A 98,512-nucleotide genomic window follows, 5' to 3' on the forward strand; every position below is an offset into this window, starting at 1 on the left:
GCCGCTCTGCCGCAGGCAGCCCAGCAGCGCGTTGTGCTGGCGCAGGTTCTCCGGTCCCGGCCGCCCGGCCGCCTCCATCCGCCCCACCGCCCAGCGGTGCGTGGCCAGTGCGGCCCGGAGCGAGACGGCACGGTCGCGCAGGGCCTGCTTCCAGCCGCGCCCGCTGTCCGGCTCCGTAACCTCGGCCCAGACCAGGTCCACCATGCCCTCGAGCAGTTCCTGCTTGTTCGCCACATGCTTGTACAGCGCCATCGGCACCACGCCGAGTTCCTGGGAAAGGGTGCGCATGGTGAAGCCGTCGATGCCCGCCTGATCGGCCAGTACGACGCCGGCGCGCAGCACGGCGTCCCGGTTCAGCCGCGGCCGGCGCGCGGACGCTTCCTGCTGCCGAGCCTTCGGTACCTGTCCCACAGAGCCGCCTTCCCGGATATTGATGCTTGACAGAGTGTACGTCATACACCTAGGTTCATCGCATCAGGTGTACGCAGTACACCTTTGGCCGACAGGAGCACCATGCACGCCTCCAACCGGACCGCCGGGATCGCCGGGATCCTCTTCCTCCTCACCTTCGCCTCCGCCATCGCCGGGGCTGCACTGTACGCACCGCTGCTGACCGACCCGGACTACCTCGCCGGGTCCGGTGCCGACACCCGGATCCTGCTCGGGGCGGTCTGCGAACTGGTGCTGATCGTCGCCAACATCGGCACCGCCGTCGTCCTGTTCCCCGTCCTCCGCCGGCACAGCGAGACCGCCGCAATTGGCTATGTCGCCGCGCGGATCATGGAATGCGCGCTGATTGCCGTCGGAATTCTCAGTGTGCTCACCGTGGTGACGCTGCGGCAGACCGCCGGGGCCGACGCCGGAGAGTACCTGCCCGTGGCCCGGGCGCTGGTGGCGGTGCACGGCTGGACCTTCCTGCTCGGCCCGGGGTTCGTGGTGGGCATCGGCAACGGGCTGCTGCTGGGGTTCCTGATGTACCGCTCGCACCTGGTGCCACGGCCGCTGGCACTGTTCGGCCTGATCGGCGGTCCGCTGATGTCACTGTCCGGCATTGCCGTGCTTTTCGGTGCCTACGGGCAATCCTCGGTTCCGTCCGCGCTCGCCACGCTTCCGGAGATCATCTGGGAGGCGTCGCTGGGGATTTACCTGACGGTGGTCGGCTTCCGCCTGCCGCGGAAGGCCCGCGCGGGGGAATTCCTCCGCAGCAGGGGCAGTTCCCTCCTTTAGGGACTGCCGGAGTACACCCGCGCCGTCCAACCGAACATCATTGAAGGGATACGCAATGCCGACATTGGGCATCATTGGAAGCGGAAACATCGGATCGGCAGTCGCGCGTCTCGCGGTTGCGGCGGGCATGAATGTCGTGATCGCCAACTCGCGGGGACCGGAAACGCTCTCGGATCTGGTCGCTGAGCTCGGGCCGCTGGCCCAGGCCGGAACGGTGGAAGACGCCGCGAAACTCGGTGACGCCGTCGTGCTTTCCATTCCCCTGAACGCGGTTTCCGGTCTTCCGGACGGATTGCTGGCCGGCAAAATCGTCTTGGACACCAGCAATTACTACCCGTCCCGGGACGGACGCATCGCCGAGCTTGATGACGGCACGGTGACCACCAGCGAGCTGGTGCAGAGCCGGCTTCCCGGAGCGCAGTACGTCAAGGCGTTCAACAACATCCTGGCCCATCACATTCCGCTTCTGGCCCGCCCCGCCGGGTCCGCGGAACGCTCCGCTCTGCCCATCGCCTCCGACGACAAGTCGGCCAAGGCCGAGGCGGCGGCGCTCATCGACGGGCTGGGGTACGACGTCGTCGACGCCGGCACCCTCGCCGAGAGCTGGAAGTTTGAGCCGGACTCCGCGGGCTACACCCGCCTCTACCTCGCCGATGCCAGCACCCCCGACGACCAGCTGATGACCTCGGTTCCGGGCACAACGTCCACGGAGAAGGTTGAGTCCGCCCTGGCGTCGGCCACCCGGGTGAACGTGGCCGACCGCCTCTTCTAAGCCGTAGCCGGGGCAGGGTGCGGGCAACCCGCACCCTGCCCTCGTTCCCGGGTTGGGCCCGGCGGGCGGCGGGGTCAGAAGCTACGGGCGTTGGCGAGGACCGGGAGGCTTTCCCTTACGCCGGCGACAACGGACGTATCGATATCCACGACAGCAAGCTCCGGCTTGCCGTCAAGCACCAGCATCGGAGAGCCCAGCGGGGAAACCACGGCGCTGCGGCCGATTCCCGTGGGCGCCGATCCCGCTGACGGCAAGCCCACGCTGGCCGGGTCTCCCTGTCCGCATGCGATGACGAACGTGGTGCTGTCCAGAGCCCGGGCACGCGTCAGCAGGTCCCACTGCTCCGCCTTGCCCGCGCCGGCACCCCAGGACGCACAAACAATGTTGATCTCGACGCCGGCCCGGGCGTGGGCAGTGAAAAGCGACGGGAAACGCACGTCGTAGCACGTTGAGAGGCCGAACCGGGTGCCGTCCACTTCGAAGGTGACGGGCGAGGCGCCCGCCTCCACGGACTCCGATTCGGCGTAGCCGAAGGCATCAAACAGGTGGATCTTGTTATACGAAGCTTCGACTCCCGGGCCGGACACCAGAAGGGTGTTGCTGACCCTGCCGCCGGTGCCCGGAGTGAACATGCCCGCCACTATGACGATGTCCAGCTCCGCGGCAATCCCGCGAACTGCCGTGGCCCACTCGCCGTCGAGCGGTTCTGCGATTTCCTGCAGCGGGTTCCCAAAGGCACACATGGCGGCTTCCGGGAAAACAACGAGCCGGGCTCCGGAGTCCTTTGCTTCCGCGGCATAGCGGCGGATGAGGTCAAGGTTGGCGGACGGATCTCCGGTGCTGATGATCTGGGCTATGGCTGCGCGCATGGTATGTCTCAATTCTGTTGGTATACATGATGTATGCGAAATACGGCCCGGAGTACGTCCGGCAGGGAAAAGGCTTACGCGTACCTGCGGGAGAACATTCTTATTGACCCGGAGAGGCAGGGGCAGTTCCTTAATGAGCAGGAACTGGCCGCCGACATTGGCGTGTCCCGCACACCCGTCCGTGAAGCGCTGCTTCTGCTGGTGTCCGATGGCCTGGTGGAACTGATTCCCCAACGAGGCGCCTACGTTCCGCAGGTAACCGGACGCGAGATTTCAGAACTCATGGAACTGCGGGGCGTCCTGGAACGCCATGCCGCCGATCTGGTCATCAGGAACCACACAATACCCGGCGAACAGATGCAAAATACCCTGAACCTGCAAGCAGCGCTGTCGGATACCGAAGTTCCCGAGGATGCGCGTGAATTCATCCGTCTGGACACCCTTTTCCACCAGCAGCTAATTGATGCGGCGGGCAACGAACTCATTTCCCGCACCTACAGCAAGCTTCACGTCAGGCAGGTCCTGGTCGGCGTCTCGGCGCTGTTCCGGGCCTCCCGACGGCGGGAGCAGGTGTGTGCCGAGCATCAGGGCATTTTGGATGCCCTGATGCTCGGCGATACCGCCGAGGCGCAGAGGAAAATTGACCACCACCTCGATGTGACCCGCGATCTCCTGCTCCGCACCTGACCTTCCCGCTCAGCTGTCCCGGGAAACTTCGGTGGGTGCTATGCCCGAACCCTCGAGCAGCAGCCGGTATTCTTCGTCCTCCACCGTGTCGGAATCGCGGCCCAGGGACAGTCCCACCAGCGTGACTACACCGGCCACGGCTACGTAAACCGCCACCGGAACCCAGCTGTCGAACTCGCGCAGCAGCAGCGTGAACATCAACGGCGCAATGGCTCCGCCGATAACGCCGGCGAAGGTGTACGCCAGCGAACTACCCGTTGCACGGAGCCGCGGCGAGAATTGCTCCACGATGAATGCCGCCTGCGGCCCGTACATGAAGGAGTGCGCCATCAGGCCAAGCACAATGCCGACAATGAGCATCGGCTGGCTGTCTCCGCCGAGAACAGCGAAGAAAACGAAGGTCCAGACTGCGCCGGCCACAGCGCCGACGCCGTACACGAGGCGCCGGTTGAACCGATCGGACAGCGCACCGGCCAGCGGAATCATGAACAGCTGGAAGGCCGAGCCGATCAGGACTGCGGTGAGGACCTGTCCGCGCTCATAGTCGAGGTACTGCATGCCGTAGGTAAGCGTGAAGACGGTAAACAGTGCGTACAGCACGTCCGGGCCGACGCGGCACAGGATGGCCGCGATGAGGGGACGGAGCTCCTGCGTGAAGACCTCTTTGATGGGCGCATGCGGCTGCTCGCCGTGCGCCGCAATGGCTTTGAACACGGGAGTGTCTTCCAGCTTCAGCCGGATCCAGAGGCCGAAGCCCACCAGGAGTGCCGACAGCAGGAAAGCGATCCGCCAGCCGAAGCTGATGAACTGCTCCTCGGAGAGCAGGACCGTGAGCAGGGCCAGGGCCCCGTTGGCCATCAGGTTTCCCGCCGGCGGACCCACCTGTGCCGCGGAAGCCCAGAATCCGCGCCGTTTCGGGTCGCCGTATTCGCTGGAAAGCAGGACGGCACCGCCCCATTCGCCTCCCACACCCACGCCCTGGGCAAACCGCAGGAGCACCAGGATGATGGGGGCACTGATCCCGATGTTGTCGTATCCGGGCAGGACCCCGATCAGCACCGTGGCGACGCCGATGATCATCAGGGTGGTGACCAGGACTTTCTTGCGGCCTATGCGGTCGCCCAGCCGTCCGAAGATGATGCCGCCCACCGGTCGGGAGATGTAACCCACGGCGTACGTGGAGAAGGCGAGGATGGTTCCGGTTAGCGGATCCGTCGACGGGAAAAAGATGATCGGGAAAACGACTGCTGCTGCCGCCGAATAGACGGCAAAGTCGTACCACTCCAGCGCTGTGCCGGTAAGGCTGGCCGCGAAGGCTTTGTACAAGCCCGGTGGACGGATTTCCTTGTCGATCTGCGGCGGGCCGCCGGGAGCTGGAACTGCGGCGTTGGTCATGACGTCCTCCAGGGAAGTGGATGTGAGTGATGCCGGTCACGCTGGCTTATAATGTATACATTACGCATACTGGTTGTACATAGCCCGCTTTTCTCGTTTCCGCTTTGTAAATTTCACGAGAGAACTCTGTAAAGGACGCACGCCATGACCACTCTGAGTTTCGAACTTCCCGACGGCAGCACCAGCGAAGTTTCGGTGCTGCAACTGCTCAACGCCGGGTATGCCGGACGCGAGCAGGATGAAGTCCAGGCGCATATTGCCGAGCTTGCCGAACTCGGCGTTCCGGGCCCGACGGTGACTCCTGCCCTGTACCCCGTCTCTCCCTACCTGGCCCAGCAGGTTTCGGAGGTCAGCGTCCAGCATGGACGGACGTCCGGGGAAGCGGAGTGGGCGCTTGTCATCACCGATGCCGGTCCGCTGCTCACGGTGGCCTGCGACCATACCGACCGCGAGCTGGAGGTGCACGGGGTCGCGTGGAGCAAGAACGCCAGCCCCGATGTGCTGGGGCGCAAGGCGTGGCGTCTGGACGATGTCCGGGACCACTTGGACCAGATCACGCTGAAGGCCTGGGTGGGCCAGGGCGACCTGCCGGACACCCTCATCCAGGACAGCTCGCTGGGCGCCCTGCTGACCCCTGATTACTGGCTGGACGTCCTGACCGACCGGGGTCTGAACACTCCGGGAACGGTGCTGATTTCCGGAACGGTTGCTATGACGAGCGGTGTGGACCAGTTTGCGCGCAGCTGGAAGGTGGAAATGGCGGACCCGGTAACGGGGGCGGCCCTGGACCTCCAGTACGTTGTTGAGCAGATGGCAGAGCCCATCGGCTGACCAGGCCTGGTCGGGGCTCCGGTCCGGGGCTAGCCTTTGTACTGCGTCGTCCAGGCCAGCCGCCGGGCGTAAGCTCCAGCTACTGACGCCTCAGCCGGACGGAGGCGGACCTATGCAGAGGAGAGGCCATGCGCGGTTCAGCACTGATCGTCGGAGCGGGCATCGCGGGAACGGCCGTTGCGCGGGGCCTGCTTCGCGCCGGATGGTCGGTCCAGGTGCTCGAACGCGGCGCAAACCTGCCCGGCAGTGGAACGGCGCTGGCCATGTGGCCGGAGGCGATGCGTGCCCTGGACGCGTTGGGTGCCGGTGACGCAGTCCGCGCCGGTTCGGTGGAAGAGCGCGGCGCACGGATCCTCAAACCTGACGGCAGCCAGATAGCCGCCATGGGCCGTCGCCAGACCGCCCGCCTGGTCCCGCGCACCGTCCTGCTGGACGCTCTCTCCGGGGACTTTCCCGCCGGGGTTATCCAGTGGAAGTCACCGGTCGCGGGGCCCTCGGCCCTGCCCCCTGCCGATGTGGTTGTGGCCGCCGACGGAATCTTCAGCCGCCTGCGCACCGCCTGCAACGGAATATCTCCCCGGGCGCTGGGAACAGTGGCCTTTCGCGGCGTTGTACCCGGCCCGGCCGGCGGAGTCAGCGAGACGTGGGGGCGCGGCCGGCTGTTCGGCATTACGCCGCTGGACGCCGGTAGCACTAACTGGTTTGCCTGCCTCCGTTCCACGGACCTTCCCGCGCTGGGTTCCCCGGAGGCTATCGGCGCCCAGGGGGCAGACCTGCTGCGCAGCCTCTACCGAGGCTGGCATCCGGACGTCGCCCGGGTCCTAGGGAAACTGGACGGGAGCCCGATAGATTACCGGGAACTGTTCGACGTTCCGCCGCTCCCGTCCTACATTTCCGGCAACTTGGCCCTGCTGGGCGACGCGGCGCACGGTATGGCACCGAACCTTGGCCGCGGCGCCTGTGACGCACTTCTGGACGCGGTTGCCCTGATCGACGCACTCACCGCGGCTCCCGATGTTGCCGCCGGCCTGCAGCGCTACGACGCCGGCCGGCGTCGGCGGGGAAACCTCATGGTCCGCGCGGCACGGCTGCTGAACCGTGTCGCCACGGCCGAACATTTCACCGGAGCCCGAAACCTCGCGATGTCCGCCGGGTCACGGTTCGCCTAGCACTTCCGCCCGGAAGCCCCTTTTCCCTCGGGGAACCAGCACCGCCTCAGCCCACGGCGTAGGTCACCCGGACTCCCCCGTTGTCGAGGCGTTGTTCCCGCAGCAGGCGAAGGCGCAGCGGCAACCCGTTGGGCAGGGCCCGCGCGCCACCGCCGGCAATGACCGGACAGATCACCAGCGACACGACGTCGACCAGTCCCATCCGCATAGCGCTCTTGGCCAGCTCCGGGCCGCCGATCATAACGTTTCCCTCGGCCTTAGCCCTGTCCACGGCTTCCGGGGTCAGGGCGCGTTCCAAAGTCGTCCGGCCGGTGGAGACGTCCTGCAGCGTGGAGGAAAACACCACCTTGGGCACCGCCGTCCAGGCCGCCGCGAACCGGTCCGACCCCGGCGGCCCCACGGCCAGGGCTGGGTCGGTTTCCCACACGGCCATGGTTTCGTACATCCGCCGCCCGTAGAGCACAGCGGCCGCGTCCTCCAGGTCCTCGGCATGGGAGGCAAGAAAATCTTCGGTCGGCTCCAGCCAGGCGAAGTTACCGTCAGCGTCGGCGCTGTAACCGTCCAGTGAGCAGTTCATGGAGTAGGTAAGGGATCCCATCCCGCTACTCAACCCTCCGGACTCCTGCTTCGCCATCGAGTCTGCGCAATTTACCGATTTCGGGCCGAAAAACGGTAAATGCTGCAGACTCGATCCGGCCCCGGGCCATCCAGGGGGACCCGCCTGGATGGCCGCTACTTCGGGCGCGAGTACATCGCCAGCAGGACGCAGACCGTGGAAAACCCCGCCTGCGCCAGGAGCAGCACCGCCGGAACATGGCCAAGGAACAGGCCCAGCAGCAACGGCACCGCCGCCAGCAGGATCGCATCCAGGCCCTGGGCCAGCGATCCGGTCTGGGCCGTCGGCACCGGTCCGAACACGGTCTCCACGGGCGGGGCGGTCCAGTCGGGCAGCGGCCGGTAGGCGCCCCGCACCGCCGCGGCACCGAACCCCACCCCGGCCAGCGCACCAAGCCCGATCAGCGCCGGACTGCCCGCCCCCAGCAGCACCAACACGGCACAGAACGCGGCAGACCAAAGCACCAGTACGGCGGCGGGCAGGGCCGTCCGGCTCAGCCGCACCAGCGCCGGGGACAAAGGCAGCAGGGCGTCCAGCCCCGGAGTGATGGCGGTCTGCCGGGCCAGGGCGCCCAGCGCCGGAACCACCGCGCAGACGGTGAGCAGGATGATGACCAGCTGCAGCGGCGCCGGCTGCTGCCCGGCGGACAGCAGGACCGTGACACACAGCAGGAGCAGCAGCACGGGACGCCCCCAAATACCGGGGGTGCGCAGGAACGCAGCGGTATCCGCCCGCAGCAGTGCGCCGAACGGGGTGCGCGCTCCCCTGGCGTACCAGCGCCGGGCACGGGTGGACGTTCCGCCGGACGGCGTGCCGGCAAACGCCCGGCCCAGCTCGTTGGTGTCCATCAGATAGAGCGCGGCACCGGCATGCCCGGACACCCCGCCGCCGCGGATCAGTTCCCGCCCCGGGATCTGTTCCAGCCGCGCGAACACCGCCAGCCACAGCCCGACGACGGCGGCCAGCGCCGCGGCGCCCGGCTCCAGTTCCCCGGCGGCGGCCGGCCGGGGAAGGAAACTCAGCAGGGCCAACAGCACCAGCCCGCCGGCCGCACCCGGTGCACCGGCGGGAAACCCGTTCCCGGCCGACTGGCGCAGGGCCGCAAGCAGCACCGCGCAGACCGCAGCCAGTCCGAAGACGGCGGCGCCGAAGAACTGGCCTCCGGGGGTTGCCTGCAGGTCAGTGATAAACCCGACCGGCAGGTACAGGACAGCACCCGCCGCCCAGACCACGCCGATCCGGCGGACCAGCCGTCCGGCCACAAACGGGCGCCGGTCCACGGGAAGGCCGAGCCACCAGTACCCCTCTGCGGAGGCCACGGCCACCGGCCCGAGCTTCCGCGCCCCGGCCATCACCGCTGCCAAGGCGGCGAAGAGCAGGACGGTCACCGCCGCGCCGTCGGGCAGGGCGGTCCAGTCCGCGGTGAGAACGGTGCGGCGGCCGCCGGTGCCGGATCCCAGAGCCTTCGCCACCTCGTTCCGCATTGCCAAAACCAGTCCTCCGGCCAGGGCTCCGATGGTTCCGACTCCCAGCAAGGTGGCATAGGCATCCAACAGCAGGTCCCGGACGCGGACACGGCCGCGGCGGTGTTCCCGCGAGGCAACACGGGTGTAGCGGGCCGGATTGAACTCCGTCGGCAGGGACACGGAGGCGGGTTCGGAGCGGATCACGGGTTACCGGCCCGCGATCTCGGCGGCGGCCCGGGCGGGCTCGATCTCCTGCACCTGGTCGTCAATCAGCAGGCAGCGTTCCGCCGTCGCCAGGAGCAGCGCGGGGTCGTGGGTCACGAGCAGGACCGTGCCGCCGTCGTCGGCGTACCGCCGGATCCGCTCCCCCACCCGTTCACGCATCACCGGGTCCAGGCGCTGCTCGGGTTCGTCGAGGATCAGCAGCGAGGAGGGCCGGATCAGGGCCGAGGCAAGCAGCAGCCGGCGGCGCTGGCCGGAGGACACGGAGTCCGGAACGGCGTCGGCGCGGTCCTGCAGGCCAAAAAAGTCCAGTTCCGCGTCGACGGCGGCATCCGGGTCCGCAACACCGTGACCGCGGGCGACCAGCTGCAGATGTTCCCGGAGTGACAGGGACGGGAAGAAGGCATCCTCGTCGAAGAGGGCGGCCACCTGGCGGCGGAACGGGATGGCGTCTTCGTTGGCGGGCAGCCCGTGCACGCGCACCTCGCCGTCGAGCATCAGCTGCTTCCCGGCGATGGTGCGGGCGGCGGTGGATTTGCCGGCACCGTTGAAACCCACGACGCCGAGGATCTCGCCGGCGTCCGCGGAAGCCGTGATGGCGCCGCACACGGGCGCCCCGGCATAGCCCACCAGTAGGTTGGAAATCTCGAGCACGGCCCCCGCAGCAGTCATGCCCCCAATGTAGCGGGGCGGCGGCGCTTTTTAGTGGAGCGTCTTCAGCCCGATCACGCCGCCGACGATCATGGCGAGGAACAGGATCTTCAGCAGGGACACCGATTCGGCCCCGGTGGCCATGGCGTAGATAACGGTCAGCGTGGCGCCGATCCCCACCCAGACGGCGTAGGACGTGCCCAGCGGCAGCTCCCGCATGGCGTACGCGAGCCCGGCCATGCTCGCGAGCAGGGCGGTAACGAAGATGGCCGACGGCCAGAACCGGCTGAAGCCCTGCGACTTATCCAGGGCGGTGGCCCACACTGCTTCCAGGACGCCGGACAGCACCAGAACAATCCATGACATGAGAGTCTCCCTTGGGCCGTCTTGTCGCACACCGGGTACGGCACCCCTCGTCCGGGAGACCGTGTCGCGGCCTCCCTTAAACGGTCGCACGTCCGGTTTTCGGGGGCAACCTGGGGGCACTCCGGCTTCGCGGCGGGTGAACCGGCAGCGCCGGGGTCCCGGGCGGAATCCATCCTCCCTCGGAAGCCACTACAGTGACCCCATGCCCGAGCTCATCGCCCCCGACGCCGCCTGGCATCAAGCCTGGCGCGAGGCGCACCTCGAGTGGGGTCCGGGCCTCCACGAGGACGGCTTCGGACTCCTGCCCGGCGACGACGTCGAAACCCCGGACGGGTTCATGGCGTGGGTCCGCCGGCTCGCAGCCGATCCCGGGTGCACGTACCGGTGGATCGTCGAGGACGGGCGGGTCCTGGGCGGAATCGCCCTGCGGTACGGGGACCATTCCGCGGTGCCGCGCGCCGGACATCTGGGCTACGGGATCCGGCCCTCGGCCCGCCGGCGCGGAGTGGCGGTTTGGGCGGTGGAAGCCATGCTACACGAGGCATATATGCTCAAAATGCCCCGGATTCTCGCGGTCTGCGAGGCGGGCAACCTCGCCTCGATCCGAACCCTCAAAGCGGCGGGCGGCGTCCCTGAACAGTCCGACGACGGCGGCCGGGTGTGCCGCTACTGGCTCAGCACCGCACCCTCCCGGGAATCCCCGGCCACTGGTTAGTGAGAGTAGGCGCAGACCGTCGACCAGCCGGTGCGAAAGTGCCAGAGTTTTAGCCATGACCGATGAACAGTTTGAACGCGATGACCTAGGCATTGCCCTGTGGTGGCCGATGCTCGCGTCCGAGTCCCGCGAGTGGCTGACCGCCAATAACGGCGATGCGGTGGAGCCGTGGGTCGTGGAGGACATCGCCCGCAGCCGCGGCATGGTTTCCGACGGCAGCGGGGCCTACTTCCTGCCTGATGCAGCGGTGGACTGGATCGAGGCGGAGGCCAACGGCGAGGCACCCGGGTTATGAACTCCGGATGACCCGGGCGGGCACCGCCGAGGAAGAGTCCGGCGCCGGACCGGCAGCCACCGCCGTCGACTGGGCGTTTTTCACGTTCAGCGGCGTCGCGGCGGCCTGGTTCACCGTGCTGCTGCTCGAAGAGAGCCTGCAGCAGCGGCATCTCTGGTTTCTGGGGGTCTTCTGGGCGGCCCTGGCGTATCTGGTGCTGCCCCGGGTGGACCGGGTCTTGACGCAGATTTTCATCCCGAACTACTTCATGGGCCGCACCCGCACCAGTGCAGGACTGTTCGGCGACGCCGTCAACCTGGCCTTCCTCGGCAGCGAGGCGCAGCTGCGCGGCGCTTTGGAAAGGGCCGGCTGGCACCTCGCGGACCCGGTCACCCTGTCCAGCAGCTGGCGCATTGTCTCCTCAACCCTGCTGCACCGCAGCTACGTCCATGCCCCGGTGAGCCCGCTGCTCCTGTTCGACCGGCAGCAGGATTTTGCCTACGAGCAGGAAATGCACGGCAATCCCCGGCAGCGCCACCACGTCCGGTTCTGGCGCTGCCCCGAGGGTTGGATGCTTCCCGGCGGCATCGCCGCGGACTGGCTGGGTGCCGCGTCCTTTGACCGTGCCGTGGGTTTATCCCTGTTCACCCTGCAGGTGACGCACCGGGTCGGAGAGAATATCGACGCCGAACGGGACTACCTGATCGAATCGATTCGGAAATCCTCCCCCGCAGTGTCCGTAGAAGTCATCAAGAACTTCTCCACCGGCTACCACTCCCGCAACGGCGGCGGGGACTCGATTGTCACCGACGGGGACCTGCCGGTGGCTGACCTGCGCGATCTGCCGGAGGCCGTCCCGGCCGTGCCGACGGGGGCAGCAGCCGCCCGCCGGGAACGGCCGCCGGCACCCGTCATTTTCGGCACGGTCCTGGTGCTGCTGCGCGGAGTGGCTGCCCTGACGGTGGCGGCACCCTTTCTTGTGCATTTGACCGACATCTCCCTGGTGATCAACCTGCTGGGTACGCAGAGCCTCGGCCTTGCCGAGCTGGGCAGTGCCTACGCTCCCACCAGCGTCTCCCTGACCGTGTTCGCCGGGGTGGAGGCGGTGCTGGCCGTGCTCATCCTGCGCGGCAGCAACGCTGCCCGGATTACTGCGATGTCGCTGAGCTCGGTCGCCATTACGGTGCAGGTAGCAGCCGTGTCCGCCGGTCCCGTTGCCGCGCTGCGGACCAACCTGTTCGGCTACGCCTTTGACGTCCTGCTGATCCTCGCCCTGTCGAGTGACGGGGCGAGGATCTATGCCCACCGCCGACGGCACCGGCGGCGCTGAAAATGCCACTATCCCTCCGGTCACTGCTCGGCTATCGTCTGGGGAGACCGGGGGGATGCATGAGCAGACGAATGACGGCAGCCATGGGCTTCGCTGCGGCCGCCGCCGCGTTCACCGTGGTGCTCGCCGGGTGCGGCACCACCGACGCGGAAAGAAACGAGGCCCAGGCCCGCGCGGAGGCCAGCGCCCGGCCCACCCCGGAGCCCACCATGACCCTGCGGCCCTGCCCGGGCGGCGAAATTCTGCGCACGGACCCGTCCGGGACCACCAGCATCAAACCGGAGTGCTTCGACCAGGCCGTCGCCGAGGCCATCGCCGAATTCCCGGAACCGCTGCCTGCCGGCACCCAGTGGCTGGTCGAAACCACGGATTTCAGCGACCCCGCCGTCCGGGCGGAGCTAGGGGATATCAGCATCGAGGACGGAAACCAGGACACCACGGTCGCCGGCTATTGGCTCTGCGCGTGGATGGATTCCTATCTCGAGGCCTTCGACAGCGGTGACGAGGCAGGTCAGGAACACAGCATGGGGTACCTGGCCAAGTACACGTCCCTGCCCTCAACGCAGAAGTTCATGGTCAACCCCGAAGTGTTCGATGCCTCCGTCATCGCCCCCGCAAAGGCCGGAGATCCCGCTCTGCTGCGGGAGTACTTCAAAGGCGACTGCTCGTCCTTCACCAGGTCCGCGGATCCCTCCAACTAGCATGGCCCGATGACAGCTCTTCCCCTGGCCGGTCGCACCGCCGTCGTCACGGGCGTGAGCCGCCGCCGGGGCATTGGCTTCGCCGTTGCCGCACGGCTGGCGGACATGGGTGCCAGCCTGTATCTGCAGCACTTCGCGCTGCACGATGCCCAGCAGCCGTGGGGTGCCGAACAAGTTCAAACACCAGCTCGTCCTCCTCGGACCGGCTGCCGCCGCGCTACGCTGCGCTCCCAGCGCCCCGAGGTCCGCCGTGGCAGTCAGAGGAAGCACGTTGGCCACGTACTGGCCCGGGCGAAACACCACCACGGCGCCGTGACGGGAAATCCTCCACTCCTCGAAGATGTCCGCGGACGGGTCGGCGCCGTAGACCTTGGACAGCTCACTGAGCTGTAACGTGCCGACCTGCGGCCGCTTAGAGGAAATGGGGCCGGCGTCGTTGACGACACCGACCCCACTCGCCTAGCTTCCTGGCATCAGCCAACGAGTGCCAGGATCTGAGGCACTGAGAGGATTGCTACGTAGAAGCCCATGAACTGGACGCCGGAGTGCACATGGAATGCGTTGTTCAGGAGCCCGCCAATCAGTCCGACGGAGACGGTGACCAACAGCGCCACCACACCACCCTCGTACAATGAGATGACGATAATCAGGCCGATGAACGCTCCGATAATGGCCTCGTGGGAGACCTTGCGCATCACCCAGGACGCCGCGCGGTGGGCGTGAGTCATGGCAAACGGGTAAGCGATCAGCGTCGCGATGGCCACGGCGATAAGACCGAAGCCCAAGAACTCCCACGTACTAAGCAGATTATGGAGATTGTTGGTTTCTCCGGTTTCAGCATTGACCGTGTAGACAGGCGGAGCGTTGAACAACGGGGCCGCGGGGCCTGCAGCCAGCGGGGAAAGCGGAAGTCCGAGAGCAATCAGCGGAATCAGCGTCTCTGCAATGTACGTGGACTCCGTGGTTCCATTACGCACCGCGATAACAGAAGTAAGCCGGTGATAGCCGTTCTTGATCCTCTGGCCGGCCACTTCACCCATCAGCACGGTCATCGCCACCGGGGAGAACACAAAGGTGGCGCTCGAAACGACGGCGGCGCCGCTGGTGAAGGCCAACTGCTTCCTGTCGAGGACTGAGAATGGATTGGGAAGTCGCCCTTTCCAAGTCCTCACATCTGCAGCGAGGCTGAATTCCCTGGGTCCGGAACGCACCATGCTTTTGCGCCCTGGAGACAGGGTGGTGAACAAAGCAGCGATCAATGGTCCGGTGGCGATGCCGAGGAAGAAGCTGATGGACAGGCTCTTTCCCGTGTTCTGAACTGCGAAGGCCTGTAAACCGGCGATGAGGAGAACGAATGGGACCAGCGCAACCACTGCGGCCCATTTCCCCTTAGAAGTGTAAGCAATGAATGCCGCTACCACCAGGAAGATCCACGGAGCTGCCTTGCCGATCGCGTCAGCCGCAGGGGTCAGCAGCGTCGCAAACAGCACGGCAAATGGGACGGCAATAAAGGCTGCAATGACACCGCCGGAGATAGCCTTTCGCAGAGCAATATGGGGAACTCCGAGTTCGCGCAGCAACTGAGCTTCGCGCATCATCGGCACGGCCATGGTGTCACCCGGAATACCCAATAGCGTCGTCGGAATCATATGAGTGATGTGCTTGGCGACCACCCCTGCGAGGAAGAATGTAAACACGCCCGGTGCCGGCACGCCCAGCAAAACCACCAAAAGGGTCAGCGGAGCCACGGTGGCCGTTTCATCAGTGCCGGAAACCAGCCCGATCGCAGCAAACACCACAGCACCGACAAGGCCCATGCTGATTGCCCAAAGCAGGGCGGATATGAAATCGGGGCTCATTTTCCATGTCCTTGGGCGTAGGCGGCGTCTGGGGTCTCAGGATCTGTTTCCTGTATAGAACCGGTTGCAGGGGCCTGTTCCTCAAGTGCCGCCGCTTCCCGCCGACGTCGGTGGTCGGCGAGGAGCACGTCATATAGGCCCAGCGCGTGCAGCTCATCCTGGATGGGCTTCGCTAGATCGCCGGGATCGCCCAGCTCTCCCGATTCAGCCACAATGGCGTCCAGCGCCGCGCGCTGGCTGGCTTCATCAACGACGTCCTGCGCACGGACGACGCGTTTTGGCTTGAACAGGCGCCCGGCGACCAGCGCCGCAACCAGACACCCGACCAAGCCAGCCAGCAGCGCGTACGACTTCCCGAGCGCTGGGTTTTCCACGTTGGCTGTGAAGAACTGCTCGGCGATAAGGAATACGGGCACGGGTATCACAACGCCGATACCCACGGAGACAGCCAGATGACGGGAGTCAACGGTGTCTCCCCAGACTTCTAAGAGTCTTGTCATGGAACTTTCACTTTCTGCTAGGTCAATGCCGCGACAACCCGGGACGGGCTGGAACGGCCAAGGTGCCCGGAGAGCCAGGCGCTGGTTTTGACGAGGGCTGGCAAGTCAACACCGGTGCTGATGCCCAAGCCTTCCAGCATCCAGAGCAGGTCTTCCGTGGCAAGGTTTCCAGTTGCGGTGAGGGCAAACGGGCATCCCCCGATGCCGCCCACCGAACTGTCGAATTCGGTAAGTCCGCACTGCAAAGCGGCATAGACATTCGCAAGCGCCTGACCATAGGTGTCATGGGCATGCAATGCCAGCCGGTCCGGACCCAGCCCAGCAGCGTTAAGCCCCTCGACCACGGCCCGGATTTGTCCAGGAGTCGCAACGCCAATGGTGTCCCCCAACGAAATCAGCGGCACACCAGCTCCAGCGAGCTCCAGACAGGTCCGTTGGACGTCCTCGAGTCCCACGGGGCCCTCCCATGGGTCACCGAACACCATGGATACGTAACCGCGCACTGCTAAACCCTCGGAAAGGGCCCTAGTCGCGACAGCGGCCCCCACAGCGAGAACCTGGTCGCGGGTGGCCCCAAAGTTGGACTGTGCGAATGACTCCGTTGCACTCGTGAATACGGCAATATCCCGCACACCGGCCTTGAGCGCGTTGTCCAGGCCGCGCTGGTTCGGCACCAGCACAGGAAAGCGAACACCCGCGTCCAGGTCTATTCCGGCCACCAGCTCCGCGGCATCGGCCAGTTGCGGGATCCGCCGAGGGGAGACGAAGCTGGTCAGTTCAATCGTCGTGTTTCCGGCCTCTACGAGGCGTCGCACAAGTTCCCGCTTGGTTTCAGTGGGAACAATGGCTGACTCGGACTGGAGCCCATCGCGGGGACCGACCTCGTATATGCGCACTGACGCCGGCATACCCGGCTCCGGTGTAGGCACAGGCAATCCGCGGGCGGGCATCATGCTTTCGCCCCGCGCCGGATATCCGAGAGGATGGCTTCGGCACGATCATGGCGGAACACCCTTTCCTCAATCAGGCCGGCAACAACCTGCGGAACTTCTTCCGCCGAAGCGCCAACGGCTGCTGCCAGGGTCTTGGCATGCAGCGACATGTGTCCGCGCTGCACGCCTTCAGTAGCCAGCACCCGCATGGCCGCCACATTCTGGGCCAGGCCCACGGCCACTATCAACTCGGCAAGCTCAGAAGCCGTCGCGACTTCGGCTATCGCCAAGGCTGACTGCGCGGCCGGGTGGACCTTCGTTGCGCCACCCACGAGTCCCACCGGCACGGGCATTTCCAGCGTGGCGGAGAGGTTCCCGTTCCCATCCTTCTCGAAGGTGGAAAGGCTGGAGTACAGGCCCGCAGCATTGACGGCATGAGAGTGGGCACCCGCTTCAACCGCCCGAGTATCGTTGCCCGTGGCCAGCACCACTGCGGAAACACCGTTCATGATGCCCTTGTTGTGCGTCGCTGCCCGGTACGGGTCGGCTTCAGCGAGCGCGTATGCATGCAGCATGTCGTCAACGACCGCACTGCCGCCGAGAGCCGCCGCGTCGAAAGTGGCACGTGCACGGGCGAGCCGCAGGTCCGCTTTGTTGGTGAGGATCCGCAGCAATGCCCGCCCTCCCCCGACCTCGGCAATGGTTGCTGAAATTGCCTCCGCCATGGTGTTGACAGCATTCGCACCCATCGCGTCCCGAACGTCCACTACCAAATGGACCAACACATAGGTTCCGTACCGGGCAGGAACCACCCGGACAATAAGGTCGCGGACCCCTCCGCCCACCTCGGCGAGTTTCGGGTCCTGAAGGGCTGCCAGATCCATAATCCGTTGCCGCTGTTCCAGGATGCGAAGGCGTGCGGCCGCGGGGTCGCGTACGTCCACGAGCTGAATTTGCGCTTGCATGATGGGGCCAGTGCTGCTGGTGGTAAAGCCGCCTAGCTCGCGGGCCATTCGGGCACCGTTCGAGGCCGCCGCAATCACGGATGCTTCTTCAGTGGCCATCGGCACCAGTACTTCGCGGTTATTCACAATAAAGTTGGTTGCCACACCCACTGGCAGGCTGAAAACTCCAACCACGTTCTCGCTCATGTGTTCAGCCTTGGCAACCGGGAATGCGTCCCCCGAAAAACCTTCTAGCCGCTCCGGACTAATGCCGGTTTCTGCTGCCACGGCATCAATTCGTTCCTGCACCGTGAGGTTTCGAAATGACGGAATCCTGCTCGTGTGTGCCACGGTTAATGCTCCTGTTAGATATTTTAGTGACTCACGTCACAACTATCAGGGTTATTCAATCAGCAGTTAACCGCGACGGGTATGTCACTTTCAAACACCCATCAAGCACTGAGTATGTCTATGTCCCATCCCGCCTTTGAGATCCACCAGTCCGCAGTGAATGCAGGCGTAGCGCTACGGCGATCCGAAAGGCAGGTTCAGGCTTCCGCCAATCCCCGAGTAGCGATTCAATTCGATCCAACCGCTGCTTCACAGTATTGGAATGCACAAAAAGAGCCTGCGCAGTGCGTGTGATGCTGTGAGACTCGTCCATAAACACCGAGAGCGTCGTGCAAAGCTCACTGCGCCGCTCCCGATCCCAGGCCGTCAGCGGGCCAATAGCCGCTTCGATGAACTCCCCTACCCTTCCCGCCTGTGGTCCGAACATCGCTAGGTAGGGGGCATACGCGGTGACCGTGACCGCGCCCTGATCAATTCCAATATCAGGCAAAAATCCGGCACAGGACCAGGCCTCTTCGGCCAGCACAGCAATGTTTCGAGGGGACGCCGCTCGGGCAGCACCCACTGCGAGGATTTCTCGAGCCAAGGTGAACCGCATGGATTCCTGCACCGCTTCCGCCGCCAGCCCCGGGTCCGAGGAGGGCACCAGCACCGTGATCCCCCAATGATGCTGGCCGGCCAGCCAATGGGGCATCGTCTGGAGCAGATGGCGAAGTACACGACGCCGGTCACCCTCGGGCAGTGGCACGGCGACAACCACCCGTTCCGGCCGCAAATCGATGCCGCGGGAGTCCGCCCTCCGAAGCGCATCGGCGAAATGCCCCCGCCCTGACACCAGATCAGCAACCAATTCGTCTTGTACCCGTTCCGCAGCATCCGTGACTGCGTCCTGCTGCATGGTCAGCAACGCCAGAGTTTGTGCCCCGCGCTCCGCCGTACGCAGTTCCACTTCAGTTAGCGGTGACTCCCCCTTACCCAGCACGAGAGCGCCAAGGAACGCCTTCCCGGCCACCGCGGCCACTACGTAGGAATCCGGATATGTTGGCAGACCCAACGAAACGCACCGACCGGTCTCCCGGCTGCGTGCAGCTGCCGCGCGAACGGCATCAGCAAAGGGTCGGCTGTCAAAGGCCTCGACACCGTCGGCAAGCCCCAGCGGGACCACATCGCGGTCCACCACAGAAACAGAGCGATGCAGTGAGCGAGCAAGGATGCCGGCCACCTCGGGAGCCGCGAGTCCCGCCAGGACGGCTTGGGTCATTTCCTCGTGCACCATTGCCGAACGGGCAATTGCCTCAGCCCGGTCTTCGGCCGCGGCATACGCCCGGTGGGCGGCGTCGGCGGATCGGCGGACCTCTTCAAAAAGGCGTGCGGTCTGAAGTGCGACGGCGGCGTGATCAGCAAGCGCAGAGAACAGCACAACCTGCTCGGGGCTGAAGTGGTGCACATTCCGGTCTGCAGCAAAGAGCACGCCGAGCACCTCGCCGGCCGCGATCATCGGGACACCGAGCAGAGAACGCATTTGCTCCGCACCGACGGCACGGTCCACATCCCGCGACTTCGGCAGGTCGGGTTCAGCAGCGTAGTCAGCGGTCCACCGCGCAGCTCTAGTGTGCACCACGCTGCTGGCCAGCCCAATTCCCGCAGGCACCCGCAGATCGATCAGATCCGCGGACACGGCCCCGTGTGTTGCCCGAACGAAAAGCTCATCGGTGCCCGGGTCGTATTCCGAAAGGTAGGTCAGGTCCGTGCCGATAAGTTCGTGGGCGCGGTCGACCAAGCGCTGCAGCAATGACTTAGCATCCCGAAGTTCCGAAAGCTCCCTTGCACTGGAAATCAGTGCTGAAAGCTCCCGGTCCCGCCGCCGCCACCGCGCAATCCGGGCGGAGGCGCCGGCCAATCGCTTCATCGTTGCCGCTTCGAGGAACGCACTCGCAGCAGCCAGCTGCTCGGCGATAACCGCTTCGGAAAGTTGTTCCCCCGCATCGAGCATGTCCAAGACGGCGGAAACCGCTCTCGTGCCCGATGCTGCTGCAGACTGCGCTTCCGTACTCATCTCCCCATAACAGCACAGCTGGAAGCAGGTAGGCCCGATGCAGGGCAGGCATGGCGCTACCGTCCGGCGGGCCAGACCACTTCGAAGCGTTCGAACACCAACTCGTCCTCCTCGGACCAGCTGCCGCCGCGCGCGGCGGCCGTGCGTTCCCAGAACTTCCGGTGCTCGCGCTGCCACGACGCCAGGCTCCTGTCATCTTCACCCTCGTCGTAGGCGAAAGCCTCATCCGCGTCCGCAAAGGTTCCGAGCGTCAATTCAACAGTCCGCAGGATCACCTGCGGGGTGCCGGTGCCGTCGCAGGCAATCCAGTGGGCGCCGATCCGCGGGAGCGGTTCGCCGTCGGGGACATAGTCAGCGACGTCGGAGGAGGTGGCGCGTTTGCGGCCGGCCAGCACCAGGGCCAGCAGTTCGTCGGCCATCGCCGGGGAGTCGCCGAACGCTTCCACGGTGTATTCCCCGGCGGCCGCGGTTTGCTGGGGGAACGCCGCGGCATAGGCGTCCCAGAGGAGCGCGGCGGCGTCGTAGTCGGGCGTGATTTCGGGAGGGGCGGAGCTGTCCATGCGGCCCAGTCTGCCAGCCCCGCCGCGGTCAACGCCGGACGACGGCGGCACCGGGCGCCGCCGTCGTCGCGCGTTTGAAAGGAGCTACGCCTGCGGCTGACGGGCCGGCACGAGCGGGGCGAAGAAGGCCGCGAGTTCCGCGGTGGCCGTCAGCGGCAGCACATTGGCCACGTACTGGTCCGGGCGGACCACCACCACGGCGCCGTTCCGGGAAATCCCGCGCTGCTCGAAGATGTCGGCGGACGGGTCGGCGCCGTAGACCTTCGCCAGGTCATCGAGCCGGAAGGGCCCGACCTGCGGTTTGAACACCGCCGGCACGGCACCCAGGTCGATGCCCGTGTGGTCCTGCTGGTAAATGACCTTCACATCGAACCAGGCATCCCGGTCCCCCCCTTCCGGCGTGGCCGCCAGCGGGGACTCCGGGGAGGTCTCCAGCCAGTCGGCCAGCTCGGTGACCTGCGACGGTGTTCCGGCAGCCGCGGCGTCGGCGAAGACGTAGATCCGCCACTTGCCGTCCGCCCGGGCCTGGTGGCCCAGCTGCACCGGGTTGGTATCGGACACCCGCAGCACGGGTGCGGATTTGAAGCGCTTGCCGAGGGGGAACCCGGTGGCCAGGCCCTGGTGCTTCGGTTCGGCAATAAGCATCGAGGGGGTGTACTCGGTCATGAACCCGGCCGGGAACTCGGCGGTGCGGACGTAGAAGTCCTCCAGGTCCGAGGGGTTCTCGAACTCTTCGGGCTTCTTCGCCATGAGCGTGGACCACTCTTTGTCGAAGTCGATGAGGTTCTGCGCGACCACCTGGCGTTCAGCCGAATAGGTGGAGAGCAGGCTTTCCGGGCTCCGGCCGTCCAGCACGTGGCCGAGCTTCCAGCCCAGGTTGAAGCCGTCCTGCATGGAGACGTTCATGCCCTGGCCTGCCTTGGCGCTGTGGGTGTGGCACGCGTCGCCGGTGATGAAGACGCGCGGGGTCCGGGTGCCGAGGTCCTCCGGCACGACGTCGTCGAACCGGTCGGTGAGCCGGTGGCCCACCTCGTAGACGCTGTGCCAGGCGACGTTGCGGACATCGAGGGTGTACGGGGCCATGATGCCGTTGGCCTTGGCAATGATCTGGTCAATGGAGGTCCTGCGGACGGCGCCGTTGTCGCCTTCGGGGACAACGCCGAGGTCCACGTACATACGGAACAGGTGCCCGCCCTCGCGCGGGATGAGCAGGATGCTGCCGCCGTTGGAGGACTGGATGGCGCACTTAGTGCGGATGTCCGGGAAGTCGGTGTTGGCCAGGACGTCCATGACGCCCCACGCGTGGTTCGCCTTGTCACCGGCCATGGTGCTGCCGATGGATTCGCGGACCTTGCTGCGGGCACCGTCGGAGCCCACCACGTATTTGGCCCGAACCGTGCGCTCGGTGCCCTCATCCGGACCGGCGGTGGCCAGGAGGGTGACGGTGACCGGGTACTCGGCGTCGTCATCGACCTCCAGGCCGCGGAACTCGAACCCGTAGTCAGGCGTCATGCGGGTGGGTGAGTTGGCCATGAACCGGGCGAAGTAGTCCAGCACGCGGGCCTGGTTGACGATCAGGTGCGGGAATTCGCTGATCCCGGCCGGGTCATCCAGGGCACGGCCGGAGCGGACGATGTTCTCCGGGTTTTCCGGGTCCGGGCGCCAGAAACACATTTCGGTGATGCGGTAGGCCTCGGCAGTGATTTCCTCGGCGAAGCCGAAGGCCTGGAACGTTTCCACGCTGCGCGCCTGGATACCGTCCGCCTGGCCGATGGCGAGGCGGCTGTCCCGGCGCTCAATGATCCGGGTGGTGACGTTCGGGAACTGCGACAACTGTGCGGCGGTGAGCATACCCGCCGGACCGGAGCCGACGATCAGCACGTCCACTTCGTCGGGAAGATCGGCGGGGCGGTCGACGCCGGTGCCGGCCGCGGGCTGGATGCGGGGGTCGCCGGAAACGTAACCGTGGTGGTGGAACTGCACGGGGGTCCTCACTTCGTTGTGCCGTAGGTGCCCGCCGGAAGGTGTTCGCTATTCGAACAGAAGGTTCGATAGTTGAACCACCGGGGGTCTAGTCACCGTACCGGAGACATGACGCGGGTCACAAGAAGGGCGGTTCCGTACGGGTTGCCGGCGTCATTCCCCCTCGGCCTGCCGGAGCCGGGACACGGCAATCCCCACGAATGCTCCCGCTGCGGCAACCAGCAGCAAAGCCACGGCGATCATGGCGATTCGAATCGGAAGCGGGGAAACCGTGATGCTCGAAAGGGAAATTCCCGTACACATCAGCGCGAGGAAAATCGCTGCAAAGGCCGGGGTTTTCGCTGAGGTGCTCATTGCTTCAATATTCAGCAGGAGCGGATTCCTGTCAAATAAGGGGATATGCCGACTAAGGGGATATGCCGACGAGGTTCCGGAGTGCCCTCGTAGTTACAGCCGGCACGGTACCTTGGTGCCCATCAGGCCAACCGCCAGCAGGGAAGAGTTCATGACTGTTACATGCGCAGTGATCGACGATTATCAGGACGCCGCCACCCGGTTCGCCGACTGGGATTCGCTTCGGGGCCAGGTGGAGCTGACCGTCTTCTCCGACCACCTGGCCGACGAGGACGCCGTCGCCGCCCGCCTGGCCGGGTTCGACGTCGTCGTCGTGATGCGTGAGCGCACCCCCTTTCCGGCGACCCTGCTGGCCCGGCTGCCCCGCCTGAAACTGCTGGTGACCACCGGGGCGCGCAACGCCTCGATCGATCTGGCGGCAGCCCGGGAGCAGGGCGTCACCGTCTGCGGGACGGCCAGCAATTCGACGCCGCCCGCAGAGCTGACCTGGGCGCTGATCCTGGGACTGTCCCGCCACCTGGTCCCGGAGGCAACCGCACTGCGGGACCGCGGACCCTGGCAGCAGACCATCGGCACCGATCTGCACGGTGCCACGCTCGGCCTGCTGGGGTTGGGGAAGATCGGGGTGCAGGTTGCACGGGTAGGCGCTGCATTGGGGATGGAGGTCCTCGCCTGGAGCCAAAATCTCACCGCCGAACGTGCCGAAGACGCCGGCGCCCGCCTCGCTCCCTCCAAGGAGGCGCTGCTGGCGGCGTCCGACGTCCTCTCCGTCCATCTGGTGCTGAGCGACCGGACACGCGGGCTGCTTGGGGCCGCGGAGCTGGCCCTGATGAAGCCGGGTGCCTTCCTGATCAACACCTCCCGGGCCGGGATAGTCGATCAGGCTGCCCTGCTCGATGCCCTTCGGCGGCAGACGATTGCCGGCGCCGGGCTGGACGTGTTTGCCGAAGAGCCGCTGCCCGCCGATTCCCCGTTCCGGGACCTGCCCAACGTCCTGGCAACCCCGCACCTCGGCTACGTCACCGAGCGGAACTACCGCACGTTCTTTCCGCAGGTGGTGGAGGACATCTCCGCGTTCCTGGCAGGCACCCCGATCCGGACGCTGTAGCCGCCGGCAGCTCTTCTGACCGGCGCCGCGGACTCCTATTCTTTGTGCCATGCCGCATGTGCCGCGCCCGCCGCTTCCTGCCGCCCGCATCTCGGACGAAACGCACCGGGTCACCACGTTTGAGCTGTTCTTTGACCTGGTATTTGTGTTCGCGTTCACCCAGGTCACCGGATTCATGGTGCATGAGTATTCATTCCTCGGTGTGTTGCAGGGGATGGTCATCCTGACCCTGCTGTGGTGGTCCTGGGCGCCCTTCTCCTGGCTCGCCAACCAGGCACACGCCGATGAAGGACTCATGCGGTTCGGCCTGGCCGCCGTCATGGTGGCGATTTTCATTGCCGCACTGGCCATCCCCGAGGCCTTCGAAGACCTCGACGGCGGACTGCACGGCCCGCTGGTCCTTGCCCTGGCGTACACCGCGGTCCGGCTCCTGCACCTGGGGCTGTACGTGTATGCGGCCGGAAACGATCAGCCCCTGCGGCACCAGATAGCCAAGCTGACCGTCACCGCTGTCCTGGGAGCGGCGCTGGTCATCACCGGAGCGTTGCTCGGCGGAACCGCGCAGACCTGGTTCTGGCTCACCGGCATGGGGCTGGACACCGGCATCACCTTCCTCATCTCGTGGCACGGGAACTGGCGGGTCCACTCGGCCGTGCACTGGACCGAGCGGTACGGGCTCGTCATCATCCTCGCGCTCGGCGAATCCATCGTCTCCATCGGCGTGGGTGCCTCCGCGGTGCCCGTGAGCATACCGGTGCTTGCCGGTGCGGCGGCGGGAATCTGTTTGTCCATCGGGCTCTGGTGGCTCTACTTCGATGTCACGGCGGTCGCGGCGGAACACCGCTTCGCCGCACTGCGCGGATCCGTCCGGTCGTCGGCCGCCGTCGTCGCGTACACCTACCTGCACTTGCCCCTTGTGGCCGGTATTGTCCTCACGGCGTTGGGTGTGGAGCATGCGTTGGCGCATGTGGAGGAGGGGAAGGGCCTGGGCAGCGTCGGGGCTTTCGCGTTGTTCGGCGGACCGGCACTGTATCTGCTGGCCAGTGCGGGCTTTTGGCGGAGGATGGGCGGCGGCTGGAAGAAGTGGCGACTGGGCACGGCTGTGCTGCTGCTGGTCCTGATAGCCGCCGGTCCGCCGTTGACCTCCCTGGCGGCGCTTCTCCTCGTTGCAGCGTTGATTGCCGGGTTGGTGGCGGTGGAGAGCCTGCTGTACCGCGAGGTCCGGAGCCGTGTACGGGGTTCGCATGCGGCGTGACGTGCTGGGTACCGGGGCGGGTGTGGCGGGCGGGCTGGGCCGGGCCGACGGCGGGGCGGGCCGGGCCGGGCTCCGACGGCGGGCTTCTTGGGGCCGGGGCCGACCGGCGGGCTTGTCGAGGCCGGGCCGGCGCCGGCGGGCGGGATTCCCGGGGACGGGGCAGAGCCCGCCGGAGTTTTGCCCGGGACCCCGGCCTGGTGACCGAGCCTGGGACGGGCCAGCCGGCTCGGGGGTGAGGTTTCCCTGCGCACCGGACGACCCTTGACGCAGCACGGGTTGGTTTCCCTGCGTTTTGGGCAAATCCCTGCGGTTTGTGACAATCCCTGCGTTTTGTGACAATCCCTGCGCTGCGCGGCGCGGGGATTGATACAAACTGCAGGGATTCCGACAATGTGCAGGAAATCCGGTGGTTCCCCGTCCAGACCAGCCGGCTAATCGGCCGTTTTGCACTTCTGCTGCCACTTTGACGTTTTGCTGCCAGGTTAAACCGGCAGCAAGTTCCCAAACTGGCAGCACAAACTCCGACCGCGCTCGCCGCCCGCCCGCAATCTCCCGCCGCTCCCCCGCACCTCCCCGCACCTCCCCGCACCTCCCCGCACCCCGCATCCCCGCGCCCTCGGCACCCCCGGCACCCCCGCATCCCATCCCCCGCACCCCCGCTCCCCTCCGAACCTGCGGCAGGATGGATGCCATGACCATCGCAAAAACCATCCTGCTGTTCCTGCTGGCCGCTGCCGCCGAAATCGGCGGCGCCTGGCTGGTGTGGCAATCGGTGCGGGAGGACCGGGCCTGGTGGTGGGCCGGCCTGGGCGTGATGGCCCTAGGCGCCTACGGGTTCGTGGCCACGCTGCAGCCGGACGCGCACTTCGGCCGGATCCTGGCCGCGTACGGCGGAGTGTTCGTGGCCGGATCGCTGGCCTGGGGCATGGTCTTCGACGGTTTCCGGCCCGACCGCTGGGACATCCTCGGTTCCTTGATCTGTCTGGCGGGGGTCGCCGTGATCATGTTTGCGCCCCGCAGCCCGGTGTCCTGACCCTGCCGCCGCCCTGGGATACTTCGACCGGTTTGGGACATCCCCGCCACGGCGCGGCGGAGGGATTTCCCCAGATGGCAGCAGCAAGCGGCAGCAAACCTCATCCGGCCACGTACGCCGCCAGATGCTCCCCGGTCAGCGTCGGCTTCCCCGCAACCAGCTCCGCCGGCGTCCCCTCGAACACAATCTGCCCGCCGTCACGCCCGGCACCCGGGCCCAGGTCGATGATCCAGTCCGCGTGTGCCATCACCGCCTGATGGTGTTCAATCACGATCACGGACTTTCCGGCGTCCACCAACCGGTCCAGCAGTGCCAGGAGCTGTTCGACGTCGGCCAGGTGCAGCCCGGTGGTTGGCTCGTCCAGCACGTAAATGCCGCCCTTGCCGCCCATGTTGGTGGCCAGCTTCAACCGCTGCCGTTCCCCGCCGGACAGCGTGGTCAGCGGCTGGCCCAGATGCAGGTACCCCAGCCCGACGTCGGCGAGCTGGCCCAGGATCTTATGCGCGGCCGGGGTGGCGGCCTCCCCGGCGGAGAAGAAAGCCTCAGCATCGGTGACCGACAACGCCAGCACCTCGGCAATGTCCTTGCCGCCCAGCCGATATTCCAGCACGGAGGCCTGGAACCGCCGGCCCTCGCATTCCTCGCAGACCGACTCCACCGTGGCCATCACGCCCAGCTCGGTATAAATGACGCCGGCGCCGTTGCAGGCCGGGCAGGCCCCCTCGGAGTTGGAGGAGAACAGGGCCGGCTTCACCCCGTTGGCCTTCGCGAACGCCTTCCGGATCGGCTCCAGCAGGCCGGTGTAGGTGGCGGGGTTGCTGCGCCGCGAACCGCGGATGGGGCTCTGGTCCACCGTCACCACGCCTTTCCGGCCGGAAACGGAGCCCGAGATCAGCGAACTCTTGCCCGAACCGGCCACCCCGGTCAGCACCACCAGCACCCCCAGCGGAATGTCGACGTCGACGTCGCGCAGGTTGTTGGTTGCGGCGCCGCGCACCTGCAGCGACGCCGACGGCGGCCGCACCGACTCCTTGAGCCGCGCCCGGTCCCCGAGGTGGCGGCCGGTCAGCGTGCCGCTGGTCCGCAGCCCGGCGAGCGGCCCCTCGAAGGTGACAGTGCCGCCGTCGGACCCGGCGCCGGGACCCAGGTCCACCACGTGATCGGCGATCCCGATGGTTTCGGGCTTATGCTCCACCACCAGCACGGTGTTGCCCTTGTCCCGCAGCTGCAGCAGGAGCTGGTTCATCCGGGCAATGTCGTGCGGGTGCAGGCCGATGGTCGGCTCGTCGAAGACGTAGGTGACATCGGTGAGCGAGGAGCCCAAATGCCGGATCATCTTGGTCCGCTGCGATTCGCCGCCGGACAGGGTGCCCGAGGGTCGGTCCAGGGACAGGTAGCCCAGCCCGATTTCCGCAAACGCGTCCAGCAGGTGCTGCAGGCCGGTCAGCAACGGACCCACCGAGGGTTCCTTCAGGCCCCGGACCCAGCCGGCCAGGTCACTGATCTGCATGGCGCAGACGTCGGCAATGTTGACGCCGCCGATCTTCGAAGACCGCGCTTCCGGGCTGAGCCGGGTCCCGTCGCACTCCGGACAGGTGCTGAAGGTGATGGCCCGTTCCACGAAGGCGCGGATGTGCGGCTGCATGGCTTCGGGATCCTTGGAGAGCATGGATTTGGAGATCTTGGGGATCAAACCTTCATAGGTCAGGTTGATGCCCTCCACCTTGATCTTGGTGGGTTCCTTATAGAGCAGGTCATGCAGCTCGCGCTTATTGAACTTTGCAATCGGCTTGTCCATGTTAAAGAACCCGGAGCCGGCGTAGATCCGCGAGAACCATCCCTCCATGCTGTAACCGGGGACCGTGATGGCCCCTTCGGACAGTGACTTCGCGCCGTCGTACAGGGCCGTGAGGTCGAAGTCCGTGACCGCCCCCGTGCCTTCGCAGCGCGGGCACATGCCGCCCAGCCGGTTGTAGGTGGCCTTTTCCGCCCGGGTCTTGCCGTCGCCGCGCTCCACCGTGATGGCGCCGGAGGCCTTCACGGAGGGAACGTTGAAGGAATATGCGTTGGGCGCGCCGATGGACGGTTTCCCGAGCCGGCTGAACAGGATGCGCAGCATCGCGTTGGCGTCCGTGGCGGTGCCGACCGTGGAACGCGGATTCGAACCCATCCGTTCCTGGTCGACAATGATCGCGGTGGTCAGCCCCTCCAGCAGGTCCACTTCCGGCCGGGCGAGGGAGGGCATAAAGCCCTGCACAAAGGCGCTGTAGGTTTCGTTGATCAGCCGCTGGGATTCGGCGGCCACGGTACCGAATACCAGCGAGCTCTTGCCGGAGCCGGATACGCCGGTGAACACCGTCAGCCGCCGCTTGGGAATCTCGATGCTGATGTCCCGCAGGTTGTTCACCCGTGCACCCTGCACGCGGATCACGTCGTGGCTGTCCGCGGCGTGCGGGGCCCGGCTTGTGCCGGTGTTCGTGGTGGTGTCCGTGCTCATTGCCGCTCCATCCGTCCGCCGCGCCCGGGCAACATTGTCCCGCGCCTTCCGCCGTACCGTCCGATTCTGCCGGGTCAACAGGGGTGCGGCAACGGTTTTTCGGAACGACGACGGCGAGCGCCCGCCCGCCGGGGGCCTGTGGAGGGCTATATTCAGGCCTAAGTCGGCAGGACCACGGAAGAAGGAACAAGATGGCAAAGCTTGATCTGCGGGTGCGGCTGGTGGGCAAGGTGCTGGGCAGGACCTCGGTGGCCCGTAAGAGCGAGGAACAGATCCTCGCCGATCAGCAGCGCACCATTAAGCACAGCCCGGTTCTGGACTGGGTGCTGGGCGGCGTCGCATCCGGCGTCAGCATGAAGGACGATACCGCCGCGGGGGCCGAGGGCCGGATCCCCGTCCGGGTGTACCGGCCCAAGGACGCCGCCGGTCCGCTGCCCCTGGTGGTCCTGATCCACGGCGGCGGCTGGACGGTCGGCAACCTGGACATCTATGACTCGCTGGCCAGCACCATCGCCCGGGACGCATCCGCCGTCGTCGTCTCCGTGGAATACCGGCTGGCGCCCACGCACCCATGGCCCGCCGCCGCCGAGGACTGCTATGCCGCGCTGCTCGAGGTGGCCGGGCGCGCCGATGAATGGGAGGCCGACGCCGGCCGGCTCGCCGTGGTGGGCGACAGCGCCGGAGGGAACCTGGCAGCGGTGCTGACGCTGATGTCCCGGGACCGGTCCGGACCCGCGATCGCTTTCCAGGGGCTGATCTATCCCGCCACCGATATGACCCTGGGCAGTGCGTCCATCGAGGAGAACGCGAATGCCCCCATCCTCACCAAGGAGGACATCCTCCGCTACGGCAGCCTCTACGTTCCGGACCTGGAGGACCGGCGTAATCCCTATGCCTCGCCGCTGCTGGCACTGGACCACACGGGGCTGCCGCCGGCACTGATCCAGGTGGCCGAGCACGATCCGATCCGCGACGACGGGCTGCGGTACGCCGATGCCCTGCGCGCTGCCGGCGTCCCGGTCCGGGTCACCACCTATGTCGGGATGCCGCACGGCTATCTGGCGTTCCCCCGGCTGTGCCGCAGCGCCCCGCAGGCGCTGGCGGAACTCTGTGCGGAGCTGCGGCGGCAGCTCGCGCCCGCAACGGTGCGGTAGCTCCCGGTACCCTTCGGCTAGGGCTTGCCCGCGGCCATAACTCCGGCCTTGGTTCGCGAAGACATGATCGACCCGACGGACAGCCAGGACATCACCGCCACCGCGGATAACGCAGATCCGATGGACAGCACCGACCCGAAGGATCCGATCGAACCGATCGAGCACGCCGATCCCACGCTGCCGATCGACAACACCGAATTCTTCGATCCGATGGACAGCACCGACCCGGTTGACCACAACGACAGCCTTAAAAGTTCCATGTCCGCTCCCCTATCTCTTCAGTGCACCGCTGGTGGTGCACCGGTCCCTGCACGGTAGCCGCCGCGAACCCGGAATACGCGAGTAGCGGGAACCGGCTAAAGAAAGTGTCAACAAACCCTTGACGTTCCTCCGGTGTCAAGCTTTTATTGACACATGAGAACTCTCCGCATCGTCACCGCCGTCTACGCCGCACTGATGTTCCTGGGTGGGATCGCTCTATTTGCCACCTGGCTGCTGCTCGATCTGCACGGTTTCCCCAAGGGATTCTGCCAGGGCGGCGGCTTCGCCCTGATCGCGCTCAGCGTGTACCTTGCCGTCACGCAGGTCGTCCGGCGGGGAAACACGGACAGCAGCGGCACGGAGTACTGGCTGCCGAGCCGCGATACCGGGGAACAGCCGTGACGGATCGGACCGGCACAAGCCCCGGCGGGCCCGTCACCGACCTGCAGGAACAGATCGGGTCACTGATCCTCGGCGACTACGACGACGCCGGGACCCTCACCGAGGCGGACCACCTCGCCCTGGTGGCCCGGACGGGCGCCGCCGAGCAGGCCAGCCAGCAGCTGCAGCACCGGGCCGTCGCGGCGGCACGGAGCGCGGGAATCAGCTGGGCCGCGCTGGGCCGCGAGCTGGGGATGACCCGGCAGGCGGTGCAGCAGCGTTTCGGCGCGCGTCCGGAGGAGCCGGCCCCGGGTTCCCGCGAGCGCTGGCTCGGCCCGGTCACGGCCTTCGACGAAATGCCCGAGCTGGAACTCGCCGGGCGGCTGGGCTGGCGCACCATCGGCGTCGACATGCTCCGGCACCGCATGCTGCGGACGGACACCCAATGGGAACACCGCCGCGTGCTCTGGACCCGGCCGTCCTCCCACTACGAAACGGACGGCTGGCAGGTGGGCAGCCGGTCCTTTCCCTGGCTCTACCTCGTGCGGGACCTGAAGAAGGCGCCCGAAACCAAGCCGGGCGCGCGGGCGCCCGAACCTACTCCAAAGTGACCCCGCTCAGCCGGGCGACGGCTTCAGGGTCCCGATGGTCGAAGAACAGGGACTTCCCGGTGTCGAGGTCTGCGATAGAGGCCATTTCCTGGGGGCTGAGCTCGAAGTCGAACACATCGAAGTTCTCCGCCATCCGGTCCGGCCGGACCGATTTCGGGATCACCACCACCCCGCGCTGAATGAGCCAGCGCAGCACCACCTGGGGAATGGACTTCCCGTGGGCCTCGCCGACGGCCGAGAGCGTGGGATCCGAGAAGAGGTTGTTCTTCCCCTCCGCGAACGGCGCCCAGGACTCGTGCCGGACGCCGCGTTCGGTCATCAGCTGGTTCTCCACCGCCCGCTGGTAGAACGGGTTGGTTTCGATCTGGTTCACCGCGGGAACCACGTCGTTGTGCATGATCAGATCCAGCAGCCGGTCCGGCATGAAGTTCGAGACCCCGATGGCCCGGGCGGCGCCGTCACTGTAGAGCTGTTCCATCACCCGCCACTCGCCGTAGACGTCGCCGAAGGGCTGGTGGATCAGGTACAGGTCCACATACTCCATGCCCAGCTTCTGCAGCGAGGTCTCGAAGGCGCGCGTGGTGGTGGCCTCGCCGTTGTCCTGGATCCACAGCTTGGTGGTGATGAACAGTTCATTGCGCGCCAAACCGCTCTTCTGGACGGCGCGCCCCACGGCGTCTTCGTTTTGGTAGGCCGCGGCGGTATCCAGGGAGCGGTAGCCGGCGGCCAGGGCATTGGTCACGGCCTCTTCGGTCTGGTCCGGCGGGACCTGGTACACACCGAAGCCCAGGATCGGCATTTCGACGCCGTTGTTAAGCGTGACGTTCTCCATCGGTTTTCCTCTCTTTGGTCATCCGAAATCAGGACCGGGCATCGTCAGGATGTCCCCGCCGCGGGACTGGATCAGGCCGTAGCCTTCGGTGACGTGCAGGGTCTGCCCGACGGCGTGGACGTGCCAGGCGGTGCGGGCACCGGGGGCAAAATGCACGGCGTTGACCCGCATCCGGGACGGTGCCGGCTGCGGTGCCGCGATGACCTCGAACCAGACGTCGCCGGTGAACATGTGGGCCGGTCCCTTGGTGCTGGGCCTGCGCGGTTCCAGTTGCATGGCGTCTCCCTGGGGCCGACGGGTTCGGTGCGGCACCCGCGCGGATGCCGGGCGCGGCGCCTATTCGGATCCGCCGTCGACCCTTCGAGATTACAAGCGGTGAGCCGCAGGCGGGAGGGTCCCCGCGCGGACCCGGTCCCGGCCGGCGACATTATGTTCCGGCGGTTCCACGGCGCTATGACACTGCCCACACGGGGTGCTTACAACGGATTCTGGCGGATTCCGCCGCCGTACGATCGGAACGGGCCCCGCCCCACCCAGCGGGAACGTGCCGCGAAAACCGGCAATCCAAAACAGGAGATGCAACCGTGAGCGAACGACTCAAAGACAAAATAGCCCTGATTACCGGCGCAGCCAGCGGTATGGGTGCCTCCCATGCACGGGCCTTCGTGCGCGAAGGCGCCAAGGTAATGATCGCCGACATCAATGACGACGCCGGCGCTGCCCTGGCCGCGGAGCTGGGCGACGCCGCCCGCTACGTACATTTGAACGTCACCAGCGCGGAAGACTGGGCCGCCGCCGTGGCAGCCACCGTGGATGCCTTCGGCGGGCTCAACGTCCTGGTGAACAACGCCGGCATCCTCGACGGCGGCGCCATCGGCCAATACCCGGTGGAACGCTGGCAGCGGGTGCTGGACATCAACCTGACCGGCCCCTTCCTGGGCATCTCGGCGGCAGTCGAGGCACTGAAGGCCTCCGCTCCGGCGTCGGTCATCAACATCTCCTCCACCGCCGGGCTGGAGGGTATTGCCGGAATGCACGGCTACACGGCATCGAAGTTCGGCCTCCGGGGGCTGACGAAGTCCGTGGCATTGGAACTGGCAGCGGCCCACGTGCGGGTGAACTCGGTGCACCCCGGCTCTATTCAGACCCCGATGACCGCCGCGATGGGCCGGCAGAAGCCGATCGACTTCACCGAAACCACCCTCACGCGGCCGGCCGCGCCGGAGGAGGTCACCAGTGTTGTCCTGTTCCTGGCCAGTGATGAGTCCAGCTTCTCCACGGGCGCGGAGTTCGTGGTCGACGGCGGCATCACCGCCGGGAAGGTCTACAACGTCTAAGCCAGGTTGTTCCGCGGATCGGCACGCGGCGGCTGGTCCGCGGTGCCGGTCCGCGGCTTACGCCGGCTGGACGGGCTGCTGCAGCTCCGTGACCCAGTCCGCCTGGTCATCGGAGACCGCGCGGATGTACACCTCCCGGCACGGGCCCGAGAGAACAAAACCGCGGGCGATGGTCTCGGTGTGTACCGCCTGCCAGCTTTCCCCTATGCGGTCCATGCTGCCGAGGTGAACACCGCAGATGGCGGTCGGGGTGGACGGCAGGTCCACCACCTCCACGCCGTCGGGCGCTGCGGAAGAGGTGGCATACCCGGCAATGACGTGCATGCCGTTTTCGCTCATCTCGTACTGGGCGACCGGCTTATCCAGGGACGCGCCGGTGGGTGCCAGGGCCTCGGCGACGGCGTCGAACAACGGCCCGACGACGGCGGCGACTTCATGCTGTTCGGAGACGACGGCGGTGCGGGCGGCCAGACGGACCGCGGGTAGGGATTTCTGGACGATTTCTATCTTTGACATGGCCTTTTCCTTTTCAATGAGGTGGAGCCGCCGCTCCACGTCGAGGAGCCGGGCGGCCGCCGTCCGTTGTTCGCTCTCCACTTCGGCCCGCCGGATGCGAAGCATCCGGGCAATCCGGTCGGCGTCGACTCCGGCATCGAGAATGGAGGCAACTTCCTCCAGGCCGAAGCCGAGTTGGCGGAGGGCGACGATCCGGTGCAGCCGTTCCAGCTGGGAGGGATCGTAGGAGCGGTAGCCGCTGAACTCGTCCACGTGGGCCGGTACGAGCAGCCCGGCGGTGTCCCAGTGCCGCAGCATACGGTGGGTCACCTGGCCGATCTGCGCGAAGGCTCCGATGGTTAACATGTCTCAGTTCTCCCGCCTGCCACTGTGTCAGGGTCAAGTTTTCACGCCGGAATATTTTCCCGCTGCAGTCCGGCACCCATCGTAAGGTTTCTGCCCGGGCGGCGGACGGCCGTTCGGCTAGACGGCGCCGTCCCTCACACCCCGGGGCGTACTCCCGGCCCAGACCCGCACCGTGGGACGGAGAAGTGCTTTGGGTAAGCTGGTGCAATGACTGCCCTCACTCGTGGAACCTCAGTTGCGGCACAGCTCCAGCAACTCATTCTCGACAACCCGGGCATGGAACTTTTCCTGCAGGCTTTCGCCGGGCAGGCAGCCGAACTTTTCAGTGATCCCGACCAGTTGCTCTGCAGCATCACCCTGAAGCGGGACAAAAAAGCCCAGACCGTGGCCAGCAGCAGCCCGCAGGCCAATGAGCTCGATGAACTCCAGTACGGCTATGGCGACGGGCCGTGCCTGTACGCAGCGGAGAGTGGAGAGACGACGGTGGTGCCGGATACCCGCACGGGTTCCCGCTGGATCGAGTATTTCGAGGCCATCCACGCCCGGGGCTGTCAGTCCATGCTCGCCGTACCGCTGCTCATTGGCGACGACGGCGGCGCGGCCCTGAACCTCTACGGCAAGAGCACCGGCATCTTCACCGACGGTTTCGTGACGGCGGCCCAGGAATATGCCATGGAAGCGGCCGTGACGCTGCAGGTTGCCGTTCAGATCGCCAACCACATGGACGTCAGCGACGATCTGCGCAAGGCAATGGAATCCCGCACGGCCATCGACGTCGCCGTCGGTATCGTGGCCGGCCAGAACCGCTGCAGCCAGGAGGAGGCCTTCGGCATTCTCCGCCGGGCGTCCAGCCACCAGAACATCAAGCTCCGCACCCTGGCTGAACGGCTGGTCGAATCGGTGACCGCAGCCAAAGTGGCAACCCACTTCGCCTAAAGAGACGGCTTCGGCGCTGCAGGCGCCGTCGTCGCTCAGCGGCTACAGACTCCCCCGCAGCTCCCCGAACGGCTCCCAGAAAAAGTCGAAGTGCTCCTGCGGGCTGCCCAGGAACCGCTGGGTGAAGACGACGCCGATGTCCCCGCCCGGATAGACCGCGGCGCTGGTTCCGGACCCGCCGGCCCAGCCCCACATGCCGGGCTCGGACCACGGCTGGCCAAGGCCGGTCTGCACCGCGGTCATAAAGCCCCAGGACTCCTCCGGGCCGGCCATTTCGGCCATACCCACCTGCTGCGGAGAGGTCAACTGGTCCACGGTCATCTGATGCCGCAGTTCGGCGGGCAGCACCGTGTCATCCGCCAGTCCGGCAAGGAAGCGCAGGAAGTCCGGCACGGTGGAGACCATGCCGCCGCCCAGGGAGGCAAACTTCGGCGGGCACGCCAGCGCATCCCGGTAGGAGACCGCTTCGAACAGCCCGCCGTCGTCGTTGGCCGCATACACTCCCGGGAACTGTTCGGTTCCGGTGGGGAAGCCGGTGCCGGTGAGCCCGAACGGGACGCTGATCCGGTCCTGCACCAACTGGCCCAGGGGTGTGACGGCGGCGGCGGCAAGCAGGACCGAGAGTACGTCCGCGCTGGCGTGGTACATCCAGCGCTCCCCCGGCTGATAGGCCAGCGGCAGGCTGCCGAGCCGCGTGAGGTACTCCTCGGGGGTCATGTCCGGAGGATTGGGGCCCCAAAGGAAATCCTGGGTTGCCGCCACATACGGGGTCGGGTCAAAGTCGATACCCAGTCCTGCAGTGAAAGTCAGCAGGTGGCGCACGGTGACGGGACCGCGGGCCGGGACCGTCAGGGTCAGCGGGGCGTCCGGGGTGGCCAGGACCCGCAGGTTGGCGAGCGCGGGCAGCCAACGGCCGACTTCGTCGTCCAAACCTATCGTCCCGTCCGCCACTAGGCTCATGGCCAGGGCTCCGCCGACCAGCTTGCTCAGCGAGGAGATCCGGAACGGCGTGTCCTCGCTCATCGGCCCGGACTGCTCCAGGTCCAGGGCGCCGGTGGCGAAGATTTCGGTCTGCCCGTTGACCCGGACGCCGGCCACCAGCCCCGGGCACCAGCCCGATTGGACGGTCTCGGTCAGCCTGTCCCAGAGGGGTGCGGCGATGCCTGGCATGCCTCAACTGTCCGCTTGCCCCGGGGACAGAGTCAACGGACAAGGGGTCAGCGTGCACGGAAGCGGACGATTGCGCACCGCCCCGGCCGCCAACTACCCCTTGTGTTCCCGCACGGCAGCATAAATAAGCAGGTCCCGGCGCTGCCCGGAAATCTCCATATAGCTGCGCAGCAGTCCCTCCCGCTCGAAGCCGGCAAGTTCGGCCGACCGGATCGATGCGGCGTTCCACGGCTCGATGTACGCTTCCACGCGGTGCAGTTCCGGAATGCTCCAGGCGAAATCCAGCAGTGCCCGCAGGGCGTGGGCGGCAAACCGGTGGCCCCGGGCGGTCGGCATGATGCCGTAGCCGGCCTGGGCACGGCCGTGCTGCAGCTCCCACCCCCAGAGTCCAATCTGCCCCACGCACCGGTCGGTTTCGGCGTCCGCGACGGCAAAGGAAAAGCCTGTTCCCGCGGTGTGCCGCTGCCGCTGCTGTTCCAGCCACTCCAAGGCCTGCCCGTGGGTTGCCCGCGCCGGAAGGGTTCCCACCGTGGGGACGTACTTGTCCTGGGCCAGGTCCATGGCCATCCCGACGTCGGTGTCCCGGAACGCGCGCAGCCTCACGTTGGCATACTGCGGCTCGACCGAAGGCCATGCGGGGATGCCCGTACTGGTTTCCATGGCGACAGCCTGCCACAGCCATGCTTCCGCTGACCGGAGGCACGGCTCGCCGCGGACTAATCCAGCACGGCAGTGGCTTCAATTTCCACGAGGACCCCGGGTTCGTAGAGCTGCACCACCTCGATCAGCGGGGCCGGCGGAAGCGGCGTCGGCAACCCGATCTCCCCAGCCACCGCCTGGGTCCCGGTCCGTTTATATCGTGCGGTCAAGTTTGCGCTATACCCCCATGGGTATTACGGTGGCTGTGAACCTATACCCCTAGGGGTATCAGATAGACACTCAAGGAGACCCATGCTGCTCGAGCGCATCTACGACGAGGACCTGGCCCAGGCCAGCTACCTCATCGGCTGCCAGCGCACCGGCGAGGCCGTGGTGGTGGACGCCCGCCGCGACATCAGCACCTACCTGCGACTCGCGGCCGCGAACGGCCTGCGTATTGCCGCTGTCACCGAAACGCACATTCACGCCGATTACCTCTCCGGCACGCGCGAGCTGGCCGCCGCCACCGGTGCCGAGATGTACGTTTCGGGTGAGGGCGGCAGGGACTGGCAGTACCGGTTCGAGGCCGCCCGCCTGCACGACGGCGACACGATCCGCCTCGGCAACGTCACCCTCAAGGCGCTGCACACCCCGGGCCACACCCCCGAACACCTCTCCTTCCTGGTGACCGACGGCGCCTTTGCCGACACACCCGGCTACCTGCTCTCCGGCGACTTCGTGTTTTCCGGGGACCTGGGCCGGCCCGACCTGCTGGACGAGGCAGCCGGCGGCGTCGACACCCGCTTCGAAGGTGCCCGGCAGATCTTCCGCAGCCTGCAGGAGAAGTTCCTTTCCCTGCCGGACCACGTCCAGGTCTACCCCGGCCACGGCTCGGGCAGCGCCTGCGGCAAGGCGCTGGGCGCGCTGCCCTCCACCACCGTGGGCTACGAACGCCTCTATGCCTGGTGGGGCAAGCACCTCGCCGCCGGCGATGAACAGGGCTTCGTGGACGAACTGCTCGACGGCCAGCCCGACGCGCATGCCTACTTCGGCCGGATGAAGCGCGAAAACCGGCAGGGACCGGCGGTGATGGGCGACCGCGCCCCGCTGCCGGGACTTGCCGCCGACGACGTCGCACGCCGCCTCGCGCAGGACACCGCCACGTTCGTGGACACCCGTCCGCACACGGAGGTGCATTGGGGCACCGTGGCCGGGGCGCTGAACATCCCGGCCGGCAAGAAGACCGCCAGCTTCGGCGCGTGGGCCGTTGATCCCGAAACCGACGAGCGCCCGCTGGTGCTGCTCGCATCCGACCAGGACGCCGCGCAGGAAATGTGGGACCAGCTGGTCCGCGTCGGCGTCGACCGGGTGGCCGGCTACATCACCAGCCTGGACGGTCTTCCGCAGACCACGCCGCGGCTGATCCAGCCGGAGGAACTGGAAGGGTTCGACGCCGCCCTGGTCCTGGACGTCCGCAACCGCACCGAGCACTCGGCCGGGCACATCCCCGGCTCCCGGCAGCTCAGCGCCGGCCGGGTGCTGTGGAACCTGGACCAGCTGCCCGCCGAGGGGACCATCGTGACGTACTGCCAGAGCGGTGTGCGGAACTCCGTGGCCGCCAGTACCCTGCGCCGTGCCGGATACGACGTCCTCGAACTGGACGGCAGCTACGCCGGCTGGATCCGCTCAGACCGGAGCGCTTAGCGCTTAGGCCAGTGACAGGAAGAGCTTTTCCAGGTCTTTCTTGTCCATCGTGCCGTCTTCGCTCCTCAGGCACTGTTCCAGCCCGGCCGCGATGATCGCGAACCCCGCCTTGTCCAGGGCCTTCGAGACGGCGGCGAGCTGCGTGACGATATCCTTGCAGTCCCGCCCCTCCTCGAGCATCCGGGTGACGGCGGCCAACTGGCCCTGGGCCCGCTTGAGCCGGTTGACGACGGGCGCGAGTTCGCTGTTGTCGAGCTGCATGGACTCTCCTCCAATGGATCTTTCCAGCAGTATACCCCCCGGGGTTTACCCCCCCCCCTTCCAGTTTCCACCCTCCAGAAATGAGCCCTCATGTCTTCCTCCACCTCCGCCACCACCGCGCTTGACGCCGCCACCCTGCAGAACTGGATGACCCGGCACGAGGACCTCGTAATCCTCGATGTCCGCTCCGCCGCCGAGTTCGAGAGCATGCACATTCCCGGCTCCTACAACGTGCCGCTGCCGCTGCTGGCCGAACACGCAGACGAAGTGGCCGAGCGTCTGGGCAGCCGCGTGGTGCTGGCCTGCCAGTCCGGCGTCCGCGCCGAACAGGCCCGCGGGCGCCTCGCCGGTGCCGGCATCAACTCCGCCCAGGTCCTCACCGGCGGTGTGCCCGGTTTCGCGGCGGCCGGCGGCGACGTCGTCCGCGGCGCGCAGCGCTGGTCGATGGAACGCCAGGTCCGGATGGCCGCAGGCTCCCTGGTGATCGCCGGCCTCGCCGGCGGCCGGTTTGTTTCCCCCAAGCTGCGCCTGCTCGCCGGGGGCATCGGTGCGGGGCTGACGTTCTCCGCTGCAACCAACACCTGCGCCATGGGCCAGGCCCTGTCGAAGATGCCGTGGAATAAGGCTGCCTCCGAACCCACCGCGCAGTCGGCCATCAGCCAGTTGCCCGCCGTCCGCTAAGCGCCGCCACTCGGCGCTCCAGCCGCCGTCCGGCACGCAGCCAGCACCACCAAGGACACCATCCATGACCGTTACCCTCGCCGCGACCCTGCTGCTTTCAGTGCTGATCGGGCTTTCGCTCGGCCTGCTCGGCGGCGGCGGTTCCATCCTCACCGTTCCGATCCTGACCTACGTTGCCGGACTCAGCTCCCGGGAAGCCATCGCCGCTTCACTGTTCGTGGTGGGCGCGACGTCGGCCGTCAGTGCCGTCGGACACGCACGCAGGGGCCGGGTGAAGTGGCGCACCGGGCTGCTTTTCGGGGCCGCCGGCATGGCCGGGGCATTTGCCGGCGGACTGCTCGGCGGGCACATTCCGGGGACGGTGCTGATGGTCGCTTTCGCCCTGATGATGATTGCCACCTCGGCGGCCATGATCCGCGGGCGCAAGAGCGGTGCCGCCGCGCCCTCCACCCAGGAGCTCCCGGTGGGGAAGGTTATTGGCGAAGGCCTGATAGTCGGCCTGGTGACCGGGCTGGTGGGAGCCGGCGGCGGGTTCCTGGTGGTCCCGGCGCTGGCCCTGCTGGGCGGGCTCTCCATGCCCGTGGCGGTGGGAACCTCGCTGGTGGTCATTGCCATGAAGTCCTTCGCCGGACTGGCCGGCTACCTCACCACGGTGTCGCTGGACTGGACCCTGGTGGGCGGCGTCACCGCCGCGGCCATGGTCGGGTCGCTGCTCGGCGCCCGCCTGGTGGGCCGGATTCCGGAGGCGGCGCTGCGCCGGGGCTTCGGGTTCTTCGTGCTGGTGATGGGTATTTTCGTGCTGGCCATGGAGCTGCTGTAACAGGCACATCCATCTTTGCTGACAGGTCCCAGGTGAACGGGTGAGCAGATAACGGGCTTATCCCCGCGGAATTACCCCGTTATCTGCTCACTAGATACCGTGTCCTGCAGCAATGCGCGACGACGGGGAGCTCCGCGCCAGGCCGCCCTGCGGCACCCCGGGATTCGTCCCCTAAACCGACCGGGTCTCGCCCGCCCGGTCCGCAAAGGCGGACTCCAGGTCCCCGGCCAGGGCTTCCTCCACCCGTCGGGCCATGTCGCGGACTTCCTGTCTGTCAGCCACCGCCAAATCCCGTGCCGTGTTCTCCAGCACCAGTGAGGACTGCCGGCGGATCTCCTCGCGCTGGTCATCATTGACCGCATTGGCTGCGCAGTCACGCAGCAGGCGCTGCACGGCGGTGAGCACAATCGGCTCCGAATGGGCGAAGCGGCGGACCGGCCCGCAGACCAGGTCCATGAAATACCGGTAGTCGCGGCCCACGGTGACCAGGCGCAGTACGCCGTCGCTGTCCTTTTCTCCCTCCGGGCCCAGCCGCCGGCGCGAGATATCCACCAGGAGGTCCGCGCAGTAGCCCAGGGCGTGCGCGGCGGTGATCGGATCGTTGATGCTCGGGGAAGTAGCCTTCACGGCGATGTCCGTCAGCTGGCGCAGCCCCAGCGCGGCATCCTGCTCCGGAGTGCGTTCGTAGCCGATCTCCAGGGCTTCCGCCAAGGCGGCCCGCACGGCACCCGGCGGCACCGGGACGCCGTCGTCGCTCCAGGCCCTCGCCACGGGCGTTCCGATGGTGACGTGGTCACCCGGCTGCACCTCGATCCGCAGAGTCAGCCCGTGGCGCTGCAGCACCTGGACCAGGGGCTTTGCGTGCACTGCCTGCACGATCCCGCTGCTCCCGGCCGGAACCGGAGTGCCGCCGTCGGGCACGGGAAAGTCCTGCACCTCGCCGGTTTCGGACTCCGGATAGGTGTCGCGCAGCACGGCCAGGCAGCCCTGGTGCGCGTTGAGCATCATGGTGTCCACCCGCAGGGACCGGGTGATGTGCCCAATAAACAGCAGCAGCACCACACCGCTGGCAATTCCCAGTATGTAGACCAGCCCCACCACCAGCACGGGGACGGGCCGGTCCGCGTCCATGCCGTGCAGGCCGGTGATGGAGACCATGAAGGTCCCCATCAGCACACCCAAAATGGCCTGGGTGCGGGAATCCCGGGCGAACTCACGCAGCAGGCGGGGCGAAAACTGCTGCGAGGCCAGCTGGAGGGCCACCACGGTCAGCGAGAAGGTCACGGTGGCGGCGGTCATAACGCTGGTGGCCACGGTCTGCAGCAGGCTGCTCGCCGCGTCGACGCCGGTAGGCCAGATCCAGCGCGCCCACGCGGCGTCGTCCCCCGGGCGGACCCGCAGCAGCAGCAGGGTCAGCAGCACCGCTGCAAGCGAGGCGCAGGTGGGCCAGAACCAGAGTGAGGCCCTCAGCGCGTCCCGGGACACCCGGATCCGCGGCTCCGGACCGGGATGACGCGGCGTGAAGGTGGACGAACCATGGTCGGTATTGCTCATCGGCGCCCCTTGGGAAGTGGAATCTCAACCACCTTTCATTGTGCCCCGGGTTCGCCGTTGCTCGCTCCCGATCGGGAGGCTGGAAGAGGACCTCGTCACCTTTCCCCATGAGATCGGTCACCAGGGGGCGCATATGGTCAGGACGGCAAAAAGCCCGGACGTAACGTTGATTTAAATCAACTTTTGACCATTGTTTCGGCCTTTTGGAGTACGCATGTCCGTTTCCCCTGCCCGGCAGGGCGCTTTCCCCGCAACCCGAGCGGAGGCGCGGGCGGAGGCAAAACGAAAGCACCGCGCCGTCCTCCAGGCCCTGACCGGCCTGTTGCTGGGCATGTTCGTCTCCATGCTGGCCAACACGGTGGTGAGCACCTCGCTGCCGGTGATCATTTCGGACCTCGACGGCGACCAGGCCGCCTTCACCTGGGTGGTCACCGCCACCCTGCTGGCCACCGCGGTCTCGACCCCGGTCTGGGGCAAGCTCGCTGACCTGCTCAACCGCAAGGTCCTGATCCAGCTGGCCCTGATCATCTTTATTGTCGCCAGTGCCGCAGCAGGTTTCGCGCAGAACACCGACTGGCTCATTGCCATGCGCGTGATCCAGGGCATCGGCGCCGGCGGCCTCGGGGCGCTGACCCAGATCGTGATGGCGGACATTGTTTCCCCGCGGGAGCGCGGCCGCTACATGGGCCTGTTCGGTGCCGTGATGGCCCTGTCCACCGTGGGCGGGCCGCTGATCGGCGGTGTCATCACGGACACCGTGAACTGGCGCTGGAACTTCTACGTGGCGGTGCCGCTGGCCGCCGTCGCACTGGTAATGATCCAGAAGACCCTGCACCTGCCCCCGCTGAAGAAGCGAAAGGTGCAGATCGACTACGCCGGCATCGTGCTGCTTTCGGCGTCCGTGTCCTGCCTGCTCATCTGGGTCTCCCTGGTGGGCAATGACTTCGGCTGGGCCAGTGCCGCCACCGCATGGATGGTGGGCGGCTCCCTGCTGGGCCTCGCCGCGTTCGTGGCCGTGGAGCGATCAGCAGCGGAGCCGCTGATTCCGCTGAGCCTGTTCCGCAACCGGACCTTCACCTTCTCGGTGATCGGATCGCTCGCCGTCGGCGTCGCCATGTTCGGCACCACCGTCTTCCTGTCCCAGTACATGCAGCTGGCACGCGGCGCCTCCGCGACCATGTCCGGGCTGATGACCATTCCAATGATGGCGGGCCTCCTGATCATCTCCACACTGGTGGGCCGGATGATCACCAAGACCGGCAAGTGGAAGGCCTACGTGGTGGTCGGGTCGGTACTGCTCACCGCCGGGCTGGTCCTGATGGGCACCATCGAATACGACACCGATTTCTGGCTGGTCTCCCTGTACATGTTCCTGCTGGGCGCCGGCGTGGGCATGGTGATGCAGAACCTGGTGCTCGTGGTGCAGAACGACGTTCCCACCCGGGACCTCGGCGTCGCCAGCTCCAGCATCAACTTCTTCCGCACCATCGGCGGCACCGTCGGGGTTTCCGCGCTGGGCGCCGTGCTGGCGACCCAGGTGGCCGACCGGCTGGCCGAGAAGCAGGGCGAGCTGACGGCCGCCATCGGCGCGCTCGGCGAGGAGGGCAAGGCGGTGGCCGCTTCCCTGGGTTCCGGCAGCATCCCGGATGTGAATTCCCTGCCCGAGTCGGTGCGCCTCATCGTGGAATCGGTGTACGGCTCCTCCGTGGCGCACATCTTCATGATCGCCGCTCCGCTGGGCGTCCTGACCCTGTTGGCTGTGCTCTTCCTGCCAAACCTGCCGCTGGGCAGCCTGACCCGGCACGAGAAGATGCAGGCCGAAGCCGAGGCCGCAGCCTCCGCGGCAGGGAACACTGCCGGGACGGTAGCCGCCGTGTCCGAAGAGGCCGCCGGCCAGAACCCGGACGTCCCTGCCGGAGAGGACGTTCCTGCCGGAGAGGACGTTCCTGCCGGAGAGGACGTTCCGTCCGACCCGGACGTCCCTTCCGGAAAGGATGCTCCTTCCGGAAAGAACAACGGTTAGGGTGACGACGCCGGCAGCCGGGGACGCTGGGAGCATCACCTTCGAGTCCTCGGTCCTGGAGGTGGAACGCCAGTTCTCGGTCATGCTTGCCGCCGCGCGGCGGACCTTCAAGGATGCAGCCGCGGCCGTCCATCCAAGCCTGCAGCCGCTGGGGTACACGGTCCTGATGACCCTGTACCCCGGCGGGGAGCGCCAGCAGGGCAGCGTGGCCGAAGCCCTTCAGGTGGACAAGGCGCTGCTCAGCCGGACCGTGTCCCAGCTGGAGACGCTGGGCCTGGTGGTCCGTCGGGCCGATCCCTCCGACGGACGGGCCCAGCTGTTGGACCTGACCGCCGAGGGCCGGGTCCGCTTCGAAGGCGTGCACACCGCGAAACAATCCCCGCTGCGGGACAGGCTGCGGGACTGGAGTCCGGCCGAACTGCGGAACCTTTCGGACCTGCTGCACAAGCTCACCGAGCGGGACTGATCCCGGCTGCTGTCCCGGGGACCTTCGGCAGGGACACCGTAAACTCGCTTCCCTGCCCCGGGCTGCTGACGAAGCTCAGCTCTCCCCCGTGCGATTCCACAATATTCTTGGTGATCACCAGGCCCAGCCCGACGCCGGGCACGGCCGAGGCCACGGCACGGCGGGACCTGAAGAACTTGGTGAACACCTTTTCCTGTTCGGCCTCGCTCATTCCGATCCCGGTGTCAGTCACCTGGAGACGGATCGACTGCTCGTCCTGCCAGAGCCGAACAGTCACCGTTCCCCCGCCGGGCGAGTACTTCACGGCGTTGGACAGCAGATTATCGACCACCTGCGCCAGGCGCTGGGGATCAACGTCCGCCGTCAGGGAGGCCGGAATCTCCGTCACCAGGTCCACCCGTCCCGCACCGGCCTTCGGGGATACCGACACCACGCCTGCCCGCACAATGTCGGCCAGATCCGCCGGGCGGCGGTCCATTTTGGTGGCTCCGGAGGCAACGGACAGCAGATCGGAAACCAGCGCCAGCAGCCGTTCTGAGTTGCGCAGCGCTACCTGCAGCGCCACCGTCACCTGCGGAGGCAACCCTTCCTCATCCAGCGCGAGGTCGAGGTAGCCCATGATCGAGGTCAGGGGGGTCCGCAGTTCATGCGACACACTCGCCACGAACTCCTCCTGTGCCGCCACCGCCCGGACCAGCCTGCTGACATCGCTGAAGGCAAGGACGGATCCGGAGAAGGATCCCTCGGTTTTGATGGGCCGCGCCGACACATTGAGGGCCATCTCGTGCTCACCGGCACCGAACCACACCAGCTGATCCGAGAAGGACTCGCCGGAGGCGGCTCGCCGAGCAGGGCTGTCGGCGGGCTCGATGGGAGTGACCCGGTCCGGCCCGAAAATGGTTTGTCCTTTTGCCGTGATGGGAATGTCTCCCATTGCGCGGCGCCAGTTGGAATGCAGATGGGCGTTGGTGAGCAGGGTGTTCCCTTCCTGGTCCACCACAAGCAGTCCGACGTCGACGGCGTCCAGTATGGATTCCAGCAGGGCCTCCCGTTCCCTGCTTTCCAGAAGGTTCGCCTGCAGGACACGGTCCTTCTCCTCGAGTGCCTTCTGCTTTTGCCGGATTTCCTCCTCGGCTGCGGCCCGTGCTGCTTCCGCCGCCTCGGCTTTCCGCAGCGCAGCCACCAGCTCCCGCTCGTAGAGCCGGCGTTCGGAGGCGTTGAAGACGGCAATCCGGTCCAGGCCGGTGCCGTGCCCGCCGTCGTCGTCGTCTTCGGAGCGCACACCTGAGAGCAGGACCGGGATGCGCTCCCCGTCCGCAGACACCAGGTCCGCCGCCATTTCGTTGAAGCACCCGGACACTGCGAGCTGCGGTACGGCGTAGGAAGCGAAGAGCACCTGGTCGGCCAGCGGCATCAGGTCAAGGATGTTGCCGCCGAGCAGTCCGTCCCGGGAGCGCCCGGTCCAGGAGGCCAGTGTCTGGTTGACATCGAGGATCGTACCGTCCGTGGTGAGGACGAGATATCCGGAGGCCGCCGCATGGAAGTGTTCCTCGTAGTCCGTGCCCTCGGCGGGGTCGGTACCTTCCTGGCCCTTGTGCCGGTTGCCGTCAGTGCTGGGCACGGGTACCTGCCTCCAGGTACTCCAGAATGGCCCCCGCCGTTTCCCGGGGAGAGCTAAGGTGCGGCATGTTCCCGCGTGCTTTCAGGTCCACACGCGTGCTTTGGGGCAGGTGGGTATGCAGGAACAACGACGCCGGTTCCGGGGTCAGCGGGTCGCCCCGGGACTGCAGGATCAGGGTCGGAACAAGCACCTGGGGCAGCAGCTGCCGGACATCCGCGGCGAACGACATCTCCAGGAAGCCCCGGACGTACTCCGGACGCAACCGGCACATGTTCTCCGCCAGTTCGTCACTGACCACGGAGCCGGGGTCCTCGCCTGCTATTGCCGGCGCCATCGCCCGTGCCCATAGCGGGTAGTTGGTCTCCACCGTATTCAGGACATCCTCGATGTCCTCCGGCTGGAGCCCGCCGGAATATCCCTCGTCGCTGACGTAGCAAGGCGAGGCGCAGAGCAGGACAAGACGCGTAATCCTCGGGCTCCGCGTTGCGGCCGCCAGCGCCATCGTGCCGGCGATGCTGTGCCCGAGGACCGTGGCGTCGTGCAGGTCCAGCACGTCAATGATTTCGTTCAGGTCTGCCAGAAAAGCGTCGAAGTCAGCATATTTGGCGTCGTCGTAAGCCTCCGGATCAGCGCCTCCGGTTCCAACATGATCGAACAGGACCACTTTGTAGGCGTCCGTGAAGAACGGCAGAATCCGGTTCCAGATCACCTGGTCGCAGCCAAAGCCCTGTGCCAAAAGCAGCACGGGACCGTCCGTACGTCCCAGAACCCGGACATTGTTGCGCTGGATTACTGCCTGCACATTCATCCTGCACCTGCTTTCGGTTGGTCCATTCGAGGTGTGCTGAGAGCACGTGGGGAATTTCTTTTGTTTTTGCCCGGCAACGGACTGCTGCCCGCTGCCGACACTGCTGGCGGGGGGGCTCTGCGGACGGAAAGGAAACTCCGGGCACCCGCGGGGATTGCAACGCGCTGCCGGGGTGGTACGCCGGCCACTGACGGCCCTGCGCCGGCGTCCTAGAAGGACCGGGCGGATTCTTCCGCGGGCGGCGGGGAACTGACTTCGGGCCCTGCCGGGGCTGCAAAGGCACCCCGGGTATGGGACTTACCGGTCGTTTTACACATGAAGTAGAGACCTTATATCGAGACTGTTTTCAATCACCGGCAAACTGCCGTTGAGGAAGGCACGCGGCAACACGTGAATTTCCCCCGTTCGAAATCTAACAGAACGGCGGGTACAGGAGAAAATCAGACTACTTAGTTTCACCGTATGGGCATCCAGGCGAAGCTCTCAAAAGCAATTGGAACGCATCTTTCTGGTCTTCGGTTCCACCCTGTATTTGGGAACACCTGTATCGCCCACGAAGTTCAGCGAGGCGACTACGCAGTCTTATGCGAGTGATATCGCGCGGAGCGTCGGCGGACCTCTGTCTCGTCCTTCCGTACAGCTGATGCTGCCTGGGAGGACTCTAGGGCGCATTAGCTATACAGAAGGCGGCGATTTCGGGCCAGCTCGAGCAGGTTTCCCCAACGTCCGGATCGGCATCCGGTGAGCAGACAACGGGGCCACCCGGCATCCGGTGAGCAGATAACGGGGTTACCCGCCGCGGATAAGCCCGTAATCTGCTCAGTAGATGCGTGTTCAAGGGCTCAGCGTAAGCCTTTCAATCCGTCCCGATCCCCGCCGAGTTCCCCCAGTATCCGCGCCAGCTCCGCACGGTCGCCCGGTTCCAGGACGGAAAAGAACTCATCCGCCTCGCGCTTCCGGTCCGCCAGCACCGTTTCCCGCAGCTGCTCCCCGGCCTCGGTCAACAGCAGCAGGGTGGCACGCCGGTCGGCCGGATGCGCCCGGCGCTCCACCAGCCCCTTGGCGGTCAACTGATCCACCACCTCGGTGGCGGAACGCGGTGCAATGCGCAGCCGCTCTGCCAGTTCCTTCAGCCGCAGCCCAGCCCCGCCGTCGGGCCGCACGCCGTCGTGCCCGTCCCCCTCATGCTCGAGCGCCCGGCCCACGGCATTCATTGCCCGGAACTGGTGCGGTGTCAGCTCATACGGGGCCAGCTGCTGCATCCAGCGCTTCCGCAGCCCGCGGAACGCCGTATGCATCAGTTCTCCCAGGGCGGCCGGATCGGCGGAGGCATTCGTCATGGAAATGAGTCTACCCATTTTACTGGTAGCCACATAATGAGGTAACCTCTGCATTAGCTGCCGAACCGCACAACCCGGCAGCGTCAGGAGGAACCATGGCTATTCCCGAAGCGGCCCCCGCGGGCCCCGGAAGCGGTAGAGGATCAGGCGGCGGCGGCCCCGCGAAACTGAATCCCGCCGATGAAAAACAGCTGAACCGGCATCCGGTTAGCCTGCGCCGCATCGCTGCGCTGTTCGCCCCGCACAAGGGGGCCATCGCCGTCGTCGTCCTGCTGATCACCGCCTCGTCGGTGATTGGACTGGCCCAGCCGTTCCTGGTCCGCGCCGTGATTGACGACGCGTTGCCGCACGGCAACACCCGCCTGCTGCTGTTCCTCACCGCCTCCATGGTGGGCGTGGCCGCCCTGACCGCCGCGATCGGCGTCATCCAGACCTGGATGGCCACCAGCATGGGCCAGCGCGTGATGCACACCCTGCGCGTAAACCTCTTCACCCACCTGCAGGCCCAGTCCCTGGGCTTCTTCACCCGCACCCGCGGCGGGGAGGTGCAGTCCCGGCTCACGCACGACGTTTCCGGCATGCAGTCGGTGGTCACCTCCACCGCCACCGGCGTGGCCTCCAACCTCACGACGGCGGTCGCCACCGCCGTCGCCATGGCTGCCCTCTCCCCCGGGCTGAGCCTGATCTCGCTTGTGGTGCTGCCGCCGGCCATCTGGCTTTCCCGCCGGGTGGCAATGATCCGCCGCGACGTCACCGACGAACGCCAGCGCGAACTCGCCGCCCTGCATACCCAGGTGGAGGAAGGCCTCTCCGTCTCGGGTGTCCGGCTGGCCAAAACGCTGGGCACCATCCCGCGTGACGCCGACCGCTTCCGTGCGCGCTCCGAAACCCTGGTGGGGCTGGAGCTGCGCAGCCAGCTCGCGGGCCGCTGGCGGATGGCGACCATGCAGATTGTCTTCGCCGCCATCCCGGCCGTCATCTACCTCGCCGCCGGGTTCCCCGCCACCAGCGGCGGCATGACCATCGGCACCCTGGTGGCCTTCACCGGACTGCAGGCCGGCATCTTCCGGCCGGTCATGGGGCTGCTGAACATCGGCGTGCAGTGGGTGACTGCCCTGGCGTTCTTCAGCCGGATCTTCGAATACCTGGACCTCGAGCCGCAGATTCGGCCGGCAGCCCACCCGGTCCGGCTGGATCCGGCCGCGGTGCGCGGCGACGTGCGGTTCCAGGACGTGCACTTCACGTACGACGACGGCACCGAAGTCCTGCACGGCATCGACCTGACGCTGCCGGCAGGGACCACCACCGCCGTCGTCGGCCCCACCGGCTCCGGCAAAAGCACCCTGGCGTCCCTGCTGCCCCGGCTCAACGACACCAGTACGGGCCGCGTGAGCATCGACGGCGTGGACGTCCGCGACCTGGCGCCCGAGGACCTGTCCCGGATTGTCGGCGTTGTCTCGCAGGAGAGCTACCTGATCCACGCCTCCATCCGCGAGAACCTGCTGCTGGCGGATCCGGACGCGAGCGATGACCAACTCTGGTCCGCACTGGCAGCCGCGCAGATGGCCGATACCGTCGGTGCCCTGCCGGACGGCCTGGACACCCTGGTGGGTGCACGCGGCCACCGCTTCTCGGGCGGCGAGCAGCAGCGGCTGGCCATTGCCCGGACCGTCCTGCGCAATCCGCCGGTACTGGTGCTGGACGAGGCAACCTCAGCCCTGGACAACACCACCGAGGCCCAGGTGCAGCTGGCCCTCGAGCGGCTGTCGGCGGGCCGGACCACGCTCACCATCGCGCACCGGCTCTCCACCGTGGAGAACGCGGATCAGGTGGTGGTGCTCGACGCCGGCCGGATAGTCGAAGCCGGCACGCCGGACGAGCTGCGGGCAGCCAACGGCGCCTTTGCCCGGCTGGCCGCGCACACCGCGCAGCAGGAGGACAACGCCGCCTAGCCGGTGCCGGTCCGTCCAGCCTTCGCTGTTCCGGACGGCTAGCCCTGGCAGAGGCAGAAGGGGTGGCCTGCCGGATCCAGGAACACGCGGAAGGTCCTCCCCAGCTGATGCTCGTGTTTGGTTGCCCCAAGCGCGAGAACTGCGGCTTCCCCTTCGTCCAGATCGTCCACATCGACATCGATGTGCATCTGCTGGGGAACATCCTGGCCCGGCCAGACCGGCGGCGTGTAGTTTTCCACCCGTTGGAAAGCGAAGCGCTGGCCGGTGACGTCGGAGATTTCGGTCCAGGCGCCGTCGTACCCGTCCAGGTCCACCTTCCAATCCAGGAGGGCTCCGTAGAAGGTGGCTAGTGCCACGGGATCCGGGCAGTCAATAACTGTGCTGGGTATTCGTGCGATGGCCATGACGGGTAGCTTAGGGCCCTATGCCGCCGGCTGTCACGCAAACTTCTGCCCGGGGCTGCTGCCCCGGACCTGCAGGGCGCGGGGATTTAGTCGTTCCGCCAGCCGACGCAGAGGCAGAACGGATGGCCGGCCGGGTCAAGGAAGACCCGGAAGGTATCCCCCGGCTGGTACTCGTGTTTGGTGGCGCCGAGTGCGAGGACCGCGGCTTCCCCCTCGTCCAGATCGTCCACATCGACGTCGATATGCATCTGCTGGGGAACGTCCTGGCCCGGCCAGACCGGAGGCGTGTAGTTCTCCACCCGCTGGAAGGCGAAGCGCTGGCCGGTGACGTCGGTAATGTCGGCCCAGCCGTCGTCGTCCACGTCCACCTTCCAGTCCAGGAGGGCGCCGTAGAAGGTGGCGAGTGCCTCGGGATCCGGGCAGTCGATAACGGTGTTGGGGACTCTTGCGATAGCCATGGCGGGAAGCTTAGGGCTCTGTGCCGCCTGCTGTCACGCGAATTTCCGCTAGCCCCGCGCCTGCCTTTTCCCGGAACGAAAAACGTGCCGCCCTTCCCGAAGGAAGGACGGCACGTTTTTCGTTCTTAGGGACCGGGAACTAGCTCCGGACCGGTTCCTCCACCTCTGCGTGCGTCTCATCGACGTGCGGGTGACGGCGTTCCAGGGAAGCGCCCTCGACGTCGACGTCCGGCAGGATCTTGTCCAGCCACTTCGGCAGCCACCAGGCCTTGTCGCCGGCCAGGTGCATCAGGGCCGGGATGAGCAGCATCCGCACCACGAAGGCGTCAACCAGGACGCCGAAGGCCAGTGCGAAGCCGATCGGCCGGATCATCGTGCTGTGCGAGAAGATGAAGCCGCCGAACACGGAGGCCATGATGATGGCCGCCGCCGCAACAACCGAGCGTCCGGCACGGAAGCCCTGGGCAACGGCGAGGCGTGCCGGTGCGCCGTGGACGAACGCTTCCCGCATGCCGGAGCCGAGGAAGAGCATGTAGTCCATGGCCAGGCCGAAGAGGATGCCCGCCAGGATGGTCGGCAGGAAGCTCAGGATCGGGCCAGGGGTTTCCACGCCGAAGATGCCGGACAGCCAGCCCCACTGGTAGATGGCCACCACGCCGCCGAGGGCGGCGAAGTAGGACAGGATGAAGCCGAGCGTGGCAATCACCGGAACGAAGATGGACCGGAACACCAGGATCAGGATCAGCAGGGACAGTCCCACCACCACGCTGAGGTAGAGCGGCAGGGCCTCGCCCAGCTTCTCGGAGATGTCGATGTTGCCGCTGGCGGAGCCGGCCACGCCGATCTCGTAGTCGCCGTTTTCGCCCTCGACCGGGGACATGCCGCGCAGCGCGTTTACGAGCGTTTCGGTGGATTCGCTCGTGGGGCCTTCTTCCGGAATGACCTGGAAGGCAGCCACGCTCCGGTCTTCGGAGGTACCGATGGGGGCGACTGCCGCCACGTCGTCCTGGTCGAAGATGGCGGTGGCAATCTCATTCTGGGCCACCAGCGCTTCCTCTTCGCTGGGCTCGCCGGGCAGCTCGGCCACGAGCAGCAGCGGACCGTTCTGTCCTTCCCCGAACTTCTCGGAGACGGCGGCATAAGCCCGGTACTGGGTGGTGTCGTGTGATTCGGCGGAACCGTCGGGCAGGTTCAGCCGCAGGTCCATCGACGGCACCGCCAGCAGCAGCAGTGCGGCAATGGAGCCGACAACCGTCACCACTGCACGGACGGAGGACATGGGCTTGGCCGACGCGAGCTGCGGGCGGCCCTCGTTGGAGTCGGCGCCGTGTGCGGGGGTGATGGCCGCGCGTTCCTTGCGGCTGAGGATGCGCATGCCGACGAGCTTCAGCAGGGCCGGCGTCAGGGTGACGGCAACCAGCACGGCGATGGCAACACACGCGGCGCCCACGGTACCCATGAGGCCCAGGAACGGAATGCCCGTGACGTTCAGGGCGAGGAGTGCAATGAACACGGTGGCACCGGCGAACACCACGGCGTTGCCCGAGGTGCCGTTGGCCAGCGCAATGGATTCCTGCAGCTGGTAGCCCGTCTTAAGCTGGCGGCGGTGCCGGTTGACGATGAAGAGGGCGTAGTCGATGCCCACGGCGAGGCCGAGCATCAGGCCGAGCACCGGGGTTACGGAGGCCATTTCGACGACGCCGGAGAAGGCGAGGCCGCCCAGGGCACCGATGCCGACGCCGATCAGCGCGGTCAGAAGCGGCAGCCCGGCAGCGATCAGGGTGCCCAGCATAACGAACAGGACCACGCCGGCGATGACGAGGCCAACCACCTCGCCGATGCCGAAGAGCGCCGGAGTCGCGGCCGAGATTTCAGCGGAGAAGTCCACCTTGACCCCGTCGATGGGCTCTTCCTCGAAGAGGGCCACCACGGCATCCTTGGTTTCCTGCGTAATTTCCATCTGCGACTCAGTAAAGGTCACGTTCAGGATGGCGGCGCTTCCGTCCTCGGAAACGGTGCGGATTTCCGTGGCCATGTCCAGCAGGGCTGCGCCCTGTTCGGCCTGCACGGCGCCGGCTTCCAGCTCTTCGCTGCCGGCGTCCAGCTCTGCCCGCTTGGCGTCCAGCTCGGCCTGCTGTGCATCCAGCTGGGCCATCATTTCAGCGGGTGCACCCGCCGCTTCGGCCTGCTGCCGCGCGGCGTCGAGCTGGCCCTGTCCGGCCTCCAGCTGGGCGCGGCCGTCCTCAATCTGGGTGCGGCCTGCCTCAACCTGCGCCAGGCCCGCCTGCAGCTCCTGTCCCTGCTTGGCCCGGTCCGCCTCGGTGGCAAACGGGTCGATGACGTTTTCCACGCCGTCAATCTCGGCCGCCGTGGTGACCCACTCGGAGATTTCCTGCTGCTGGGTATCGGTGAAGCGGGAGCCGTCCTCCGTTTGAACCATCACGGAGCCGGAGCCGCCCGATGCCTGCGGAAGTTTTTCCTGCAGTCGCTCGGTGACCTTCGTGGTGGGCGTATCGGGAATGGAGAACGCGGTGGTGAGGGTGCCGCTGAAGAGCGTGTAGGCCACACCGGCCACCACGAGCACAGCGAACCACGCCGCCAGGACGGTGCGCGCACGGCGTGCGGCCGCCGCACCAAGGCGGTAGAGGAATTCAGCCATTGAGAGTCTGTCCTTTAGAGGGATGGTTGGGGGAAACTGGGGAACTAGGGCAGGCTTGCCCGGCCGGTCCGGCGGCATGGCCGGTACGGACGGTTTCGAGCAGCTGGTCCAGCATCCGCGCCCAGCTGCGCCGGGACTGCGGGGTGTCAACGGCACCGGTGGCGCAGTGCCAGTGGTGGTACAGCACCCCCAGTCCGCTGGTGAGGGCGCCCACCAACAGGTGCACGCTGAGCTTATCGGCCTCCGGGTGGCGGCTGAGCATCACGGCGGAGAGCCGCTCGCTAAGCTCGGTGAACGCCCGCAGGGCCATGGGATGCGCGGTCACTGCCGGTCCCCCGTCGCCCAGCACGCGGTTCAAGTAGGCCATGGGCGCCACCAGGTCTGCGCTGCGGAACGCCTCGGCTATCTCGTCAAGCACAGCCGGGCTGCCGACGTCGGACGCCGGGACGGCGGTCAGGCTGGCGACGGCGGAACTGAGCACGTCGCTGCAGACCTCGGAAACGATGTCGTTGATGGAGCCGAAGTGGTTGAACACCGTGCGGCGGGAAACGTCTGCGCGCTGCGCCAATTCATCCACGGTGAAATCCGTGGCCTGGCGTTCGTCCATCAGCGCGGCCGCGGCAGCAACAATTTCCTGCCGGTGGCGGCTTTTCAGCGCTTTGCGGCGGTCTTCAACCGGGAGGGTGGTCAGCACGTTTCTACACTACGTGCATCATTGCACTGGGTGCAAACGGTTCCGAAAGGCGCCGGATTGCCGCCAGACCTCCCCAAACGCTGCTTCGCGCTGTTCCAATAAGAGTGCATAAAGCCGCCCACCCGGAGGAGACCCCATGAGCACCGTCCTGGTTGCAGGCGCCACCGGCAGCATCGGGCATCTGGTTGTTGAAGAGGCCCTCAGCGAGGGCTACACCGTGCGTGCCCTGGTCCGCGATCCGGCCAAGGCAGCCCGAACACTTCCCCCGGCAGCGCAGATCGCGGTGGGGGACGTGACCCGGCCGCAGACACTGCCCGCCGCAGTGGAGGGAGTGGACGCCCTCATCCTGACGCTGGGGTCCGATGCCGGCGGTTCAAGTCCCGAGGACGTGGACTACGGCGGAGTGCGCAACCTCCTCGAAGCCCTGGCCGGACGCCGGGTCCGGGTGGTGCTGATGACAGCCATCGGCGACACCAGCCGCTCCGCCGGCTACGGCCACCTGCTGGATTGGAAACGCCGTTCCGAAAGGCTGGTCCGCGCCAGTGGCCTCCCCTATACGATCGTGCGGCCCGGGTGGTTCGACTATGCCGCCCCCGACGAGCTCCGCCTGGTCGCCCTGCAGGGTGACACCCGGCGCACCGGGACCCCGGCCGACGGCGCCGTCGCCCGCCGCCAGATTGCCCAGGTGCTCGTCCGCGCACTGTCGTCGGACGCGGCCGTGGGCAAGACGTTCGAACTGGTTGCCGAGAAGCGGCCCGCCACCGAGGACTTCGATGAGTTCTTCGCTCCGCTGGCACCGGACATCTCCGGCTCCCTGGACGGGGTGCGGGACGAGGCGAACATGCCCCTGGCGCAGGAACCCGAGCAGGTCCGCGCGGACCTGGCGGCGGTCGGAGCGGGCTAGCCGGGAGCCGTTCGGTCAGTACCGGGCGCCCTCCGGCTGCGGTGCGTTATTGAGCAATGCCATGTCCTCGCCGCTGAGCACCAGGTCACCGGCAGCCACGTTTTCCCGCAGGTACTTCGGGGTTTTGGTGCCGGGAATCGGAATTACCCGGCGGCCCTGGGCCACCACCCACGCCAGAGCCACCTGCGCCGGCGTCGCCCCCACCCGTTCCGCGACGTCGTGCACCCGTTGCACAATGGCGAGGTTTGCCTTGAGGTTCTCCTGCTGGAAGCGCGGAAGCCTTCGGCGCATGTCATCAGCGGGCAGGTCGTTGAACGAGGTGAAGCGGCCGGTGAGGAAGCCGCGGCCCAGCGGTGAGAAGGGCAGGAACGCCATACCCTGTTCCTCGCAGTAAGGCACGACGTCGGCCAGCCGGTCCCGGGTCCAGAGCGAGAGTTCGGACTGCACGGCGGTCACCGGATGCACCGACTGCGCCAGCTGGACCTGCTCCACGCTTGCCTCGGACAGCCCGATGGCGCGGGCCTTGCCGTCGGTGACCGTCTGCGCCATTGCGCCCCAGGAGTCCTCCAACGGCACGTGGGGATCCACCCGGTGCAGGATGTACAAGTCCACGTGATCGGTGCCGAGCCGGCGCAGGCTCGCATCAATGGATGCGCGGATATGCTCGGGGCGGCCATCCTTCTTCAGCCCGGGCATGGTCCCGGCGGCGGGGGCCTCGTTGCTGACCTCCAGCCCGACCTTGGTGGACAGCACCACCCGTTCCCGGTAGCCGTCCTTCAGCGCCCGGCCCACGAGTTCCTCGTTGGTATAGGGCCCGTACACGTCGGCGGTATCAATCAGGGTGACCCCCAGTTCGACCGCTCCGCGGATTACCGAGATGGAGGTTTCTTCATCACGCTCCGCGTCCATGTCATAGGCATAGCTCATGCCCATGCAGCCCAGGCCGATGACACCGACCTCGGGTCCGTTGGTTCCCAGGGAAGTTGTGCGCATTGCAGGCTCCTTGCGTGGTGCATCGGACAGGTTTAAGGCTTAACGCTTACCTCCAGCAGACCGTCCCGGATGCGGGTGGAAAAGGACGGCTGCGGGGCCGTCGCCGGGCCGTGCAGTACTTCGCCCGACTCGACGGAGAAAGTGCTGCCGTGCCAGGGACAGACAATGCACAGCTCGTTTTTCACCTCCCGCAGTTCACCCTCGTGCAGGGGGCCGCCGAGGTGGCTGCAGGTGTTCACCAGGACGGAGACCGCTCCGTCCGCGGCGCCGTCGGTCCGTTTGAGTACCAACAGGGGCACCGCTCCGAGCCGGGCCGTCTGCGGAACTCCTGACGCGAACGCACCCACGGGCCCCAGCGAGTGCCAGCCCGAGGGAACTTGGAAGTCATCGTTGCGGTTGACCCCCGCACCCTGCCGGTAGGACAGGTGGCCGCCTAGAAAACCGCCTACACCGGTGGCGGCGAGCCCGGTGAACGCGAGGGCCTTGCCCAGCCCGGTACGCCCCCGTCCGCGCAGCAGCCAGGAGGCGGAATAGAGTCCGACGGCGAGCACATTGGCACCCTCGTGCACAATGCCGGTGCGCTGCTGCTCGGTATCCAGCCGGGAGAAGTCCACGGCGCCCGCGAGCGCGGTGGGTCCGGCCGCAGCTACGCCCATGCCCACCAACGTCCGCGCGGCCCGCTCATTGCCGGGCAGCACGTCCAGTACGGCGGCGGAAACCCATGCTCCCAGCGGTGCCACGATCATCAGCGGGTGCAGGGGGTGCCCCAGGGGCACACCGTGCAAAAGGTCCCTGACGGCAGGCCACGGCACTGCCGCTTTCACGGTCCGGGCAACCCATCCGGCTGCGGGATCCAGCCAGCCCGCCTTTTCCAGTTTGTCGGGAACGGTAACTAAGGGCAGTCGGCGCATGGCCTCTCCTCACGGGATAACACCTGATGGTCCCTGCAGGGTAGGTGTCGAGCGGGACGGACGCCACCGAAACCGGGGACGTCCCCCCGGGTACTGCTACGTGGCGTCCAGGCCGGCAGCGGCCCCCGGTCAGAGCGCCTTACCCGGATTGAGGATGCCCAGCGGGTCCAGCGCGGTGCGGATGGTGTTCATAACCTCGAGGGACACCCCGCCCAGCTCCTCCTCCAGCCAGTCCCGCTTGAGCAGGCCGATCCCGTGCTCGCCGGTCAGTGTGCCGCCCAGGCGGTGCGCGAGATAGAACATCTCCCCCAGGGCCGCTTTCGCCGGACCGGTGGTCACCGAGTCCTCCGGGTCCAGCACGATCATGGGATGCAGGTTCCCGTCCGAGGCGTGCGCAATGGTGAAGATGCGGACCCCGGTCCTCGCGGAGATTTCCTCGAGCCCGCTCACCACCTCGGCCAACCGCCCCCGTGGGACGCCGATATCGCCGATGGACACCCTGCCCAGCTTCTCCAGCGAGGGGATGGCTTCCCGGCGGGCGGTGATCAGCGCGGCGGCGTGCTCGTCATCGACGGCCCGCTCGCAGCTGCCCAGTGTTGTCAGGACGTCCATCACCACGTCCTGCTCAAGGAACGCCCCGTACCCGTCCGTCTGCACCAGCAGGAACGCCCCTCCCTTTGAGCGGTAATCCGTTCCCAGGGCCATATCCACCGCCTCAAGCGTGGATCCGTCCATCAGCTCCATCACCGAGGGCTGGATCCGTGCGGCTACGACCGCGGACGCCGCCTGGGCGGCGGTGGTGACATCCGGGAAGAACGCGGCCACCGTGGCGGTATGCACCGGAAGCGGGCGGAGCCGCAGGGTGGCTTCGACCACCACCCCGAGGGTTCCCTCCGAGCCGATCATCAGGGCGTTGAGGTCATAGCCGCTGACACCCTTGATGGTCTCGCGGCCGGTGCGCAGTTCCCGTCCGTCCGCCAGGATCACGCGCAGGGCCAGCACCGATTCCCGCGTGACACCGTACTTGGCACAGCGCATGCCGCCGGCGTTGGTGGCAATGTTTCCGCCGATGCTGCAGATAGCGGTGCTTGCCGGGTCCGGTGCGTAAAAGAGTCCGTATTCCGCGGCTGCAGCGTTGAGGTCGGCGTTCAGGACCCCGGGCTCCACCACGGCCAGCTGCTCCTGCGGGTCGATGCGCAGGATCCGGTTCATGCCCGAGACATCGAGTACCAGCTCACCCGCCCGGGAGGACGACGCGCCGGCGAGCCCAGTGCCTGCACCGCGCGGAACCACGGGTACGCGGTGTTCGCTGGCCCGCTGAAGGGTGGCGACGACGTCGTCCGCGGTGCGGGCGAACACCACGCCGTCCGGGAGCGATTCCGGAACAAAGCCGGACCTGTCGGTGCTCACCCGTTGCCGGTCCGCTTCCAGGAAGGAGACGGAGGGGAAACCGCTCAGGACGGTGCTGCCGGAACCGGCGGCAACCGCGGCGGGAATTGGATCGAGGGAGTGCGTGCTCACGGGATTTCTCCTTGCGGTTCAAGGACGAGGGGTGCCGGTTCCACGTACCGGCTCCCCGCGGCCTCGGGGATAGGGGTTAGGGGACCATCCAGCCCAGAACAGACGTGGACTGCAGCCAGATCAGCACGGTGATGAACGCCAGCAGGCCAAGGCTCCAGCCGATCAGCTTGCGCAGCAGCGTTGCTTCGGCCCCTTCCAGGCCAACGGCGGCCGAGGCGATGGCGAGGTTCTGCAGCGAGAGCATCTTGCCCATGACCCCGGCGGAGGAGTTAGCCGCGGCCATGAGCGTGGGCGACAGCCCGGTCTCATTGGCAGCGGCCACCTGGAGGGCGCCGAAGAGGGAGTTCGAGGACGTATCGGATCCGGTAAGGGCCACGCCGATCCAGCCCAGCAGCGGGGAGAGCACGGCGAAGAACCCGCCTGCGGACGCCAAGGCGACCCCCAGGGTGGTGGTCTGGCCGGACAGGTTCATCACGAAGGACAGGGCCAGCACGGCGCAGACCGTCAGGATGGTCCAGCGCAGCTGTTTCAGGGTTTCGCCGTAGACGCGCACCCCGCGGCCCGGCCCAATCCGGTACAGCAGCATGGTGATGATGCCGGAGAACAGCAGCAGGGTGCCGGTAGCCCTGATGTGGTCAAAACGCAGGGTCTGGGCGGCGACAGGTTCGCCGTTGTTCCCGACGACGTCCAGGCCGGGCCACCGGAAGGTGGTGCTGCCGATCGTGGTCAGCCAGGTCTTGACCACCGGGATCTGGGCAATGGAGAACACAACGATGATCACCAGATACGGGGCGATGGCCATCCACACATCGTGCCCCGGAGGCCTGCCGGTGTTTGAGGTGTTGTCTCCGGCTTGGTTCCCAGGCTCCCCTCCGCCTCCGGCGCCCACGGCAGTGGCTCCCCCGGAAACTCCTCCGGGTCCGGCCCCGGTTCCGGCTCCGGGTGCCCCGCTGCGCCCGGAACCGGTGAGGGTATCCGTTCCGGCAGCTTCATTTTCCGAAAGCGACACGGCTTCCCCTGCCTTCTCCGCCTCGCGGGTTTCCCCGGTCATGCCGATAATCTCGGCCGGCTGCCAGACCCGGAGCATCAACAGCACTGCCACTACCGTCACCACGGCGGCAACGACGTCGGTCAGTTCCACAATGAAGAAGTTCGAAGCGGCGAACTGCGCCAGCCCGAAGGCTGCTCCGGCCACCAGGGCAACCGGCCAGGTCTGCCGCAGCCCGCGCTTGCCGTCCACCAGGAAAACCAGGATCAGCGGAACCACCAGGGCAATAAAGGGGGTCTGCCGTCCGGTCATGGAGGACAGTTCCTGCAGCGGAATGCCCGTGACGCCGTTCAGCGCGATAATCGGCGCGGCCATGGCGCCGAAGGCCACCGGCGCCGTATTGGCCAGCAGGGCGACCATGGCGGATTTCAGCGGCTTCATGCCTGCGGCCATCAGCATGGCGGCCGCGATGGCCACCGGCGCGCCGAAGCCGGCCAGGGATTCCAGCAGGGCACCGAAGCAGAAGGCAATGAGGATGGACAGGATGCGCAGATCGTCCGAGATGGAGCGGATGGTGCGCCCCAGGACCTCGAACCAGGGGGTTGCCACGGTCAGCTTGTAGATCCACAGAGCGTTGATCAGGATCCAGAGGATGGGGAAGATGGCATAAAAGGCACCAAGGCCCGTGGCCGAAAGGACCTGCCCCACCGGCATCTTCCAGCCCACTATGGCCAGGATGATGGACAGCGCCAGGCTGATCAGGCCAGCCTGGTAGGCCTTCAGCCGGAACACGCCCAGCAGGACAAACAGAATGAGCAGCGGAAGCGCGGCCAGGATGGCGGACAGGGCCAGGGAACCGGCAATCGGGTCAAGGGGCTGTTGGAATGCAGCAGCAATCGTCACAAAAACTCCTTTGTTTTTGTTTCCACATCCACGGTGATGATGCGTTCGACCCTAGGCCCGCCCCTTGGCAGGGTCAACGGTTCATGCCCATCCGGTTCAAACCGGCCCTGCCGAACCGAAGCTGCTTAAACACAACAGCCGCCGCTGTTCCCGGCCCGGTGAGGGCCAGGAACCGCGGCGGCGGCTGGAAGTGTGTGCTGCGTCCTTAGCTGGACGCCGGCGGCTGCTTAGGCGCGGGTAGCCGTAGCATCCCGGCGGTCACGGGTCAGGGCCATGCCTGCACCGATCATGGCAACCGCGAGGAAGCCGTGCAGCCAGTTGTCAGCGGTGTTCAGCGGAACGAAGTTGGCAGCGGAATCGTGGCCGATGAACAGGCCGTAGACCAGCAGCAGTGCGTAGACCACGCCGCCGCCGATCAGGTAGTTGCGGGCACCGGAGACGGTGCGGGAGAACGCCAGGCCGGCAATACCGAACAGCAGGTGAACAATGTTGTGCAGCGCGGACACCTGGAAGATGCCCAGGAGCTTAGCTTCGGAGTGGTGGCCCGCGAAGGTCAGTTCACTGTAATTGGTGGTGGCGCCGGGGATGAACCCCAGGACGCCGACGAGCAGGAAAACGACGCCGAAGGCCAGCGCGGCCTTCTGGACGTTGGTGCGCCGGGTGGTCGCGGCTGTGTTGCCGTGGTTCGACATTGCCAGTACCTATCTTTAGTTCCCAACCCCTCGGAAAATACCGAAGGGACTTCTTGGAAACATAATAAGCATACTTACATTCGAAGTTCTAATTGCGGGTTTGCTCCCAATACTAAAAACCGCAAAGCCTATTGGCGGGGATCCGGGTTCCGCGGCTGCTCGCTGCCCATATCCGCGGCACCGAAAAGCTTTTCCGCCGGTGAATCCGTGTCGCTGTTCGCGCGGGCCATCAGCTCCGGATGATGGAGGTCCAGTGCCGGACGCTCCGAACGGATCTTCGGCAGCGAGGTGAAGTTGTGCCGCGGCGGCGGGCAGGAAGTCGCCCATTCCAGGGATCCGCCGAAGCCCCAGGGATCGTCTACCTCAACCTTCTTGCCGTGCCGCCAGGTGGCGTAGACATTCCAGACGAAGGGGATCATGGACAGCGCCAGAATTGCCGACCCGATGGTAGAGAGCTGGTTCATCCCGGTGAAATTGTCCTCCACCAGGTAGTCGGCATAGCGCCGGGGCATACCCAGCACACCGAGCCAGTGCTGGATCAGGAACGTGGTGTGGAAACCCAGGAAAAGCAGCCAGAAGTGAATCTTGCCAAGACGTTCGTTCAGCATCTTTCCGGTGAATTTTGGCCACCAGAAATAAAAGCCCGCAAACATCGCGAATACCACGGTCCCGAACACCACATAGTGGAAGTGCGCCACCACGAAGTACGTGTCCGAAACGTGGAAGTCCAGCGGCGGAGAGGACAGGATGATCCCGGTCAGTCCGCCGAAGAGGAACGTGATCAGGAAGCCGATGCTCCAGAGCATGGGGGTTTCGAACGTAATGGACCCCCGCCACAGGGTGCCGATCCAGTTGAAGAACTTCACCCCGGTGGGCACTGCGATCAGCATGGTCATGAAGGAGAAGAACGGCAGCATGACCGCACCCGTCACGTACATGTGGTGCGCCCAAACCGTCACCGACAGAGCGGCAATGGCGATGGTGGCGAATACCAGGCCCTTGTAGCCAAAGATGGACTTTCGGCTGAAGACGGGGAAGATTTCGGACACGATGCCGAAGAACGGCAGCGCGATGATGTAGACCTCGGGATGGCCGAAGAACCAGAACAGGTGCTGCCACAGGATGGATCCGCCGCGTTCGGGGTTGTAGATGTCCGCACCGAAGCGCCGGTCCGCACCGAGGGCGAACAGTGCTGCGGCCAGGGGCGGGAACGCCATCAGGACCAGAATCGCCGTCACCAGGGTGTTCCAGGTGAAGATCGGCATCCGCCACATGGTCATGCCCGGAGCGCGCAGGCAGATGATGGTGGTAATGAAGTTGACCGAACCCAGGATGGTGCCGAAGCCGGATAACGCCAGTCCGAAGACCCACAGGTCACCGCCGAGGCCGGGGCTGAACGCAACGTTGGACAGCGGGGTGTAGGCGGTCCAGCCAAAGGACGCGGTGCCCTGCGGGGTGATGAACCCGGACAGTGCAATCAGCGAGCCGAACAGGAAGAACCAGAACGCGAGGGCGTTCAGGCGCGGGAACGCGACGTCGGGCGCCCCGATCTGCAGCGGCATGATCACATTCGCGAAGCCGGCGAAGAGCGGAGTGGCGAACATCAGCAGCATGGCTGTGCCGTGCATGGTGAAGAGCTGGTTGTACTGCTCCCGTGTCTGAAGGATCTGCATTCCCGGCTCAAACAGTTCGGCACGGATCAGCAGTGCCATCACGCCCGCCAGCGAGAAAAAGACAAAGGACGCGATCAGGTACATATACCCGATGGTCTTGTGGTCGGTGGAGGTGAGCCAGCTGACGACGATCCGCCCTCTGGACACCGGAACCACCCGGGGTGCTACAAACGTTCCGTCCGGTTCCGCGGTGTATTTCACTGTCGACATGGAACTATCCCGATCCGCCGAAGGGTACTGCCCTGCCAGGAACACGAGACTGTGCTTGGTATCGTATGGCGGCGGCGGACGGCCCGCCAGCCCCCCGCGGCAATCCAGAGGCAGGGGCGTGCGCGTTGCCTCCGAATGGCGCCGACCACCAATCCCGGAACCGGTGCCGCGAAGAGGCGGGGCAGGGCACAATCGATAGATGGACAAGCAGACCCCTTCGCCCGAAGCGCCCCGGACCGCAGTGATTACCGGGGCCGGCTCGGGGATTGGCCGTGCCACGGCCCGTGCCTTTCTGGCTGCCGGCTTCCGGGTGGTCCTGGCAGGCCGCCGTGAGGCGGAACTGCGGGAAACCGCTGACGGTTCGGAAGCGGCGCTCGTGGTGCCCACCGATGTCACCCTGCCCGACGACGTCGAGCGGCTTTTCGCTGCCGCCGTCGGTACGTTCGGGCGCGTGGATGTTTTATTCAACAATGCCGGGACGTTCGGCCCCACCGGCAGCATTGACGAACTGACCGTGGAGGACTGGAACCGCACCCTGGCGGTCAACGTCACCGGCACCATGCTGTGTTCCGCCGCCGCCGTAAGGCATATGAAGGCCCAGTCTCCGCAGGGCGGCCGGATCATCAACAACGGCTCCATCTCGGCGCATACACCGCGTCCGCTTTCCGCAGCGTATACGGCCACCAAACATGCCGTGACCGGCCTGACCAAGGCAATCGACCTGGACGGGCGCCCCTTCGGCATCACCTGCGGCCAGATCGACATCGGCAACGCCGCCACCGACCTGCTCACGGGAATCGGCGGCGGCCAGGGCGCGCTGCAGGCCGACGGCACCCGGGCCGTGGAACCCTCATTCCCCGCGGCAGAAGCTGCGGCTGCCGTGCTGTTTATGGCCTCCGCTCCGGCGTCCGCGAATGTCCGTTCCCTCGTGGTCACCGCCGCCGGCATGCCCTTCGGCGGCCGCGGCTAGGGTTGTTTCCTCCCGGGAGCCTTTGCGGCGCGCACGGCGGTTCAGCACTTATGCTGATGGTCATGGGGAAACAGAACACCGGGCCCGGGTATTGGCGGGCGGCACAGGACAAGCTTGAACTCTTTGAGCGGAACCCGAGCGAACCGGCGCCGCCGTTCCGGCTAAGCGGCGGGTGGGTGGCACTGTGGGTTTTCCTGCTGCTGTTCGGCGGACTGATGGCATACCTGGGGATCGACTCCCTGCAGACCGGAAGGCCCACGAGGCGGGGCGAAAGCGTGTCGAGCTCATGGATCTTCGTCATCCTCGGGCTCTTCCTTATGTCCGTGCCTATCTGGCACTACCCGCAGATCCGCAAGGACTGGGGGCGGCAGTATCCCAGAATGACCGTCACTGGCTCGGGCGTGAACTTTCATGTGATGGTGACGCCGCTTTCCCTTGCCTGGGAAGACGTCCGCGGGTTTCGGGTGGAGCGCACCGGCCGCAGGGACAAGCTGGTCGCGGACCTCAACTCACCGCACCCCAACCCGGAGAAGAAGGGTCCCGCCCAGGTCACCTCCTTCACCGACATCTCGTGCATCGAACCGCACAGCACTGCCTACGTCCTGAACTATCTGCGCACCGGGGTAGCCGCCCGCGCAGCGGTTGGATCGCTCCGCTCCGAAGCGGAAATCAACGCAATCATGGCCAGCGCAGCCCCGGCAAAGCGCTAGGCAACCGTTCCTAGCCCTCCCGGGCGTTCCGGGTCTGTTTCTCACTGGCCTTCTGCAGTGCCTCCACCAGCTCGTCCTTGGTCATCTTGGAGCGGCCGGAGATCTCCAGTCGGGACGCGAGTTCATACAAGTGGTCCTTGGACGCGTTCGCGTCCACTCCCCCGGCGGTGTCCCCGGACGAGTTGCGGCCTCCGGCTGCCCGGGCGTCGGAGGGACCCTTCTGCTCCTTTTCCTCCCAGTGGTCACCCACTTTTTCGTGGGTGTGCTTGAGGGAGGCATATGCCGTCCGGGCGGCCCGCTCGCCGTCGCCGTACTCCTCCACCGCGGAATCGTAGGTCTTGGCGAAGGTGTCCTGGGCCTTGGAATCCGAGCGCTGCAGGGTCGAAGGCAGTTCGCTCGCTACAGCGTGGTCGTTTCCGCCGGTCTTAGGCATTCTCGTCCCTGTCCCTAGTGCCGGTTTCGACTCCGTTCGGGTCCATTGCCTCCAGCACCTCGTCCGGATCGGTGTCGTCCGGCAGTGGTTCGGGCTGGCGCCATTCCGAGAGATGGCCCGGGCGCGTGGTCTTGGTCAGGTCCTCAGTCTCGAGCTTCAGCTCCTCATCGAGGCGGCGCCCGTGGGTGCTGTTTCCGCGTTCAGCCATGATGCGTTCCTTCCGGTCCGTCGGCAATAAGCGTCCTTACGGTCTACCACCCTTCCCAGCGGTCCCTCAACCCAAAACTCCCCCGCCGCTCCCGGCAGTGCACGGGAGGGGCGGAGGAGTTTCTGCAGGACCGGGGCCGGCTACCCCAGGTGCGGTTTAGGCGGTGGCGGCGGCGTCCTTGATGTCGTCCTCGTCAATGCCGAGCATTTCCAGCTTTCCGCTCTTGCGGTCCGCCAGGTACTCCTTCATTTCCTTCTTGATCACGGGCAGCAGCAGGTAAACGCCGAGCAGGTTCACGAACGCGCAGACAAAGAGGGCGGCGTCGGCGAAGCTGATGACCTGGCTGAAGGACAGGACACAGCCGGCCACGGTGAAGAGCAGGAAGATCACCTTGTAGGCGATTTCCCGGCGACGGCCGCGGCCGAAGAGGTATTCCCAGGACTTCAGGCCGTAGTAGGACCAGGTGATCAGGGTGGAGTAGGCGAAGAGCGCCACGGCAATGGAGAGCACGATCGGGAACCACGGCAGGACGGTGGCGAAGGCATCGGAGGTGAGGATTACGCCGTCGGGCGCGGCGCCGCCGCCCTGGACCTGGTCAATGCCTGCCTGCAGGCTGGGGGTGGACGCCATGATGATGGCCAGGGCGGTCATGGTGCAGATCAGCACCGTGTCCACGAGCGGTTCGAACAGCGCCACGAAGCCTTCGCTGACGGGCCGGCGGGTCTTGACCGCCGAGTGCGCGATGGCTGCGGAGCCGACGCCCGCCTCGTTCGAGAAGGACGCCCGCTGGAAGCCGACGATCATCACGCCGATGATGCCGCCCGCGAAGCCCTCGGGACGGAAGGCGCCCTCGATGATTGCGCCGAAGGCTGCCGGGACGTTCTCGAAGTTGACGATGATGACGAACAGGCAGGCCACGATGTAGATGCCGGCCATGGCAGGCACCAGCTTGGACGTGGTTGCACCGATCGACTTGATGCCGCCCAGAATCACCACGGCCACCAGGACAGCCAGGACCAGGCCGAAGATCAGGGCTGCACCCGCGCTGCCGAGGAGGCCGTCTTCGCCGCCGGTGACGTTCTGAATCTGCGCGAAGGTCTGGTTGGCCTGGAACATGTTTCCGCCGGCCACGCCGAAGATCAGGATGGCGACGGCGAAGATTCCGGTGAGGATTTTCGCCGGCCACCGGCCGAAGCGGGCAAAAGCCACCGGCAGGTACTTGAACGGACCGCCGCTGATGGAACCGTCTTCATGGACCTCGCGGTACTTCACGCCGAGCGTGCACTCCGCGAACTTCGAGGCCATGCCCAGCAGCCCGGCCAGGATCATCCAGAAGGTCGCACCGGGGCCGCCGAGCGCCATGGCCGCGCCGACACCGGCAATGTTGCCCAGGCCGACGGTGCCGGAAAGGGCGGAGGTGAGGGCCTGGAAGTGCGGCACCTCGCCCGGATCATCCTTGGAGGAGAATTTGCCGCGGACCACCTGGATGGCCACCTTCAGTCCGCGGAACTGGATGAAGCCGAAGTAGAAGGTAAAGACGATGCCGGCGATGATCAGCCAGGCGACGACGGCGGGGAAGCTGAAGTCGCCGATGGTGATCGGGAAGAACACAATCCCGGAGAACACAGCAGTAATCGGTTCGAAAAATGAGTTGACGGCGGCGTCTATGGTGCCGAGCAGCCCACCGTCCTCCGATGCCGGTGCCATGGAAACTGCCCGTGCTGCGTTCATTGGTTCGAACCCCTGTTTCAAGTAAGCGTGCTGTCGAATGCGACAACATAGCCTCGCTTAACCCAGTGGTATTGCACAAATCACACTCTGTACGTGAGACGGACCGTCAGCACTCCACCACATTGACGGCCAGGCCGCCGAGCGCGGTTTCCTTGTATTTGGAGCTCATATCCCGGCCGGTTTCCCGCATCGTCACAATCACTTCATCCAGCGAGACGCGATGCTCGCCGTCGCCCCAGAGCGCCATTTTGGCGGCGTTCACGGCCTTCGCAGCACCGATGGCATTGCGCTCGATGCAGGGCACCTGCACCAGCCCGCCGATCGGATCGCAGGTCAGGCCCAGGTTGTGCTCCATGGCGATCTCGGCGGCGTTTTCCACCTGTTCCGGGGTACCGCCCAGGATCTCGGCCAGACCGGCGGCGGCCATGGACGACGCCGATCCCACCTCGCCCTGGCAGCCCACCTCCGCGCCGGAAATGGAGGCCTGCTCCTTGTAGAGCACCCCCACTGCGGCGGCGGCGAGCAGGAAGCGGACCACGACGTCGTCGCGCTGCTCGGGCGTGGCGTTCTCCATGCCCGGCCCGTAGTGGGTGGCGTAGAACATCACGGCGGGAATGATTCCTGCGGCACCGTTGGTGGGCGCGGTGACCACCCGTCCGCCGGACGCGTTTTCCTCGTTGACGGCCAGCGCCACCAGGTTGACCCATTCCTGCCAGAACTTCGGGTCCCGGTCCGGATCCTCGGCACGCAGCCGGGTGTGCCAGGCCGGAGCCCGACGCCGGACCTTCAGCCCGCCGGGCAGCAGGCCGGTGCGGCGGATGGCGGAGTTCTTGCACTCCTCCATCACGTTGCGGATATGCAGCAGGCCGGAGCGGATGTCCGCCTCGGGCCGGGACACCAGCTCGTTGGCCAGCATCACCTCGCTGATGCTCAGTCCGCTGCCGGTGCAGTGCTGCAGCAGCTCGACGGCAGTCCGGAAGGGGTACGGCAGGTCAGACTTGCTGGCCTCCAGTTCCAGTGCATCCGCCCGCTCTTCACCCTCGCGGACAATGAAGCCGCCGCCCACGGAAAAGAACGTGGCTTCGTGGACTGCGGAGCCGTCGGCGGCCAGGGCCGCGAACTTCATGCCGTTGGTGTGCCGCGGCAGCACGGTGAGCGGGTGCAGCACAATGTCCGCTTCGCCGTATTCCAGCGGGCAGGCCACGGCGCCGGGAACCTGCGCGCAGAGCTGCAGTTTCCGGGTCGCCTCGATATCGGCCAGCCGCTGCTCCACCTGTTCGGGCAGGATCAGTTCCGGGGCGAACCCTTCCAAGCCCAGCAGCACCGCGGTCATGGTGCCGTGGCCGCGGCCGGTTGCCGCGAGCGAACCGTACAGGTCCACGCGGAGGCCGGCGACGGCGGCCAGGCTGCCGGCGTCGACCAGCTCCTCCGCGAACACGGCAGCGGCGCGCATCGGGCCCACCGTGTGGGAGCTCGATGGGCCGATGCCCACGGTAAACAGGTCAAAAACGCCGACAGCCAAGGGGTATTTCCTAACGGTTTGCAGCAGCGGGGGCAGCGGCGAGATCCGCCACCTCCGGGTACAGCGGGTGGGCCTGCGCAAGGGCGGTGACGCGCTCGCGCAGGGGCGCCAGGTCTGAGTCCCCGCGTGCGATGAGGGCCTGGGCAATGATGTCTGCAACTTCACGGAACGCGTCTTCGCCGAAGCCGCGGGTGGCCAGGGCGGGGGTGCCGATCCGCAGGCCCGAGGTCACCATCGGCGGCCGCGGATCGAACGGCACGGCGTTGCGGTTCACGGTGATGTCGATCTGCGCCAGCCGGTCTTCGGCCTCCTGGCCGTTGAGGGCCGCGTTGCGCAGGTCAACGAGCACCAGGTGCACGTCGGTGCCGCCGGAGACCACCGAGATGCCTGCGGCTGCGACGTCGTCGGCCAGCAGGCGTTCGGCGAGGATCCGTGCGCCGGTGAGCGTGCGCTCCTGGCGTTCCCGGAATTCGGGGGTGGCGGCGATCTTGAAGGCGGTGGCCTTGCCGGCAATCACGTGTTCCAGCGGGCCGCCCTGCTGGCCGGGGAACACTGCCGAGTTGATCTTCTTGGCAATGTCGGCGTCGTTGGACAGGATGATGCCGCCGCGCGGTCCAGCGAGCGTCTTGTGCGTGGTGGTGGTGACCACGTGGGCGTGCGGCACGGGGCTGGGGTGCAGTCCCGCGGCCACCAGGCCGGCGAAGTGGGCCATGTCCACCATGAGGTAGGCGCCGACTTCGTCCGCGATGCGGCGGAACTCGGCGAAGTCCAGCTGGCGGGCGTAGGCGGACCAGCCGGCCACGATCAGCTTGGGCCGGTGCTCCTTGGCAAGGGCCTCCACTTCGGCCATGTCCACGCGGTGGTCCGCTTCGGACACGTTGTAGGGAACGACGTTGTAGAGCCGGCCGGAGAAGTTGATCTTCATGCCGTGGGTCAGGTGTCCGCCGTGCGCCAGGGACAGGCCCAGGATGGTGTCCCCGGGCCGGATCAGGGCGTGCATCACCGAAGCGTTGGCCTGTGCGCCGGAGTGCGGCTGCACGTTGGCGAAGCCCGCGCCGAACAGGGACTTGGCCCGGTCGATCGCCAGCTGCTCAATGACGTCCACGAATTCGCAGCCGCCGTAGTAACGGCGCCCCGGGTAGCCTTCGGCGTACTTGTTGGTCAGCACCGAGCCCTGCGCCTCCATGACGGAAACCGCGGTGTGGTTCTCGGAGGCGATCATCTCCAGGCCCTGCTGCTGCCGGCGGAGCTCGTTATCGATCTGCTCCGCGACCTCGGGGTCGACTACCGCCAGGGAATCGTTGAGGTAATCGCTCACAGGTCACCGCCGTTCTTCTCTGCGTATTCCTCGGCACTGAGCAGTGCGCCCTCGGCCGTGGCGTTCACGGTGAAGAGCCAGCCGGCGCCGTACGGGTCCTCGTTCAGCAGGGCCGGGTTGTCGATGGCCTCCTGGTTGATCTCCACGATTTCGCCGGACACCGGAGCGTAGAGGTCCGAGACGGACTTCGTGGACTCAACCTCGCCGCAGGTTTCGCCCGCCGTGACCGTGTCGCCGACGGCGGGCAGGTCAACGTAGACGACGTCGCCGAGGGCGTCTGCAGCGACGGCGGAAATGCCGACGCGGACGGGGCTGGAGGAGTCTACCCACTCGTGTTCGGCGGAATAGCGGAGTCCTGCGTTTACTTTGCTCATCTTGGGCCTCTCGGGAAGTCTTGGTTGTTTCGTTCTCTAGGTCAAAGTCTAGGTCGGGGCGCCGGAAGCGCGGCATTCTGCCGCCCTTAGACACCTCGCTCGTTCCTCGCTCGGCGATGCGGGCTACACAGAATGCCCCGCGTCCGACCCTTTACATCGCCTCACCAAAGCATCCACCCACTTACGTGAGCCGCTCTCAGGCCTGCCGCACCACATGACCCTGCGCCGCCGCCAAAAGCGTCTTTTGTCTTTGGCGTTACTGCTTGCTGCGCTTATAGAACGGAAGCTCGACAACCGTGAAGGATTCGGGCTTTCCACGGAGGTCCACTGAGAGGGTGGTGCCGGGTTCCGTGTAGGCCTCATCCACGTAGGCGAGGGCGACAGGGAAGCCGAGGGTGGGGCTGGGAGCGCCGGAAGTGACTTCTCCGATGACCGTTTCGCCGTCGCTGCTGAGCACCGGGTAGGAGGAGCGGGCGGAACGGCGGCCGGAGCCCTTCAGGCCCACGAGGCGGCGGGCAGGCCCGGCGGCCTTGCGGGCTTCGAGGGCGGAACGGCCCACGAAGTTGCCCTCCTTGGAAAGCGCGACCACGGGTCCCAGGCCGGCGGCGTACGGGTCCGTGTCCAGCGTGAGTTCGTTGCCGTACAGCGGCATCCCGGCCTCCAGGCGGAGCGAATCGCGGCAGGCCAGGCCTGCCGGAATCAGGCCCCGGCCCTCCCCGGCGGCGAGCAGCACAGACCAGAGGGTCCCGGCGTCGTCGTTGGGGACGTAGATCTCGAAACCGTCCTCGCCGGTGTACCCGGTGCGGGCCACGAGCAGGTCCAGGGTGCGCTCCCCCGCCCGGATGCCCACGGTGGCGGCGGCGTAATACTTCATCCCGGTGACGGCCTCGGCCTGCTCGGCAGGGACCAGTTCCAGCAGGATGGCTTCGGCCGCCGGACCCTGCACGGCCACCAGCGAGGTTTCCGCCGAGACGTTGGTTACCGTGACATCGAAGCCCTCGGCGCGGGTAGACAGTTCGGCGGCGACGGTGTCCGCGTTGCCGGCATTGGGCACCACCAGATAGGAATCCTCCGCGAGCCGGTAGCTGATCAGGTCGTCGATGATCCCGCCGTCGTTGTTGGTGATCAGCGAGTACTTCGCCCGTCCGGTCTTCACCGCGGAGAGCTTGCCGACCAGGGCATAGTCCAGGAACGCCCCGGCGTCGGGCCCGCTGACCTCCACCTCGCCCATGTGGGAGAGGTCGAACAACCCGGCTGCGCTGCGCACGGCCTTATGTTCGGCCAGCTCGGAGCTGTATTTGAGGGGCATCTGCCAGCCGCCGAAATCGGTGAAGGAGGCACCCAGGCGTTTGTGCGCTTCGTAGAGCGCCGTGTACTTCTCAGTCATGGGGTCTTCCTTCTAGTTTTCGAAGTCTTCGATGGGCGGGCAGGAGCAGACCAGGTTCCGGTCTCCGGCGGCGCCGTCAATGCGGCCCACCGGCGGGAAGTACTTGTCCATACGCAGGCTGCGCAGCGGGAACGCGGCCTGTTCGCGCGGGTAGTCGCGGTCCCATTCGTTGGCTGCGACGACGACGGCGGTGTGCGGAGCGTTGCGGAGCGGACTGGCCTCGAGGGTGAAATCCCCCGCCGCCACCTGGTCGATTTCTGCGCGGATGGCGATCATGGCGTCGATGAAGCGGTCCATCTCGCCCAGGTCCTCGGACTCGGTGGGTTCCACCATCAGGGTGCCGGCCACCGGGAAGGACAGCGTGGGGGCGTGGAAGCCGTAGTCCACCAGGCGCTTGGCCACGTCCTCGGCGGTGACACCGGTCCGGGCCGTCAACTCGCGGAGGTCCAGGATGCACTCGTGCGCCACCAGGCCGCCCTTGCCCGTGTACAGCACCGGGAAGTATTCGTTCAGGCGGGCTGCCACATAGTTCGCTGCCAGCAGCGCATGCTTGGTGGCGCTGGTCAGGCCCTCGCCGCCCATGAGGCTGACGTACGCCCAGGAGATGGGCAGCACGCCGGCGGAGCCGAACCGGGATGCAGAGACGGGAATGTCCTCGCCTCCGGTCCAGGTGGCGGCGTCACCGGGCATAAAGGGCGCCAGATGCGCCTTGGCCGCCACGGGGCCGACGCCGGGGCCGCCTCCGCCGTGCGGGATGCAGAAGGTCTTGTGCAGGTTCAGGTGGGACACGTCGCCGCCGAATTCGCCGGGCTGGGCCAGGCCGACCAGGGCGTTGAGGTTGGCGCCGTCAATGTAGACCTGGCCACCGGCCTCGTGGACGGCTTCGCAGACGTCGCGGACGTCGTCGTCGAACACCCCGTGGGTGGAGGGGTAGGTGATCATAATGGCGGCGAGGTTCCCGCGGTTCGCGTCGATCTTCGCCCGCAGGTCCGCGTGGTCGATGGCGCCGTCAGCGGCGGTGGCCACAACCACCACCTTCATGCCGGCCAGGACAGCGGAGGCGGCGTTGGTGCCGTGCGCGGACGCCGGAATCAGGCAGACGTTGCGCTGCACGTCGCCGCGCGAGTGGTGGTAGCCGCGGATGGCCAGCAGGCCGGCCAGTTCACCCTGGGAACCCGCGTTGGGCTGGATGGAGACGGTGTCGTAGCCGGTGATGACCGCGAGTTTCTCTTCCAGGTCCGCAATCAGTTCCCGCCAGCCCTCGGTCTGGGAATCCGGGGCGAACGGGTGGATGGAAGCGAACTCCGGCCAGGTCATTGCCTGCATTTCGGCGGTGGCGTTCAGCTTCATGGTGCACGAACCCAGCGGGATCATGGTGCGGTCCAGGGCCAGGTCCCGGTCCGAGAGGCGGCGCAGGTAACGCAGCATCTGCGTTTCGGAGCGGTAGGAGGAGAACACCGGGTGGGTCATGAACTCCGAGGTGCGCAGCAGTCCGGCCGGCAGGTCGAAGCCTTCCGCGGATTCCGCCGGGGCCGCACCGAAGACGGCGGCCACGTCGGCGATGACGGCCGGCGTCGTCGTTTCGTCGGCGGAGATGCCCACGGTGTCCGCATCGATGCGGCGCAGGTTGATGCCCTTCGCTTCGGCGGCGGCAATGACCCCGGCGGCGCGGCCGGGGACGCGGGCGGTCACGGTGTCGAAGAAGGACTCGTGCAGCAGTTCGACGCCGGCGGTTTTCAGCGCGGTTGCCAGGCTCCGGGCGGAGTCGTGGGCGCGGCGGGCAATCGCGGTGAGCCCGGCAGGCCCGTGGTAGACGGCGTACATGGAGGCCACAATGGCCAGCAGCGCCTGGGCGGTGCAGATATTCGAGGTCGCCTTCTCCCGGCGGATGTGCTGCTCGCGGGTCTGCAGCGCCAGGCGGTAGGCGGGGGTGCCGGCGGAATCCTTGGAGACGCCGACCAGACGGCCGGGCAGGGACCGCTCCAGGCCCTTGCGGACGGCCATGTAGGCGGCGTGTGGTCCGCCGTAGAACAGGGGAACGCCGAAGCGCTGCACGGAGCCGACGGCTATGTCGGCGCCCTGCTCGCCGGGAGGGGTGATGAGGGTCATGGCCAGCAGGTCGGCGGCGACCGTGACGAGCGCTCCGCGTTCCTTCGCGTCGGCAATCAGGGAGCTCTGGTCGCGGACCACGCCGGAGGCACCGGGCTGCTGCAGCACGACGCCGGCCAGCTCGCCGTCGGGCAGGCCGTTGCCGAGGTCCGCAACAATGACATCGAAGCCGAGCGCCTTGGCCCGGCCCTTCACCACGGCAATGGTCTGCGGGAACAGTTCCGAGTCCAGCACGACGGCGGCGTTGCCCTTTGACTTGTTGGACCGGCGCATCAACAGCACCGCTTCCGCGACGGCGGTGGCTTCATCGAGGAGGGACGCGTTGGCGATGGGCAGCGCGGTGAGGTCCTGGACCATGGTCTGGAAGTTCAGCAGCGCTTCGAGCCGGCCCTGGGAGATTTCGGGCTGGTACGGGGTGTAGGCGGTGTACCAGGCGGGATCCTCCACCACGTTGCGCAGGATCACGGGCGGGGTGTGCGTGCCGTAGTAGCCCTGGCCGATCATCTGGACGGCCGTTTTATTCCTGCCGGCAATTCGGCGCAGGGCCGCGAGGGTTTCCTCCTCGCTCTTCGCCGGGTCCAGGACCAGCGGGAAGTTCTGGCGGATGGCGGCGGGGACGGCCATGTCCACCAGTCCGTCGAGGGAGTCGTAGCCGACCGCCTTGAGCATGGTCTCGACGGCATCGGCACGGGCACCGATGTGCCGGTCCGCAAAGGCCGCGGCGGAGGGGGCGGTGGAGGTGGAGGACGGTTCTACAGACATAAGAGGCTCCAGGAAAGGCAGACGGGGGTACGTCGACGACGACGGCTCCTCCCCGCTCTGTATTGGACCTGAGAGATTCCGCGGGTGTACTTCCGCTTGCACCGTCGGTGAGCCTCCGGCACGGCCGGGACTGCTTTCCAGAGTTGCCTCGCTGTGGCGGTACGGGGGCCTGAGAGATTCCCGGGGAGGGTTTGCTCCTACGGCGCCCGCCGATGCTGATGCGCATCCGGCGGAACTCTCCCGCCACGGCTGATAAAGGCATATTCAGTTGGAACTGCTGGTGTGACAGAGCCAACCTTAGCCTGCACCCGGTGCCTCCTCAACCCTCGAACACACCCGGGCACGGGGCCCCGCGGGCGTCCGGGAACGCAGCCGCACCCCGTGTGACCTGCAACGTCACATCCCCGGGAATTTGACGGGGCCTGTCGACGGCTTCCAAACTGAAATGTCGGCGGTGGCGCCAACATCCAGGGGCCGCCTCTTAGGGCGGCATAGGCGATTACGGCGGACGAGCTGCCGGCGGGTGCCTAATAGAAGGATTTCAATGTCTGAGCGCATGACCCGCCCACCAAGCGGCAGCCCTGTTACCGCGCCGCAAAACAGCGCCGAAGAACCCCACCTCGCCCGTTCCCTGTCCAGCCGGCACATCCAGCTGCTGGCCATCGGCGGTGCCATCGGCACCGGACTGTTCATGGGGTCCGGCAAGACCATCTCCGCGGCCGGCCCCTCGGTGATCTTCGTCTACGCGATCATCGGCTTCATGCTCTTCTTCGTGATGCGGGCCATGGGCGAGCTGCTGCTCTCCAACCTCAACTACAAGTCCTTCACCGACTTCTCCGCAGACCTGCTGGGCCCCTGGGCAGGTTTCTTCACCGGCTGGACCTACTGGTTCTGCTGGGTGGTCACCGGCATTGCGGACGTGGTCGCGATTGCCCACTACGTCACCTTCTGGTGGGGCAATGCTCCCCTGTGGATACCCGCCCTGACCTGCATAGTGGTCCTGCTCGCACTGAACCTGCCTACGGTCAAGGCCTTCGGGGAGACCGAATTCTGGTTCGCGCTGATCAAGATCATCGCCATCCTGACGCTCATCGTGGTGGGCCTGGTAATGATCCTGACCGGCTTCACGCACGGCGACGGGGTCACCGCCGGCTTCGGAAACCTCTGGGAACACGGCGGCTTCTTCCCCACCGGCCCCATGGGCTTTGTTGCGGGGTTCCAGATTGCCGTGTTTGCGTTTGTCGGCATTGAACTCGTGGGCACCACCGCAGCGGAGACCAAGGACCCGGAAAAGAACCTGCCCCGGGCCGTGAACTCCATTCCGATCCGCATCCTGCTCTTCTACGTAGGCGCCCTGGTGGTGCTGATGGCCGTGATTCCGTGGAACGAATTCAGCGCCGATGAAAGCCCGTTCGTGGGGATGTTCACCCTGGCCGGGCTCGGCACCGCCGCAGCCATCGTGAACTTCGTAGTGCTGACTTCCGCGGCATCTTCAGCGAATTCCGGGATATATTCCACTTCGCGTATGGTTTTCGGCCTGGCGCAGGAGGGCGACGCACCCCGGCCGTTCGGCCGCCTCTCCCGACGCAAGGTGCCCCAGAACGCCCTGTTCTTCTCCTGCACCTTCCTGCTGGCCGGCGTCGCCCTGCTGTACGCGGGCGAATCCGTCAGCGCGGCATTCACCCTGGTGAGCACCATTTCGGCCCTGTGCTTTATGTTCGTCTGGTCCATCATCCTGATCAGCTACCTGGTGTACCGCAGGCGCCGGCCGCAGCTGCATGAGGCGTCGAAGTTTAAGATGCCCGGCGGCGTCGTGATGGCCTACGTGGTGCTGGCGTTCTTCGCCTTTATCCTCTGGACGCTCACCACCAAGGCCGACACCCTGCAGGCACTCCTCGTGACCCCCGTCTGGTTCATCCTGCTGGGCATCATCTACGCCGTCCTGCGGCGGACCCCCGTGCATCAGGCGCGGGTGGCGGCACACCACGACGACGTCGCCCGCGAGCGCGCGGCGCTCACCGCCGCGCAGACGGGCTCCTAGTACACCACCGTCCCCCGGGAGCTGACCGTGGCGCCGCCTCCCGGGGCGCCGGCTTTACTGCTGGCGTCAATCTCCAGTCCGAAGGTGTTCAGCGGCACTTCCAGGGCGGAGACCAGGTGCGGCACCACCTCCTGCTGGATCCGGGCGATCACGCCCTGCACGTCCGCATCGGAATTAACCGTGACCTTCATGGCCAGGTCCGGTTCGTCCGCGGTGCCGCGCAGGCGGACCGTGGAGCCCACCACTCCGGGCAGCTGTTCGGTCTCATGGCTGACGGCAGAGGCCAGCACCTGCGGATCACACACGGTGACGCCGTGCGCCGGATCTTCCTGTAGACGGAAGGTTCCCGCCGCACGGGCACGGGGAATCTGGGCCAGGAGCCACCACAGCCCCAGGATGCCCAGGATCACCCCGGCCAGCAGCATGCCCCACGGTGCGTACTCACCCGACAGGAGCCCCTGCCCGCCGGACAGCACCCGGTCCGAACGGCCCGGACTGCCGCCGATCAGGCGCTCCAGGGTTCCCGCGGCGATAAGTACCGCCGCCACTCCGGCGGCGAGGAACAGGATGCCGAGGATAATCAGCCACGTCCGGTTGGCTCTTCCTGAGTGATGTCTCATTGCCCCTGCCTTCCGCTGCCGGTCCCCATCAGTCCCGTGTCCGGACGGAGGCCGTGACCTCCGGTACGGGGTCCAGTCCCGTGGCGGCCAGGCGTGAACGCACGCCGTCCACCACCCAGTGCTGCACATCGGAGGTGCCGTGCAGCGCCGTCGTCACGTCCAGGTGGACTTTGCGTGAGGACGCCGTCGCGGAGGCGGAAGCCACCCCGTCAATGTGGTCGCACGTGGAGGCCGCCAGCCGCGCAACCGCGCGCCGGCTCATCACCACGGTTTCCCCTCCCCGGACCGACGGCACCCCGCCGGATTCCCCCGCCCCGGGCATCCCCGGCATATTCACCGGCTTAGCCCGCAGCGGCAGTGCGGAGAAGTCTCCGGGGATCATGCCGCACAACAGCAGAACCAGCCCGATCAGCAGCAGTACTACGGCACCGGTCCAGCCCCGGGTGCTGTCCCATCCGGTCTCGGCGAGCCAGCGCAGCGGTTCCGTTACGAAAACCGGCCAGCTTCCCTGCACCAGGCGGACGACGGCGGCCCAGACCAGTCCCACGCCGACGGCCAGCATCAGGACGGCGGAAATTGTTGCGGGAACGGAACGGCTGGGGCGGCGGCGCATGGACACCGGGGGCGGGACCTTCGGATTCATTGCAGTTTCCTTCGGCCGCGTAGCTCCCGCTGAGGGGGCTTGAGCCAGGAAACCGTGATGTCCACCTGCCTCACCTGGACTCCGGTCAGCTCGGTTACCCGTTCGGTGATCCGGCGGCGCAGCTGCTCCGTTGCCTGGCGCAGGGGCATCGGATAAGGAAGCCCCACGGTGACCTTCAGGCTCGCGATGTTCCCGGCCAGTTCCACACTGGCGTCCGGCCGTGCGGATAGGTCCCCCCGGCTGCCGATCCCCAGGAATCCGCCCGAGCTGCCGCCCGCAAAGGTTTCGTCCCGGGCTACCTGGCTGGCGGTTTTCTCAAGCACCCGCCGGGCCAGGACGGTTTCACCGCGGTCATCGACATCGCGCGCCAAACCCGGCGATGCCGAGGGAATGCTCATCGGCTTGACGCTTTACCGAGCATTCCCGCAACGTCCACCTTCCCGTCTGCCACCAACCCCACCAGGAGTCCGATCAGGCCAAACAGGACCGTGATCAGGAAGGCCAGCCAACCACCGAAGGCCAGCACTATTCCCAGTACCAGCCCGATTACCAGACACCACCGCGTTGCGGACATGGAGTCCTCCTTTTGGTTGTTGTGCGGCCTTTACTCCAGGCTCTTGGACTGGCTGGGGGCCGGCTGCTCGTCCTGGTCATCGTTCTCCTCCGGCAGGTGGACGTCGGTGACATTCACGTTCACCTCCAGTACTTCCAAACCCGTGGCGTTTTCCACCGACCGGATGACGTTGCGCCGGATGCCCTGGCTTACCTCCACCACCGAGAAGCCGTACTCCACCACTATGCTGACGTCGATCGCGGCCTGGCGTTCGCCCTTTTCCACCGTGACGCCGTTGCTGACGTTGGTCTGGGATCCCGGGATCCGTTCGGTCATGGAGCTGAAGGCCCGCCGGGCGGCATTGCCCATGGCGTACACGCCCGGCACCTCCCGGGTGGCCATCCCGGCCAGCTTCTGCACCACCGTTTCCTCGATGGTGGTATCGCCCCTGGGTGTGTGCAGCGGCCCGCGCTGGGTGTCGGCGGGCGGTGACCCCTGGGAGGCCGCCTGCCCCTGGCCGGAGCCCTGCACCGTCTGCACACCCTGGGTGCCCTGCGGATTGGTCGTAGCGGACGTTGCCCCCGCTGCCTTTGACGGATCTGCCATGGGAATCATCTCCTGCGTTCATTGCGGATGGTTCATTGCGGATGCACCGCGCACGCCCCTTACCGAGGTAATGACGCGCAGGGACGGGGATCGTCACGCTGGAACGGTAAGTTCGCTCAACTTTCCCCCGGCCCGGTCCGCGGTATTCCGTCACAGTCCCCGTTCTGGGAGAATCGGCGCAGGTCCGGCCGCTGCCGGACAGGACAGGACACCATGGCAGGATCCGAGCTGCCGCAGGCGGCGCACAACGGCAGGATTTCCCCGCCCACCCGATCGGGGAACAACGGGCATACCGATGAGGCGGCCCTGGTCGCGCGGGCCCGGGACGGCGACCTGCCTGCCTTTGAGTATCTGGTGGCGATTTACCAGCGCAGGCTGTTCCGCCTTGCCTACCGCATGCTTCGGGACCGCGGCGACGCCGAGGACGTCGTCCAGGACACCCTGGCGGCCGGCTGGCGGATGCTTCCGACCCTGACCAGGGAGGAGGCTTTCGGCGGCTGGATCTACCGCACGGCCACCAACCGGTGCCTGGATGTCCTTCGGCACCGCACTGCCCATCCCCAGGACCTGCCGGGCGCCGACCCGCTGGCCGATGCGGCCGCCGTCGTCGCAGCCCGGGAGTCGGTCCTGGAATCGGATCCGCACCACACGGCTGAGGTGGCGGCGGAACTGGAGACGCTGCGGCGGGCCCTCGCCCTGCTTCCTGCGGATCAGCGGGCCTGCTGGCTGCTGCGTGAAATCCATGGCCAAAGCTATGCGGAGATCGGTGCTGCGCTGCGCATCAGCCCGCAGGCGGTACGGGGACGGCTGTCCCGGGCCCGCGAACACCTGGCAGCAGCCATGGCGCAGTGGCACTGATCCCGTGCAGTTTCCCTTGTAATTCCACTTCCCAGACAATAATATCCACGATACGGAAGAAGTAACCGGCATCACTTTATTGCCGTCCACCGGCATTGCCACAGGGAGAATCATTATGGCCATTGAAGTAACCGACTCCTCGCCCGCCGAAGGATCGGAACACATCCTGACCCCCGAAGCGCTGGAGTTCATCGAGGAACTTCACCGCCGCTTCCGCAGCACCCGGGATGAGCGCCTTGCCGCCCGCGGCGTCCGCCGCCAGGAAGCCGCCTCCACCGGCCGGCTGGATTTCCTGCCCGAGACTGCCGGCATCCGCAGCGGGGACTGGAAGGTGGCCGAGGCACCGGCCGCACTGCAGGACCGCCGGGTGGAAATGACCGGCCCGGCCTCCCCCGCCAAAATGGCCATCAACGCACTGAACTCCGGTGCCAAGGTCTGGCTGGCGGACCTGGAGGATGCCTGCACCCCCACCTGGCACAACGTGGTGGATTCACAGGTGAACCTGTACCGCGCAGCCCGCAACGACCTTTCCTTCACCTCACCCGAAGGCAAGGAGTACGCACTGCGCACCGACGCACCCCTCGCCGTCGTCGTGATGCGTCCGCGCGGCTGGCACCTGCCCGAAAAGCACGTGCTGATCGACGGCGAACCGGCGGTCGGCTCGCTGGTGGACTTCGGCCTGCACTTCTTTGCCAACGCCCGGCAGCTGCTGGACAACGGCCAGGGGCCCTATTACTACCTCCCCAAGATGGAGAGCCATCTGGAGGCCCGCCTCTGGAACGATGTCTTCACCTTCTCCGAGGAATACGTAGGCGTACCGCACGGCTCCGTCCGGGCCACCGTGCTGATCGAGACCATTCCGGCTGCCTTCGAGATGGAGGAGATCCTCTACGAACTGCGTGATCATGCCTCGGGCCTGAACGCCGGACGCTGGGATTACCTGTTCAGCATGATCAAGGTCTTCCGCGACGCCGGAAAGGCCTATCTGCTGCCGGACCGTGCCGACGTCTCCATGACCGCACCCTTCATGCGCGCCTACACCGAGCTGCTCGTCAAAACCTGCCACCGCCGCGGCGCCTTCGCCATGGGCGGCATGGCTGCCTTCATCCCCAACCGCCGCGAACCGGAAATCACGGCGAGCGCCCTGGAAAAGGTGAAGGCCGACAAAACCCGTGAGGCCGGCGACGGGTTTGACGGGTCCTGGGTGGCGCATCCGGATCTGGTTCCCGTCTGCCGGGAGGTCTTCGACGGCGTCCTGGGCGACAAGCCGAACCAGGTGGACCGCCTGCGTGAGGACGTCTCCGTGACGGCCGCGGACCTGCTCGATGTCAGCACCGCCGAAGGCTCCATTACCGAGGCCGGGCTGCGGTCCAACCTCTACGTGGCCATCTATTACGTGGCGATCTGGCTCTCCGGCAACGGGGCTGTCGCTATCCGGAACCTTATGGAAGACGCCGCCACGGCGGAGATCTCCCGCTCCCAGGTCTGGCAGCAGGTACGCAACGCCGTGGTGCTTGAGGACACCGGCGAGACCGTGACCGAGGAACTGGTCAGCCGGCTACTGGCCGAGGAAACGGAACGGCTGCGCGGGGAGGTGTCCGATGAAATGTTCACGGGCTACTTTGAGCCGGCCAGCCGCATCATCGGGGAGATCAGCCTGTCCAAGGACTACACGGACTTCCTGACCCTGCCGGCGTACGAGCTGATCGACTAGCCCTCGGGTGTGACGCGGGCCCAGCCGCTGTGCGGCAGGGCCCGCAGATAGCCGCTGCCCCAGCGGGTGATTGCGTTGTACGCCTGTGCGCGGACCGCCGGTGCGGACAGGAACACGTCATGCATCGCATTGGGGATCCGGTCCACGTTCACGGTGGAGCCCAGGGAGAGCGCGCGGTGGGCCACTAAATTGACGTCCAGCACGACGTCGGAACGTGCAGCATCTTCCGACCAGCGCGGATGCAGGTAGCTGTTGTCCGACAGCAGCACCAGTACGGGCAGCTGCAGCCGAAGTCCCGCAGCCACCGCTGCCTGGGCGGAGAACACTGCGTGCAGGAAGGCGACTGTGACCGGGAATCCCCGCACGGGTCGCCACTCGGTGTTGTAGTTCCATTCCCCGCCGAACGCCGCAGATACCGTCCGGGTGTAGATCCCGGGGTCAACCGGAGGCAGCGGACGGCGCGGATGGTGCTGTGCCTCCAGGCTGACCAGCGGAGAAATCACGCGGCGGGCCAGTTCGGTGGCCTGGAATTCCAGCCAGGGGCTGTTCAGGATCAGGGCTGCAGCCCGGCCCGGATGGCGGTGGGCCCAAACGGCCAGCGTCAGGCCGCCGGTGGAGTGGCCGAGCAGGATCAGCGGCCCGGCGTCTGCGGCGTTCTGCCCCATGGCTTCCAGGGCCGCGCCCAGATCCGCGTCATAGTCGCCCAGGTCCTGGACATAGCCGGGTTCCTCCCCCGGACGCAGGCTCCGGCCGTAGTGGTGCAGGTCGAGGGCAAAGAACCGGGCACCCTGTCCCGCCCAGTAGCCCGCCAGTTCGGTCTGGAAGAAATAGTCGGACCAGCCGTGCACGTAGAGGACATCAGCTGTCGGGCCATCCGCCGTCGGGCCGGACCACGGATCCGGCGGTGCATCCGGCGGGATCCCAGGCGGCGTGTAGCGGACCAGGGTGGCCACCTTCCCGCCGGGCAGATCCAGGGTCAGCTGTTCGAACCCCTCGCCAAGGATGTCCGGCCGCCAGCGGGGTCCGGCGTGCGGCTCGTTCACGCAGGTCCGCCGTCCGGCTCGAAGACGATGACCTGTCGGATGGCCAGGCCGTCGGCGAGGGTGTCCATGGCCGCGTTGATGTCCTCCAGCGCAATGGTGGAGGACACCAGTTCCTCCACCGGCAGCTTCCCTTCCCGCCACAGCTGCGCATAAACCGGAATGTCGCGGGCCGGAACGGCGGAACCGAGGTAGCTGCCGATGATGGTCCGGGCCTCCGCGGTCAGCGTCAGCGGCGTAATTTCGGAGGTTTGGTCCGGGGCCGGCAGACCGACCGTGACGGTGGTGCCCCCGGGGGCGGTGATCCGTACGGCCGTTTCGAAGGCGCGCGGATGCCCTGCAGCCTCGATCACCAGGGCGGGCCGGATGCCGGCGTCGAGCGCCTCCTGCGGCGTGTAGACCGCGTCGGCGCCGAGTTCACGTGCGCGTGCCAGCTTCTCCGGCAGCGCGTCGATTCCGATGACGCTGTGCACCTCCAGGGACAGCGCTGTCAGCAGCGCCGCCATGCCGACGCCGCCGAGCCCGACGATCGCGACGTCGTCGTCCTTACCCGGGCGGGCCGGGTTCAGCACGGCACCGCCTCCGGTCAGGACGGCGCATCCCAGCAGGGCCGCCACGTGCGGCGGAATGTCATCGTCTACCGGCACCACCGACTTCCGGTTGACCACGGCGTGCGTGGCGAAGCCGGAGACACCGAGGTGGTGGCGCACTTCTTCACCGTCCGCGCCGCTCAAACGCATCCCGCCATCGAGCAGTGTTCCGGCATTATTTGCTGCGGAACCGGGGATGCAGGGCATCCTGCCCTCGGTCCGGCAGCCTGCGCATTCGCCGCAGCGGGGCAGGAAGGCCATCACCACGCGCTGTCCGACGGCGAGATCCTCCACGCCCTCGCCCAGCTCCTCCACCTTGCCGGCGGCCTCGTGTCCGAGCAGCATGGGCAGCGGCCGCACCCGGCTGCCGTTCACCACCGACAGGTCCGAGTGGCACAGGCTTGCAGCCTCAATGCGCACCATGATTTCACCCGGCCCGGGCGGCTGCAGCTGGAGGTCCTGGACCGCCAGCGGCCGGGAGTCCGCGTAGGGGCGCAGGGCGCCGATCCGCTGCAGGACCGCGCCGCGGATGGACCTGGTGCTCTCGGTACCCATGAACTCTCCCTCGAGTAGATTCGGAACCGGATTCCGGCCTCTTCTTGTTAAACACAACAGAACACAACGGGACACAACAGGCCTATTCCACCACGACTGGCCCGGGCCGTCCCGCTGTTTCCACTGCCCCAACGGCTTCAACACGGCCACAGTAAGCGCCCGGCCGCGATTCCTTTGGCAAGATTAGGGCCATGAGTGAGAGTTCCCGGACCGTACCGGCACTGCCGGACAAAGACACCCTTGCATTGAAGCGCGCGCTGGCTGCCGGGGACGTTACCGTCTTCGTGGACGGCACGGCCCTGCGCCTGCCCGACACTGCCCGGGACGCGGTGCTGGACCTGCTGTCCCGGCTCGCGGCGGGAAACCCCGTGACGCTGTCTTCGGTGCCGTCCGTGCCGGCGGATCCGCCGCTTCCAGCCGGGCCGGTGCCGCTGTTGACCACATCCCAGGCGGCAGCTGCCGCGGGTATCTCCCACACCTACCTGCGGAACCTGACGGATGCCGGGATCATCCCGGTCCAATACCGCGGCTCGCACCGCCGCATCCGGATGGAAGACATCCAGTCCTGGCTCGAATCCCAGCAGGCCGCCAAGGCAGCCAAAGCAGCGGGGGAAGCCTCCGGGAACGGTGCGGACCCCGCGGGCGCCTGACGCCGGAAGCTAGGCCGGAGCCAGAAAACCGGCTCCGGAGGCCCCTGCCCGGGGGTGCTGCGGGGGATCTATGCTGGGGCTGTGTCGGCGGACACCCCGCCGGCTGACCCTACTGACGGAGCAATACTGTGATCATCGGTATCCCAAAGGAAATCAAGAACAATGAATTCCGCGTAGCAATAACGGCCTCGGGCGTGCATGAACTGCGCACCCACGGCCACCAGGTGCTGGTACAAAGCGGTGCCGGCACCGGCTCGAACATTACGGACGCGGAATACTCCGCCGCCGGAGCGCAGATCCTGGACTCAGCCGACGACGTCTGGTCCCGGGCCGCCATGGTCCTCAAGGTCAAGGAGCCCATCGCGTCCGAATACCGGCATTTCCGGCCGGGACTGGTTCTTTTCACCTACCTGCATCTGGCCGCCGAGCCGGAACTGACGGCGGCGCTGCTGGAACACGGCGTCACCGCCATCGCCTATGAAACCGTGCAGCGCGGCCGCACCCTTCCGCTTTTGGCCCCCATGTCCGAGGTGGCCGGACGGCTTTCCGTCCAGGTGGGGGCCCAGTCCATGATGGCTCCTGCGGGCGGCCCCGGGCTGCTGCTCGGCGGTGTTCCGGGCGTCCGGCCCGCGAAGGTGGTGGTGCTTGGCGCCGGCGTGGCCGGGACCAATGCCGCGGCTGCCGCCGTCGGCGCCCATGCCGACGTCACGGTCCTGGACATCAATATCGACCGGCTGCGGCAACTCGACGAGCTCTACGCGGGCCGGATCAAGACGGTGGCGTCCAACGCCTTCGAGATCGAGCGCGCCCTAGTGGATGCGGACCTAGTGATCGGCTCGGTCTTGGTTCCGGGCGCCCGGGCACCCAAGCTGGTCACCAACGACATGGTTTCGCGGATGAAGCCGGGAAGCGTCCTGGTGGACATTGCGGTGGACCAGGGCGGCTGCTTTGAAGACAGCCGTCCCACCACGCATGAGGATCCCACCTTCCGTGTGCACGGCTCGCTGTTCTACTGCGTGGCCAATATGCCGGGCGCGGTCCCCAATACGTCCACCTACGCGTTGACCAACGTGACGCTGCCGTACGCGGTGGCGCTGGCCAACCTCGGGGTGGCGGGCGCATTCGAGAAGTACCCGGACCTCGCGCACGGACTGAACATTGCCGGCGGCCGCGTCACCCACTCCTCCGTCTCTGCTGCACACGGTCTGGAACTCGCCTCGGACTGGCCGGACCTGGTTGCTTCCTAGCGGTTCGGCATCCACCGTCCGGTCCGCCGCTTTTCCGCGGCGGACCGGGCACTGTCAGGAAACCGGTGCCGGAGCTTTGGGAGCGGGTCCGCGCAGGACCGGCTGGCCCAGCATGGAGACAATGACGGCGCCCAGTGCCATCGGGATAACAAACAGGAAGTACAGATCCCCGGGCGTCCAGCCGCCGTCCATCAGGACGCCGGCCAGGGTCGGCGAAATGATGGCGCCCACACGTCCCATGCCGATGACCAGCCCCAGGGCGGTGCCGCGGACTTCGCTGGCGTAGTAGGTGGGGCTGATTGCCAGCATCCCCGCGATGGGTGCGTTGGAACCGAATCCCACAAGCGCTGCGGCAAACAGGGCCCAGCCAAGGGGACCGTTGGTCGAGTTGGCAAACACGACGAAAGTGGCGGCCCCGATCACAAAGAACACGGCCAGGACCTTCCGCATGGGGAAGCGTGCACCGAAAAGGCCCAGCAGGATGCCGCCGGCAATGGCACCGACGCTGAAGAGCACCCCGGCGTTGATGCCGTCCTGGGCCGAGAACCCGCTGGCGGTGATCAGTCTGGGGGTCCACGAGTTGGCGAAGTAGAAGCTGGCCATCAGGACGAAGTAGGCCAGCGCCAGCAGGATGGTGCGGCGGGCGTTGTAACCGGTAAGAACGTCGGCAAACCGGGATTTGGTTTGACCCACGGGCCCGGGCTCCGGCAGGACCCCGACAGCAGGCTGTCCGATGGCCCGCAGGCTGCGGTTAACGCGGTCCAGTGCGTCTGCCGGCCGGCGGGCGAGCAGATAATCGACCGATTCCGGGAACACCTTCAGCACCAGCGGAATCATCAGGAAGGTCACGACGGCGCCGAACAGGAAGGCCGAACGCCAGCCGTACTGGCTGATCAGGATGCCGCTGATCAGGCCGCCGAGGACTCCGCCGATTGGCTGCCCGATGCTGACGATGGACAGGGCGGTGGACCGGCGCTTTGCATTGGAGAACTCAGAGGCAAACACGCTGATGGTGGACTGCAGCGTTCCGATGGCCACGCCCGTCAGGAGGCGGAGAATCAGCAGCACCTCGTAACTCGGGGCAAAAAATGAGGCCAGCATGCCCACGGCAACAACACAGACGCCGATCAGCAGCGTTTTCTGGCGGCCGATAATGTCTGAGACGGTCGAAACAAAGATGGATCCAACGGCCATTCCCACCAGCGCGGCACTGAGCAGGTAGCCCAGCTGGGCGCCGCTCAACCCCCATTCTTCCGCCACATGGCTGGCACTGAAGGCCATGACCAGGACGTCGAAGCCGTCGATCATGTAGAGGGTGGTGCAGATGGCGATAATCGCCACCTGCCGCGGGCTCATCCGCGAATCTTCGATTCGTTCCTTTATCTGCACCAAATAAAGCTAACTGAGAACTACGTCACTACAGGATTCCGTGTCGCTGTGCGGCGGGATCGTTACAGCTTGGGCGGCAGGTTCAGGAGCTCCGGGCCACCGCGTCCACCAGCTCCTCCCAGCCTTTTTCCAGCCGCTGCAGGCTCATGCCTTCCTCACCGTGCAGATGGAGCAGCAGGCCTGCATCGAGGAACGCCGTCAGCTGGTAGGCGGCCAGTTCCGGATCCGGAACGGTGCCGGCCAACCGGAGCAAGCCCGCAAGGTGCTGCCGGGCAAGGCTGCGGGACGGGTGCCGGTAGCGCGTTCCGGGATCGACGTCGGCTGCCCGCGCCAGCTCGCCGGTTACGTTCAGCGAAGCCAGCCGGGCAAGGCCGAAGGCCCTCATCCGGTCCCGCGCCGGTGCCCCCGGACCCAGCGGCGGCGGGCCGAACAGGTAGGCCGTCCGGAAACCCTGCTCCGCATGATCCAGGAGGGCCTGCATCAGACCGGCGCGCGAGCCGAAGCGTCGGAAGACGGTCCCCTTGCCCACCTGGGCGCGCCGGGCAAGATCATCCATCGTCAGGGCATCGGCACCGCCGGCCTCAACAAGTTCCAAAGCCGCCTCAAGCAGGCGGTGGTGGTTCCGGGCAGCATCCACCCGGATACCTGCCTGTGATGGTCCTCTCCTGCGCATGCGGGCCAGTGTAGCGCCGCGGGGAATAAAATCGGACTGTAGTCCGCTTAAGTGCATGAAGCAGAATCCGTGCCCGTGCCCCAATGCGGCACGGCCAAGACAGGAGTTCCAATTTTGAGCACCACCATCCTGACCCTCGTCGGCAGCCTCCGCGCCGGTTCCATCAACCGCCAGCTCGCTGAAGCCGCAGCCGCCGGCGCTCCGGAAGGCGTCGAGGTGAAGCTCTTTGAAGGGTTGGGCGAGATTCCGTTCTACAACGAGGATATTGATGTAGAGGGGCTCGTCCCCGAAGCAGCACAGGTCCTTCGTGACGCGGCCGCCGCCTCCGACGGCCTGCTGCTGATCAGCCCCGAATACAACGGCACCATGCCCGCCGTGCTTAAGAACGCCATCGACTGGCTGTCCCGCCCCTTCGGCGCCGGTGCCATCTCCGGGATGCCCACCGCCGTCATCGGCTCAGCCTTCGGCCAGTACGGCGGCGTCTGGGCACAGGACGATGCACGCAAGTCGGTCGGCATCGCCGGCGCCCGCGTGGTCGAGGAAGTCCGCCTGGCCATCGGCGGATCCGTGACGCGCTACGACGGTATCCACCCGCAGGATGATCCCGACACCGTTGCCCAGCTTGGTGAGGCAGTGCGCGTCCTGGCTGAGGCATCCGTCTCCGCAGCCTAGGCAAACGCAGGAGAGGGACGGACCATCACCGGTCCGTCCCTCTCCTGCTATGCCCCTGGTGCAACTTCCTAGTACCAGACCTCGTCCGCCCATGCCGCATCCCGCAGGTATTCACGGGCCGGACCGACATTCCAGGCCTCTCCATGAGGGGCCAGGACCCCGCTGTTCTTCAGATCCGTAAGAACGTCTTCAGAGCAGCCGAGGAGTGATCCCAGTTCCTGCGCGTCTGCTACCACCACTTCTTCAAGATCGGCCACCGGATGGGCCCCCTTCCCATTAGTGCGCCGGTTAGCGCCTATCCAGCAGAACTGATTCCCGTTCCGGGCTCCAGGTCCGTGCGTACAATCCCATGGCCGCTTCCTCGCGCAGGCTCAGGCCCAGGCGGTTCAGCAGCATGTGCGCCTGGTAGACCGTCAGGTGTTGCGCACTGCGGCTCAACCGGGCCTTGTCCGCCCGATACAGGTAGGTGTCGATTCCCCGGAACCAGCGGCGCCGCCAGTTTTCGACGGCGGATTCCGCCGCCGTCGCTGCCATGAGCCGGTGGGTGGGCATGACCTTGGCACCAACCTGAACCGTCATGGCCTGGCGCACCCCCGCCGCCCGCGGACCAAAGCCTGCCGTGCAGCTGCGCAGATGGCTGTCCCAGTAATAGTCCCAGGAGAGGCGCCGCCGGTCCGGCCACGCGGACGCCCGCGGACCCTTCATCATGCTCCGGGCCGCATCAAACAGCAGGAGCGAGCCAAGTGCCCAGCGGTTCTGGACCTTGGGAAAACGTGCGGTGGCCCAGCTGGCGAGATCGGAGGAGAGCTCAAAGACCTCTTCTGCGAGGGAGAGCCCCTCCACGCCGCCGTATTTGGCGAGATCGGCCTCAATACGCGGGTCCTGCGGCTCACTGCCGCCGGGGCTGAGCCGGTCTGTGGCAGGCTCGCTGAACTGCTGGGTGGTTTCCAGATGCCCTATGACACCGCTGGACTGGTCCTGCAGTGCCACCAACAGCGACTGCAGCCGCTCCAGCGTGTTAGTAGGTGCCAGCACCCGGAGCTTTACGTGTGCCTGGGCCGGGTCCGAACACCGGGTGAAATACCAGCGCTGCGCGCCCAGGACCTGGGCCTGAGCCGCCAGCGGGGTAACCAGTTCTCCGACGATGCCGTCCGCTACATCGAAGCCCCCGGTATGAATGGAGAGCGACCACCAAAGAGTGCCCGGTTGCGTCCGTGAGGCTGGTCGAACTACAGCTAGCTGGCTCATTTGCGTCTTCCCCTCGGGGTGGTGCGGTTACCGCCGCTGGGCGGCCTTGCATTGTAGTTACGCGTCTTTGGCCCTCTCGGGGCCTTCGGTTAGAACCAATCCCAGCTCTTCATGATCGCTATCCCCCTTGGGTCTTGGGCTGTTGCTCAGCCGGCGCCTTGATTTGACTCCGAAAGCTTCCCCCGCCGCCGCACGGCCTGTAAATACCCTCCGGTGCCCGGTTCCTGACATGTCCGGAAATGGACCTTGATGGTTCCCCATCCACCCGGCGGGAGCTGTGCAGCTCGCCGTGTCCTCCGGACTTCCGGTGAAACAGCTCCACCCCGCCCTCGTTGGCATTAACCGGCCATGTCCACCATTCCAAAGTGTGTTGCCGTCATAAAACACTTTGGTCACAGGCGGACCGGAAACGCGGCTTGCTGGGTAGGGTGTCTGTGGGGGCTCCAGCTGACGCTTTTGAAAGGATTCGCCGTGCTGTCTCAGGTTTCGCTCGACGTCTACCGCTTTGCCGTGAGCCGTCCGGGGTGGACGGCACAGGAGGCTTCCGAAGCCCTGGGGTACACCAGCCGGGTGATTGACGCGGCGATAACCGAACTGACCGGACGCTGCCTGCTGCTGAAGCAGGACGCCGACTGCCCGAGCTTCACAGCAGTCTCCCCCGACGTGGCCCTGGCCGAACTGGTTGATCCGGACGAGCGGGCACTACTGGAACTGCGCGGACGGATCAACGCCCGACGGCGGGAGATGGCCGCGTTGACGCCCGCCTATGTCGAGGCACGTAAGCGCCTGGCCGCCGATTCCTCGGTGGAGGTGGTCGAGGACCAGGAACAGGTCCAGCGGGTGTTGATCGAATATGGGCGCAGCGCCACCGACCGGGTCCTGATCGCCCGTCCCGGGCAGGGCGCCAATGCCGACATCCATGAGGAAAGCGTGCAGAAGGACCTGGACCTCCTGCGCAGCGGTGTCCGGAGGCAGACCCTCTACCAGGCAAGCACAAGGGACCATGTGCCCACCCGCAAGGCGGTGGAAATTATTACGGAAGCCGGCGGGCAGTTCCGCACCCTGCCCTACATGCCGCTGCGGACCCTCATTTTCGATGAAAAAGTCGCCGTGGTTGCCCGCGATCTGCATCCCGGCGACGTTGCGGGGCTTGTGGTCCGGGATCCCAACCTCATCCGCATTTTCGGGTTGCTCTTCGATTTTGCGTGGGGCCTGGCGGAGCCGTTCCTGACCGATAATCCCGGCAGGGAGGAGCTCACCAGCACACAGCGGTCGGTGCTCACGGCACTGGCATCCGGCTATTCGGACGAGGCCATTGCCCGACGCGTGGGAATCAGCGTCCGCACGTGCCGCCGCCACATTGCCTGGATGTTGGAGGAGCTGGGCGCCGAGAGCCGGTTCCAGGCCGGGATCAAGGCTCATAAGGCCGGCTGGATCTAGGACACACGCGCCACAGTCCGGCGAGCGTGCAAGGTGCGGCACCTGTACTAAACAGCCGTTGCCTGGAGGTCAACAAGCGGGGTTAGCATGGGGCATGACCCGCGAGGAATTCTCCGATGCCGTAGAACTACCCGTTGACACCATGTCCGCCCTGGAGCGGGCGGCCGGTTCGCATCGCCACGAGGTGCTGTTCTCCAACCGTGCCTTCCACATTAAGCAGTCCGCGGTGCGGGACGTCTTCGACGTTTCCATCCGCCCCGGCCTGATTTCGCTCGCGGGCGGGAGCCCTTACCTGCGTTCCCTCCCCTTGGAAGAGCTTGGCAGGACCGCCCAGCGGATCATCGCCGAGCACGGACTCGAGGCCCTGCAGTACGGCGGCGGACAGGGCATGGAAGAGCTGCGCAGGCAGGTCTGCGAGGTCATGGCGGCGGAGGGGATCCTCGACGCCGATCCGGCCGACATCGTTATCACCACCGGCTCGCAGTCCGCCCAGGACGTTGCGGCCAAGGTCTTCTGCGACCCCGGCGATGTCATCCTCTGCGAAGATCCCACCTATGTAGGGGCGTTGAACGCCTTTGAGGCCTATGAGGTGGACGTCCGCACCGTGCCGATGGACGACGGCGGCCTGGTGCCGGAGGCGCTCGAGCGGCGGATCCGCGACGTGCGCGCCGAAGGCAGGACCATCAAGCTGCTCTATACGATCCCGAGTTTCAACAACCCCAGCGGTGCCACCCTGACCGCCGACCGCAGGCAGGCCGTCGTGGACATCTGCCGGCGGAACAACATCCTGATCCTTGAGGACAATCCGTACGGTCTTCTCCGGTTCGACGGCGAGCCGCTGGCTCCGATGCGCGCGGGAAACCCCCAGGACGTGCTGTATCTGGGCTCGTTCTCCAAGATTTTCGCCCCCGGTGTCCGGCTCGGCTGGGCCCTGGTTCCCCGCCACCTCTACCGGCGTTTCTACCTCGCCTGCGAGGCTGTGGTCCTCTGCCCCTCGCCCCTCACCCAGATGCTGGTCTCTGCCTACCTGCGCGAGTACGACTGGATGGGCCACGTGCGCAGTTCCCGCAGCCTCTATGCCGACCGTTGTTCCTCGATGCTGGCCGCCCTGGCGGACCGGATGCCCGAGGGAATCACGTGGACCCGGCCGGACGGCGGGTTCTTCATCTGGGTGACGCTGCCCGAGGGCGTGGACACCTATCCCCTGCTCTACGAAGCAATCGACGCCGGCACGGTCTTCATTCCGGGCGCGGCCTTTACGCCCGGCGAGGGCCCTTCCAACAAGCTGCGCCTGGCCTTCAGCGCTGTTTCCCCCGAGGACATTGCCGAAGGTGTACGCCGTCTTGCGCCGATCCTGACGGCCGCCGTCAATGCCGCAAAGCTGCGGTGAGGACCGCAGCAGAGCTGCCGGCCGGCCCTCAGTCCAGCAGCAGTGCCGGCTCTTCCAGGATTGAGGCGACGTCGGCCATGAACCGGGCCGACAGGTCGCCGTCGACTACGCGGTGATCAAAGGAGCCGCCCAGGGTCGTGATCCAGCGCGGCACCACCTCGCCGTCAACCACCCAGGGCTTCTGCTTGATGGTTCCAAACGCCACGATGGCCACTTCGCCCGGGTTGATGATCGGGGTGCCGGTGTCGATGCCCAGCGAACCGATGTTGGTGACCGTCAGCGTTCCGCCGCGCATATCCGCCGGCGGTGTCCTGCCCTCCCGGGCCGTTGACGCCAGGTTGTTGAGCGCGACGGCCAGCTCCTTCAGCGAAAGCTCCTGCGCATCCTTGATGTTCGGCACCATCAGCCCGCGCGGGGTGGCTGCTGCAATACCGAGGTTCATGAAATGCTTCACCAGGATCTCGTCGCCGGCCCAGGTGGCGTTGACTGACGGGTTCCGTGCGGCAGCCCAGATAACGGCTTTCGCCAGGATCAGCAGCGGTGAAACCCTGATGCCCTCGAAATCCTTCGAGGTCTTCAGCCGCTTCACGAACTCCATGGTCCGGGAAGCATCCACGTCCACGAAGATGCTGACGTGGGGCGCGCTGAAGGCACTTTCGACCATGGCCTTTGCGGTGGCGCGGCGCACTCCCCTGACTGGGATCCGTTCAATCCGCGAATCCTCGGCGCCTGCACCTGCACCCGGCGTCCAGAACCCGCCGGCCGACTCGCGCTCTGCCTCACGCTGGGCCTGGTAGCTGATCAGGTCCTGCTTGGTCACCTCGCCGCTGGCGCCGGTGGCCGTGACGTCCGCCAGGTTGATCCCCAGGTCCTTGGCGGCCTTCCGGACCGGCGGCTTGGCCAGCACGCGCTGGATCAGCCGGTTGACCCGGTCCTGCACTGCTGCGGTGCCCGACGACGCCGGGGCGGGAGCGGTCGGCTTGGGTTCGGCTGACCGGGCAGGAGTTGGTGCTGCTGCGGGAGCCGGTTCTGCTGCGGGAGCCGGTTCAGGGGCGGCGGCGGGAGCCGGAGCAGCCGGGTCGGCGGCGGGAGCCGGAGCGGCCGGGGCTCCGGAGCCTGCAGTGCCTGATGCAGCGGCATCGGACGCTGCTGGACGCCGCAGGCGACGACGCACGGCGTCGGGCTTGGGACCGGTGCCCGTCAGGGAAGCAGTGGGAGCTTCTGCTTCCGGAGCGGGTGTCGGCGCTTCTTCCGCCGCAGGGACCGTTTCCGGTGCCCCGGCCGCGGAGGTGCCTGCCGGCGTCGTCGGCTTCTGCCCGGCGCCGCCGTCAACCGTCACGCTGATGATGGGCGTGCCGACATCGACCGTTTCGCCTTCCGCAACCATGAGGGAAGAGACCGTGCCGGCGAATGGCGAGGGAAGCTCCACCAGGGACTTCGCGGTTTCGATTTCCACGATGACGTCGTTGACGGCAACCGTGTCGCCCGGGGAGACCTTCCACTGCACGATATCGGCTTCGGTCAGGCCTTCGCCCACGTCCGGCAGGCGAAATGTCTTTTCAGTCATGGCAACTCGTTCTTGATCATTGGCAGTGGGCGGGCGGACAGGCTGGTCAGTAGGCGAAGGAGCGGTCCAGCGCTTCAAGCAGGCGGTCGATATCCGGCAGGTAATGCTCCTCGACCTTCGCTACCGGATACGGCATGTGGAATCCGCCGACGCGAAGCACCGGTGCTTCCAGCGACAGGAAGGCGCGTTCGGCCACCCGTGCGGCAATTTCGCCGCCGATCCCGCCGAAGGTCGGTGCCTCGTGAGTGACGATCAGCCGGCCGGTTTTGCGGACGGATTCGGTCACAGTGTCGAAGTCGATCGGCGAAATGGACCGCAGGTCCACCACCTCCACTGACCGTCCGTCTTCCTCTGCTGCCGCGGCGGCTGCCAGGGCAACGGGTACCAGCGGACCGTAGGCCACGATGGTTGCGTCGGTTCCCTCGCGGACAATATGGGCGGAGAACGGATCCGACGTCGGCGCGGCGGTGTCGACGTCGCCCTTGAGCCAGTAGCGGCGCTTGGGTTCGAAGACGATAACCGGGTCCTTGCAGGCCACGGCCTGCTGGATCATCCAATAAGCGTCCTGGGGGTTCGACGGCGTGATGATGCGCAGTCCTGCAGTGTGGGCAAAGAGCGCTTCGGGTGATTCCGAGTGGTGCTCGATGGAGCCGATGCCGCCGCCATACGGGATCCGGATGACCACGGGTGCGCTGAGCGCGCCCTCGCTGCGGGAGTGCATCTTGGCCAGCTGGGTGGTGATCTGGTTGAAGCCCGGGAAAACGAACCCATCGAACTGGATTTCACACACGGGCAGGTAGCCGCGCAGGGCCAAACCGATGGCGGTACCGATGATTCCGGATTCGGCCAGGGGCGTATCCATGACGCGGTCTGCGCCGAAGTCGGCTTTCAGGCCTTCCGTCACCCGGTAGACGCCGCCGAGGGAACCAATATCCTCCCCCATAAGCAGGGAGTTCGGGTGGGATTCGAGGGCTGCGCGCAGACCGGCGTTGATGGCCTTGGCCATGGTCATGGTGGTGCTCATGCGTTGTGCTCCCGGACGGCGGGGGTGGACGTGGCGGAGTCGGTTGAAGTTGCGGCAGTCCCGCCTGCGCTGCCGGCAGCAGCGTCGGCGTGGGCGTCGGCGTCGGAGTGCGTGTCGGCGTCGGCGAACCCTGCTTCGTACCGGCGGTGGGTCTCCAGCTCTTCGCGGATCAGCGGATGGGCCTCCGCGTACACGTCGGCAAAGGCGTCCTCAAAGCCCGGGGCCTCCATTTGCTGCACATCATCGCGGAGCCGGACTGCCATGTGGCGGCCTTCCTCGTGCAGCTCCTCAAAGAACGCGTCGTCGGCCAGCCCCTGGGTACGCAGGTACTTTTCCATCCGAAGCAGCGGGTCCCGGTCCAGCCAGGCTTCCTCGTCAGCACTCAGGCGGTATTTGGTGGGGTCGTCCGCCGTCGTATGTGCGCTCATCCGGTAGGTGAAGGCCTCGATGAGTACCGGCCCTCCGCCCGAGCGGGCGTGCTCCAGCGCCCACCGCGTGACCGCATGGACCGCTAGGACGTCGTTCCCGTCAACCCGGATGCCGGGGAATCCGTAGCCCTGTGCCCGGTTCGCCAGGGGGATCCTGGACTGGACTTCGGTGGGGACGGAAATGGCCCAGTGGTTGTTCTGGCAGAAGAAGACCACCGGTGCGTTGTAGGACGCGGCGAAGACCATGCCTTCATGCACGTCGCCTTCGGAGCTCGCGCCGTCGCCGAAGTACGCCACAGTGGCGGCTTCGGGCAGTTTTGGATCCACCAGCCGGTCGCGGGCCATCCCCATGGCATAGCCGACGGCGTGTGGCACCTGGGCCGCCAGCACCAGCGTGTAGAGATGGAAGTTGACTTCGCGCGGGTCCCAGCCACCGTGGGAGATGCCGCGGAAGCGCCGAAGCAGGTGGGCAAGTTCCAGCCCGCGGGTGTAGGCGACGCCGTGCTCGCGGTAGGTGGGGAACGCGTAGTCCTGCGGCAGGAGGGCCCGGCCGGAACCGATCTGCGCGCCCTCCTGGCCGGTGAGTGGAACCCACATGACCAGTTCGCCCTGCCGCTGCAGCGCAGTGGCCTCCTCGTCGAACCGGCGGACCAGGAACATGTCCCGGTAGAACCCGCGGAGTTCGTCGGGAGTCAGCCCCTGGACATAGCTGCTGAAAGTGTCGTCCTGCAGGAGCTCACCATCGATGGTGAGCAGTTGGACCATGTCCGGGACAGGGTTTTCCTCCGGAGCACCCATGAGGGATTGCTCAAGTCCGGCCGAGTCGAACTCACTGGCCGGCAAGTGTCCTAAGTCCATGCCTTCTCCTTGCCTGGACAGCCGAAAGCCGCACCGCGCTGGAAATATACCTCGCCGGGAATACATTCCCGCTGTTGCATATAAGTGGAAGTTACCTTCCAAAGCCTAACGACGGCGCGGCTTCGGACCCTACCTAAGACACGCTAGGAAACGCGGGGGGCTTTTGTATAAGTCGCACATAACGCCAGGAACCGCGTGTTTGCTTCTTCCTCGCCAATGGTCACTCTCACACCTTCATTGCCGAAGGCCCTTACCGCCAGGGCCTGCTCCTCCGCCAGAGCTGCAAACTCGGGGGTGTTCTCTCCCAGACCCAGCCAGACAAAGTTGCCCTGAGCGGCCGGAACGAACCATCCCAGGGCCTCCAGCCCCTCCACTACCCGGGTCCGTTCAGCCACTAGTCGTTGTATTCTCTCCACAATTTCGTCGTGATGGCGCAGGGAGGTCACGGCTGCCTGTTCTGCGATTGTGGAAACGGCGAACGGGACGGCTGCCACCCGGAGGTGCCGGGTGATCGGAGCGTGCGAGACGGAGTAACCAACGCGGAGTCCGGCCAGTCCCGCACCCTTGGAGAATGTCCTCAGCACCACCACATTCGGGTGGCTGCGGTACATATCGATGCCGTTGACGGCGTCGTCGTCCCGGACAAAATCCTCATACGCTTCATCGATGACCACAATGACGCTGGAGGGAACCCGTCGGAGGAAGTTCTCCACCTGTGCTGTCGTCAGTACCGGGCCGGTCGGGTTGTTGGGGGTGCACAGCAGGATCACTTTGGTCCGCTCAGTGATTGCTTCGGCCATGGCATCCAAGTTGTGCGTGCCGTCAGCGTTAAGCGGCACCTGGACACTCTCGGCACCGGCCAGGCCCACACTGATGGGGTAGGCCTCGAAGGAACGCCAGGCGTAGATGACCTCATCCGTGGTGCCATCCGGGTTCTGTCCGGCAAAAGTGGCGAGCAGTTGGTTCAGCGCCCCCAGGCTTCCGCCGCCCGTGACGATGTCTTCTGCGGGGACATCCAGGAAGGCGGAGAGCTCGTTGCGCAGGGCGGTGGAGAGCGGATCCGGATAGCGGTTTACCGTTGCGGCAGCGTTTATCGCGTCCAGCACAGCGGGGAGCGGCGGGAACGGGTTCTCATTGGACGAGAGTTTGTAACTTTGAAGTCCTTCTACAACCACCGGCGGCTTGCCCGCGGCGTACTGGGGAAGCTTCCCAATTACGGGCCTGGGAGCCGTGCCGGGTGCGGGAACTTCAGCTGCGTCGGTGTCATTCTCGGTAGTGGTCATGGCGTTAACAGTAATGGTCCCTTTTCTGCCAGCATGGGGGCATGTTCTCTCTGTTGCTGCGGATAGTCCTGAACGCCGTTGCCCTTTGGGTGGCCGGGTGGCTTTTGCCCGGCCTCACAGTGATCGCGCCCACCGGAAGCCTGAGTGGGGATCCGGTTATCGATACGGTGCTCGCGTACCTATTTGTCGGCCTGATTTTCGGCGTAGTCAACGCTCTCGTTCGGCCCATTGCCCAGGGCCTGACTTTGCCGTTGGCCATCCTGACGTTGGGGTTGTTCCGTGTGGTCATCAATGCCGCCATGCTCGAGCTCACCGCATGGCTCAGCAGCTACACCCCCATCCGTTTCGAGGTTGATTCCTTCTTCTGGACCGCCATTCTGGGTGCCGTTGTCATCAGCCTTGTATCGCTGGTGCTGGACACGATCACCGGCAGCCGCCGCCGAAGCCGGCGCTAACCGTCAGAAGGGGGCCGGACTTTCCTCCGGGCCGGGAGCTGCTTTGCCGGTGCCCGTCCATAGCTTTCCTGCCTGCAAAGTCCCTGCAGGACCGCTTCCAATGAAGTCCCTGCCGTGTAATTTCGCGTCCGTTCGGTAGACCCGTCCCATCGGTGAAGTCCACTCGATGATCCCCGGCTCCGGTTGCCATGCCTTCCACAACCCGACTGTCTTGAACCGGTGGTGCTTCTTGCATAGGTGGGCCAGGTTCCCGTGCTCGGTTGGCCCTCCAACGGCCCAGGGCAGGGTGTGGTCGAGTT

Annotated in this window: 95 protein-coding genes, 2 pseudogenes and 2 riboswitches (1 of these 99 cut by a window edge); of the genes and pseudogenes, 36 read left to right on the forward strand and 61 right to left on the reverse strand. The window is 66.4% G+C overall.

Going from position 1 to position 98,512, the window contains the following annotated elements:
• Positions 1-456 carry the 5' portion of a TetR/AcrR family transcriptional regulator C-terminal domain-containing protein gene (locus LOC60_RS04360; RefSeq protein ID WP_230022532.1) on the reverse strand. Its footprint begins 291 nt before the window's first position, so the window shows 456 of its 747 coding nt (coding positions 1-456); the start codon lies at positions 454-456; the stop codon falls past the left edge of the window.
• Positions 457-513: 57 nt separating this feature from the next.
• Here LOC60_RS04360 and LOC60_RS04365 point away from each other — a divergent pair, with 57 nt between their 5' ends.
• Both LOC60_RS04365 and LOC60_RS04370 read left to right on the forward strand, forming a co-directional pair.
• A complete protein-coding gene (locus tag LOC60_RS04365) occupies positions 514-1,227 on the forward strand; it encodes a DUF4386 domain-containing protein (protein ID WP_230022534.1) in 714 nt (237 codons plus the stop codon).
• Between the two features lie 40 nt (positions 1,228-1,267).
• Positions 1,268-1,999, forward strand: a complete 732-nt coding sequence (locus LOC60_RS04370; RefSeq protein WP_442860370.1) for an NADPH-dependent F420 reductase — start codon at positions 1,268-1,270, stop codon at positions 1,997-1,999.
• Positions 2,000-2,073: 74 nt separating this feature from the next.
• Here the strand turns inward: LOC60_RS04370 and LOC60_RS04375 are convergent, their stop codons facing one another.
• Entirely contained in the window at positions 2,074-2,868 is a 795-nt protein-coding gene (locus tag LOC60_RS04375; RefSeq protein ID WP_230022538.1) for a carbon-nitrogen hydrolase family protein, read from the reverse strand.
• Positions 2,869-2,901: 33 nt separating this feature from the next.
• Here LOC60_RS04375 and LOC60_RS04380 point away from each other — a divergent pair, with 33 nt between their 5' ends.
• Positions 2,902-3,555 carry a GntR family transcriptional regulator gene (locus LOC60_RS04380; RefSeq protein ID WP_230022540.1) on the forward strand — a complete coding sequence of 218 codons (654 nt, stop codon included), beginning with the start codon at positions 2,902-2,904 and terminating at the stop codon, positions 3,553-3,555.
• 9 nt (positions 3,556-3,564) lie between these two features.
• Here the strand turns inward: LOC60_RS04380 and LOC60_RS04385 are convergent, their stop codons facing one another.
• Positions 3,565-4,950 (reverse strand): MFS transporter, encoded by a 1,386-nt coding sequence (locus LOC60_RS04385; protein ID WP_230022557.1) that lies wholly within the window; start codon positions 4,948-4,950, stop codon positions 3,565-3,567.
• A 144-nt stretch (positions 4,951-5,094) separates the two neighbouring features.
• Between LOC60_RS04385 and LOC60_RS04390 the strand changes: the two genes are divergently transcribed.
• Both LOC60_RS04390 and LOC60_RS04395 read left to right on the forward strand, forming a co-directional pair.
• A complete protein-coding gene (locus LOC60_RS04390) occupies positions 5,095-5,781 on the forward strand; it encodes a DUF2848 domain-containing protein (protein ID WP_230022560.1) in 687 nt (228 codons plus the stop codon).
• Between the two features lie 128 nt (positions 5,782-5,909).
• Entirely contained in the window at positions 5,910-6,950 is a 1,041-nt protein-coding gene (locus LOC60_RS04395; RefSeq protein ID WP_230022563.1) for an FAD-dependent monooxygenase, read from the forward strand.
• Positions 6,951-6,996: 46 nt separating this feature from the next.
• On the opposite strand, the gene LOC60_RS04400 is transcribed toward LOC60_RS04395, so the two are convergent.
• From LOC60_RS04400 to LOC60_RS04415, 4 genes are all read right to left on the reverse strand, one after another.
• Positions 6,997-7,548, reverse strand: a complete 552-nt coding sequence (locus LOC60_RS04400; RefSeq protein WP_230022565.1) for a dihydrofolate reductase family protein — start codon at positions 7,546-7,548, stop codon at positions 6,997-6,999.
• A 134-nt stretch (positions 7,549-7,682) separates the two neighbouring features.
• Complete coding sequence (locus tag LOC60_RS04405) at positions 7,683-9,236, reverse strand: DUF6297 family protein (protein WP_230022568.1); 1,554 nt, start codon at positions 9,234-9,236, stop codon at positions 7,683-7,685.
• Positions 9,237-9,239: 3 nt separating this feature from the next.
• The gene (locus LOC60_RS04410; protein WP_230022572.1) at positions 9,240-9,926 is read right to left on the reverse strand and encodes an ABC transporter ATP-binding protein; all 687 of its coding nucleotides are present in this window, start codon (positions 9,924-9,926) and stop codon (positions 9,240-9,242) included.
• 30 nt (positions 9,927-9,956) lie between these two features.
• On the reverse strand, positions 9,957-10,271 hold the full coding sequence (locus LOC60_RS04415) for a DMT family transporter (protein WP_229946320.1): 315 nt from the start codon (positions 10,269-10,271) through the stop codon (positions 9,957-9,959).
• 10 nt (positions 10,272-10,281) lie between these two features.
• Positions 10,282-10,348: riboswitch (guanidine-III (ykkC-III) riboswitch) on the reverse strand.
• 125 nt (positions 10,349-10,473) lie between these two features.
• Between LOC60_RS04415 and LOC60_RS04420 the strand changes: the two genes are divergently transcribed.
• Genes LOC60_RS04420 through LOC60_RS04435 form a run of 4 tightly spaced genes read left to right on the forward strand, consistent with a single transcriptional unit; the run spans position 10,474 to position 13,291 of the window.
• Complete coding sequence (locus LOC60_RS04420) at positions 10,474-10,986, forward strand: GNAT family N-acetyltransferase (protein ID WP_230022575.1); 513 nt, start codon at positions 10,474-10,476, stop codon at positions 10,984-10,986.
• A 55-nt stretch (positions 10,987-11,041) separates the two neighbouring features.
• Entirely contained in the window at positions 11,042-11,281 is a 240-nt protein-coding gene (locus LOC60_RS04425; protein WP_230022577.1) for a hypothetical protein, read from the forward strand.
• Between the two features lie 7 nt (positions 11,282-11,288).
• Entirely contained in the window at positions 11,289-12,590 is a 1,302-nt protein-coding gene (locus LOC60_RS04430; RefSeq protein ID WP_230022581.1) for an LssY C-terminal domain-containing protein, read from the forward strand.
• Positions 12,591-12,649: 59 nt separating this feature from the next.
• Positions 12,650-13,291 (forward strand): hypothetical protein, encoded by a 642-nt coding sequence (locus LOC60_RS04435; RefSeq protein WP_230022584.1) that lies wholly within the window; start codon positions 12,650-12,652, stop codon positions 13,289-13,291.
• A gap of 297 nt (positions 13,292-13,588) precedes the next feature.
• On the opposite strand, the pseudogene LOC60_RS16385 reads toward LOC60_RS04435, so the two are convergent.
• The 9 genes and pseudogenes from LOC60_RS16385 to LOC60_RS04480 all read right to left on the reverse strand — a co-directional run.
• Positions 13,589-13,714 (reverse strand): annotated as a pseudogene (locus LOC60_RS16385) (hypothetical protein); the annotation flags it as partial.
• A gap of 50 nt (positions 13,715-13,764) precedes the next feature.
• Entirely contained in the window at positions 13,765-15,150 is a 1,386-nt protein-coding gene (locus LOC60_RS04445) for a tripartite tricarboxylate transporter permease (RefSeq protein WP_230022586.1), read from the reverse strand.
• The gene (locus LOC60_RS04450; protein ID WP_230022589.1) at positions 15,147-15,650 is read right to left on the reverse strand and encodes a hypothetical protein; all 504 of its coding nucleotides are present in this window, start codon (positions 15,648-15,650) and stop codon (positions 15,147-15,149) included. The genes LOC60_RS04445 and LOC60_RS04450 overlap by 4 nt, the downstream gene beginning before the upstream one ends.
• A 17-nt stretch (positions 15,651-15,667) precedes the next feature.
• Entirely contained in the window at positions 15,668-16,546 is an 879-nt protein-coding gene (locus LOC60_RS04455; RefSeq protein ID WP_230022591.1) for a hydroxymethylglutaryl-CoA lyase, read from the reverse strand.
• A 53-nt stretch (positions 16,547-16,599) separates the two neighbouring features.
• A pseudogene (locus LOC60_RS04460) lies at positions 16,600-17,889 on the reverse strand (hydroxymethylglutaryl-CoA reductase, degradative); the annotation flags it as partial.
• Between the two features lie 106 nt (positions 17,890-17,995).
• A complete protein-coding gene (locus tag LOC60_RS04465; protein WP_230022597.1) occupies positions 17,996-19,933 on the reverse strand; it encodes a helix-turn-helix domain-containing protein in 1,938 nt (645 codons plus the stop codon).
• 56 nt (positions 19,934-19,989) lie between these two features.
• Complete coding sequence (locus LOC60_RS04470) at positions 19,990-20,493, reverse strand: ASCH domain-containing protein (RefSeq protein ID WP_230022599.1); 504 nt, start codon at positions 20,491-20,493, stop codon at positions 19,990-19,992.
• An 84-nt stretch (positions 20,494-20,577) separates the two neighbouring features.
• Complete coding sequence (locus tag LOC60_RS04475) at positions 20,578-22,476, reverse strand: FAD-binding monooxygenase (protein WP_230022601.1); 1,899 nt, start codon at positions 22,474-22,476, stop codon at positions 20,578-20,580.
• A gap of 153 nt (positions 22,477-22,629) precedes the next feature.
• Entirely contained in the window at positions 22,630-22,830 is a 201-nt protein-coding gene (locus LOC60_RS04480) for a hypothetical protein (protein WP_230022603.1), read from the reverse strand.
• 151 nt (positions 22,831-22,981) lie between these two features.
• Between LOC60_RS04480 and LOC60_RS04485 the strand changes: the two genes are divergently transcribed.
• The 3 genes from LOC60_RS04485 to LOC60_RS04495 all read left to right on the forward strand — a co-directional run bounded on the left by LOC60_RS04485 (position 22,982) and on the right by LOC60_RS04495 (position 26,226).
• Positions 22,982-23,938 (forward strand): D-2-hydroxyacid dehydrogenase family protein, encoded by a 957-nt coding sequence (locus LOC60_RS04485; protein WP_230022605.1) that lies wholly within the window; start codon positions 22,982-22,984, stop codon positions 23,936-23,938.
• A gap of 49 nt (positions 23,939-23,987) precedes the next feature.
• Entirely contained in the window at positions 23,988-25,193 is a 1,206-nt protein-coding gene (locus LOC60_RS04490) for a low temperature requirement protein A (RefSeq protein WP_230022607.1), read from the forward strand.
• Between the two features lie 691 nt (positions 25,194-25,884).
• A complete protein-coding gene (locus tag LOC60_RS04495; protein WP_230022609.1) occupies positions 25,885-26,226 on the forward strand; it encodes a YnfA family protein in 342 nt (113 codons plus the stop codon).
• 100 nt (positions 26,227-26,326) lie between these two features.
• On the opposite strand, the gene LOC60_RS04500 is transcribed toward LOC60_RS04495, so the two are convergent.
• Positions 26,327-28,723, reverse strand: a complete 2,397-nt coding sequence (locus LOC60_RS04500) for an ATP-binding cassette domain-containing protein (RefSeq protein WP_230022610.1) — start codon at positions 28,721-28,723, stop codon at positions 26,327-26,329.
• A 191-nt stretch (positions 28,724-28,914) separates the two neighbouring features.
• On the opposite strand from LOC60_RS04500, the gene LOC60_RS04505 reads away from it, so the two are divergent.
• From LOC60_RS04505 to LOC60_RS04520, 4 genes are all read left to right on the forward strand, one after another.
• Positions 28,915-29,877 carry an alpha/beta hydrolase gene (locus LOC60_RS04505; protein ID WP_230022613.1) on the forward strand — a complete coding sequence of 321 codons (963 nt, stop codon included), beginning with the start codon at positions 28,915-28,917 and terminating at the stop codon, positions 29,875-29,877.
• 48 nt (positions 29,878-29,925) lie between these two features.
• Positions 29,926-30,195 carry a hypothetical protein gene (locus LOC60_RS04510; RefSeq protein ID WP_230022620.1) on the forward strand — a complete coding sequence of 90 codons (270 nt, stop codon included), beginning with the start codon at positions 29,926-29,928 and terminating at the stop codon, positions 30,193-30,195.
• A gap of 96 nt (positions 30,196-30,291) precedes the next feature.
• The gene (locus tag LOC60_RS04515; RefSeq protein WP_230022623.1) at positions 30,292-30,540 is read left to right on the forward strand and encodes a hypothetical protein; all 249 of its coding nucleotides are present in this window, start codon (positions 30,292-30,294) and stop codon (positions 30,538-30,540) included.
• Positions 30,537-31,130, forward strand: coding sequence for a hypothetical protein (locus tag LOC60_RS04520; protein WP_230022626.1), 594 nt, complete (start codon positions 30,537-30,539; stop codon positions 31,128-31,130). The genes LOC60_RS04515 and LOC60_RS04520 overlap by 4 nt, the downstream gene beginning before the upstream one ends.
• Here the strand turns inward: LOC60_RS04520 and LOC60_RS04525 are convergent.
• Both LOC60_RS04525 and LOC60_RS04530 read right to left on the reverse strand, forming a co-directional pair.
• Positions 31,117-31,962 (reverse strand): aldo/keto reductase, encoded by an 846-nt coding sequence (locus LOC60_RS04525; RefSeq protein WP_230022628.1) that lies wholly within the window; start codon positions 31,960-31,962, stop codon positions 31,117-31,119. The two genes, LOC60_RS04520 and LOC60_RS04525, sit on opposite strands and share 14 nt — an antisense overlap.
• An 18-nt stretch (positions 31,963-31,980) precedes the next feature.
• Positions 31,981-32,238, reverse strand: a complete 258-nt coding sequence (locus LOC60_RS04530) for a hypothetical protein (RefSeq protein ID WP_230022630.1) — start codon at positions 32,236-32,238, stop codon at positions 31,981-31,983.
• Between the two features lie 308 nt (positions 32,239-32,546).
• Here LOC60_RS04530 and LOC60_RS04535 point away from each other — a divergent pair, with 308 nt between their 5' ends.
• Positions 32,547-33,299, forward strand: a complete 753-nt coding sequence (locus tag LOC60_RS04535; protein WP_230022632.1) for a glucose 1-dehydrogenase — start codon at positions 32,547-32,549, stop codon at positions 33,297-33,299.
• Between the two features lie 57 nt (positions 33,300-33,356).
• Here LOC60_RS04535 and LOC60_RS04540 read toward each other — a convergent pair whose 3' ends face one another.
• The gene (locus LOC60_RS04540) at positions 33,357-34,160 is read right to left on the reverse strand and encodes a MerR family transcriptional regulator (protein WP_230022634.1); all 804 of its coding nucleotides are present in this window, start codon (positions 34,158-34,160) and stop codon (positions 33,357-33,359) included.
• Between the two features lie 207 nt (positions 34,161-34,367).
• On the opposite strand from LOC60_RS04540, the gene LOC60_RS04545 reads away from it, so the two are divergent.
• On the forward strand, positions 34,368-35,096 hold the full coding sequence (locus tag LOC60_RS04545; protein WP_230022636.1) for a GAF and ANTAR domain-containing protein: 729 nt from the start codon (positions 34,368-34,370) through the stop codon (positions 35,094-35,096).
• A 42-nt stretch (positions 35,097-35,138) separates the two neighbouring features.
• Here LOC60_RS04545 and LOC60_RS04550 read toward each other — a convergent pair whose 3' ends face one another.
• The 3 genes from LOC60_RS04550 to LOC60_RS04560 all read right to left on the reverse strand — a co-directional run bounded on the left by LOC60_RS04550 (position 35,139) and on the right by LOC60_RS04560 (position 37,135).
• On the reverse strand, positions 35,139-36,266 hold the full coding sequence (locus tag LOC60_RS04550) for a serine hydrolase domain-containing protein (protein WP_230022638.1): 1,128 nt from the start codon (positions 36,264-36,266) through the stop codon (positions 35,139-35,141).
• Between the two features lie 93 nt (positions 36,267-36,359).
• Entirely contained in the window at positions 36,360-36,926 is a 567-nt protein-coding gene (locus tag LOC60_RS04555) for a GNAT family N-acetyltransferase (protein ID WP_230022641.1), read from the reverse strand.
• A gap of 56 nt (positions 36,927-36,982) precedes the next feature.
• The gene (locus LOC60_RS04560; RefSeq protein WP_230022644.1) at positions 36,983-37,135 is read right to left on the reverse strand and encodes a hypothetical protein; all 153 of its coding nucleotides are present in this window, start codon (positions 37,133-37,135) and stop codon (positions 36,983-36,985) included.
• Positions 37,136-37,217: 82 nt separating this feature from the next.
• On the opposite strand from LOC60_RS04560, the gene LOC60_RS04565 reads away from it, so the two are divergent.
• Entirely contained in the window at positions 37,218-38,609 is a 1,392-nt protein-coding gene (locus LOC60_RS04565; protein WP_230022646.1) for an MBL fold metallo-hydrolase, read from the forward strand.
• A 3-nt stretch (positions 38,610-38,612) separates the two neighbouring features.
• On the opposite strand, the gene LOC60_RS04570 is transcribed toward LOC60_RS04565, so the two are convergent.
• The gene (locus tag LOC60_RS04570) at positions 38,613-38,870 is read right to left on the reverse strand and encodes a metal-sensitive transcriptional regulator (protein ID WP_230022649.1); all 258 of its coding nucleotides are present in this window, start codon (positions 38,868-38,870) and stop codon (positions 38,613-38,615) included.
• Between the two features lie 90 nt (positions 38,871-38,960).
• Here LOC60_RS04570 and LOC60_RS04575 point away from each other — a divergent pair, with 90 nt between their 5' ends.
• Both LOC60_RS04575 and LOC60_RS04580 read left to right on the forward strand, forming a co-directional pair.
• Positions 38,961-39,551: a rhodanese-like domain-containing protein gene (locus tag LOC60_RS04575; RefSeq protein ID WP_230022651.1), complete on the forward strand. Its 591-nt coding sequence runs from the start codon at positions 38,961-38,963 to the stop codon at positions 39,549-39,551.
• Between the two features lie 64 nt (positions 39,552-39,615).
• Positions 39,616-40,371, forward strand: a complete 756-nt coding sequence (locus LOC60_RS04580; protein ID WP_230022654.1) for a sulfite exporter TauE/SafE family protein — start codon at positions 39,616-39,618, stop codon at positions 40,369-40,371.
• A 171-nt stretch (positions 40,372-40,542) separates the two neighbouring features.
• Here the strand turns inward: LOC60_RS04580 and LOC60_RS04585 are convergent, their stop codons facing one another.
• On the reverse strand, positions 40,543-41,925 hold the full coding sequence (locus LOC60_RS04585; RefSeq protein ID WP_230022657.1) for a DUF2254 domain-containing protein: 1,383 nt from the start codon (positions 41,923-41,925) through the stop codon (positions 40,543-40,545).
• 214 nt (positions 41,926-42,139) lie between these two features.
• Here LOC60_RS04585 and LOC60_RS04590 point away from each other — a divergent pair, with 214 nt between their 5' ends.
• Entirely contained in the window at positions 42,140-43,948 is a 1,809-nt protein-coding gene (locus LOC60_RS04590; RefSeq protein WP_269440140.1) for an MDR family MFS transporter, read from the forward strand.
• A 1-nt stretch (position 43,949) separates the two neighbouring features.
• On the forward strand, positions 43,950-44,414 hold the full coding sequence (locus tag LOC60_RS16275; protein WP_230022659.1) for a MarR family winged helix-turn-helix transcriptional regulator: 465 nt from the start codon (positions 43,950-43,952) through the stop codon (positions 44,412-44,414).
• Here the strand turns inward: LOC60_RS16275 and LOC60_RS16280 are convergent.
• From LOC60_RS16280 to LOC60_RS04610, 3 genes are all read right to left on the reverse strand, one after another.
• Entirely contained in the window at positions 44,398-46,035 is a 1,638-nt protein-coding gene (locus tag LOC60_RS16280) for an ATP-binding protein (RefSeq protein WP_230022669.1), read from the reverse strand. The genes LOC60_RS16275 and LOC60_RS16280 overlap by 17 nt on opposite strands.
• The gene (locus tag LOC60_RS04605; RefSeq protein ID WP_230022672.1) at positions 46,022-46,837 is read right to left on the reverse strand and encodes an alpha/beta fold hydrolase; all 816 of its coding nucleotides are present in this window, start codon (positions 46,835-46,837) and stop codon (positions 46,022-46,024) included. The genes LOC60_RS16280 and LOC60_RS04605 overlap by 14 nt, the downstream gene beginning before the upstream one ends.
• A gap of 848 nt (positions 46,838-47,685) precedes the next feature.
• Complete coding sequence (locus tag LOC60_RS04610; RefSeq protein ID WP_230022682.1) at positions 47,686-48,183, reverse strand: MarR family winged helix-turn-helix transcriptional regulator; 498 nt, start codon at positions 48,181-48,183, stop codon at positions 47,686-47,688.
• A gap of 95 nt (positions 48,184-48,278) precedes the next feature.
• On the opposite strand from LOC60_RS04610, the gene LOC60_RS04615 reads away from it, so the two are divergent.
• Complete coding sequence (locus LOC60_RS04615) at positions 48,279-50,135, forward strand: ABC transporter ATP-binding protein (RefSeq protein ID WP_230022692.1); 1,857 nt, start codon at positions 48,279-48,281, stop codon at positions 50,133-50,135.
• A 38-nt stretch (positions 50,136-50,173) separates the two neighbouring features.
• On the opposite strand, the gene LOC60_RS04620 is transcribed toward LOC60_RS04615, so the two are convergent.
• The 4 genes from LOC60_RS04620 to LOC60_RS04635 all read right to left on the reverse strand — a co-directional run bounded on the left by LOC60_RS04620 (position 50,174) and on the right by LOC60_RS04635 (position 54,350).
• Entirely contained in the window at positions 50,174-50,539 is a 366-nt protein-coding gene (locus tag LOC60_RS04620; protein ID WP_230022694.1) for a VOC family protein, read from the reverse strand.
• A gap of 86 nt (positions 50,540-50,625) precedes the next feature.
• Complete coding sequence (locus LOC60_RS04625; RefSeq protein WP_230022697.1) at positions 50,626-50,997, reverse strand: VOC family protein; 372 nt, start codon at positions 50,995-50,997, stop codon at positions 50,626-50,628.
• A gap of 139 nt (positions 50,998-51,136) precedes the next feature.
• On the reverse strand, positions 51,137-53,656 hold the full coding sequence (locus LOC60_RS04630; RefSeq protein WP_230022700.1) for an MMPL family transporter: 2,520 nt from the start codon (positions 53,654-53,656) through the stop codon (positions 51,137-51,139).
• Positions 53,649-54,350 (reverse strand): TetR/AcrR family transcriptional regulator, encoded by a 702-nt coding sequence (locus tag LOC60_RS04635; protein WP_230022703.1) that lies wholly within the window; start codon positions 54,348-54,350, stop codon positions 53,649-53,651. The genes LOC60_RS04630 and LOC60_RS04635 overlap by 8 nt, the downstream gene beginning before the upstream one ends.
• A gap of 136 nt (positions 54,351-54,486) precedes the next feature.
• Here LOC60_RS04635 and LOC60_RS04640 point away from each other — a divergent pair, with 136 nt between their 5' ends.
• Positions 54,487-55,254, forward strand: a complete 768-nt coding sequence (locus tag LOC60_RS04640) for an SDR family oxidoreductase (RefSeq protein ID WP_230022704.1) — start codon at positions 54,487-54,489, stop codon at positions 55,252-55,254.
• A 15-nt stretch (positions 55,255-55,269) separates the two neighbouring features.
• On the opposite strand, the gene LOC60_RS04645 is transcribed toward LOC60_RS04640, so the two are convergent.
• From LOC60_RS04645 to ctaD, 6 genes are all read right to left on the reverse strand, one after another.
• Entirely contained in the window at positions 55,270-56,247 is a 978-nt protein-coding gene (locus LOC60_RS04645; RefSeq protein WP_230022706.1) for an aldo/keto reductase, read from the reverse strand.
• Between the two features lie 32 nt (positions 56,248-56,279).
• Positions 56,280-57,158 carry a Rieske 2Fe-2S domain-containing protein gene (locus LOC60_RS04650; RefSeq protein WP_230022707.1) on the reverse strand — a complete coding sequence of 293 codons (879 nt, stop codon included), beginning with the start codon at positions 57,156-57,158 and terminating at the stop codon, positions 56,280-56,282.
• A 129-nt stretch (positions 57,159-57,287) separates the two neighbouring features.
• Positions 57,288-58,616 carry an FAD-linked oxidase C-terminal domain-containing protein gene (locus tag LOC60_RS04655; protein ID WP_230022893.1) on the reverse strand — a complete coding sequence of 443 codons (1,329 nt, stop codon included), beginning with the start codon at positions 58,614-58,616 and terminating at the stop codon, positions 57,288-57,290.
• Between the two features lie 139 nt (positions 58,617-58,755).
• Complete coding sequence (locus tag LOC60_RS04660; protein ID WP_230022709.1) at positions 58,756-60,570, reverse strand: L-lactate permease; 1,815 nt, start codon at positions 60,568-60,570, stop codon at positions 58,756-58,758.
• Between the two features lie 227 nt (positions 60,571-60,797).
• The gene (locus LOC60_RS04665; RefSeq protein WP_230022712.1) at positions 60,798-61,262 is read right to left on the reverse strand and encodes a DUF4383 domain-containing protein; all 465 of its coding nucleotides are present in this window, start codon (positions 61,260-61,262) and stop codon (positions 60,798-60,800) included.
• A 128-nt stretch (positions 61,263-61,390) separates the two neighbouring features.
• The gene (gene ctaD / locus LOC60_RS04670; protein WP_230022715.1) at positions 61,391-63,145 is read right to left on the reverse strand and encodes an aa3-type cytochrome oxidase subunit I; all 1,755 of its coding nucleotides are present in this window, start codon (positions 63,143-63,145) and stop codon (positions 61,391-61,393) included.
• A gap of 199 nt (positions 63,146-63,344) precedes the next feature.
• Between ctaD and LOC60_RS04675 the strand changes: the two genes are divergently transcribed.
• Together LOC60_RS04675 and LOC60_RS04680 are read left to right on the forward strand one after the other, a co-directional pair.
• Positions 63,345-64,115, forward strand: coding sequence for an SDR family oxidoreductase (locus LOC60_RS04675; RefSeq protein ID WP_230022717.1), 771 nt, complete (start codon positions 63,345-63,347; stop codon positions 64,113-64,115).
• A gap of 62 nt (positions 64,116-64,177) precedes the next feature.
• Positions 64,178-64,825, forward strand: coding sequence for a hypothetical protein (locus tag LOC60_RS04680; protein ID WP_230022720.1), 648 nt, complete (start codon positions 64,178-64,180; stop codon positions 64,823-64,825).
• Positions 64,826-64,835: 10 nt separating this feature from the next.
• Here the strand turns inward: LOC60_RS04680 and LOC60_RS04685 are convergent, their stop codons facing one another.
• From LOC60_RS04685 to gcvP, 8 genes are all read right to left on the reverse strand, one after another.
• Positions 64,836-65,258, reverse strand: a complete 423-nt coding sequence (locus LOC60_RS04685; RefSeq protein WP_230022722.1) for a ChaB family protein — start codon at positions 65,256-65,258, stop codon at positions 64,836-64,838.
• On the reverse strand, positions 65,251-65,466 hold the full coding sequence (locus tag LOC60_RS04690; protein ID WP_230022725.1) for a hypothetical protein: 216 nt from the start codon (positions 65,464-65,466) through the stop codon (positions 65,251-65,253). Before LOC60_RS04690 ends, LOC60_RS04685 begins: the two co-directional genes overlap by 8 nt.
• Before the next feature lie 156 nt (positions 65,467-65,622).
• Entirely contained in the window at positions 65,623-67,197 is a 1,575-nt protein-coding gene (locus tag LOC60_RS04695; RefSeq protein WP_230022728.1) for an alanine/glycine:cation symporter family protein, read from the reverse strand.
• Between the two features lie 106 nt (positions 67,198-67,303).
• Positions 67,304-68,719, reverse strand: a complete 1,416-nt coding sequence (locus LOC60_RS04700; RefSeq protein WP_230022730.1) for an L-serine ammonia-lyase — start codon at positions 68,717-68,719, stop codon at positions 67,304-67,306.
• Between the two features lie 10 nt (positions 68,720-68,729).
• Positions 68,730-70,037: a serine hydroxymethyltransferase gene (glyA, locus tag LOC60_RS04705; protein ID WP_230022733.1), complete on the reverse strand. Its 1,308-nt coding sequence runs from the start codon at positions 70,035-70,037 to the stop codon at positions 68,730-68,732.
• On the reverse strand, positions 70,034-70,411 hold the full coding sequence (gene gcvH / locus LOC60_RS04710; protein WP_230022736.1) for a glycine cleavage system protein GcvH: 378 nt from the start codon (positions 70,409-70,411) through the stop codon (positions 70,034-70,036). Before gcvH ends, glyA begins: the two co-directional genes overlap by 4 nt.
• Positions 70,412-70,667: 256 nt before the next feature.
• Positions 70,668-71,798 (reverse strand): glycine cleavage system aminomethyltransferase GcvT, encoded by a 1,131-nt coding sequence (gene gcvT, locus LOC60_RS04715; RefSeq protein ID WP_230022738.1) that lies wholly within the window; start codon positions 71,796-71,798, stop codon positions 70,668-70,670.
• A 12-nt stretch (positions 71,799-71,810) separates the two neighbouring features.
• Positions 71,811-74,669, reverse strand: a complete 2,859-nt coding sequence (gcvP, locus tag LOC60_RS04720; protein WP_230022739.1) for an aminomethyl-transferring glycine dehydrogenase — start codon at positions 74,667-74,669, stop codon at positions 71,811-71,813.
• 147 nt (positions 74,670-74,816) lie between these two features.
• A riboswitch (glycine riboswitch) is annotated at positions 74,817-74,922 on the reverse strand.
• Between the two features lie 303 nt (positions 74,923-75,225).
• On the opposite strand from gcvP, the gene cycA reads away from it, so the two are divergent.
• Positions 75,226-76,710 (forward strand): D-serine/D-alanine/glycine transporter, encoded by a 1,485-nt coding sequence (gene cycA, locus LOC60_RS04725; RefSeq protein ID WP_442860373.1) that lies wholly within the window; start codon positions 75,226-75,228, stop codon positions 76,708-76,710.
• On the opposite strand, the gene LOC60_RS04730 is transcribed toward cycA, so the two are convergent.
• Genes LOC60_RS04730 through LOC60_RS04750 form a run of 5 tightly spaced genes read right to left on the reverse strand, consistent with a single transcriptional unit; the run spans position 76,707 to position 79,132 of the window.
• Complete coding sequence (locus LOC60_RS04730) at positions 76,707-77,330, reverse strand: hypothetical protein (protein ID WP_230022743.1); 624 nt, start codon at positions 77,328-77,330, stop codon at positions 76,707-76,709. The genes cycA and LOC60_RS04730 overlap by 4 nt on opposite strands.
• A 28-nt stretch (positions 77,331-77,358) precedes the next feature.
• On the reverse strand, positions 77,359-77,973 hold the full coding sequence (locus LOC60_RS04735; protein WP_230022745.1) for a DUF6286 domain-containing protein: 615 nt from the start codon (positions 77,971-77,973) through the stop codon (positions 77,359-77,361).
• A complete protein-coding gene (locus tag LOC60_RS04740) occupies positions 77,970-78,371 on the reverse strand; it encodes an alkaline shock response membrane anchor protein AmaP (RefSeq protein ID WP_230022746.1) in 402 nt (133 codons plus the stop codon). Before LOC60_RS04740 ends, LOC60_RS04735 begins: the two co-directional genes overlap by 4 nt.
• Entirely contained in the window at positions 78,368-78,547 is a 180-nt protein-coding gene (locus tag LOC60_RS04745; protein ID WP_230022748.1) for a hypothetical protein, read from the reverse strand. Before LOC60_RS04745 ends, LOC60_RS04740 begins: the two co-directional genes overlap by 4 nt.
• 30 nt (positions 78,548-78,577) lie before the next feature.
• Positions 78,578-79,132 carry an Asp23/Gls24 family envelope stress response protein gene (locus LOC60_RS04750; protein ID WP_230022751.1) on the reverse strand — a complete coding sequence of 185 codons (555 nt, stop codon included), beginning with the start codon at positions 79,130-79,132 and terminating at the stop codon, positions 78,578-78,580.
• A gap of 213 nt (positions 79,133-79,345) precedes the next feature.
• Here LOC60_RS04750 and LOC60_RS04755 point away from each other — a divergent pair, with 213 nt between their 5' ends.
• Entirely contained in the window at positions 79,346-79,990 is a 645-nt protein-coding gene (locus LOC60_RS04755; protein ID WP_230022754.1) for an RNA polymerase sigma factor, read from the forward strand.
• A 115-nt stretch (positions 79,991-80,105) separates the two neighbouring features.
• Complete coding sequence (gene aceB / locus LOC60_RS04760; protein ID WP_230022761.1) at positions 80,106-81,704, forward strand: malate synthase A; 1,599 nt, start codon at positions 80,106-80,108, stop codon at positions 81,702-81,704.
• Here the strand turns inward: aceB and LOC60_RS04765 are convergent.
• Complete coding sequence (locus LOC60_RS04765) at positions 81,701-82,747, reverse strand: alpha/beta hydrolase (RefSeq protein ID WP_230022762.1); 1,047 nt, start codon at positions 82,745-82,747, stop codon at positions 81,701-81,703. The two genes, aceB and LOC60_RS04765, sit on opposite strands and share 4 nt — an antisense overlap.
• Positions 82,744-83,889, reverse strand: a complete 1,146-nt coding sequence (locus tag LOC60_RS04770) for an alcohol dehydrogenase catalytic domain-containing protein (RefSeq protein ID WP_230022765.1) — start codon at positions 83,887-83,889, stop codon at positions 82,744-82,746. Before LOC60_RS04770 ends, LOC60_RS04765 begins: the two co-directional genes overlap by 4 nt.
• 191 nt (positions 83,890-84,080) lie before the next feature.
• Here LOC60_RS04770 and LOC60_RS04775 point away from each other — a divergent pair, with 191 nt between their 5' ends.
• Both LOC60_RS04775 and ald read left to right on the forward strand, forming a co-directional pair.
• Positions 84,081-84,539 carry a helix-turn-helix domain-containing protein gene (locus LOC60_RS04775; protein WP_230022772.1) on the forward strand — a complete coding sequence of 153 codons (459 nt, stop codon included), beginning with the start codon at positions 84,081-84,083 and terminating at the stop codon, positions 84,537-84,539.
• A gap of 128 nt (positions 84,540-84,667) precedes the next feature.
• Positions 84,668-85,786: an alanine dehydrogenase gene (gene ald, locus LOC60_RS04780; RefSeq protein WP_230022775.1), complete on the forward strand. Its 1,119-nt coding sequence runs from the start codon at positions 84,668-84,670 to the stop codon at positions 85,784-85,786.
• A 54-nt stretch (positions 85,787-85,840) separates the two neighbouring features.
• Here the strand turns inward: ald and LOC60_RS04785 are convergent, their stop codons facing one another.
• Entirely contained in the window at positions 85,841-87,142 is a 1,302-nt protein-coding gene (locus LOC60_RS04785) for an MFS transporter (protein WP_230022778.1), read from the reverse strand.
• A gap of 115 nt (positions 87,143-87,257) precedes the next feature.
• Positions 87,258-87,848, reverse strand: coding sequence for a TetR/AcrR family transcriptional regulator (locus LOC60_RS04790; RefSeq protein ID WP_230022781.1), 591 nt, complete (start codon positions 87,846-87,848; stop codon positions 87,258-87,260).
• 111 nt (positions 87,849-87,959) lie between these two features.
• Between LOC60_RS04790 and LOC60_RS04795 the strand changes: the two genes are divergently transcribed.
• Complete coding sequence (locus tag LOC60_RS04795; RefSeq protein ID WP_230022896.1) at positions 87,960-88,520, forward strand: NADPH-dependent FMN reductase; 561 nt, start codon at positions 87,960-87,962, stop codon at positions 88,518-88,520.
• 68 nt (positions 88,521-88,588) lie between these two features.
• Here the strand turns inward: LOC60_RS04795 and LOC60_RS04800 are convergent, their stop codons facing one another.
• Together LOC60_RS04800 and LOC60_RS04805 are read right to left on the reverse strand one after the other, a co-directional pair.
• Complete coding sequence (locus tag LOC60_RS04800) at positions 88,589-88,777, reverse strand: hypothetical protein (protein ID WP_230022784.1); 189 nt, start codon at positions 88,775-88,777, stop codon at positions 88,589-88,591.
• A gap of 31 nt (positions 88,778-88,808) precedes the next feature.
• Positions 88,809-89,768, reverse strand: coding sequence for a lantibiotic dehydratase C-terminal domain-containing protein (locus LOC60_RS04805; protein ID WP_230022786.1), 960 nt, complete (start codon positions 89,766-89,768; stop codon positions 88,809-88,811).
• A 471-nt stretch (positions 89,769-90,239) separates the two neighbouring features.
• Between LOC60_RS04805 and LOC60_RS04810 the strand changes: the two genes are divergently transcribed.
• Together LOC60_RS04810 and LOC60_RS04815 are read left to right on the forward strand one after the other, a co-directional pair.
• A complete protein-coding gene (locus LOC60_RS04810; RefSeq protein WP_230022788.1) occupies positions 90,240-91,208 on the forward strand; it encodes a helix-turn-helix transcriptional regulator in 969 nt (322 codons plus the stop codon).
• A gap of 94 nt (positions 91,209-91,302) precedes the next feature.
• Positions 91,303-92,598: an aminotransferase-like domain-containing protein gene (locus LOC60_RS04815; protein WP_230022789.1), complete on the forward strand. Its 1,296-nt coding sequence runs from the start codon at positions 91,303-91,305 to the stop codon at positions 92,596-92,598.
• Between the two features lie 28 nt (positions 92,599-92,626).
• Here the strand turns inward: LOC60_RS04815 and LOC60_RS04820 are convergent, their stop codons facing one another.
• From LOC60_RS04820 to LOC60_RS04835, 4 genes are all read right to left on the reverse strand, one after another.
• Complete coding sequence (locus LOC60_RS04820) at positions 92,627-94,165, reverse strand: dihydrolipoamide acetyltransferase family protein (RefSeq protein ID WP_230022791.1); 1,539 nt, start codon at positions 94,163-94,165, stop codon at positions 92,627-92,629.
• A gap of 46 nt (positions 94,166-94,211) precedes the next feature.
• Entirely contained in the window at positions 94,212-95,189 is a 978-nt protein-coding gene (locus LOC60_RS04825; protein WP_230022795.1) for an alpha-ketoacid dehydrogenase subunit beta, read from the reverse strand.
• Positions 95,186-96,475, reverse strand: a complete 1,290-nt coding sequence (gene pdhA / locus LOC60_RS04830; protein ID WP_442860371.1) for a pyruvate dehydrogenase (acetyl-transferring) E1 component subunit alpha — start codon at positions 96,473-96,475, stop codon at positions 95,186-95,188. The genes LOC60_RS04825 and pdhA overlap by 4 nt, the downstream gene beginning before the upstream one ends.
• 143 nt (positions 96,476-96,618) lie before the next feature.
• Positions 96,619-97,758, reverse strand: a complete 1,140-nt coding sequence (locus LOC60_RS04835) for a histidinol-phosphate transaminase (protein WP_230022797.1) — start codon at positions 97,756-97,758, stop codon at positions 96,619-96,621.
• Between the two features lie 41 nt (positions 97,759-97,799).
• Here LOC60_RS04835 and LOC60_RS04840 point away from each other — a divergent pair, with 41 nt between their 5' ends.
• Positions 97,800-98,213, forward strand: coding sequence for a phage holin family protein (locus tag LOC60_RS04840; RefSeq protein ID WP_230022798.1), 414 nt, complete (start codon positions 97,800-97,802; stop codon positions 98,211-98,213).
• Positions 98,214-98,512: the final 299 nt, after the last annotated feature.

This window comes from Arthrobacter sp. zg-Y769 (assembly GCF_020907405.1).
Lineage (GTDB): Bacteria > Actinomycetota > Actinomycetes > Actinomycetales > Micrococcaceae > Arthrobacter_B.

Bases quoted from the DNA above. Each gene is read 5' to 3' on its own strand.
- LOC60_RS04365 (WP_230022534.1), top strand. From the start codon at position 514: ATGCACGCCTCCAACCGGACCGCCGGGATCGCCGGGATCCTCTTCCTC.
- LOC60_RS04375 (WP_230022538.1), bottom strand. From the start codon at position 2,868: ATGCGCGCAGCCATAGCCCAGATCATCAGCACCGGAGATCCGTCCGCC.
- LOC60_RS04380 (WP_230022540.1), top strand. From the start codon at position 2,902: ATGCGAAATACGGCCCGGAGTACGTCCGGCAGGGAAAAGGCTTACGCG.
- LOC60_RS04385 (WP_230022557.1), bottom strand. From the start codon at position 4,950: ATGACCAACGCCGCAGTTCCAGCTCCCGGCGGCCCGCCGCAGATCGAC.
- LOC60_RS04390 (WP_230022560.1), top strand. From the start codon at position 5,095: ATGACCACTCTGAGTTTCGAACTTCCCGACGGCAGCACCAGCGAAGTT.
- LOC60_RS04395 (WP_230022563.1), top strand. From the start codon at position 5,910: ATGCGCGGTTCAGCACTGATCGTCGGAGCGGGCATCGCGGGAACGGCC.
- LOC60_RS04400 (WP_230022565.1), bottom strand. From the start codon at position 7,548: ATGGGATCCCTTACCTACTCCATGAACTGCTCACTGGACGGTTACAGC.
- LOC60_RS04410 (WP_230022572.1), bottom strand. From the start codon at position 9,926: ATGACTGCTGCGGGGGCCGTGCTCGAGATTTCCAACCTACTGGTGGGC.
- LOC60_RS04415 (WP_229946320.1), bottom strand. From the start codon at position 10,271: ATGTCATGGATTGTTCTGGTGCTGTCCGGCGTCCTGGAAGCAGTGTGG.
- LOC60_RS04420 (WP_230022575.1), top strand. From the start codon at position 10,474: ATGCCCGAGCTCATCGCCCCCGACGCCGCCTGGCATCAAGCCTGGCGC.
- LOC60_RS04425 (WP_230022577.1), top strand. From the start codon at position 11,042: ATGACCGATGAACAGTTTGAACGCGATGACCTAGGCATTGCCCTGTGG.
- LOC60_RS04430 (WP_230022581.1), top strand. From the start codon at position 11,289: ATGACCCGGGCGGGCACCGCCGAGGAAGAGTCCGGCGCCGGACCGGCA.
- LOC60_RS04435 (WP_230022584.1), top strand. From the start codon at position 12,650: ATGAGCAGACGAATGACGGCAGCCATGGGCTTCGCTGCGGCCGCCGCC.
- LOC60_RS04445 (WP_230022586.1), bottom strand. From the start codon at position 15,150: ATGAGCCCCGATTTCATATCCGCCCTGCTTTGGGCAATCAGCATGGGC.
- LOC60_RS04450 (WP_230022589.1), bottom strand. From the start codon at position 15,650: ATGACAAGACTCTTAGAAGTCTGGGGAGACACCGTTGACTCCCGTCAT.
- LOC60_RS04465 (WP_230022597.1), bottom strand. From the start codon at position 19,933: ATGAGTACGGAAGCGCAGTCTGCAGCAGCATCGGGCACGAGAGCGGTT.
- LOC60_RS04470 (WP_230022599.1), bottom strand. From the start codon at position 20,493: ATGGACAGCTCCGCCCCTCCCGAAATCACGCCCGACTACGACGCCGCC.
- LOC60_RS04480 (WP_230022603.1), bottom strand. From the start codon at position 22,830: ATGAGCACCTCAGCGAAAACCCCGGCCTTTGCAGCGATTTTCCTCGCG.
- LOC60_RS04485 (WP_230022605.1), top strand. From the start codon at position 22,982: ATGACTGTTACATGCGCAGTGATCGACGATTATCAGGACGCCGCCACC.
- LOC60_RS04490 (WP_230022607.1), top strand. From the start codon at position 23,988: ATGCCGCATGTGCCGCGCCCGCCGCTTCCTGCCGCCCGCATCTCGGAC.
- LOC60_RS04495 (WP_230022609.1), top strand. From the start codon at position 25,885: ATGACCATCGCAAAAACCATCCTGCTGTTCCTGCTGGCCGCTGCCGCC.
- LOC60_RS04500 (WP_230022610.1), bottom strand. From the start codon at position 28,723: ATGAGCACGGACACCACCACGAACACCGGCACAAGCCGGGCCCCGCAC.
- LOC60_RS04505 (WP_230022613.1), top strand. From the start codon at position 28,915: ATGGCAAAGCTTGATCTGCGGGTGCGGCTGGTGGGCAAGGTGCTGGGC.
- LOC60_RS04515 (WP_230022623.1), top strand. From the start codon at position 30,292: ATGAGAACTCTCCGCATCGTCACCGCCGTCTACGCCGCACTGATGTTC.
- LOC60_RS04525 (WP_230022628.1), bottom strand. From the start codon at position 31,962: ATGGAGAACGTCACGCTTAACAACGGCGTCGAAATGCCGATCCTGGGC.
- LOC60_RS04530 (WP_230022630.1), bottom strand. From the start codon at position 32,238: ATGCAACTGGAACCGCGCAGGCCCAGCACCAAGGGACCGGCCCACATG.
- LOC60_RS04540 (WP_230022634.1), bottom strand. From the start codon at position 34,160: ATGTTAACCATCGGAGCCTTCGCGCAGATCGGCCAGGTGACCCACCGT.
- LOC60_RS04545 (WP_230022636.1), top strand. From the start codon at position 34,368: ATGACTGCCCTCACTCGTGGAACCTCAGTTGCGGCACAGCTCCAGCAA.
- LOC60_RS04550 (WP_230022638.1), bottom strand. From the start codon at position 36,266: ATGCCAGGCATCGCCGCACCCCTCTGGGACAGGCTGACCGAGACCGTC.
- LOC60_RS04555 (WP_230022641.1), bottom strand. From the start codon at position 36,926: ATGGAAACCAGTACGGGCATCCCCGCATGGCCTTCGGTCGAGCCGCAG.
- LOC60_RS04565 (WP_230022646.1), top strand. From the start codon at position 37,218: ATGCTGCTCGAGCGCATCTACGACGAGGACCTGGCCCAGGCCAGCTAC.
- LOC60_RS04570 (WP_230022649.1), bottom strand. From the start codon at position 38,870: ATGCAGCTCGACAACAGCGAACTCGCGCCCGTCGTCAACCGGCTCAAG.
- LOC60_RS04575 (WP_230022651.1), top strand. From the start codon at position 38,961: ATGTCTTCCTCCACCTCCGCCACCACCGCGCTTGACGCCGCCACCCTG.
- LOC60_RS04580 (WP_230022654.1), top strand. From the start codon at position 39,616: ATGACCGTTACCCTCGCCGCGACCCTGCTGCTTTCAGTGCTGATCGGG.
- LOC60_RS04585 (WP_230022657.1), bottom strand. From the start codon at position 41,925: ATGAGCAATACCGACCATGGTTCGTCCACCTTCACGCCGCGTCATCCC.
- LOC60_RS04590 (WP_269440140.1), top strand. From the start codon at position 42,140: ATGTCCGTTTCCCCTGCCCGGCAGGGCGCTTTCCCCGCAACCCGAGCG.
- LOC60_RS04610 (WP_230022682.1), bottom strand. From the start codon at position 48,183: ATGACGAATGCCTCCGCCGATCCGGCCGCCCTGGGAGAACTGATGCAT.
- LOC60_RS04615 (WP_230022692.1), top strand. From the start codon at position 48,279: ATGGCTATTCCCGAAGCGGCCCCCGCGGGCCCCGGAAGCGGTAGAGGA.
- LOC60_RS04620 (WP_230022694.1), bottom strand. From the start codon at position 50,539: ATGGCCATCGCACGAATACCCAGCACAGTTATTGACTGCCCGGATCCC.
- LOC60_RS04625 (WP_230022697.1), bottom strand. From the start codon at position 50,997: ATGGCTATCGCAAGAGTCCCCAACACCGTTATCGACTGCCCGGATCCC.
- LOC60_RS04630 (WP_230022700.1), bottom strand. From the start codon at position 53,656: ATGGCTGAATTCCTCTACCGCCTTGGTGCGGCGGCCGCACGCCGTGCG.
- LOC60_RS04640 (WP_230022704.1), top strand. From the start codon at position 54,487: ATGAGCACCGTCCTGGTTGCAGGCGCCACCGGCAGCATCGGGCATCTG.
- LOC60_RS04645 (WP_230022706.1), bottom strand. From the start codon at position 56,247: ATGCGCACAACTTCCCTGGGAACCAACGGACCCGAGGTCGGTGTCATC.
- LOC60_RS04650 (WP_230022707.1), bottom strand. From the start codon at position 57,158: ATGCGCCGACTGCCCTTAGTTACCGTTCCCGACAAACTGGAAAAGGCG.
- LOC60_RS04665 (WP_230022712.1), bottom strand. From the start codon at position 61,262: ATGTCGAACCACGGCAACACAGCCGCGACCACCCGGCGCACCAACGTC.
- ctaD (WP_230022715.1), bottom strand. From the start codon at position 63,145: ATGTCGACAGTGAAATACACCGCGGAACCGGACGGAACGTTTGTAGCA.
- LOC60_RS04675 (WP_230022717.1), top strand. From the start codon at position 63,345: ATGGACAAGCAGACCCCTTCGCCCGAAGCGCCCCGGACCGCAGTGATT.
- LOC60_RS04680 (WP_230022720.1), top strand. From the start codon at position 64,178: ATGGGGAAACAGAACACCGGGCCCGGGTATTGGCGGGCGGCACAGGAC.
- LOC60_RS04685 (WP_230022722.1), bottom strand. From the start codon at position 65,258: ATGCCTAAGACCGGCGGAAACGACCACGCTGTAGCGAGCGAACTGCCT.
- LOC60_RS04690 (WP_230022725.1), bottom strand. From the start codon at position 65,466: ATGGCTGAACGCGGAAACAGCACCCACGGGCGCCGCCTCGATGAGGAG.
- LOC60_RS04695 (WP_230022728.1), bottom strand. From the start codon at position 67,197: ATGAACGCAGCACGGGCAGTTTCCATGGCACCGGCATCGGAGGACGGT.
- gcvH (WP_230022736.1), bottom strand. From the start codon at position 70,411: ATGAGCAAAGTAAACGCAGGACTCCGCTATTCCGCCGAACACGAGTGG.
- gcvT (WP_230022738.1), bottom strand. From the start codon at position 71,798: ATGACTGAGAAGTACACGGCGCTCTACGAAGCGCACAAACGCCTGGGT.
- gcvP (WP_230022739.1), bottom strand. From the start codon at position 74,669: ATGTCTGTAGAACCGTCCTCCACCTCCACCGCCCCCTCCGCCGCGGCC.
- cycA (WP_442860373.1), top strand. From the start codon at position 75,226: ATGACCCGCCCACCAAGCGGCAGCCCTGTTACCGCGCCGCAAAACAGC.
- LOC60_RS04730 (WP_230022743.1), bottom strand. From the start codon at position 77,330: ATGAGACATCACTCAGGAAGAGCCAACCGGACGTGGCTGATTATCCTC.
- LOC60_RS04735 (WP_230022745.1), bottom strand. From the start codon at position 77,973: ATGAATCCGAAGGTCCCGCCCCCGGTGTCCATGCGCCGCCGCCCCAGC.
- LOC60_RS04740 (WP_230022746.1), bottom strand. From the start codon at position 78,371: ATGAGCATTCCCTCGGCATCGCCGGGTTTGGCGCGCGATGTCGATGAC.
- LOC60_RS04745 (WP_230022748.1), bottom strand. From the start codon at position 78,547: ATGTCCGCAACGCGGTGGTGTCTGGTAATCGGGCTGGTACTGGGAATA.
- LOC60_RS04750 (WP_230022751.1), bottom strand. From the start codon at position 79,132: ATGGCAGATCCGTCAAAGGCAGCGGGGGCAACGTCCGCTACGACCAAT.
- LOC60_RS04755 (WP_230022754.1), top strand. From the start codon at position 79,346: ATGGCAGGATCCGAGCTGCCGCAGGCGGCGCACAACGGCAGGATTTCC.
- aceB (WP_230022761.1), top strand. From the start codon at position 80,106: ATGGCCATTGAAGTAACCGACTCCTCGCCCGCCGAAGGATCGGAACAC.
- LOC60_RS04770 (WP_230022765.1), bottom strand. From the start codon at position 83,889: ATGGGTACCGAGAGCACCAGGTCCATCCGCGGCGCGGTCCTGCAGCGG.
- LOC60_RS04775 (WP_230022772.1), top strand. From the start codon at position 84,081: ATGAGTGAGAGTTCCCGGACCGTACCGGCACTGCCGGACAAAGACACC.
- LOC60_RS04785 (WP_230022778.1), bottom strand. From the start codon at position 87,142: ATGAGCCCGCGGCAGGTGGCGATTATCGCCATCTGCACCACCCTCTAC.
- LOC60_RS04790 (WP_230022781.1), bottom strand. From the start codon at position 87,848: ATGCGCAGGAGAGGACCATCACAGGCAGGTATCCGGGTGGATGCTGCC.
- LOC60_RS04805 (WP_230022786.1), bottom strand. From the start codon at position 89,768: ATGAGCCAGCTAGCTGTAGTTCGACCAGCCTCACGGACGCAACCGGGC.
- LOC60_RS04815 (WP_230022789.1), top strand. From the start codon at position 91,303: ATGACCCGCGAGGAATTCTCCGATGCCGTAGAACTACCCGTTGACACC.
- LOC60_RS04820 (WP_230022791.1), bottom strand. From the start codon at position 94,165: ATGACTGAAAAGACATTTCGCCTGCCGGACGTGGGCGAAGGCCTGACC.
- LOC60_RS04825 (WP_230022795.1), bottom strand. From the start codon at position 95,189: ATGAGCACCACCATGACCATGGCCAAGGCCATCAACGCCGGTCTGCGC.
- pdhA (WP_442860371.1), bottom strand. From the start codon at position 96,475: ATGGACTTAGGACACTTGCCGGCCAGTGAGTTCGACTCGGCCGGACTT.
- LOC60_RS04835 (WP_230022797.1), bottom strand. From the start codon at position 97,758: ATGACCACTACCGAGAATGACACCGACGCAGCTGAAGTTCCCGCACCC.
- LOC60_RS04840 (WP_230022798.1), top strand. From the start codon at position 97,800: ATGTTCTCTCTGTTGCTGCGGATAGTCCTGAACGCCGTTGCCCTTTGG.